Origin of the sequence: Microbacterium sp. RD1 (assembly GCF_052220165.1) — a bacterium.
GTDB lineage: Bacteria > Actinomycetota > Actinomycetes > Actinomycetales > Microbacteriaceae > Microbacterium.
Map to the genome: position 1 here is coordinate 226486 of NZ_JBQPOL010000004.1, position 114893 is coordinate 341378.

The following is a 114893-nucleotide window of genomic DNA, read 5'->3' on the forward strand; positions in this document are numbered from 1 at the left end:
TCGCCGTGCGGATGCAGCTTTCCCATCACCTCGCCGACGACGCGGGCGCTCTTCACATGGCCGCGGTCGGGGCGCAGGCCCATCTCGGCCATCTGGTACAGGATGCGCCGCTGCACGGGCTTCAGCCCGTCGCGGGCATCGGGGAGGGCCCGCGAATAGATCACCGAGTAGGCGTACTCGAGGAACGACCCCTGCATCTCGGTGGAGAGATCGACGTCTTCGATGCGCTCCTCGACGGGGGCGGCGGGTCGGGAAGTGGGCATGTCCGTTCAGCCTCGGGTCGGCGGTTCGGTCCGGGGTGGGATCCACCAGACGAGGGCCGTTCGCCATATGCGAGACTGGCCCGGATGTCCCCCAGCCTACCGGCGTACCCCCCACGAGCCCGGAGCCTCACCGGCGTGCTGACCGACGCGCTCGCGGCGATCACCGGAGAATCCGACGCCCTGCCGCCCGCGACGAGCGCGGTGATCTTCGTCCTCGACGGCCTGGGCGCTCACAACCTCGCCGCACGTCGCGGTCATGCGCGATTCCTGTCCTCCCTGTCGACGCGCTCATCCGTCGCCCGCACCGTCTTCCCGTCGACGACCGCGGCCGCCCTCACGAGCCTGTTGACCGGCACCGAACCGGGCGAGCACGGAATCGTCGGCTACCGCGTCCGGGTCCCCGGCACGGACACCGCGCCCAACCAGCTGAAGGGGTGGGAGACCGACGGGCTCGACCCCCGCACGTGGCAGCGGCAGGAGCCGGTGCTCGCGCGCGAATCAGCCGCCGGGCGACCCACCTTCGTCGTCTCCCGCCCCGAGTATCGAGGCACGGGGTTCACGGAGGCGACCCTCCGCGGCGCCGAGAACGTCGGCATCGAGGATCTCACCGAGCGGGTCGAGGCGGCGGCGGCCCTTGCCGCGGAGCATCCCGGGGCGCTCGTCTACCTCTACGCCCCCGACCTGGACAGCGTCGGCCACCGCCACGGCTGGGAATCGGAGGCATGGTCGTCGGCGCTGGAGCGGGCGGACGCCGCGGCGGAGCGTTTCGCCGACGTGCTGTCGCCGGGGACGGGCGCGCTCGTCACCGCCGACCACGGCATGGTCGACGTGGCGCCGCACCGGCGGTTGCTGTTCGGGGACGACTCGCCGCTGTGGGATGGCGTGCGTGTCGTCGGAGGGGAGCCGCGGATGCTGCACCTGTACGCCGAGCCCGGGCGAGAAGCCGAGGTCTGGACCTCGTGGGACGCGGCGGAGTCGTCGCGCGCCTGGGTGATGCGTCGGGACGACGCGATCGACGCCGGTCTGTTCGGCCCCGTCGCCCCCGATGTGCGCGAACGCATCGGCGACGTTCTCGTCGCGGCCCGCGCCGCGGTGGCCTACTACGACGATCGCCTCGTCGACAAGGCGTCGCAGCGAATGGTGGGCCAGCACGGCTCGCTCACCGTCGAGGAGCGGATCGTGCCGCTCCTGCGCCTCGGCGCCTTCGCCTGATCGGCGCTTCGTCTCTCGCCCGGTCAGCCTCGCCCGCGCGCGGTCAATCGTCCCCGCGGGCTCCGAAGACGATCTCGTCCCACGACGGCATCGAGGTGCGACCCTTGCGGCGACCGGAGTCGGATGACCCGCCCGCGTCGTCCGACGGACTCGGGGCGGTGTCGTCGTAACCGGGCTCGAGCGCGTCGAACAGCGCGACAGGAGAGCTCGCGCGCTGGGTCTCGGTCTCCGTTCCGGGGAGCGGCTCCCGCTGCCCCCGCCGACGGCGAAGCGCCTCGAGGAGATCGGCGGTCTCGCTCGACGTGGCGGATGCGTCGGGCGCGCGCTTGATCGCCGCGTCGTGCGCAGCGGGGGAGGCGGGCACCGGGAGTCCCGCATCCGGTTCCAGGCGCCGCGGTCCGAAAGCACCGCTGTCGAAGCGGGTCTCATCCTTGGCCAGGGGGACGTCGAGGGCGCGCAGTCGCGGGATCAGCCCTTCCGGAAGGGAGCCCTGGCGCGACAGCTGGATGGCGTCGGCGTTCTGGGGCGACAGGGTGCTGCGCCGCGGATCGAACCCCCATCGCGCGTCGTGATCGACCGCGTTGGCGGTGAACTCGAGCTTGATCATCCACCCCGTCGACTCTTTCCAGCTCGTCCACCGCTCGCCGGACGCGTGGGCCTCGGCGAGCTTGGCGCGGACGGCCGCGCCGAACGTGACGTGCGAGTCGTGCTCGAGCTCTCCGCCCAGCAGCACGGGCACGGCCAGCGCCTGCCCGACGATGTGCTCGCGCTCGGCCAGCACCGGCCGCTCGAACTTGACGACATCCTCCAGCCGGGCACCCATGAGGGTCGCGACCTCCTGTGCGGACAGTCCCGCGCGGATGTGCGCCTGGATCTCCCGAGGGCTCGGCCGCGGACCGCGGTCCTCGGGAGAGCGATCACGGCGTGCCCGGCGCATCTCGCCGCGCAGCACCTCGTCGACGGCGAGCGTGAATCTCTCACCCGACTCCGTCGCCAGGACGAGGAGGTTCTCCTCGGTGCCGATGACTTTGAGCTGTTCCATGCGAAACACCCCTTCGATTGCGGTCAGCGCCCATGCTGACACAGGGCATGCCCGGCTCAGGGAATATCCCGCGCGCGCCGCGCGTTTTCGCCGTTACCCGACCCACCCCGGTGCCTGAGCCCGTCTCGACTCGCCGATCGGCCCCCGCCCATTTGCGAAACGGCGAGCCGTCATGCAAACTATGGCCGCCCGATCGGGCGACGGCACCCTTTGTTTATCCGGAAGAAGAGACACTCACGCATGGCCACCGATTACGACGCACCCCGTAAGACCGAGGACGACAGCGAGTCGATCGAGGCCCTCAAGGAGCGCGTGCCGGACAAGACGTCCGGGTCCATCGATGTCGAAGATGCCGACAACCCCTCGGGCTTCGAACTTCCCGGTGCGGACCTGTCCGACCTCGAGCTCGATGTCGTGGTGCTGCCGCCCCAGGAAGACGAGTTCACCTGTTCCAACTGCTTCCTCGTGAAGCACCGCTCGCAGCTCGACCACGAGACCGGCTCCGGCCCTATCTGCCGGGAGTGCGCAGCCTGACCTGAGCACGGCGGATCGCCGCCGCCAACCGATCCGGGGTCCGCGTGGAGATCACCCACGCGGGCGTCGGATCATTCGGGTCGGTCACGGAAACGGTGATGACCCCGTCGATCCCCCCACGAAGCAGCACCCACGCCCGTCTGTCCATGTTCGCCCCACGCGCAAGACGGGCCTCTTCGCCCGTCGTCGCGATCGGATCGCCGAGCAGTTCCGCGTCGATGTGCGCGCGCCCGGCTCGCAGTTCTCCGTCTCGCACCTCCACCACGGGGGAGAGGGCGATCAAGGCCGTCACCACACCGATCCCCACCACCGCGCCGGCCACCAACGCCGCTGTGCGGTCGATCGGCGCGAGAACGAGCGCGGCCATCGGTCCGCAGACCGCGGCCGCGACCAGGGCCCACAGCGATGGGCTGAGGCGCTCCCGATAAGTGGTTGCGTCGCGGATGCTCCACCTTCCCATCTGCATTACCCTCGTGGGGTGACCGATACCGTCGACGTCCCCATTATCGCGGCCGCGGCCCCGGTCTACGCCCACCCGGGAGACGCGGGCGCGGATCTGACCGCCGCCGAAGCCGTGCGGCTGGAGCCGGGAGAGAGGGCGTTGGTCGGCACGGGCGTACGGATCGCGCTCCCCGAGGGGCACGTCGCGTTCGTCGTCCCGCGCAGCGGTCTGGCCGCCAAGCACGGCATCACCATCGTGAACGCGCCGGGCACGGTCGACGCCGGCTACCGCGGAGAGATCAAGGTCGCGCTCCTGAACACAGACGCCCGCGAGGCGTTCGACATCGCCGTCGGTGACCGCATCGCCCAGCTGATCGTGATGCCGGTCCCGCGGGCGCGGTTCGTCCCCGTGGAGACGCTCCCCGACAGCACGCGGGGCGAGGGCGGTTTCGGCTCGACCGGATACGCCACCGAGAAAGGGAGCCGGGCATGACAGACCTCACCCCTGAGACGCCGACCGGCAAGGAGGCGCCCCTCGACCGTGAGTCGGCGGGCCCCTTCGATGAGTCCGAGGCCAATCCGGTGCGCCCGTACATCGATCTCGGAGGCATCAAGGTGCTTCCGCGCGAGGGGCTCAACCTCCGACTCGAGGTCGAGGAGCAGACCAAGCGCATCGTCGCCGTCGGCCTGGACTACGCCGACTCCACGCTGCAGGTGCAGCCCTTCGCCGCCCCGCGCACGACCGGGCTGTGGGCCGAGACGCGCGAGCAGATCCGCCAGCAGGTACGTCAGCAGGGCGGGCGGGTCGAGGAACGTCAGGGCCCCCTCGGTCCCGAGCTCCTCGCGGAGGTCCCCGTGGTGGCGGGCGCGGACGGTTCGGACAAGCGCCTCGCCCGGTTCGTCGGCATCGACGGCCCCCGGTGGTTCCTTCGCGGCGTGATCGGCGGCGCCGCAGCCAGCGACACCGAGGCCGCCGCGAAGGTGGAGGATCTCTTCCGCTCGCTCGTCGTGGTGCGCGGCACGGCGCCGATGCCGCCACGCGACCTCATCCCGCTCAAGATGCCGGCCACGCCCGGCACCGCATGAGCGACACGAGCACCGGTGGCACCGGCCCGAACGACACCGGACCTCGCGACACCGCACCTCGCGACACCGCACCTCGCGACACCGAGGCGCGCACACCCGAGACTCCGCCGCCCGCGTCCGAGGCGCTCGGCGCCGCGCTCGGTGCCGCCGCACGCCGCGCCGGACTCGACCCCGCCCGTGGCGGCTCCACCGGGGCGGCCGTGTGGGCGGCGATGGGCGGATGGCGCGGCATCCTCGAGTCCGTTCTCCCCGGCCTCGCCTTCGTCCTCCTCTTCACCGTCACCTACGACGCCGCGACGGGGCAGGGGAACCTCTGGGTGAGCCTCGGTGTCTCCGTCGGCATCGCGATCGTCTTCACCGCGGTGCGTCTCATCCAGCGCTCCCCGGCAGGGGCGGCCCTGGGCGGCCTGGTCGCCACCGGCGCCGCGGCCGCCCTCGCGCTGTGGACGGGGCAGGGCCGCGACAACTTCGTCCTCGGGTTCTTCACCAACGGCATCTACGGCAGCGCCTTCCTCGTGTCAGCGCTCATCGGCTGGCCGCTCATCGGGCTGGCGGTGGGCTTCCTCATGAACGAGGGCACCCGCTGGCGCCGGAACGCGCGCAAGCGCAGGGTGTTCTTCTGGCTCTCCATCGCGTGGGCGGCGCTGTTCGCGCTCCGCCTCGCCGTGCAGTTGCCCCTGTATGTCGCCGACGCCACCGCGGCGCTCGGGATAACGAAGATCGCGATGGGGCTGCCGCTGTTCGCGCCCCTGGTCGCGGTCACGTGGCTCGCCGTCCGAGCTGTCTACCCGGCGCGGCAAACCTGATACATTTATCTTGACATCGAGATAAATTTCCCGATTCCCCCGGTTAGGTTCACCTTCCTAGCCGCCGCTGGATGCGACAGGGAAGATGGGTTCGCGGTACGCCGCATTCGCCGACGAAGGAGACGATCGTGTCCACGGTTGACAGCTTCGGTGCCAAGAGCACCCTGACGGTCGGCAGCACCGACTACGAGATCTTCCGCATCGAGACGGTACCCGGATACGAGAAGCTCCCGTTCAGCCTGAAGGTGCTCCTGGAGAACCTCCTGCGCACGGAGGATGCCGCCAACATCACGGCCGACCACATCCGCGCGCTGGGCTCGTGGGACCCGCAGGCCGAGCCCGACACCGAGATCCAGTACACGCCGGCCCGCGTGGTGATGCAGGACTTCACCGGAGTGCCGTGCATCGTGGACCTCGCCACCATGCGCGAGGCCGTCGCCGACCTCGGCGGCGACCCGACCAAGATCAACCCGCTCGCCCCCGCCGAGCTCGTCATCGACCACTCGGTGATCGCCGACCTCTTCGGCACCCCCAACGCGTTCGAGCGCAACGTCGAGATCGAGTACGAGCGCAACGGCGAGCGTTACCAGTTCCTCCGCTGGGGCCAGACCGCGTTCGACGACTTCAAGGTGGTCCCGCCCGGGACCGGCATCGTGCACCAGGTCAACATCGAGCACCTCGCGAAGGTCACCTACACGCGCGAGGTCGACGGCGTCCTCCGCGCGTACCCCGACACGTGTGTCGGCACCGACTCGCACACCACGATGGTCAACGGCCTGGGCGTCCTCGGATGGGGTGTGGGCGGCATCGAGGCCGAGGCGGCCATGCTGGGCCAGCCCGTGTCGATGCTCATCCCGCGGGTCGTCGGCTTCAAGCTCACCGGCGCCATCCCGACTGGCGTGACCGCCACCGACGTCGTCCTCACGATCACCGACATGCTGCGCAAGCACGGTGTCGTCGGCAAGTTCGTGGAGTTCTACGGCGAGGGCGTCGCCTCCGTCCCGCTGGCCAACCGCGCCACCATCGGAAACATGAGCCCCGAGTTCGGCTCGACGGCAGCGATGTTCCCGATCGACGACGTGACCCTGGACTACCTGCGCCTCACCGGTCGCAGCGACGAGCAGGTCGCCCTCGTCGAGGCGTACTCCAAGGCACAGCACCTGTGGCACGACCCCGCCACGGAGCCGTCCTTCAGCGAGTACATCGAGCTCGACCTCTCGACGGTGGTTCCGTCGATCGCCGGCCCCAAGCGCCCGCAGGACCGCATCGAGCTGACCAACGCCAAGACGCAGTTCGCCAGCGACCTGCTGGACTACGCGGGGCACGACACCACGGTGCTCACCCAGGTCGACGAGGCGGTGGAGGGGACGTTCCCGGCCTCCGACCCGATCGGCTACACCGCGGAGGACGACGGGCACGCGCACAACGGCGCAGCCGGACACGTCAGCCACCAGCACGAGCACGAGGTCGACAGTCTCCGCGTGGCGCCTGCGGGCGTCTCCAAGCCCGTTCAGGTCAGCACCGCCGACGGTTCATACACGCTCGACCACGGCGCTGTCACGATCGCCGCGATCACCTCCTGCACGAACACGTCGAACCCGTCGGTCATGCTCGCGGCGGGCCTGCTCGCCCGCAACGCGGCGCAGAAGGGACTCAAAGCCAAGCCGTGGGTCAAGACCACGATGGCACCCGGTTCCAAGGTGGTCACCGACTACTACGACAAGGCCGGCCTGACCGACGACCTCGAGGCCCTCGGCTTCTACACGGTCGGATACGGCTGCACCACGTGCATCGGCAACTCCGGGCCGCTCATCGAAGAGGTCTCCGCGGCCGTCAACGAGAACGACCTCGCCGTCACCGCGGTGCTCTCGGGCAACCGCAACTTCGAGGGACGCATCAACCCCGATGTGAAGATGAACTACCTCGCGTCGCCGCCGCTGGTCATCGCCTACGCGCTGGCCGGGTCGATGAACTTCGACTTCGAGACCGACCCGCTCGGCAAGGACTCCGCCGGCAACGACGTGTTCCTGCGCGACGTCTGGCCGAGCGCGGAAGAGGTGCAGTCCACGATCGACTCGTCGATCTCGACCGACATGTTCGACACGCAGTACGCGGGCGTCTTCGAGGGTGACGAGCGGTGGCGTTCGCTGCCGACTCCCACCGGCGCCACATTCGAGTGGGACGACGCGTCGACCTACGTGCGCAAGCCCCCATACTTCGAGGGCATGACGCTGCAGCCGGATGCGGTCAGCGACATCACGGGCGCCCGCGTGCTCGCCAAGCTCGGCGACTCGGTCACGACCGACCACATCTCGCCGGCCGGTTCCATCAAGGCGGACAGCCCCGCGGGCGCGTACCTGATCGACCACGGCGTGAACCGCAAGGACTTCAACTCCTACGGCTCGCGCCGCGGCAACCACGAGATCATGATCCGCGGCACCTTCGCGAACATCCGCCTCCGCAACCAACTCCTCGACGGGGTGGAGGGCGGCTACACGCGCGACTTCACGCAGGACGGTGCGCCCCAGTCGTTCATCTACGACGCCTCCGAGAACTACCAGGCCGCCGGCATCCCGCTCGTGATCCTGGCAGGCAAGGAGTACGGCTCCGGCTCGTCGCGCGACTGGGCGGCCAAGGGCACGCGCCTGCTGGGTGTGCGCGCGGTCATCGCCGAGAGCTACGAGCGCATCCACCGCTCGAACCTCATCGGCATGGGCGTCATCCCGCTGCAGTTCCCGGCGGGGGAGTCGGCCGCCTCGCTCGGCCTCGACGGCACCGAGGTCCTCGCGATCTCCGGCATCGAGCAGCTCAACGACGGCACGACGCCGAAGACCGTGCACGTGACGGCCACCCCGAGCGACGCCTCGGGCACCGGCAAGACCCCGGTCGAGTTCGACGCTGTCGTCCGCATCGACACCCCCGGTGAGGCGGACTACTACCGCAACGGCGGCATCCTCCAGTACGTGCTGCGCTCGCTCGTCTGAACGATCCGGAGGCGGTCCGCGGGCTCCGGCTCACGGGCCGCCTCCGCCGTTTCGGCGGCGCGGCGACGGAGCGTACACGAGCCCGCGCACGCGCGCCCGTACAGGCTCCGCCGAGGAGGGCGCGACTACACTCGAGACACGGCGTGCAAACGTCCCGACCGGCGCGAAAGGGGTCCCATGGAGCTGCTGCCAACCATCCGCGGCCCGCGCGACATCGACGCGCTGGACCTCGCACAGCTGCAGCAGCTCGCCGCCGAGATCCGCTCCTTCCTGGTCGAAAACGTCGCGCGCACCGGCGGTCATCTCGGCCCGAACCTCGGCGTCGTCGAGCTGACGATCGCCCTGCATCGGGTCTTCGACTCGCCGTCGGATCCGATCATCTTCGACACCGGGCACCAGTCTTACGTCCACAAGCTGCTCACCGGTCGTCAGGACTTCTCCGCGCTCCGGTCACGAGGCGGTCTCGCGGGGTATCCGCAGCGTGCGGAGAGCGCGCACGACGTCGTGGAGTCCTCGCACGCATCCAGCTCGCTCAGCTGGGCCGACGGCGTCTCCCGCGCGTTCTCGCGGACCGGCCGGCGCGACCGCCACGTGGTCGCCGTCGTCGGTGACGGCGCGCTCACCGGCGGCATGACGTGGGAAGCGCTCAACAACATCACCGACGACAATGACCGCAACCTCGTGATCGTCGTGAACGACAACGGCCGTTCGTACGCACCGACCATCGGCGGCATGGCGCGCTTCCTCAACCGCGTACGCACGAACGACGCGTACCGCACGCTTCATCGCAGCTCCGACTCGCTGTTCCGCCGCCTCGGTCCCGCGGCGCGCGCCCTCTATCGCGGCGTGCGCGGCGGCACGCACGGCTTCCTGTCGCGGTTCGCGAACAACGAGGCCCTGTACTCGAACCTCGACATCAAGTACCTCGGCCCGGTGGACGGCCACGACCTCGAGGGCCTCATCGAGACCCTGCAGCTGGCCAAGTCCTACGGCGCGCCGGTGCTGGTGCACACCATCACCGACAAGGGCCGCGGATACGCCCCCGCCCTCAGCGACGAGGCCGATCAATTCCACGCCGTCGGCCGCATCGACCCCGTCACAGGGGAGCCGCTGTCCAGCAGTGGCGGCGATGACTGGACCGACGTGTTCGCACAGGAGCTCGTCGACATCGGCGCCGAGCGCGACGACGTGATCGCCATGACGGCCGCGATGCTGCGCCCCACCGGGCTGCAGCGGTTCGCCGAGCGCTACCCCGACCGCGTCTACGACGTCGGCATCGCCGAACAGCACGCCGTCGCATCCGCCGCCGGCCTCGCCTTCGGCGGCCTTCATCCGGTCGTCGCGATCTACGCGACGTTCATGAACCGCGCGTTTGATCAGGTGCTGATGGACGTCGCGCTCCACGGCGCAGGCGTCACGTTCGCGCTCGATCGCGCCGGCGTCACCGGCCCCGACGGCCCGAGCCACCACGGCATCTGGGACCTGGCGATGCTGCAGCTCGTCCCGCACATCCGGATCGCCGCGCCACGCGACGCGGCCCGTCTGCGTGAGGAACTCCGCGAGGCCGTCGCCGTCGACGACGCCCCCACCGTCATCCGCTATCCCAAGGGCCGCGCCGCCGCCGATATCCCCGCGGTCGAGCGCCTGCCCGACGGCGTCGACGTGCTGGAGCGCGCCGACGCCGAAGACGTCCTCCTCATCGGCATCGGTCCGATGGCCCACATCGCGCTCGACGTCGCCCAGCGGCTGCGCGCGCAGGGGATCGGGGCCACCGTCATCGACCCGCGCTGGGTCGTCCCCGTGCAGCCCTCGGTGGTCGAGCTGGCCGCTCGGCACCGCCTCGTCATCACGATCGAAGACGGCATCCGCGTCGGCGGCATCGGCACGCGCGTGCGGCAGGTGCTGCGCGAGGCCGGCATCGACACCGCCGTGGACGAGCTCGGCGTCCCCGACGAGTTCATCTCGCACGCCACGCGCGAACAGATCCTCGAGGACGCCGGCCTCACGCCGGCGAAGATCGCCCACGACGTCGTGGCCCAGGTGCTGGGAACCCGCATCCCGGTGGCCCGCCCGCAGACCTCGGAGATCCCGACGGTGCGGGAGTGGGCTCGCTCGCGCCCCAGCGACGCCTGATCGGGCCCGACCCACGCCCGGAGTCCGGACAACATTCCGGACGGATGCGGTCCCCAGGTCACCCCGCCGCCCCGGCGGCGGCAGATGCCGGTGTCGATCCGGAATGTTGTCCGGGTCGACGCCGGTGCGGCGGAGGACGAGGCGGATGCGACCGGCGCCGCACCCGCCCCGCTCCTACGCGCCGATGCCGCGGATGGGCGGATGATGGAACGTGTCGCCGAACGTCCGCTCCGACGCGCCCTCGCGGTCGAGGTAGGGCGAAGCGCCGCCGTCGATGAAGGGCCACCCGGCGCCGAGGATGAGGCACAGGTCGATGTCCTCGACCTCGGGCACCACGCCCTCGTCCAGCATGATCTTGATCTCCTGGGCGAGGCCGTCCTGCACGCGCTGCAGGATCGTCGCCTCGGAGGAGGGGGAGGAGCCGGTCTTCAGCACCTTCTGCGCGGCCTTCGACCAGCCCGTGACCCGTCCGCTCTTGTCCTTCTCGACGACCTCGGAAAGTTCGGCGAGCTCGTGGAAGTTCTCCGACGCGAAGAAGCGGTCGGGGAAGGCCGTGGCCATCGTGTCCTGGACATGCGCGGCGACCTTCCAGCCGACGAGGTCGATGAGCTGGAACGGCGTCATCGGCAGACCGAGCGGCCCGAAGGCCTTTTCGACGGTCAGCAGCGGAGTGCCCTCGTAGACGGCGCGCGCCGCCTCGCCCATGACCTTCGCGAGCAGCCGGTTGACGACGAAGCCCGGCGCGTCGGCCGTGAGGACGGCGTTCTTGCCGAGCGCCTTCGCGACGACGAACGCCGTCGACAGCGCGGCATCCGATGTCGCGGGCGTCTTCACGATCTCGATGAGCGGCATCACCGCGACCGGGTTGAAGAAGTGGAAGCCCACCAGCCGCTCGGGGTGCGCCAGCTGCGCGCCGATCTCTTCGACCGACAGCGATGAGGTGTTGGTGGCGAGGATCGCATCATCGGCGAGAAGCGGCTCGATCTGCGAGAACACCTGCTGCTTGACACCGACCTCTTCGAAGACCGCCTCGATGACGAAATCGCAGTCGGCGTACTCGCTCTTGTCGGTCGTTCCGCGCACGAGCGCCCGGAGCCGGTTCGCCGTGTCCCCGTCGATCCGCCCCTTCTGCTGGAGCTTGCCGATCTCCTCGGAGATGTGGGCCACCCCCTTGTCGACGCGCGCCTGGTCGAGATCGGTGATGAGCACCGGGACCTGGAGCTTCCGCACGAACAGCAGTGCGAACTGGCTGGCCATGAGTCCGGCGCCGATGATGCCGACCTTCGTGACCTTCTTCGCCAGCGCCTTGTCCGGTGCTCCCACCGGGCGCTTGGCACGCTTCTGCACGAGATCGAACGCATACATGGATGCGGCGAACTGGTCGCCGACCACGAGGTCGGCGAGGGCTTCGTCCTCGCGGGCGAACCCTTCGGCCTTCGTGCCGCTCTTGGCCTTGTCGAGCAGGTCCAGCGCCACGTAGGGCGACCGGGGCACGGTGCCGATGCGGCTCTCGAGCATGTTGCGCGCCATCTTGATGGCGATCGGCCACTTCGTGAGGCGCTCGATCTTGCCCGGCTCGTTCTTGCGCTGCACCTTGACCGTGCCGCTGAGCACGAGGTCGGCCCAGCGCAGCGAGTCTTCGAGGTAGTTCGCCGCCGGGAAGATCGCGTCCACGATGCCGAGGTCGAACGCCTGCTGGGGTTTGAGCATCCGGTTCTGCTTGAGCGGATTGGAGATGACCACCTCGAGCGCGTTCTCGATGCCGATCAGGTTCGGCAGCAGATAGGCGCCTCCCCAGCCCGGGATGATCCCGAGGAAGACCTCGGGAAGGGCGATCGCGGCGGCGGAGGCGTCGACCGTGCGGTATGAGGAGTTCAGCGCGATCTCGAGGCCGCCGCCGAGGGCGAGGCCGTTGACGAAGGCGAACGTCGGCACACCGAGCTCGGAGAGCTTTCCGAACACCTTGTGACCGAGCTGGGCGACCAGGCGCGCGTCATCCTTCGACGAGAGCTTGCCGATGTCGGACAGGTCGGCGCCGGCGGCCAGGATGTACTGCTTGCCGGTGATGCCGACCGCCTGGATCTCGCCGGCAGCCGCCCGCGTCGCCAGGGTGTCGAGCGTCTCGCCCAGCTGGACCAGCGTGGCCGGACCGAGCGTGTTCGGCCGGGTGTGATCGCGACCGTTATCGAGTGTGATCAGCGCCAGCACCTTGCCGGAGGCGAGACGGATGTCGCGCACGCGCGAGTGCGTGATCACCTCGCCCTCGGTCGCGGCGAGGACGGGGGAGAAGTCGAGTTCAGAGTAGTTCGTCATTCCGCGATTACTTCCGCTTCTTTCCGTCGAAGTACGGGTTCTCCCAGATCACCGAGCCGCCCTGCCCGAGGCCGACGCACATGGCGGTGAGGCCGTAGCGGACGTCGGGTCGCTCGCGGAACTGCGCCGCCAGCTGGATCATGAGGCGCACACCGGATGCGGCCAGCGGGTGGCCGACCGCGATGGCGCCGCCCCACGGGTTGACGCGCGGGTCGTCGTCCGCGATGCCGAAGTGATCCAGCAGCGAGATCACCTGGATCGCGAACGCCTCGTTGAGCTCGAACAGGCCGATGTCGTCGATCGACAGGCCTGCCTTGCGCAGCGCCTTCTCGGTCGCCGGGATCGGTCCGATGCCCATGATCTCCGGCTCGACGCCGGCGAAGGCGAACGAGACCATGCGCATCTTCGGCTTCAGACCCAGCTCTTTCACGGCATCGCGGCCGGCGAGCAGCGACACCGTCGCGCCGTCGGTCAGCGGCGACGACGTCCCCGCGGTCACCCGCCCGTGCGGACGGAACGGCGTCTTGAGGGTCGCAAGGCCCTCCATCGTGGTCTCGGGGCGACGGCCCTCGTCCTCGGTGGCAAGCCCCCACGAGCCTTCGCCGTCCTTGACGGCGACCGGCACGAGGTCGGGCTGGATCCTGCCGGCGTCGTAGGCGGCCTGCAGCTTGTGCTGGCTCAGCATGCCGTAACGGTCGGCGCGCTCCTTGGTCAGGTGGGGGAACCGGTCGTGGATGCGCTCGGCGGTGACGCCCATGTTCAGGGCGCCCGGGTCGACGAGCTTCTCGGCGACGAAGCGCGGGTTCGGGTCGGCGTTCGCGCCGATGGGGTGCCGGCCCATGTGCTCCACGCCACCGGCCAGCGCGAGGTCGTACTGACCGAAGCCGATCGAAGCGCCCATCGTGGTGACGCTCGTCATCGCGCCGGCGCACATCCGGTCGATCGCGAGACCGGGAACGGTCATGGGCAGACCGGCGAGGATCGCCGCCGTGCGGCCGAGAGTGAGCCCCTGGTCGCCCGTCTGCGAGGTGGCGGCGATCGCCACGTCGTCGATACGGTCTTTCGGAACCGATTCGTTCCGCTCCATCAGGCCGATGATCGCCTTGACGACGAGGTCATCCGCGCGGGTGTTCCAGTAGATCCCCTTTTCGCCGGCGCGACCGAACGGGGTACGCACACCATCGACGAAATAGACGTCCGAAATCTCGGGCACTCTGCCTCCAAACATAGGGATGACGTCAGCCTAGGAGCCGCCTTCGGCAGCCCCGAATCGGTTGTCGGATCTATGAATCCTCGGATGCGGTCGACTCGGCGGCGTGAACGGAATCTACAAAGGCATTCACGATCAGCTGTGCGGTTTGCGCAATCTGCCATTCACGAGCGCCGAGCTCTCGGAGCATCCGCCCGACCTCGTCGACGGTGAGCTCGGCCGGCGGCGCCCACGCGACGCGGCGGAGCGTCTCGGGGGTCAGCAGGTTCTCGGTCGGCATCCCCAGTTCGGTGGCGCGTCCCTCGACGGCCGGTCGCGCGGCGCGCAACCGCGCATCGGCCTCCGGGTTGCGGTCGACCCACGCCCGAGGCGGCGGCAGCGAATCCGACGGCACGCGATCGGGCGGCAGGTCCGGCGTGCTCCGGCCCTCGACGATGGCGTCCCACCAGCGGTCGAGTTGGTTACGGCTGGCCCGGCCGGTGAAGTCCTTGAGACTCGCCAGCTCCTGCTTCGTCTTCGGGTCGGCGATCACCGCGGCGACCAGGGCACGGTCGGGTACCAGACGTCCCGGCGCGATGTCCTGCTCGCGGGCGTAGTCCTCCCGCGCCTGCCAGAGCGCCTTCGCGACGGCGAGCGAGCGGCGGCCCCGCACGGTGTGCAGGCCGCTCAGCCTCCGCCACGGATCCTCGCGCGGCAGCTTGGCCGGGCGCTCCAGCACCGCGGCGAATTCCTCCTGCGCGAACTCGGTCTTCCCCTGCTCGACCAGCTCCGCCGCCAGGGCGTCGCGGACGTCGATGAGGTGCGTCACGTCGAGCGCGGCATACTCGAGCCACGACTGCGGAAGCGGGCGGGTCGACCAGTCCGCGGCGGAGTGGGCTTTGGCCAGCGTGATGCCCAGCGTCGTCTCGACGACGGCGCCCAGGCCGACCCGCTCGTGCCCGAGCAGTCGCGCCGCCAGTTCGGTGTCGAACATGGTCCGCGGCTCCAGTCCGCGTTCGCGCAACGACGGCAGGTCCTGGCTGGCGGCGTGGAACACCCACTCGGTCGAGACCAGCGCGTCCTGCAGCGGTGAGAAGTCTGCGATCTCGGACGGGTCGAAGAGGTAGACGCCGGCGTTGCGGCGGAAGACCTGGATCAGGTAGGCCCGCTGCGAGTAGCGGAAGCCCGACGCGCGTTCGACATCGATTGCCGCGGGCCCCGAGCCGGCGGCCAGTGCGCGGACGGCGTCCGCGAACGCCGCATCGTCGGCGATCACGGTGTAATCAGTCACGCATCGTCCTTCGCGATCCCAGCACGGCGATGTCCTCCGACCCCGGGGGGAGCCCCGCGAGCATGCATACCAATTCTGCCCAGGCTTCCACATGCGGGCCGAACGGCGCCTGTGGAGACCAGGACGCGCGCAGTTCGATCTGCGCGCCGTCGCCCTGATCTGCGAGGGCGCCGAAGCCCTTCGACAGCGTCTTCGTGGCCGTTCCGGATGCGGCGTGGTACGCCGCCTCGCGCGACGCCAGTGCGTCGAGCAGCCACGACCAGGCGACGTCCGCGAGAAGTGGATCGGTTCCGATCTCGGTCTCCAACGGCGCCTGGGCGAAGCAGACGATCCGCCAGGCGCCACCCCACGGCTCCGGTTCGTCGGGGTCGTGGAGCAGGATGAACCGGCCCGTTCCGAAGGGGGAGTCCGTCCCCGACCCGTCGGGCCGCACATCCCCGGCCAGCGCCAGGGAGAAGGGAGCCAACCCGGGAGGCGCGGGGATCTCGCGCACGGCGAAGTCCGAACGGAAGGCGACCGAGCGCAGTTCCTCGCCCGCCCTCTCGAACGGCGTCGCCGTGGCGGGGGGAAGCTCGGTCACGGCCACAGACTAGAGTGAGGGCTCGATGAACGGCTCCAGGCACGCCGGAACCACCGGCGCTTCTCCTCGGCGCGCGGGGGCCCTCCGCGCAGCGATCGCGCTGCTGGCCATCTCGCTCGGCGCCGTCGTCACGGCGATCGGCGCGATCTCGCTACGGGTCGCCCGTCGCGTGGTCACACCCGCGCCGCGCGTGCCCGACACGCGCATCGTCGACCTCGACACGGCCGCTCAGACCATCACCCTGGAGCGCACGCCCGACACCGCGCTCCCCGGCCGGTACGGGCTGTTCACCGCGGGGACGCTGCCCTACGTGAAGCTCGGCTCTGTGCTGTCGGAGGACGAACGCACCGTGAAGCGCAAGCTCCTCACCCACGTGACTTCCGGCGCGCGCCTGTCGTCGGATGCCGCCTTCAGCGGATGGTATTACGACCGTCCCGAGGAGCTCCAGCTACCGTTTCGCAACGAGCTCATCGGCGCCTCCGTCGGTCCCTGCCCGGCCTGGGTGTTCCCCTCCGGTGAGGAATCCGACCTGTGGGTGGTGCAGGTGCACGGGCGCGGCACGACGCGCGCCGAGGCCCTTCGCGCGGTGCCGCTGTTCCACTCCCTCGGCTACACGTCTCTGCTGGTGTCCTACCGCAACGATGGCGAAGCCCCGCGCAGTCGCGAAGGAACGTACGCCCTCGGCGCGACGGAGTGGCGTGACGTCGATGCCGCCATCGGCTACGCCCGGCGTGCGGGCGCGCGCCGGGTCGTCGTCATGGGGTGGTCGATGGGCGGCGCGATCGCCCTGCAGCTGGAACTGAACTCTCCGCATCGCGACCTCATCGTCGGGCTGGTGCTGGAGTCGCCGGTCGTGGACTGGCGGGTCGTGCTGGACTATCAGGCGCGCCAGATGCGCCTTCCCGCTCCCGTCACGGGCCTGGCACTGGGTGCTCTTCGATCCGAGTGGGCAGTGCCCATGACGCGCACCGGACGACCGATCCCCTTCGACCGCCTCGACGGCGTGGCCCGCGCGAACGAGCTGACGCATCCGATCCTGCTTCTGCACAGCGACGACGACGGCTTCGTCCCGTCCGACGCCTCGCACGAGCTGGCCGCAGCGCGACCCGACCTGGTCGAGATGCACACGTTCGACGTCGCACGGCACACCAAGCTCTGGAACTACGACCAGGACCGCTGGTCCGCCGCGATCGCGCAGTGGCTCCGCCAGCGAGGACTCACCCGCGAGGTCGCAACCGCAGATAGCTGAAACCGTCCTCGTCGACCAGCATCCCCGCCACCGCCGTGGCCGCAGCGCGCCGGATCGGCAGGAAGGCCCGCGGAGCCGGTTCCAGGACGGGTGCCACGGTCACGCAGTACTCGTCGATGACCCCCGCATCCGCGAATCGCGCGGCGAGGGTGGGGCCGCCCTCGCAGACGATGCGCTCGAGGCCCCGCGAGCGCAGCGCGGCGACGATCGCCTGCGGACGGAGCTCGTCGCCTCCCGTGACGCCGACGATCTCGGCGGAGGAGAGACCGGAGCGCTCCCGCACCGCGTCGACGCGGTCGGCGGGGCAGACGAGGAGGACGGCGCCGGGCGCCTCGGGAAAGCGGTGGCCCGTCAGATCGCCGCTGGTCGTCACGACCGCGAGGCGCGCGGCGCGGGGGAGAAGGTATCCCTCGGCGCGCACTGTCGCGGCACCGACCACGACGACGTCCGACCCCCGCCGGATGAGGCCGAGCACGGCTCGGTCGGTGCGGCTCGTGAGGGTGTTGCTCGTGCCGTCTCCGCCGACCGCGGCGCCGGTGACGCTCGTGATCATGTTGAGGCGCACGAAGGCGCCCCGGCCGACGTCGTAGCGCGACGCGAGAGCGGCCTCGCCCTCGGCCGTGCCGACATCGAACGCGTCGCCCGAGGCGGGAACGATCTCGGTGACGCGCATGTCAGCCGGCGCGCTTGGCGCGCACCTGGCGCTTGGCGCGCAGCAGCATCCCGGTCATCCCCGCGATCCGCAGCGGGCTCACCGCCCGCGTCAGGCCGATGCTCTGGGGAAAGTCGTCGGGGATCGCCAGAACCTCGTCGGCGGTCAGCCCGCTGATCCCCTGAACGAGGATGCTGGCGAACCCGCGCGTCGTGGGCGCTTCCGCCGGCGCGGTCGCGTGCATGGCCACGCGATCGTCGGCGTCGACCTCGACGGCGATGAAGACGGGAGACTGACATTCCGCGACCCGCTCGTACCTCTCCGGATGCTCGTCGTAGTCCGGCGGAACGTCGGGCAGGTCTTGCGAGAACTCCAGCAGCAGCTGCAGCCGCTCGGGTTCGGCCAACTCGAGGAACTCCTCGCGGATCTCCGCCAGGGCGGCAGGCAGAGCGGTGTCGGTCATCACCGCCATTGTCCCACGGGAAATGTGCGGCCGGCTGTGCCGGTTGTCAGAGCGAGCCCGGCTCGCTCCCGGTGACGATGGGCACGCGCACGGCGCTGCCCCATTCCGTCCACGATCCGTCGTAGTTGCGCACGTTCTCAAAGCCGAGGAGATGCTTCAGAACGAACCACGTGTGGCTCGATCGCTCCCCGATACGGCAGTACGCCACGATCGCGTCGTCGTCTGTGAGCCCCGCGCCCTCGCGGTAGATGGCCTCGAGCTCACTGCGGGACTTGAATCCGCCGTCCTCTGCCACCGCCTTGGCCCACGGGACGTTCTGGGCCGTCGGGATGTGTCCAGCGCGCAGCGCGCCCTCCTCCGGGTACGCCGGCGCGGTGGTGCGCTCACCGGAATACTCCTCGGGCGAGCGCACGTCGACGAGAGGGTTCCCGAGGTGGGCCAGCACGTCGTCCTTGTAGGCGCGGAGCGCGGTGTCGTCGCGCTCGACCACCGGGTATTCGGTCGCCGCGCGCTGAGTGGGCTCCGTCGTGATCGGACGGCCCTCGGCGATCCACTTGTCGCGACCGCCGTCGAGGAGTCGGACGTCCTCGTGTCCGAAGAGGGAGAAGACCCACAGCGCGTAAGCGGCCCACCAGTTGTTCTTGTCGCCGTAGATGACGACGGTGTCATCGCGAGAGATGCCCTTGCGGCCGAGCAGCTCGGCGAAGCCGGCGCCGTCGACGTAGTCGCGGACGACGGGGTCGTTCAGCTCGGTGTGCCAGTCGACCTTCACGGCGCCCGGGATGTGGCCGGTCTCGTACAGGAGGACGTCCTCGTCCGATTCGACGATCACGAGTCCCGGGTCGCCCAACCGCGCCTCGAGCCAGTCGCCGGTCACGAGACGGCCGGGCTGGGCGTAGTCGGCGAACTTCTCGGAGGTGGTGTCGTACTCGACGGTCATCGCTGGTCTCCTCGGGACGTGTTCACGAGTCGGACGCAGCTGCCGGATCGGCCCCGGTCCGCAAATCGCAATAGGCTGGTTGTGCCCCTTCGAACCTAGTAGCGCCTCCAGGGGTGCGCATCGGCATCGTAAGAAGGCGACACAGGACCGCGTATGAGTTCGACAGGCACCTCGACCGGGACCGGCCTGGTCCACCTCGCCGAGCGCTCGCCCGACGTCACCGGCGCCGAGATGGTGGCCGCCCTCATCCCGCCACCGCAGTTCGACGGGGCGACGTTCGAGTCCTACCGGGCGGATGCGACGTATCCGTCGCAGCAGGATGCCAAAGAGCGACTGCTGGCGTTCTCCGGAAAGGGCGCACCGGCCGAGCGCGGCGGCCTGTTCCGCCGAGCGAAGAAGGTTCCCGAGACCAAGCCGGGCGTCTACCTCGACGGCGGGTTCGGCGTCGGGAAGACCCACCTGCTCGCCTCGATCTATCACGCGCTGCCGGCCCGCCGGAAGTACTTCGGATCGTTCATCGAGTACACCGCGCTGGTGGGGGCTCTCGGCTATCAGAACACCGTCGAGCTCTTCCGCGGGTCGGACCTGCTCTGCATCGACGAGTTCGAGCTGGACGATCCCGGCGACACGATGGTGATGACGCGCCTGCTCGGTGAGCTCGTCTCCTCGGGGACGCGCCTGGCCGCGACGTCGAACACGCCGCCCAACGCGCTGGGTGAGGGACGCTTCGCCGCGCAGGACTTCCTCCGCGAGATCCACGCCATGTCGGCGAGCTTCGAGACGCTGCGCATCGACGGGACCGACTATCGGCAGCGCGCCATCGACGGCGACGCCCGCGTCCTGTCGCCCGAGGAGTACACCGCGGAGCTCGAGCGCGCCGCATCCGCCGGCGTCGCGTCCGACGACACCTTCGCCACCCTCATCGCTCACCTGGCGCGCGTGCATCCGTCCCGCTACCTGCGGGTGCTGGACGGCGTCGACCTCATCGGGCTGCGGGATGTCACCGTCCTCGAAGACCAGTCGGCGGCGCTGAGGTTCGTCGCCTTCGTCGATCGCGCCTACGACGCACAGATCCCCATCAGGGCCACCGGTGTTCCCCTGAACGATGTCTTCGGGACTGAGATGCTGTCGGGCGGTTACCGCAAGAAGTATCTCCGGGCGATCTCCCGCCTCGTCGCCCTGACGCATTCCTGACATCGATTCCTCTCCGCGCATTCGCGTGATCCTCGCGGCATCCCGAAACACGATGTTTACGTCGGGCCTGGGCTCGTAACGAACGCGAAACACCTTACGCACGCCGCCGGAAACCGCCCGTCGCGAGACTGGGGGCGCCCGAGACGTCCGCTACCCGAAAGCGGCGGACAGGAGGGTCCTCTGAGTAACACGACACATGGATGAGGAATCTCATGGACAGCGGAAATCTCGCCTGGGCCGTCGCCGCGACGGCGCTAGTGCTCTTCATGACGCCCGGCGTGGCGTTCTTCTACGGCGGTCTGGTCAAGGCGAAGAGCGTCGTCAGCATGATGATGATGAGCTTCGGCGCGCTCGGCCTGATCAGCGTGCTGTGGATCCTGTACGGCTTCAACATGAGCGCGGTCGAGAGCCCGTGGGCGTTCTCGGGCAACCCGTTCGCCGACATCGGCCTCGGCTCGCTCGATGACAACGGCCTCGTCGGCGCCGCGTACGGCGCCACGTTCGCCATCATCACCGTCGCCCTGATCTCGGGCGCCATCGCCGACCGGGCGAAGTTCGGCTCGTGGATGGTCTTCGCCGGCCTGTGGGCCACCGTGGTGTACTTCCCGGTCGCCGCGTGGGTCTGGGGCGGCGGCTGGATCATGAGCCTCGGCGAGACCTTCGGGTTCAGCACGAGCGTCATCGACTACGCCGGCGGCACCGCGGTGCACATCAACGCCGGTGCGGCCGCCCTCGCCCTCGCCCTGGTGCTCGGCAAGCGCGTGAACTTCCAGAAGGGCGCGCACAAGCCGCACAACGTCCCGCTGGTCATGCTCGGTGCGGCGATCCTGTGGTTCGGATGGTTCGGCTTCAACGCCGGCGCAGAGGGCACCTTCGGCCTCCTCGGCACCGAGGACTCCTCGGTCGGCCTCATCATCATCAACACCATCGGCGCCACCGCCGCCGCCGTCATCGGCTGGCTGATCGTGGAGAAGTTCAAAGACGGCAAGGCCACGTCCGTGGGTGCGGCATCCGGTGCCGTCACCGGCCTCGTGGCCATCACGCCGGCCTGTGCCAACCTGACGCCGGGATGGGCCCTCCTGCTCGGTGTCGTGGCCGGTGTGCTCTGCGCGCTCGCTGTGGAGCTGAAGTGGAAGTGGGGCTTCGACGACTCCCTCGACGTCGTCGGCATCCACCTCGTCGGCGGCCTCATCGGAACGATCTTCCTCGGCTTCTTCGCCACCGAGACCGGCCTCCTCCTCGGCGGCGGTTCGGAGCAGCTCATCCTGCAGGTGATCGCCGCGCTGGGCGTGCTGATCTTCTCCTTCGTGATCGCGTACATCATCGGCTTCGCGATCGAGAAGACCGTCGGCTTCCGCGTCAAGAACGAAGACGAGATCGCCGGTGTGGACTCCACGGTCCACGGCGAAGAGGGCTACGCCATCGTCGAGTGACCACGGTCACCGCCTCGGAGGGGCGTCGCGGAGCGATCCGCGGCGCCCCTTCCGCGTGGGACTCGCTCGCTAGGGTGAGGCTGTGCCTCGCCGCTTCCTCACCGTCCTCTCCCGGATGCTGCGCCCCGCGCGCCGTGCCGAGGGCATCGAGCCCGGTCGCGACGGGGCGACGGCCACGACGCCGCTGACGCCCCCCGGGCGCCGCGGTCTCGTGCTGGCCTATGCGCCCGATGTGGACGGCGCGCCCGACGCGGGGGAGATCGTGTGGACGTGGGTCCCGTACGAGGAGCGCGACGGGCGCGGCAAGGACCGCCCCGTGCTGGTCATCGGCCGCCAGAGCGCCGACCGCGTCTACGCGGTCCGGCTCACCAGCACTCCGCAGGACTCGCCCGACTTCGTCGCACTCGGCGCGGGGGAGTGGGACGCCCGGGGGCGAGACTCATGGGTCGACATCGGACATCTCTACAGCGTCCACGAGCGTGGCCTGCGCCGCGAGGCATCCGCTCTCGACGCCGACCGCTTCGGCCTTGTCGCTCGCGCCCTGAACAAGCGCTACGGATGGCGCGGCGCGGTCTGACCGTTCGTCGCGGCGACCAGTCGGCGCGTACGCAGCCAGAGGTGGAGGAGGAGACGGGTCGAGCCGTCCTCCAGATTCAGACCGGTCCTCTCCTGGAGCCGGTTGATCCGGTAGTAGACCGTCGTCCGGTGCAGTTGCAGAGCCTCCGCTGTCGCGATCACATTGCCGGCGTGATCGAGGAACGTTTCGACGAGCTCGATCGTGGCGGCGGGCTGGGATGCCATGAGCTGCTGAAGCGCCTCCGGCACGAGCCACTCGTCGACGCGCGGATCGAGCATGGCGGTGAGCAGTTCGTCCACGGGGTGCTCCGACCAGGTCACGACGTGCTCTCCGCGGGCGCGGCCGATCTGCGCGGCGATCCGCGCCTGGTCGCATGATCGCGCAGCGGATTCGAGGGGTGACTGCGCGGCGCCGACGCCGACGACGGCGGCGGCGGCCAGACCGGCATCCCACCGGCGGATCTCGCGATGCAGGGCCCTCGCGAACGGTTGCGCGACTCCGGGGTGCGCGAGCCCCGGAGAACCGAGTATCACGGCGGATTCGGAGCCACCCGCGGCCAGGGCGTATGCCCGGCCCTCCGCCGCCGTCGCCACCGCACGACGTACGACGTCTTCCGACGGCTCCCCGAAGCCGGATCTGATGCCGGGATCGGTGGCGACGACGATTCCGACGAAATCGGTGCACCCGGCGAACATCCCCAGATCACGCATGTCCTGGGCGGCCCGCCGCTGAGCGGATGCGTCGGCGGAGAGCAGAGCGCGAACGAGTGATTCCGCCTCGATGTCGGCGTCCGCCAGCGACTGCGCGCGTCGCATGAGCACCTCTCGGACATGCCCGGCGCACTGGCGGGCGATCTGCAGCTCCTCCTCATCGAGAGGGACGGGCGTCATGATCCACATGAACCCCAGGAGTTCGAAGCGCGAGCGCAACGGGAAGCAGAGCCGATCCCACTGGACGCCGAGCTCCGGACGAGCCGGCAGCACCGTCGTCTCACGCCAGCTCTGAGCGCCCTGCGCCATCACATAGTCCCGCAGCGGCCCGGTGATCTTCCGTCCCACCAGAGACGACAGGCGAGCCTGGTCGACATCCTCGAAGTGCGCGCTCGAGGCGAGGAGTCGCAGGCCCGGGTCATCCACGGCGACCGACCGCCGGAGACGGTGCGCTGTGCGCTCGATCACCTCGTGGATGGATTCGGTCATCGGCTTTCGCTCACCCTCGATGCTTTGCGACATCTGTCGAATCCAGGTTCTTGAGATTCGACACCATGCTATCGATCTCCTCCGGATGGCGGGTCAGGCTGGCAATGAGGACAGCCGACATCACCGGAGGGACCCGTCGTGGCCAAGGGCTATTCACATATCGTCATCGGCGCGGGAGCGATCGGCTCCGCCGCGGCCTTCTGGCTGTCGGAGCACGGTGCCGAGCGCGTGCTCGTGGTCGAGCAGTTCGACCTCGGCCACGCTCTCGGCTCTTCAGGGGACCATTCGCGGATCATCCGTCACGCATATCACCGTGCCGACTACACCGCTCTGACCCCTGCGATGTTCGAGACGTGGGCCGAGATCGAGCGGCGCTCCGGGCTGACCCTCTACACCAGGACCGGCGGCCTGGACCTGGCACCTTCGGACGGTCCGGGGGCCGCGGAGATCGACGCCTACAGGACCGCGATGGACTCCACGGGCATCGACTACGAGGATCTCACGGCCGAAGAGGTGAGAGCACGGTTCCCGCAGTGGCGCATCCCCGACGACACGATCGGCCTCTTCCAGGCGGCCGGCGGCATCCTCGACATCCGCAAGTCGGTGTCGGCGCATTCCTCGCTGGCGATCTCCGGCGGCGTGGAGTTCCTGACGCGCACGAGAGCGACCGGGATCCGGATTCGTGAGAAGGGGGTGAGCGTCACGACCAGCAGCGGCATCTTCGACGCGGATCACCTCGTCGTCGCGGCCGCCTCGTGGCTCGGCGCGCTCATGCCGGACCTCGGCCTCAGCTTCCCACTGACGCTCTCGCAGGAGCAGGTCGGCTATTTCACGACGCCGAACCTCGCGGACTACACGCCCGACAGGTTCCCGATCTGGATCCATCATGGCGACGAGGTGCACTACGGGTTCCCCGTGTACGGGGAGGCCGCCGTCAAGATCGCGCGGGATATGCGAGGACGCTTCGTCACGAGCGAGGAGCGTGCATTCGAAGGCGACGACGACGAGGCTCGCATCCTTCATCGCTTCCTTGCGACGCATCTGCCCGGGGCAGCGGGCGCGCCGCTGGTCAACAGGACGTGCCTCTACGACATGCCGGCCGACCGTGAGTTCGTTCTCGATACGATCCCGGGGCATCCGCACGTCGCCGTCTTCAACGGCGCGGGGCATGCCGGGAAATTCGCCAGCCTGATGGGGAGGATCCTGGCCGACCTGACCACCTCCGGGCACACCGAACACCCCATCGACGCGTTCCGCCTCACGCGTCCGGCGATCGTCGACCCCGACTTCCCGAGCGCCTTCCGTCTCTCGCCTACGGCGGAGAACCGCCTTCCGTGACCGGAACGTCGGCGGATCTACCGCGCTCGAGAATCGTCCTGGAATGCCGGCAACGAGGCGAGGAAGCGGTCGGCGGCCGCGTCCACGTGGGCGGGGCTGAGCATCCGCTGCAGGAGGAACCCCCTCAGACACGACGTCGCGAGGATGCTCAGCTGCCTGGCCTCCTGCGCCGTGGCGCCGTCGCGCAGGGCGGCCGACTCCAGAAGGGACGCGAGATCACCGATGTCAGCGAAGAACTCCTCGAAGTCGTCGGGCTCGTACGCCACGAGCCCGACCATCTGGAAGAACGCACGGACGCGATCCTCGTGCGCCGGAGCGGAGTAGAAGTTCCACACCGCACGGCACAGCGCCACGAAGCCGAGATCATCCGCGGTCGCGGCGATCACGAGGTTGTCACGACGGCGCGCTTCGATGAGGACTGCGCGCAGGAGCCCGGGACGTGACCCGAAGTGATATGTCAGCAACGTGTGGTGCACGCCGATCCGCTCCGCCACCTGACGCATCGACATGCCCGGGCTCGGGCCGGTCTCGCCGAACTCCTCGAAGAGCGCCTGCAGAAGGCGTTCCCTGCCTTCTCCCACCGGTGACCTCACGTGATCTCCCTTGAACAACTCACCACTGTTGAGTAGCTTAGTGCGGACGAATTCACCACTGTTGAGGACGAGGTCGTCCTCGAGGGAAGGCTTCATGGTTGAGAAGTGGTTTGCCGGAGCGGTGGTCGCCGACGGTTCAGGTGAGGATCCATGGCGCGGTGACGTCTGCGTGTCGGATGGCGTCATCACGGCGATCGGGCGAGCGCCCTCGGATGCGGAAGTCATCGACCTCCACGGCATGGTCCTGACTCCGGGCCTGATCGACGCGCATGTCCATCTCGGCCTGTCGAGCCCCATCAGAGCGCAGTTCGGATTCCAGCTCTCCATCGCCGAGATCGCCGCCGACATCTTCGCCAATGCGGGCCGCGCGCTCGACGCGGGGTTCACCACGGTGCGCGACACCGGCGGCCTCGACGGCGGCGTCGTCGAGGTGATCGCGAAGGGCAAGGTGCGAGGCCCGCGTGTCATCTCGTGCGGACCGGTGCAGTGTCAGACGGGTGGGCACGGATACTACGGGGCCGCATGGGAACCGACCGAGATGTGGGAGACGCACCACACTCCGGGGCTCGCCTCCCTCTCGCTGATGTCGGGCAACGCGGACGAACTGCGACGCAACGTGCGCGAGTCGTTCCGCCGGGGCGCGACCTTCGTGAAGCTCTGCGTCACCGGCGGCGTCGTCGGCGGCCACGACCGCCTCGACGACACGCAGTTCACGGTGGACGAGATCGCGGTGGCCGTCGAAGAAGCGGCGGCGCGCGGCACGTACGTGACGGTGCATGCCCACAACAACGCGGGCATCCGCAATGCGGTGCGAGCCGGTGTCCGCTGCGTCGAACACGGGACGGACATCGATGAACCCACCGCCCGGCTCATGCGCGAGCACGACGTCGCGCTCGTACCGACGTTCGCCGTGGTGGACCAGCTCATGGACGTCGAGAGCATGGACCTGGATCCGGCGACGCGGGACCGCATCGCCGGCGTGCGTACGCGTATGGCTGCGGCGCTGGGAGTCTCACGGCGGGCAGGACTCAGGATCGGCCTGGGGTCGGATCTCATCGGACCGGATCAGCGACGCCGTGGCGAGGAACTGCGTCTGCGCGCCGAGCTGGAATCGCCGATGCAGGCGCTGGTGTCGGCCACGAGCGTCAACGCCGACATCCTCGGTATCGGCGAGACGGTCGGCACGATCAGGGCCGGCATGCACGCCGACATGGTCGCGTGGCAGCGCGACCCGCTCCAGGACGCCCGCGTGTTCGCGGATCCAGACATGGCGGCCCTCGTCGTGAGGGCGGGCCGGATAGAAAAGGGAGAGACTTCATGAGCGAGATGTTGCACGGGTGCTTGGCCGACACGGACTACTTCGATGTCACTGCGCGGTCGGGGCGGAAATTCGGCGTCTGGGTGACCACACCGCCGGGATATGCCAGTTCGGGCGATCCCCTCCCTCTGGTCTACGTGGTGGATGGCAACTTCGCCGTCGGTCTCACGGCGCCGCTCATCGTGACCCAGGCAGATCCGTACCTGACCGTCGCTCCGTACATCCAGGTCAGCGTCGGGTATGCGGGCCCGGAAGCCGCTCAGTGGGCGCAGATTCGCAATCGCGATCTCGTGCCGCCGGGGGAGCCCGTCAGCGAGGAGATGGTCGCGACGGTCTCCGCCCTCCGGGCGTCCGGTGCGATGACCGAGGAACACGCCGACGCCTATCTGGCGCAGCTGGCCGACACCCACGCCGACATCTTTCTCGACTTCCTGACGGAGGAGCTCCATCCGCTCCTGCAGTCCCGATACCGCGTCAGCGAGTCGGGCCACGGCCTCTTCGGATACTCCTACGGAGGTCTCTTCGCCCTTTACGCGTGGCTGCGCCAGTCCGCCCCGTTCGTCACGGTCGGGGCCGGCACTCCCGGCGTCGCCCACGAGGACAGCCAGATCTTCGCGCTGATCGACGCCCTGCCCGAGCGTTACGCGGGCCCGACAGCTCCACACCTGCACGTGACGCTGAACGAAGTGGAACTTCTCGGGGATATCCCGATCTATCGTGGAATCGCCCGCAACGTCCTCGCCGCCCTGGAAAAGCTGCACGCCAAGGGCGTGTCACAGAACGTCTCCCACGCACTGCTGCACGAGACTCACGTCACCGGATTGCAGGCATCCTTTCTCAGCTATCTGAAGACGTGCCGCACCCGGGACGTCGGCTGACAGGCGCGGCCCGCCCCCGATCGCAGAGAGGTTCGACAGTGCAGACGAGTGTCGACGAGAGCGTGCTCATCGGAAGATTGCGCGAGGTGGTCCCGGGCGAGCGTCTGGTCACCGACCCCGATCTTCTCGGAGGATTCAGCCGGGACGAGGCCGAGTGGGCGCCCGCGGGGCGGCCGCTGGCCGTCCTGCGGGCGCAGTCGACGGAGGAGATCGCCGCAGCGGTGCGGGTGTGCGCGCAGAACCGCATCCCCGTCGTTCCGCGCGGAGCCGGCACGGGCTTGTCCGGAGGCGCCAACGCGGTCGACGGATGCCTCGTCATCGACGTGTCCCGGATGAACGCGGTCCTGGAGATCGACACGGACAATCTCGTCGCCGTGGTCCAGCCGGGGGTCGTCAACGACGACCTCAAGCGGGCGGTCGCCGAGCACGGCCTGTGGTACCCGCCCGACCCGGCGAGCGCGCCGTGGTCGACGATCGGCGGCAACGTCTCCACCAACGCGGGGGGGCTGTGCTGCCTGAAGTACGGCGTCACGCGCGACTACGTGCTCGGCATGGAGGTCGTGATGGGCGGACCCGCCGGCGAGTACGGCCGGATCGTGCGCATCGGTCGCCGCACGACCAAGGGCGTCGCCGGCTACGACCTCACCGGGCTCTTCGTCGGCTCGGAGGGCACGTTCGGCATCGTGACGGAGATCACCCTCAAGCTGCGGCCGGCGATATCCGAGCCTCCCCGCACCGTCGTGGGGGCGTTCGCCAGCCTCGTCGCAGCCGGCGAGGCGATCGCCCTGGTGACGCGCCGCGGGCTGCAGCCGGCGGCGCTGGAGCTTCTCGACCGCGAGTGCATCCGCGCCGTCGAGGAGTGGAAGCACCTCGGAATCGAGACGGAGGCGGCGGCCCTGCTGCTGGCGCGCGTCGACCTCCCCGGTGAGGCGGGGGATGCGGAGGCGTCCGCCACGGCTGCGGCGTTCACCGACGCCGGCGCGCTGTGGGCGCAGCAGTCGACAGACGAGGTCGAGGCCGAGGCGCTCTTCGAGGCGCGGCGACTGGCGTACCCCGCGCTGGAGCGCCTCATGCCCGTGCTGACCGAGGACGTCTGCGTGCCCCGCTCCGCCGTCCCGCGGATGCTCGCCGTCATCGAGGAGATCGCGGCCCGGCACGGCGTGAGGATCGCCACCATCGCCCACGCCGGCGACGGGAATCTGCATCCGCTCCTTCTCACGCCCCCCGGAGACGACGACGCCCGGATCGCGGCGCAGGCCGCCTTCGAAGACCTCCTCGACGCCGCGATCGGCCTCGGTGGCACGGTCACCGGCGAACACGGCGTCGGATTGCTCAAGCGCTCGGGCATGAACAAGGAGCTCGACCCGGGCGCGCTGGCCATGCAGCGCGCCATCAAGGCGACCCTCGACCCCCTGGGGCTGTTCAACCCCGGCAAGGTCATCGGCTAGTCCGGCGTCGCGGATTCGGAGGCCGGCAGCGGATTCGGATCGACCGGCGCCAGGCGTCCGAATCCAGAGGCGATCTCCGAATCCGCGGCCAGCGGTCGCCGCGGGAGGAATTGTGGGCGATACCAGACTCGAACTGATGACCTCTTCCGTGTGAAGGAAGCGCGCTACCAACTGCGCCAATCGCCCGTGCGGCCCGGGAAGGACCTCGGTCGATATTACCGGATCCGCGGGGCTGCGCAGAACGCGCGACCTCGGCGACACGCTCAGAGCGCCGCGGTTTGAAGCAGGGGTCGGGATGGGATAAAGTCATTCGAGTGCCCGGGGAAGCCCGGAAACGCGGATGTAGCGCAGTTGGTAGCGCACAACCTTGCCAAGGTTGGGGTCGCGAGTTCGAGTCTCGTCATCCGCTCGAGTGGATCGCCACCCGGGGAAACTCGAAAGCCGATCACGACACGTGGGTCGAACCACACACGGTGGCGTGGCCGAGCGGCTAGGCACCGGCCTGCAAAGCCGTTTACACGGGTTCGAATCCCGTCGCCACCTCCACTCACACAACAGAACAGCCTTCACAGGCGCGATTGGCGCAGCGGTAGCGCGCTTCCCTGACACGGAAGAGGTCACTGGTTCGATCCCAGTATCGCGCACCACCTGAAACCCCCGGCACCCCCGGGGGTTTTTCGCGTCCGAGGCGCCGGATCTCGACGCGCAGCGGCGTCGAGGGCGAACGATAGCAGGTATCCGTGTCCCCTCTTTGGGGGACAGAATTCCCGTACCCTGATAACCGTCAAGGCGTCGGCTCGGGGGAGCCGGCGATGGGGCGATGATGCTCAACCGAGTTGCTGGGGAGAACTCGGTCGACTCTTCGCGCTGCCCGCTTTTGACCACCTTCCTCCGGTCGGCACGTTCCCTTCGGGGCGCGCCGGCCGGAGGAAGCGTCGCGGCGCAGGCCGCATGGATGAGCCCCCGGTCAGCGTCTCGAAAGACGTGAATCGGGGGCTCACCTGCTGTAGCGAGAGCCCTGACCGGGCACGCTTGGTTCTCCCCAGGATCAAGTGGCGGGGTGCGGGGCTTACCAGCTCCCCATCCAGTCCTGCAGCCCACCCAGCGTAGCGCTCAGGCCAACCCACCGGAAGAGCCTGGATGTCCGCGGCTCTGCCTACTCTGCCGACATGGCGGAGCGCATCGAACTGTGGTGGGCGCGTCGACAGTTCTCCAAAGGCCTCGCGCTCCCGTACCCGGTGGGGACGTACCGGGAAGCATGGGCACCGTACCCGGCGCTGATCCGTCAGTACCATCCCGATCTGAACGCCGGGATCACCCTGACGCAGATCCCGCCTGCCGCCGATGTGCTCCTCCTGTGGCAGTGCGACAGCGGGCACACATTTGCCGCGACGCCCGCCGAGCAGCGCTCGCGCCCGGCCCGCGAGCGGCGGCGCTCGGCGTGGTGCCCCGACTGCGCCGCCCTCGCCAGCCCCCCACGCATCCGGCCGGCCGGAGTCGAGCGGATGCCCCGCCCCCGGCCGGCCCGCGCTCTGTGCGCCAAGACCCCCGACCTCCCGCCCGGAGAGGCGTTCGCGAGCGAATGCGCTCCGCGTCCGACATCGGCCGTCGAGGGGCGGCTCCGCGCCGACGTGTTCGGCGCGCTGTCGGTCACTCCGGGCCGCACGGCCGTGCGCGTGACACGGCCGTTCTTCGATCACGTCGAGGTGTGGCCCGATGTCGTGCTCCCCGAACTGCGCGTCGCCCTCGAGTACGACAGCACCGGGCGCCACGGCCTCGAGCACGTGGGAATGCGCGAAGACGCCGATCGCCGCAAGGATCGGACGCTGCGCGCGGCGGGGTGGGAGGTCGTCCGCATCCGCACCGGCAAGCTCCAGGCCCTCGGTCCGCACGATCTGCAGCTGACGGCGTGGAGCCCGACGCACCTGACGGCGCTTCTCGACACGCTGCGCCGCATCCGCGGTCCGCTGCTGGTCGAGGCGTACCTGCGCTGAGACGGCGAGACTATCCCTTCACCGCGCCCGAGGTCAGGCCCTGCACGATGTACTTGCTCGCGAAGGCGAACATCACCATCGTCGGGATGATCGTCAGCACCGCCGCCGCCGTCATGGACCCCCAGTCGATGTTGTAGCTGGTGATGAAACCGTTGAGAGCCGTGGGCACCGTCTTGTTGGCGTCGGAGGTGAGGAGGGTCACCGAGAGGAACAGCTCGTTCCAGCAGCTGACGAAATTGAAGATGAACGCCGCGACGATCCCCGGCGTCATGACGGGCACGAGCACGCGGAACAGAGCGCCGAGCCGGCTGCATCCGTCGATCATCGCCGCCTCTTCGAGCGCGTCGGGGACGTTCTCGAAGAAGCCACGCAGCAGGATCGTGGAGAACGGGATGCACATCGCGATGTAGACCAGCACCAGCCCGGTGCGGTCGTTCACCAGATTGAGGTCCACCATGAGCTGGTAGAGCGGGCCGAGCGCGATGAAGCCAGGGATCATCTGCGTCACCAGGAAAGCCATCAGCACCGTCGTCTTCGAGCGGAAGTGGAAGCGCGCGAGCACGTACCCCGACAGCAGCGAGATGAACGTGACGAACGTCGCCGCCACGACCGACACGATGATGCTGTTGAGGAGGTAGGTGCCGAAGTTCGACACGCGGAACAGGTTCTCGAAATTCTCGAACGAGAACGCCTGCGGCCAGTACTCGACGGGGAACGCGTAGATGTCGTTGCGCGGCTTCACCGCCGTGACGACGATCCAGTACAGCGGGAAGAGCGTGATGACCAGCCACAGTCCGAGCGCGGCGAAGCGGACGATCCGGCTGGTGCGGGACTGCGTCGTGATCATCGGTTCGCCTCCTTTGCGGATCGCTCCGGCCGCTCCCTCGTGGCGAGCAGGTAGAAGACCGCGAAAACGGCCAGCACGAGCATGACGATCAGGCCGATCGCGCTCGCGCGACCGTACTCGCCCTGCTGCGTCACGGAGATCATGTAGCTCGTGACGATGTGGGTGCGACCGCCGGGTCCGCCCGCCGTCATTCCGAAGATGAGGTCGGGGAAGTTGAAGATCCAGATCGTGCGCAGCAGTACGGCCAGAGCGAGCGTCGTGCGGATGGAGGGGACCGTGACGCTCCAGAACGTCCGCACCTTGCCCGCTCCGTCGAGCGCCGCCGCCTCGTACAGCTCGTCGGGGACCGACTGCAGCGCCGCGAGGATCATGATCGCGAAGAACGTCACGCCGTACCAGACGTTCGCCATGATGACGGCGGGCATCGCGAGGGCGGGCGTGGCCAGCCAGGGCAGGGGCGCGTCGACAAGGCCCGTACGCATGAGCAGGTCGTTGATCACGCCGAACTCGCTGTTGAACATCCAGCGGAAGAGGATGCCGATGAGAAAGCCCGAGATCGCCCACGGGAAGAAGACCAGCGCCTGGTAGACGCCGCGAAAGCGGAACTTCCGGCGCATCCACAGGGCCAGGGCGAACCCGATCACGAACTGCGGCACGATCGAGCCCACCACCCACAGGATCGTGTTGCCGACCGTGTTGTAGAAGAGCGGGTCCGACAGCACGGCGCGGAAGTTGTCGAGCCCGATCCACGGCTGCTCGGTGATGTTGTAGATCGTCCAGGTCCGGAACGCGCCGAGACTCCCCGACAGCATCGGGTAGTACACGAAGATCGCGACGAAGACGAAGGCGGGTGCGAGGAACAGGGCGATCGTCAGGGCACGCCGTCGCGTGAACGCCCGGCGGCGCCCTGCCGCCCGCCCCGGCGAGGCGCCCGCGGGAGCGGAGGCCGCATCCGACCGCCGCTCCCGCACCGCATCGACCACCGGCGTCACCCTTCGGATGCGTACTTCTCAGACCAGTACGCGTCCCAGCCGGCGAGGAGATCGGTCGTGGCGAGCTCGCCGAGGAGCATCGACTGGAGCTCGCGGTCGGCCTTCTCCTCCCATTCCGTCCACCAGGCGACACCGCGCGGCTGGATCACCGTCATGTAGGTCTCGGGCTGCTCGTTCATCGCGACGTAGGTCGCCCAGGGGCCCTCGCTGAAGAACGGGTCGTCCTGCGCGGTGGTGAGGATCGGGATGAGGGAGTTGCCCTTGGCGAAGGTCAGCGGTGCTTCACCCGACGAGAGGTACTCCACGAGGGCGACGGCCTCCTCCTTGTGCTCGCTGCTCTCGGCGACGCCCCAGCCGGCGGATGCCAGCGGCTGGGCGGCCTTCCCCGACGGGCCGACGAGGAGCGGCGTCGTGCTCCACTGGTCTTCGGTGAGGGTGGAGTCGTCGCGGATGGTGGCGATGACCTCGGGGTCCTGCAGGAGGAACGCCGTCGAGCCGGATGCGAATCCCTGCACCATCTCGGGGTACCCCCACGCGATCGACGACGGCGGTGAGCCGGTCTGGAACAGGTCGAGGTAGTCGTCCATGGCCTGCTGAGCCTCGGGCGTGGAGAACACCGTCGAGCCGTCCTGCAGCAGGAAGGCGTTCTCGGGATCGATCTGATCGGCGGCGTACGCCGTGATGATCGCCGCCGCGTTCGACGCGCCGTTGGCGCCGCCACGGAAGGCATAGCCGTACGTGTTGGACGAGGGATCGTTGATGGCGGCGGCCATCTCGATCATGTCCTCCCAGCTGTGGGGCGGCTCGTCGAATCCGGCGTCGGCGATCAGGTCGGTGCGATAGAACAGGCTCAGCCCGTAGAAGCCGTAGGGGATGAGGTAGGTCGGTCCATCCTCGTTCGCGAACGACAGGGCGTTCGGCGTCAGCTCGTCCCATCCCTCCCAATCGGCCAGGTCGGCGTTCATGTCGTACAGCCAGTCGTTGGCGCTGAACGGGCCGACGGTGGAGTCCTGCACCTCGAGCACGTCGACGCCGCTTCCGGCCTGCAGCATCTGCTGCAGGGTCGTGAGCGCCTGCTCGTTGGGTGGGGAGACGAGCTCGACGGTGACGCCGGGATTCTCCTCCTCGAATCCGGCGATCAGCTCGCCGAGGATCTCCTGGCGAACCGGACTCGTGAGCGTCTCGACCATCCGTAGGGTGACGGTGTCATCGGATGCTCCGCCCGAGCACCCTGACAGCGTCAGGGCAGCCGTTCCGGCGACCGCGATCGCCGCGACCATCTTTCTGTTCATCTGTTCCTCCGATCGGTGTGCTTCCTTGCGGGGGTGCGGCCGTCGTCGGTGACGGTCGCAGGAGTGTCAGGGCGAGGGCGCGTCGGCGAGGGTCTGGGCGACGGCCTCCGCGAGCGGGACGTCGCGGCGCACCCGGGCGGCGTGCAGCGCTGCCACAGCCGGGACGCCGCGCTCGACGAACGACGCGTAGTCGTCGGGGGCGTTGTAGACGTGGGCCGACAGACGGAGAAACCCGCGGTCGCGCCACGAGGTGATCGCCGTCTGGAAGCCGAGGCGCGCGAGGGCGGCGGAGACGACGTGCGCGTCGTCGGGGCCGGCGACGAGACCCGCGGGAAGTTCGACCAGCCGCATCATGGCGGCGGGAGCACCGACATCGGGGAAGGAGTGCTCGCCGGTCTCGGCCTCCAGGGCCGCGGCCACGGAGCGCTGGGCGTCGCCGACGAGCGCGGACGAGTACTCGCGCACCTCTCGCCACCCGAACTCCTCGTCGATGAGGGCCAGGGCCGACGGTGCGGCCAGATACGAGGTCACATCGATCGTGCCCTGCGTGTCGAAGCGGGCAGGAAACGGATGCGGCGCCCCCCACGAGTCGATGAGCGGGTGCAGCGACGCAGCGACAGGCCCCGAGGCGATGACAGCCGCCGTCCCTCGCGGCGCGCAGCCCCATTTGTGAAGATTGCCGACCCAGTAGTCGACGTCGTCGAACGCCGGACGCTCGATCATCGCGGGGGAGTGCGCAGCGTCGACGAGGACGGGGACGCCGGCCGCTCTCATCCGATGGGCGATGTCGGCGACCGGGAAGACGCGCGCCGTCGCGGAGGAGATCTCATCGATGATCACGAGCCCCGTGCGCGCGGACACCGCGTGCACGAGCGCGTCGACGACCTCGTCGTCGGATGCCTCCAGCGCCACAGGTGCCACCGTCACCGTGCCCTCGAGGCGCCGGGCCACGCGCTCGGCGGCCATCCGCACGGCGCCGTAGGCATGGTCGGTCACGACGATGTCGGCGCCTCTGGTCAGGTCGAGCGACGAGAGGACGACCGAGACTCCGGCACTGGCGTTCGGCACCAGGGCCGTGCGGTCGGGGTCGCTGCCGAGAAAGCCGGCGATCGCCTGCCGCGCCTGGGCCACCCGGCCCGGGAGCTCCCCGAACCATCGTCCGGGGAGAGTGTTCATGAGCCGGATGAGAGCGACCTGCTGCTCGGTGACGACCGTCGGGACGGCACCGTACGAGCCGTGGTTGAGGTGCACCGTGTCGGATGACAGATCCCACAACGCGCGAGCCGGATGGCCGCTCATGGCGCGCGGCGGCTGCAACGTCGTTCCGGAATCCGGCCTCATCGCGTTCACGGCATCCCTCAAGTCATAAGATCTCTCGGTGTATGACGGCTACGATAGAACGGGCTTTCCTGCGCTGTAAACATTGACTTTGTCGCGATCGTCTGCGTATGACAAGAAGTCAGAGATCTGATGACCGCGCAAGCGCGGCGTCGGGCGGACGGGGGAGAGGTCGCTCATGACGGTGATGATGTCGGCACTGGCCGGACTGCGGCAGATGATCGCGTCAGGCGCGCTCGCCCCCGGCCAGCAGTTCCCGCCCGAGGCGGAGCTGTGCCGCGAGCTGGATGTCTCCCGCAGCTCGCTGCGCGAGGCCGTCCGTGTGCTCGCGACGGTCGGGGTGATCGAGGTGCGTCATGGGTCGGGCACCTACGTGTCGCAGCTGAATCCGGCCGACATCATCCGGGGATTCTCGCTGACGGTCGATCTCCTCCCGCTCGAGGGGCTCCTTCAGCTGTTCGAGATCCGACGTGTGCTGGAGGGGAACGCCGCCGCGCAGGCGGCCGCTCGCGCCCCGGAGGAGCTCGTCGCGCGGCTGTCCGATCTCTGTGACCGGATGGAGGCGAGCTCCGACGGCGACGTCGTGGCCGAGCTCGATGACCAGTTCCACGAGGCGATCTGCGCGGCGGCCGGAAATGCCACCGTCACCTCCCTGATCAGCGTGCTCCGCTCCCGGGGCCGCCACTACCGGATCTTCGATTCGGGGCCCGCCGCGCCGGCGAAACGCGCGAGCGACGAGGGGCACCGAGCCATCGTCGATGCCCTCGCACGCCGCGACCCCGCAGCCGCCACCGCCGCGGCATCCGTGCACGTGGCCCGCACCGAGTACTGGCTCACGCGTCTGCAACCGACACCGGAAGCCTGACGCGGATGGCAGAGTGGAGCACGCGCCCTGCGCGTTCCCTCCCCTCGAACGGAAGACCACCGATGCGAAAGCCGATGATCCCCGCCCTCGCCGTCCTCGCCGCGACGGGACTGTTCGCTCTGTCCGGATGCTCCGCTCCTGCGGAATCCGGCTCGGGCGCTCGTCCCACCGCCTCCGCGAGCCCGGAGGCCCGTACCCCGAGCGCCACTGCGTCAGACGCGGGACAGAGCCTCGCCGACGCGTGCCGGATCGCGAACGAGGCCGCGCTGTCGGTGCAGGATCAGGCCTCCGAGGCGCTGGCCAATCCGTCGGATCCCGCCCTGGTCGCTGAGGCGCTGGACGCCGTCGAAGTACGCCTCGGAGAGGCTCTGACGGAGATCTCCAACCCGGAGGTGAAGGCCGCGACCGCCGATGTGCAGGCCCACTTCGCGACCCTCGGCGACCTGTTCGCCTCGTTGCAGGCCGGTGCCGCCACGCAGGAGCAGGTCGCTCAGCTCCAGGGCTCCGTGCAGGAGATGCAGGCGTCGGTGCAGAACGTGCGCGAGCTCTGCACCTGACCCGCCTCGGGGTCAGGTGGCCAGGGGGATGAGGGCGGCGGCGACCGTCACCGGCGCGACGAGCGCTCCCACCAGGATGAACCGCGACCACGGGACGCGCACTCCCATCGACCCCAGTCGCGCGTGCCACAGGAGGGTGGCCAACGACGCCCACGGCGTCAGGAGCGGTCCCGCGTTGACCCCGATGAGCAGGGCGGCGAGTGATCCGCCCTGCGCTGCGGCGCCCTCCAGCGCCAGGAACGCCGGCAGGTTGTTCATCAGGTTCGCCGCCGTCGCGCCGACGGCGGCGACCTGCCAGAGCGACTGATCGCCGGTGGCCGCAGCGGTGAGAACGCCGAGCCCGAGCGCCTCCGCGGCCCCGACCACGACGAAGAGACCGCCCGCGAACAGCAGCAGAGACCACGGCACGAGGGTCGGTCGCACCGTCCGCGGCGCGCGCCACGCGAACACGGCGACCAGCACGGCCGCCGCGGCGACCGCGGGGATCCACGGGGGTACGCCCAGCACGAGCGGCGGCAGAAGGAGGCCGACGACCACGGCGGTGACGCGCAGGAGGATGCGATCGGACACCGTCGGGTCCGGGGCCGACGGATGGTGCGCCGGCAGCCGCCCGAGGAAGAGCGCGGTGACGATGGCGCTGGAGACGACGACGGCGACGACCGCTGACGGCCCGAGGAGCGCTGCGAATCGCCAGGCGTCGGTGGTCCCCGAGCGTTCCGCCGCGAGGAGGTTGGTGAGATTCGACACGGGGAGCACGAGCGACGCGGTGTTGGCGAGGACCACCGTGAGGAAGGCGAAGGGGAGGGGGTCGAGGCCGTGGCGGCGCGCGAGAGTCACCACGACGGGCGTGAGCAGGACGGCAGTCGTGTCCAGCGACAGGAAAGCGGTGGTGACGACGGCGAGCACGATCACGAGCAGCCACAGGGTCACCGTCCGTCCGCGCGCCGCGCGCGCCAGTCGCGCGGCGATCACGTCGAAGAGCCCTGCGGTCGCGGCGAGCTCGGCCACAACGGTGGCAGCCACCACGAACAGGAGGATCGGCCAGACGCGCGCAGCGATCGTCATGAGCTCGGGCAACGGGAGGATTCCCGCGGCGACGGCGCCTGCCCCGAGCACGCACAGCACGGCGCCCGCGATCCCCAGCTTCACCGGTCCATTCTGCGGCCCGGTAGCCTGGAACGGAGATCCCAGGAGAGTTCCCTTGACAGACGCCGCCCTTCCGTCGGACGTGCCCTACCCGGCCGACGGTTTTGCTCTTTTTCCCGACCGCTCCGTTGTGGCGCTGCGCATCAACGGGGAGTTGAAAGACCTCGCGACAGTCGTGTCGGCTACGGATGACGTGGAGCCGGTGACCGTCGACAGCCCCGACGGCCTGTCGATCCTGCGCCACTCGACCGCGCACGTGCTCGCCCAGGCCGTTCAGCGCATCAACCCGCAGGCGAACCTGGGAATTGGTCCGCCGATCACCGACGGCTTCTACTACGACTTCGGCGTCTCCGAGCCCTTCACACCCGAGGACGTGAAGGCGATCAAGAAGGAGATGGAGCGCATCGTGCGCGACGGCCAGCGCTTCGTCCGCCGCGTCGTCACCGACGACGAGGCACGCGCTGAGCTCGCCGACGAACCGTTCAAGCTCGAGCTCATCGGTCTCAAAGGCGGCGGCGCCGAAGGTGCCGAGGTCGAAGTCGGTGCCGGTGAGCTGACGATCTACGACAACGTCGACCGCAACGGTGAGACGGTCTGGAAAGATCTGTGCCGCGGTCCTCATGTACCGAGCACCCGGATGGTCGGCAACGGCTGGGACCTCACCCGCATCGCGGGCGCCTACTGGCGGGGGAGTGAGAAGAACCCGCAACTGCAGCGCATCTACGGCACGGCCTGGCCGACGAAGGACGAGCTGCGGGCCTATCAGCAGCGCCTCGAGGAGGCCGCCAAACGCGATCATCGCAAGCTCGGCAAGGAGCTCGACCTCTTCTCGTTCCCCGACGAGATCGGATCGGGCCTGTCGGTGTGGCATCCGAAAGGCGGCATCGTCCGCGGCGAGATGGAGCAGCACGCCCGCCGCCGCCACGTGGCCGGCGGCTACACCTACGTGTACACCCCGCACATCTCCAAGCAGGATCTCTTCCTGCAGTCGAATCACCTCGTGACCTACAAGGAGGGCATGTTCCCTCCCATTCGGCTGGATGAGGAGCGGGATCCGGCGGGAGAGATCACCAAGCAGGGCGTGGACTACTACCTCAAGCCCATGAACTGCCCGATGCACATCCTCATCTACAAGGAGCGCGCGCGCAGCTACCGGGATCTGCCCATGCGGCTGGCCGAGAACGGCACCGTGTACCGCAACGAGCTGTCGGGGGCGCTGCACGGCCTCACCCGCGTGCGGGGCTTCACTCAGGACGACTCGCACCTCTTCGTCACTCCCGACCAGCTCGAGGACGAGACCACGCGCGTGCTGGAGTTCGTCCTGTCGATGCTTCGCGATTTCGGTCTCGAGGACTTCGAGCTCGAGCTGTCCATGCGCGACGACGAGAAGTCGAAGTGGATCGGTTCGGACGACTTCTGGGAGTACTCCACCAATGCCCTGCGCAACGTCGCTCACTCCAGTGGCCTCAAGGTCACAGAGGTGCCCGGGGAGGCGGCCTTCTACGGACCGAAGATCGATCTGAAGACGAAGGACGCGATCGGTCGCACGTGGCAGCTGTCCACCGTGCAGGTCGACGTCAACCTCCCGGAGCGCTTCGATCTCGAGTTCACCGGCTCCGACGGCGAGAAGCATCGCCCGATCATGATCCATCGCGCCCTCTTCGGTTCCATCGAACGGTTCTTCGCCATCCTCCTCGAGCACTACGCCGGCGCCTTCCCGGTGTGGCTCTCGCCGGTGCAGGTGGTGGGCATCCCGGTTGCCGACGAGTACGCCGACTACCTCGGCGGCGTGATCGATCGGCTCCGCACCGAGGGCGTCCGCGCGGAGGTGGACCACAGCGACGACCGCATGCAGAAGAAGATCCGCACCCACACGACGCAGAAGGTCCCGTTCCTCCTCATCGCGGGGGAGCAGGACCGCGCCGGCGGAACCGTCTCGTTCCGCTTCCGCGACGGCAGCCAGGAGAACGCCGTCCCGATCGACGAGGCGGTCCGCCGCATCCGCACCGCCATAGACGGACATGACCTCGTGAACACCGCGGAGGACTTCGGTGCCTGACACCCCGGAGGCCGGCGACGCGGAGCTTCTCGCCGCCGCCGAGCTTCCGGGCGTCCCCGACCAGTTCCAGCGATTGTGGACGCCGCACCGGATGGCCTACATCCAGGCCGGCCCGGAGCCGCTGCGGGAGGTGTGCCCGTTCTGCGAGGCGCCCGGCAAGAGCGACGAAGACGCCCTCATCGTCGTGCGCGGCGTCACGTCGTATGCGCTGCTGAATCTCTTCCCGTACAACTCCGGGCACCTGCTGGTGTGCCCGTACCGTCACATCGGGATGTACGACGAGGCGACCCCCGAGGAGGTCGCCGAAATCGGCGCGCTCACCCAGACGGCGATGCAGGTGCTGCGCGAGGTGTCCCGGTGCGACGGCTTCAACATCGGCATGAACCAGGGCCAGGTCGCGGGCGCCGGCGTGGCGGCGCATCTGCATCAGCACATCGTGCCGCGCTGGGCCACGGATGCGAACTTCTTCCCGATCATCGCGAGGACCAAGGCACTGCCGCAGCTTCTCGGCGAGGTGCGGCAGGCGATCGCCGACGCGTGGCCCGCGGCCCCCGCCCACCTCTAGCGCGCAGGACGAGGCCGCCTGCAGGAGGTTTCCGGCTCACCCGCACGGGCGGGGCGGTCAGCGCACCTGCCGGGCGGGGAACTGCATCCGCGGCGACGCGTAAGCCTCCTGCGACTCGACGAGCTGCAGTTCGCGCTCCCCGGAGTCGAGTGTGTTCTGCAGCAGGTCGAACACGCTCGACGCCGTCCGCACGAGCGCGTCGGCGGCGTCGCCCGTGCGTGTGTAGTGGGCGGTGAACAGCGCCGCTGTGACATCACCCGATCCGTTGGCCTTCATCGGCAGCAGCGGCGTCTGCACGATCCATGCGCCACGGTCGTCCGCCACGAGCATCTCGATCGTCCCCTCCTCGCGGTCGGGCCGCTCCACACTCGTGACGAGGACGGTGCGCGGACCCATCGCCCGCGCGGCGTCCACCGAAGCCAGCGTCGACTCGAGCGTGTCGGGCTCGGTGCCGGTGAGGTAACCGAGCTCGAACTGGTTGGGCGTGATGATGTCGGCGACGGGCACGACGCGCTCGCGCAGCAGTTCCGGGATGGCCGGGGCGACGAAGCATCCGGACTTCGCGTTCCCCATGACGGGGTCGCACGCGTAGAGCGCGTTCGGATTCGCCGCCTTCACCCGACGCACGGCATCGACGATGACCTCGCCGATCCCTTCACTTCCCTGGTATCCGGACACGACGGCGTCGATCTGCGGGAACACCCCGCGCTCTTCGACGCCCGTGAGGACGTCGGCCACATCCGCGGGGTCGATGAGAGGCCCGCGCCACGCGCCGTATCCGGTGTGGTTGGAGAAGTTCACCGTGTAGACCGGCAGGACCTCGACGCCGATGCGCTGCAGCGGAAAGACGGCGGCGGAGTTACCGACGTGCCCGTAGGCGACGGCGGACTGGATGGAGAGAACCTTCACGGGATCACCCTTCGCTGTTCGATGCGGCGCGCACGGCGGCCGCGAGATCGGCGGCGAACCTCGCCGCGTCGGAGTCGTCGAGATCGTGCACGGTCACGCGCAGGTGCGTGCTGGCGCGATCGGAGGCGACGGAGAAGTCATCGCCCGTGCGCGCCAGCCACCCGCGGCGCATGAGCTGCTCGGAGACGGCGCGGGCGGGAAGCCCGGTGTCGACCCAGAGGTTGAGCCCGTCGCGCGCCCGTGCCGGCACGCTCGCCGCCGTGAGCTCCGCCGCGACCGCCGCGTTGCGCACGGCGTAGTGCACTGCCGCCCGCTCGACCGCCGTCACGGAGGCGGGATCGGTCACCTGAGCGAGAGTCAGCCGCTGGAGGAGATGACTCACCCACGTCGTCCCCGGGCTCAGCCGCATCGCCAGGCGGTCGGCGGTCTCGGGGTCCGTCGCGGCGACCGCGAGGCACATATCCGGCCCGAGCGACTTCGACACCGAGCGCACCAGCGCCCAGCGCCGGTGGCCGGGGCCGATCAGCGACTCGTACGGCTCGCGGGAGAGCATCGCGAAGTGGTCGTCCTCGATCACGAGGACGTACGGATGCTCCGCCAGGACCGTCCGCAGCTCCCGTGCACGCGCGGTGGACAATCCGACGCCGGTGGGGTTCTGTGCGCGCGGTGTGCAAAGGACGGCGCGGACCCCCGCGGCGAGGGCGCTGCGGAGCCCGGCGACGGTCATGCCTTCTTCGTCGACGGGGACGGGGACCGGTCGGTACCCGCCCACGCGCACGGTGTGGATGGCGGAGAGGAAGCACGGGTCCTCCAGCGCGACCGCGTCATCGCGGGTGAGCGCCTGGGCGAGGAGGCGCTCCAGCGCATCCACCGCACCGTTCGTGACCGTGATGCGGATGTCGTCGCGCGGGAGATCCGCCGCGATCCATCCGCGCGCCCACTGCTCCAGATCGGCGTCGAGCACCGGCTCGCCGTAGAGCACCGGGCGGCCGATGAGACGGCTCAGGGCCGCCGTCGGATCGGGGATGAGCGCCGGATCCGGGTTGCCGGTGCCGACATCCCGCAGCACCGTGTCGGCGGCGAACCCCTCCTGCGCCACGCTCGCGCGCTCCACGATGCGGGTCCCGCCGCGACCGCGGGTCACCGCGACGCCGGCCGAGACCAGCTGCCGATACGCCGAGACGGCGGTATTGCGGTTCACTCCCAGCTGTGCGGCGAGGACCCTGACCGGCGGGAGCGCGTCGCCGGCGCGCAACTCACCGCGATCGCGCAGCGCGCGCACGCTGTCGGCGATCTCCGCCGCTGAGCGGCCCGCGATCTGGTCGAGTGGGGTCATCCGTTCCGATCTTACGTGGCAGACATGGTAACTTCTGGCCTAGGTCAAACGCCTGCCACCCGAGATCGCGGGCGAGGAAGAGAGCACGTCGTGAGCACCCCTACGAGCACGACCGGCACGTCGCGCGTCAAGCGCGGGCTGGCGGAGATGTTGAAGGGCGGCGTCATCATGGACGTCGTCACCCCCGAGCAGGCGCGTATCGCCGAGGACGCCGGCGCGGTCGCGGTCATGGCGCTCGAGCGCGTGCCCGCCGACATCCGCGCGCAGGGAGGGGTGTCGCGGATGAGCGACCCCGACATGATCGACGGCATCATCGCCGCGGTGTCCATCCCGGTCATGGCCAAGGCCCGCATCGGCCACTTCGTCGAAGCGCAGGTGCTGCAGGAGCTCGGCGTCGACTACATCGACGAGTCCGAGGTGCTCTCGCCGGCCGACTACGTGAACCACATCGACAAGTGGGGCTTCACGGTGCCGTTCGTCTGCGGCGCGACCAACCTCGGCGAGGCGCTTCGCCGCATCACCGAGGGCGCCGCCATGATCCGCTCCAAGGGGGAGGCGGGCACGGGTGACGTGTCCGAGGCCACGAAGCACATCCGCACCATCACGGGCGAGATCAACCGCCTCCGCTCCCTCACGAAGGACGAGCTGTACGTCGCGGCCAAGGAGCTGCAGGCGCCGTACGACCTCGTTGCGGAGGTGGCGGAGACCGGCACGCTCCCCGTCGTGCTGTTCACCGCCGGCGGTGTGGCGACGCCCGCGGATGCAGCCATGATGATGCAGCTCGGTGCCGACGGCGTGTTCGTGGGCTCGGGCATCTTCAAGAGCGGCAACCCGGCCGAGCGCGCAGCCGCGATCGTGAAGGCGACGACCTTCTTCGACGACGCGAAGATCATCGCCGATGTCTCGCGAGGCCTCGGCGAGGCGATGGTCGGGATCAACGTCTCCGACCTCCCCGCGCCGCACCGGCTGGCCGAGCGCGGCTGGTAACGATGTCGAGCCGGCTCCGCGTCGGCGTGCTCGCGTTGCAGGGCGACGTGCGCGAGCACGCGCGGGTTCTGAGCGACCTCGGCGCTCACGTGTCGGCCGTGCGACGCCCCGCGGAGCTCGCCGAGGTCGACGGGCTGGTGCTTCCGGGCGGCGAGTCGAGCGTCATCGACAAGCTCTCGCGCAGCTTCGGGATGCAGCATCCGCTGCGCGCGGCGATCGCCGATGGGCTCCCGGTGTACGGCACGTGCGCGGGGCTGATCCTGCTCGCGGATCGCATCACCGGCGGCATCGTGGGACAGGAGACCTTCGGCGGACTCGACGTCGTGGTCGCGCGCAACGCGTTCGGCGGGCAGGTGGAATCCTTCGAGACGGAGCTGGACGTGGACGGATTCGACCGGCCGGTCGCGGCCACGTTCATCCGGGCGCCCTTCGTCGAGGAGGTGGGACCCCGCGCCCGCGCGATCGCCGCGCTCCCGGACGGCCGGGTCGTGGCCGTCGAGCAGGGCGCTCTGCTCGGGACGGCCTTCCATCCGGAGGTGTCGGGCGAGACCCGCTTCCACGAGCGCTTCCTCTCGCACGTGCGCGCACGGGCCTGACGCCGCACCCGCGCATCGCCGGCCCTCGGCGCCCCCTCGCCCCGGTTCGGGGCGCGCAGTGTGCTTCGGGGCGACCGACGAGCGCCCCGAAGCCCATCCGGCGCCCCGAACCGCCGCGCCCATCCGTCGCGCCGGACACGCCCGCGTAGCCTGTCGGACATGACCGAGTGGGTGTGCCTCCTCCGCGGCGTCAACGTCGGCGGCATCACGGTGCGAAGCGCCGACCTGCGCGAGACGCTGTCGGCGCTCGGACTGGAAGGGGTCCGAACGGTGCTGGCCAGCGGCAACGCGACCTTCGCCTCGGAGGACGCGGCGCCTGCGCGCAGCGCCCTCAAGGGCCGCATCGAGAAGGCGCTCCGCGACCGTTTCGGGTACGACGCGTGGGTGCTGCTGTTCTCGCGGCAGGAGCTGGCGGATGCGGCCGACGGCTTCCCGTTCGATGCGGGCGACGACTCGCGGCAGCCGTGGCTGCTTTTCTGCGCGGATGCCGCGACACGGGACGAGCTCGTCGCGGCCGCCGCGCCGCTGGACGACGCCGTGGATCCCGTCGCCCCCGGACCGGGCGTCGTCTACTGGAACCCGCCGAAGGGGTCGAGCACCGACACCCCGTTCGCCAAGATCATCGCCCGCCGCGCCTACAGGGAGCGGACGACCAATCGCAACCTCCGGACGGTGCTCAAGATCCTGTCGTGACGAGCCGTTCGAAGGCGGCGAGCGTCCGCGCGATGTCGTCGTCGGTCGTCACCCACGATGACATGGAGCAGCGCAGCACCGCGCGCCCGGCCCACTCGGCGGGCGTGACGGCCGCCGTCCCGTCCGCGAGGATCGCCGCGCCCAGCGCCCGGGTCGCGGCGTCGTCACCGAGGCGGAACATCACCTGCGTGAACGGCACCTCGTTCACCACCGTGATGCCCGGGATCGAACGCAGGTCCCGCTCGAGCGCGGCGGCGTTTCGCGCGAGGCGCTCGACGAGGTCGGCGACTCCCGCGCGTCCGAGCGATCGCAGCGCCGCCCACACCGGCACGCCCCGCGCGCGACGTGACAGCTCTGGTGTCAGATCCCACGGGTCGAGGCTGGCGTACATCAGGTAGTCGCCCCCGGTGCGGAACACCGCGATGGAGTCCGCCGGATCGCGGACGATCGCCATGCCGCAGTCGTACGGGACGTTGAGCGTCTTGTGGGCATCGGTCGTCCACGAATCCGCCTCCTCCGCGCCCGCGACCAGAGCCGACAGGCCCGGGGCGGCCGCGGCCCACAGCCCGAAGGCTCCGTCCACGTGCACCCACGCGTCGCCGGCCCGGGCACGCGGGATCAACTCGGCGAACGGGTCGAAGGCGCCCGTGTGGACCTCACCCGCCTGCAGGCACACGATCACGGGGTCGCCGTCGCACTCCTCGAGCGCGGCGGACAGGCCCGCCGGTAGCATCCGCCCTTCACTGTCGGAGGCGGCGACCACCAGATCGTTCGTCCCGAAGCCGAGGATGCGGGCGGCGCGGTCGATCGAGCCGTGCCGGTGCTCCCCGACGACCAGGCGCACGCGCGGGGCCGCGGTGAGACCGTCTCGTGCCATGTCCCAGCCGCGGCGACGGAGCACCGCGGCCCGCGCCGACGCCAGGCATACGAGGTTCGACACCTGCGCGCCCGTGACGAACCCGACCGATGCGCCCGCGGGGAGTCCGAGGAGGTCGAGGATCCACTCGCCGGCGACCTGCTCGAGCGCGACAGTCGCCGTGGTCATCGTGCTGGAGCCGGAGTTCTGATCCCACGCGGAGACGAGCCAATCCGCAGCAAGCGCCGCGGGGAGCGTGCCGCCGATAACGAATCCGAAGAAGCGGCCGCCGGGGATCGCGACGAGACCGGGATCGGCGCCCGCGGCGAGCTCCCTGATCAGTTCGGCCGCGTTTCCCCCCTCCTCCGGCAGCGCGCCGCCGAAGCGGGCGCGCATCTCTTCGAGCCCGGCGCGCGGCCACACCGGCCGATCCGGCAGGCCGGCCAGAAAGGCGGATGCCGCATCATGCGCGGCGCGCAACGCCTCATCGCGTTCGTCCACGACGCCAGTGTGGCCTCCTCCGAGGGGCGCGACAAGACCCGTCCGCGTGCCGGCCGGGGCCCCGCGTAGAATTGCATGCATGTCCGGCCACTCCAAGTGGGCGACGACCAAGCACAAGAAAGCCGTCATCGACTCTCGTCGTGCCAAGTCGTTCGCCAAACTCATCAAGAACATCGAAGTCGCCGCGAAGATCGGCGGCCCCGACCTCTCCGGAAACCCGACGCTGTACGACGCCGTGCAGAAGGCGAAGAAGACGTCGGTGCCCAACGACAACATCGACCGCGCCATCAAGCGCGGCGCGGGCATCGGCGGCGAGGCCGTCGAGTACACGTCGATCATGTACGAGGGGTACGGCCCGGGCGGCGTCGCCCTCATGATCGAGTGTCTGACCGACAACAAGAACCGCGCCGCCGCCGAGGTGCGCACGGCCCTCAGCCGCAACGGCGGCAACCTCGCCGATCCCGGCAGTGTGGCCTACAACTTCGCCCGCAAGGGCGTCATCGTCGTGTCGGGGGAGAGCACCTCGGAGGAAGACGTCATGCTGGCCGTGCTCGAAGCCGGTGCCGAAGACGTCGAGCCGCACGCGCAGGGGTTCGAGGTCGTCACCGAGGCATCCGATCTCGTGACGGTCCGTTCGGCGCTGCAGGAGGCGGGGATCGACTACGAATCCGCCGACGTGGAGTTCGTCCCGTCGCTGAAGGTCGAAGTCGACGCCGACACCGCGCGCAAGGTCTTCCGACTGATCGATGCCCTCGAAGACAGCGACGACGTGCAGAACGTCTTCACGAACTTCGACCTCACGCCCGAGGTGCAGGCCGAGCTCGAGGACGACGAGTAGCCGCACCCCTCCGCTGAACCCACCTCTCCGCGCGAACCCACCCGCTTTTCCCGGAGAACGGTGTGGGTTCAGCGCGCGAGGGTGGGTTCACGGCATCGGTGACGCCGGCGGGCGCGCCTGGCGGCACACGTCGCGGGCGCGACGTAGCGTGGGGGAGTGAGCTCCCGTCCGCCCCTCCGCGTGCTCGGAATCGACCCGGGACTGACGCGCTGCGGCGTGGGAGTGGTCGACGTCGCCGCCGATCGGTCGGCGCGGCTCGTGCACGTCGGAGTCATCCGCTCGGCCACCGACCTGCCCATCGAGCGACGCCTCGCGACGATCGCCGCGGGGCTGCGCGAGGTCCTCGACGCCCACGCGCCGCACGTCGTCGCGGTCGAGCGGGTCTTCGCGCAGGACAACCGGCACACGGTCATGGGGACCGCGCAGGCCAGCGGCATCGCGCTGCTCGTGGCGGCCGAGCACGGCCTCCCCGCGGCCACGCACACGCCGAGTGAGGTCAAGGCGGCGGTGACGGGCTACGGCTCGGCCGACAAGCGTCAGGTGCAGACGATGGTCGCGCGGGTGCTGCGCCTGGACGAGCTTCCCCAGCCGGCGGATGCCGCTGACGCGCTCGCGCTCGCGCTGTGCCATGCGTGGCGCTCCGGCCCCGGCTCGAGCATCCCCGGCGCCGAAGCGCTGACGCCGGCCCAGCGCGCATGGCGCGAGGCCGAGCAGCGCTCGACGCGTGTCGCTCGAACAAAGATGCGAACCGGCGCGTAGTCTCGGAGCATGATCTCCTCGGTGGCCGGCACGTGATCTCCTCGGGAGCAGGCACGTGATCTCCTCGGTAGCAGGCACCGTCGCGCACGTCGAAGACGAGTCGGTCGTCGTGGTCGTGGGCGGGGTGGGACTCAGCGTCGCCGTCGTGCCGCAGCTCGCGCGCTCCCTCACCGTCGGCGAGGAGGTGCACCTGCACACCACGCTCATCGTGAGAGAGGACGCGCTCTCGCTGTACGGGTTCGCGTCCCGCGACGAGCTCGTCGTCTTCGGTCAGCTGCTCGGTGTCACCGGCGTCGGCCCGAAGTCGGCGTTGGGCGTGCTTTCTTCGCTGACCGTGTCGCAGATCGCCGAGGCCGTCGACGCCGACGACGACGGCCCGTTCCGGCGCGTGTCGGGGATCGGGCCGAAGACGGCGAAGCTCATCGTCGTCCAATTGGCGGGCAAGCTCGCCGCGCCGCGCGCGGTCGCGACGACGAGCGCTCCTGCGCGCGGCGCCGTCCCCGCGCAGGTGACCCAGGCGCTGGTCGGGCTCGGCTGGTCGGAGCGGCTCGCCGCCGAGGCTGTCGCCTCGGTCGCCGACACCGCATCCGATGCCGACCGCGCGTCGGTGCAGGCTCTGCTGCGTCTGACGCTCGCCGTGTTGGGCCCGGCGCGCAAGGAGCCGGCGAATGGATGACCTCCGCGACATCGGCGAACCCGTCGACGAGACGGAGCTCGCGATCGAGGGAGCCCTCCGGCCGTCGTCCCTGGCCGAGTTCGTGGGACAGCAGAAGGTGCGCGGCCAGTTGCAGCTCCTGCTCGACGCCGCCCGCATCCAGCAGCGCCCCGCCGACCACATCCTGCTGTCAGGACCCCCGGGACTGGGCAAGACCACCCTCGCGATGATCGTCGCGCAGGAGAGCGAACGACCGCTGCGGCTGTCGAGCGGACCCGCGATCCAGCACGCCGGCGACCTCGCCGCTCTCCTGTCGAGCCTCACGTCCGGTGAGGTGCTGTTCATCGACGAGGTGCACCGGATGGCGCGCTCGGCCGAGGAGATGCTGTACCTCGCGATGGAGGACTTCCGCATCGACATCATGGTCGGCAAGGGCGCGGGCGCGACCAGCATCCCGCTCGATCTCGCGCCGTTCACCCTGGTGGGGGCGACGACGAGATCGGGTTTGCTCCCGAACCCCCTCCGCGATCGTTTCGGCTTCACCGCTCACCTGGAGTACTACGAGCCCGAAGAGCTCGAACGCGTCGTCGAGCGATCATCCGCGATGCTGGGGGTCCCGCTGCCGCCGGCCGCGCGCGCCGAGATCGCCCGCCGTTCGCGGGGCACGCCGCGCATCGCGAACCGACTGCTGCGGCGCGTGCGCGATTACCTCGTCGTCCACGGCAGCGCCGCCGCCGACATCACGGCGGTCGACGCCGCGCTCGAGCTCTACGACGTCGATCCGATCGGACTCGACCGTCTCGACCGTGCGGTGCTCGACGCCCTCGTCCGACGCTTCCGCGGAGGGCCGGTGGGCCTGTCCACGCTCGCCGTCGCCGTCGGCGAAGAGGCGGAGACGATCGAATCGGTCGTCGAGCCCTACCTCGTGCGCATCGGTTTCATGGGGCGCACGCCTCGCGGCCGCGTCGCGACCCCCGAGGCGGCCGCCCATCTCGGCGTTCCTCCGCGCGACGGCGCGCTCAGACTCGATGACCTATAATCGCTGAAGGCTTTCGCCGCCCTCCCACACGATGGCAGTGCCGCAGCGGCGCGCCTGACCCGAAAGGTGCCCGACATGCAACTCGCGGATTTCTTCGCCAATTACGGGCTCATCATCCTGCTCGTCCTGCTCCTGGTCTTCATGTTCTGGAGCTCGCGCCGACGGATGCAGAAGCAGAAGGCCGAGCAGGAGGCGAAGTCGCGCCAGACCGTCCCCGGCGCGGAGGTGCTGATGCAGGGGGGCCTGTACGGCACGATCGTCGAGTACAACCCGGATGACCTCGACAAGCCCGCGGTCGTCGCGATCGCGCCGGGCGTCGAGATCAAGGTCCACAGCCAGGCCATCCTCCGTGTGGTCGACCCGACCGAGGGCTTCGTCAGCGAGGACGAGTTCATCGAGGCCGAGGAGAGCGAGGCCGAGTACATCGCCGGCGTGGCCGACGGTGACATCAGCTCGATCAGCGACGACCAGAAGCGCGCCCACGGGTCGGTGACCGACACCGACGGCGACGCGAAGGACAAGCCGCAGGCCTGATTCTCGATCCTCGCCGTTCGAAGATCTCCGACGTACAGAAGGCGTAGTCCGTGGCGACTTCCACTCCCGTTCGTTCCGCGTGGCGTGCGCTGACCGGACTGCTGGCCGTGACGGCCGTGCTGTTCGGCATCAACGCGCTCGGCGTATACGTGTTCCAGCAGAGCTCGTGGACCCCTGAGCTCGCGCTCGATCTGCAGGGCGGCACGCAGATCATCCTGGAGGCGCAGACCACCGACGGCGGGGACCCGACGGCCGAGCAGCTCGACCAGGCCGTGACGATCATCCGTCAGCGCGTGGACGCCACGGGTGTGGGCGAGGCCGACGTCGCCAGCGAGGGCGGCCGCAGGGTCGTCGTGCAGATCCCCGGCGAAGCCGACGCCGAGACGCGTGAGCGCATCGAGGCGACCGCCCAGCTGCAGCTGCGCGCGGTGCTGTTCGCGGGCCAGCCGGCCAACACGTTCGTCGGCGAAGACGGGCAGACGACGCCGTTCCCGACGGCCGACCCGGCGCTTCCCGCCACGCCGACGGTCGCGCCCACGAACGGCAGCGACCCGGCGTGGATCACGCCGGCGCTGCAGGCGCAGTTCCAGGCCTACGACTGCGCGGATCCGGACAACGACCCCGCCAATGCGCCGGCCGATCAACCTCTCATCACCTGCGACGCGTCGCAGACCGTGAAGTACATCCTCGGACCCGTCGAGCTGGACGGCACGTCGATCGACGACGCGACGAACGGCGTGGAGCAGAACAGCGGCCGTTGGGCCGTGAACCTGAACTTCAACGACGAGGGCACCGAGGTCTTCGGTCAGATCAGCCAGCGGCTCTACGGCGCCACGCCGCCGCTCGACCAGTTCGCGTTCGTCCTGGACGGATCGGTGCTGTCGGCGCCCTCCATGAACGGCCTCATCCTCGACGGCAACCCCTCGATCACCGGATCCTTCACGCAGGAGTCCTCGAAGGCCCTCGCCGACCAGCTGCGCTACGGCGCGCTCCCGCTGAGCTTCTCCGTGGTCAGCTCAGACACCGTGTCGGCGACCCTCGGGTCCCAGCAGCTCCAGATCGGCCTGATCGCCGGCCTGATCGGCCTCGCGCTCGTCGCGGTCTACGCCCTCCTCCAGTACCGCATGCTCGGCTTCGTCATCATCGCGTCGCTGGCGGTCATGGCCGTCCTCACCTACGTGACGCTGTGCATCCTGGCCTGGCGGATGGGGTTCCGGTTGTCGCTCGCCGGCGTCGCGGGCCTCATCGTCACGATCGGGTTCACCGCCGACTCGTTCATCGTGTACTTCGAGCGCATCCGGGACGAGCTGCGCGATGGCAAGTCCATCACGAGCGCCGTGGAGGACGGCTGGTCCCGCGCCAAGCGCACGATCTACATCTCGAAGTCGATCAACATCCTCGCCGCCGTCGTGCTGTACATCCTCGCCGACGCCACCGTGAAGGGCTTCGCCTTCACGCTCGGTCTCACCACGGCGATCGACATCCTCATCTTCATCCTCTTCACCCACCCGGTGATGCAGCTGCTCGCGCGCACGCGCTTCTTCGGATCGGGGCATCCGCTCTCGGGGATGGATCCGGAGGCTCTCGGCGCCGTCTACCGTGGCCGGGCGCAGTTCCGGGCTCCCGTGGCCACGGCCGGCGCGAGCGGGCGCACGGCGCGCTCGCGCGGTGAGGCGCAGCGACGCCAGACGATCGCCGAGCGCAAGCAGGCCGAGCTGGCCGCGGCTCGCAGAGACGGCGCCGATAGACGCGCCGCCGGCAAGGGAGACGAGAACTGATGGCGCGCATGCAGCAGTTCGGAAACGACCTCTACACCGGGAAGACCTCTTTCCCGTTCGTCGGGCGCCGACGACTGTGGTTCCTCATCGCCGCGATCCTCGTGATCGGCGCGGCCCTCGTGCCGCTGTTCCGCCCCATCCAGCTGTCGATCGAGTTCACCGGCGGATCCCAGTTCACGGTGTCGGGGCTCAGCAGTCCCGACCAATCCCTCGCGTCCGACGCCGTCCAGACCGTCGTGCCGGATGCGACCGCGCGCGTGACGACGGTCGGCGACTCCGCAGTGCGCGTGCAGACCGATCAGATGACCAACGACGAGACGCAGGATGTGTCGGCGGCGCTGGCCGACGCGTACGGCGTCTCGCCGTCCGAGGTCACGGCGTCGTTCATCGGCGCGACGTGGGGTGCGGACGTGACGCGTCAGTCGCTGTGGGGACTGGCCATCTTCCTCGCCCTGACCTTCCTCATCCTGGCGCTGTACTTCCGCACCTGGAAGATGTCGGTCGCAGCGATCATCGGTCTGGTCGACGTGCTCATCATCACGGTCGGCGTCTACGCGCTGGCCGGGTTCGAGATCTCGCCCGCCGCCGTGATCGGGTTCCTCACGATCCTGTCGTATTCGCTGTACGACACCACCGTCGTCTTCGACAAGGTGCGGGAGAACACGCGCGAGGACGGCGAGATCTCCGGCCGCACCTTCGGGGAGTCGGTGAACCTCGCGGCTAACCAGACCCTCATCCGCTCGATCAACACGACGGTGGTCGCGGTCCTCCCCGTCGGCGCCATCCTGTTCATCGGCGCGATCTGGCTCGGCGCCCGTACGCTCAGCGACATCTCACTGTCGATCTTCGTCGGAACCATCGTCGCGGCGTACTCCACGCTCTTCGTCGCCGTGCCGCTGTACGCGCTCCTGCGCGAGGGCGAGCCGGTGGTGAAGGAGCGTGACCGTCGCGTCGTCGAGGCCCGCACCCGCGCGGGCGTCCCGGCCTGATACGCGGACGTAGACTTGTCGCAGGCGAGCGAACGGGGGAGGTGACCGCGTGACGGAGACCGTTCCCCCCGCCGCTCAGACCTCGTCGCTGCGCCGGCTCGTCCCGCGGATCTTCTCCCGCGCCGCCAAACGCGACGGCATCGACCAGCTCCTGCGCACCGTCCGCACCCACCATCCGCGCGGCGACCTCGCCGTCATCGAACGCGCCTTCGGCGTCGCCGAGGCACGACACGCGGGGCAGAAGCGGCAGAGCGGCGAGCCCTACATCACGCATCCGGTCGCCGTCGCCCAGATCCTCGGCGACCTCGGGCTCGGACCCAAGGCGATCGCCGCAGCGCTCCTGCACGACACGGTCGAGGACACCGGCTATCCGCTCGACGAGCTGGCCGCCGATTTCGGCGACGAGGTCGCGATGCTCGTGGACGGCGTCACGAAGCTCGACAAGGTCAAGTACGGCGACAGCGCCCAGGCCGAGACCGTCCGCAAGATGATCGTGGCGATGTCGCGCGACATCCGGGTGCTGGTGATCAAGCTCGCCGACCGGTTGCACAATGCCCGCACGTGGGGCTTCGTGCCCCCCGAGAAGGCGGCGAAGAAGGCCACCGAGACCCTCGAGATCTATGCACCGCTGGCGCACCGCCTCGGTATCCAGGCGATCAAATCCGAGCTCGAAGACCTCTCCTTCGCGGTGCTGCATCCGAAGCTGTACGCCGAGATCGAGAGCCTCGTGAAGCAGCGCACCCCGCAGCGCGAGCAGTACGTGCAGAACGTCATCGCCGCCGTCGACGCGGACCTGCGGGACCTCCGCATCCGCGGGCGCGTGGTGGGACGCCCGAAGCAGCTGTACTCGGTGTATCAGAAGATGGTCGTCCGCGGCCGCGAGTTCGATGACATCTACGACCTCATCGGCATCCGCGTCCTGGTGGGAACGGTTCGCGACTGCTACGCCGTGCTCGGCTCGATCCACGCGCGCTGGACGCCGCTGCCCGGCCGGTTCAAGGACTACATCGCGACGCCGAAGTTCAACCTCTACCAGTCGCTGCACACGACGGTCATCGGCCCCGGCGGACGCACGGTGGAGATACAGATCCGCACCAACGAGATGCACCAGCAGGCCGAGTACGGCGTCGCGGCGCACTGGAAGTACAAGGAGCGGGTGAACGGCGGCAAGACCGACGGCAAATCGGTCGACGCCGATATGGCCTGGCTCGCCCACATCTCCGACTGGCAGGCCGAGACGGCCGACCCGGGGGAGTTCCTCGATTCCCTGCGCTTCGAGATCGGGGCGAAGGAGGTCTACGTCTTCACCCCGAAGGGACGCGTCATCGGTCTTCCCGCCGGCGCGACTCCGGTCGACTTCGCCTACGCCGTGCACACCGAGATCGGCCACCGCACGATGGGCGCCAAGGTCAACGGGCGCCTGGTGCCGCTGGAGTCAGAGCTCAAGAGCGGCGACGTCGTCGAGGTCTTCACGTCCAAGAACCCCGACGCCGGTCCCAGCCAGGACTGGCTCACCTTCGTGCGAAGCACCCGCGCGCGCAACAAGATCCGCGGCTGGTTCACGAAGGAGCGCCGTGAGGAGGCGATCGAGCAGGGGAAGGACTCCATCGCCCGCGCGATGCGACGGCAGAACCTGCCGCTGCAGCGCCTGATGAACCAGGACTCCTTCACCGAGGTCGCCCATCAGCTGCGATACGAGGACGTCTCCGCGCTGTACGCCGCTGTGGGCGAGGGGCACGTCTCGACCCAATCGGTGATCGAGAAGGTCTCGGCGCTGGTCAGTGCCAACGACACCTCGACCGGGCCTATCGACCTGCCTCAGGTGGGACGTCCGCGTGCACCGCGCACCGGGGACTCCGGGGTGCTCGTGCGCGGGGCGCCCGACATCCTCGTCAAGCTCGCCAAGTGCTGCACTCCGGTTCCGGGCGACGAGATCATCGGCTTCGTCACGCGGGGGAGCGGCGTCTCGGTGCACCGCACCGACTGCACGAACGTGACGGCGCTGCGCGAAGAGCCCGAGCGCATGATCGACGTCGAGTGGGCACCGACCTCCAAGAGCGTGTTCCTGGTGCAGATCCAGGTCGAGGCCCTGGATCGGTCCGGCCTTCTCAGCGATGTCACGCGCGTGCTCAGCGAGCATCACGTGAACATCCTGTCGGCGACCGTATCCACCTCCAACGACAGACTCGCTCTCAGCCGCTTCGTGTTCGAGATGGGCGACACCGTGCACCTGGATCGCGTGCTCAACGCGGTGCGCCGCATCGACGCCGTCTACGACGTGTACCGCGTCACGTCTTCCTGACCGACGCCGACTGCAGGGCGCACAACATCTCGTCGGCCGCGCGACGCGAGGGGAGTCGCTCCTGCGCCACCAGCCACGCCCGGCCGCGCTCGAGAGCGTCGGGGTCGCGCTCACCCCATGCCCGCAGGACCGCCGGATGCTCCGGGCCCGGCATGCGCGCGAGGTCGGCGACGGTGCGGGCGACCGTCGTGACGGGGACGCCTCCGAGGAGCAGCAGGTCGCGGGCCGGCACGCGGGTGTCGCGATACACGAGCCGCCGGTCGATGATGTGATGAAGCCGTCGCGGCACCGCGCGCTGCACGGTGTGGCGTGGCGGCGGCTCGTCGATCGCGCCGTGCACCCAGGCCGCGGTGACATGCGTGGCGGCGAGGAGCCCGCCGAGCATCGCGGCGAGACTCGACGCGCGAAGCCCCGGCGACTCGACGAGGTCGGCCGGCACGTACCCCTCCCCGAGTGCGATCAGGTCGCCGTCCAGGCATGCCGCGGAGAGCTCGGCGCCGGAGAGCGGAGCGTCGGCGAAGTACACGAACGGTGAGGGCATGCCCGCAGTCTGGCGGCACGCGGAGGGCGGCGTCCGAGGCATCCGCTCATCTGTGGAGAAACGGCAGCCGACGGCGACCGGGGACGGTCAGCCCCCGACGGCGCGGAGCCAGGCTCGGCGCGCTTCGAGGGCCTCGCGGGCCTCGGCCGCGGCCTTCGCGTCACCGCGCGCCTCGGCCTCGCTCACTTCGCTCTCGAGCTTGTCGATCGCGTCGGTGAGCTGACGCGTCATGTCGTTCGCGCGAGCCTTGGTCTCGGGGTTGTTGCGCTTCCAGTCCGTCTCCTCGCGGGTGCGGACGCTCTGCTCGATCTTGCGCAGGTCGTCGTCGAGGCCGCGCTCGACATCCCGCGGGTGGACGCGGCCGATGTCGTCCCAGCGGCGCTGGATCTGCGTCAGGAGCGAGCGTGCGCGCGCGATGTCCCGCTCGTCGACGATCGGCGCGGCTTCGGCCAGCAGGGCGCGCTTGGCCTCGATCTTCTCCCTCGACGCTTCCACGTCGGCGGCCTCGCGCTCGGCGCGGGCACCGTAGAGCGCGTCCCCGGCGGCCTTGAACCGCGCCCACAGGGCGTCGTCGACCTTCTTGCCGGCGCGGCCGGCGGCCTTCCACTGGTCCAGCAGGTCGCGGTAGGCGCCGATCGCATCCTCGCCGCGCGGGGCTAGGGCCTCGGCGCGCTCCACGAGCCGCGTCTTGGCGTCGCGGGCGGCCTTGTGCGTCTGGTCGAGGCCCGCATAGAACTCCCGGCGGTGACGGTCGACGATCGCGCGCGCGTCGCGGAAGCGGCGCCACAGTTGCTGCGAAGCCGCACGCGGAAGGCGGGGTCCGGAGGACTGGTGGGTCTGCCACCGTTCGAACAGCGTCGTCATCTCGACCGACGCCTGCTTCCACTGCACCGTCTCGGGGTCGCGTGCGGCGAGTGCCTCGGCGGCCTCGACGATCGCGGTGCGCTCCCGCACGGCCTCCTCGACGGCCTCCTTCGCGGCAGCGTTCTCCGCCTCGGTCGCCTCTGCGAGGGTCCCGGTCAGCGCGTCGACGCGCTCGCGGAGGTTGGCGAGATCGCCCACCGCCGCCGGATCGGTCAGCCGCTCCCGTACGGTCTTCGCGGCGGAACGCAGGTCGGACGCGGATGCTCCGCCACGTCGGGCGCGCACCTCGAGGAGGGTCACCTCCCCCGCGAGGTCGGAGAACTTGCGCTCGAAGTACGCCAGCGCCTCTTCCGGCGAGCCGTCGGGATACTGGCCCACCACGCGCCACGTGTCGCCCTCGCGGACGGAGACGGTGCCGTCGTCATCGACACGACCCCAGGCGGCATCGGTGTCGCGGGTCGTGTCGGAAGTCTCGGCGTCGGCAGTCACGGATTGCACCTCATCGCGGCTCGGGCCGCCTACGGTTAGGGACTCATCGAGCCTAGTACGTGACGTGCCCGGGCTGCAGGTCAGGGAGCGACGGTCGGCGTCGGTTCGGCGGGCGTCGGCTCGCTCGACGGGGTGGGAACGACCGGGTCGGTGACGGCCGGGGAGGAGCTGGGCGTCGGCTCGGGGGCACCGGGGCCCGTCGCGAAGTACGCCACCTGACCGCCGATCGCGGCGAGCAGGACCAGGCCTCCGCCGATGCCGGCGATCAGGTTGTCCCGCCGGCGACGCCGCGCCTGTGACTCGTGGAGCTGCTGACGAGCCTGGTAGACCCGCGCGCGTTCACGCGCCTCTCTCGCATCCCGCGACTTTCCGCCCGTGGCCACTGCCCCTCCTCCGCCCGTGGAAGCGGGCGCGTGAAATCCTACGCACCCGGCCCGAACCCGGGCAAAACCGCGCCCCGCTGTCGGCGGCCGCGGCTAGCCTTGTCGCGTGACCCCCTCCGCCGCACTCTTCCAGGGGCAGACCCCGCTGGCCGTGCGGATGCGCCCCACCTCACTCGATGAGGTCGCCGGGCAGGGTCACCTCCTGCGGCGCGGATCGCCACTGGTCGCGTTGGCCTCCGACGACACGTCGCAGGCGGGCTCGTCCGTGTCGGTCATCCTGTGGGGGCCGCCCGGCACCGGCAAGACGACGCTCGCGCAGGCGATCGCCCGCTCGTCGGGGCGTCGGTTCGTCGAGCTGTCGGCGATCACGGCCGGAGTGAAGGACGTGCGGGAGGTCATGCAGGAGGCGCTGAACTCCCGTGACCTGTATGGGCAGTCCACGATCCTCTTCCTCGACGAGATCCACCGGTTCACGAAGGCTCAGCAGGATGCGCTGCTGCCGGGGGTCGAGAACGGCTGGGTCGTGCTGATCGCCGCGACGACGGAGAATCCCTCGTTCTCCGTCATCTCCCCGCTGCTGTCCCGCTCGCTCCTCCTGACCCTCAAGCCCCTCGGCGACGACGACCTCGGCCTGCTCGTCGACCGCGCCGTCAGCGACCCCCGGGGGCTGGCCGGCGCGGTCGTCCTCGAGCCGGAGGCGCGAGCGGCGCTCGTGCGGCTGGCCTCGGGAGACGCGCGGCGCGCCCTCACGGCGCTGGAGGCGGCAGCATCCGTCGCCGCCGACGACGCGGAGGAAGACGGCGCGCCGACGATCACCGCGGAGCACATCGCGCAGGCGGTGGACCGAGCGCTGCTGCGCTACGACCGGCAGGGCGACGAGCACTACGACGTCATCAGCGCGTTCATCAAGTCGATCCGCGGGTCCGACGTCGACGCCGCCATGCACTACCTCGCCCGCATGATCGAGGCGGGCGAGGATCCGCGGTTCATCGCGCGACGCCTGGTGATCTCCGCCTCCGAAGACATCGGGCTCGCCGACCCGCAGGCGCTGCAGATCGCCGTCGCCGCCGCGGATGCGGTGGCCTTCATCGGCATGCCGGAGGGCCGCATCCCGCTCGCCGAGGCGACGGCGTACCTCGCGACGACGGCGAAGTCGAACGCCTCGTACAACGCCATCAACGCCGCGATCGCCGACGTGCGCGCGGGCGGGTTCGGCCGGGTTCCCGTGCACCTGCGCGACGCGCACTATCCGGGGGCGAAGCGGCTCGGGCACGGGAAGGGCTACAAGTACGCCCACGACAGCGAGATCGGCATCGTCACCCAGCAGTACCTTCCCGACGAGCTGGTCGGCAAGCGCTACTACGAGCCGACCAGCCACGGCGCGGAGCGCGACGTGGCGGCGCGGCTGGAGAAGATCCGCCGCATCCTTCACGGCGACTGATGTGCCGAGAACAGGCGATCTGCCCACAACAGGACGATCGGCGGCCGACGATCCTGTTGCGGGCGAATCTCCTGTTCTGAGGGAGCGCGGACTCGTCATCGCCCGTCTGATAAGCTTGAGCGGCTTGAAACCGTGTTTTCGGGCATCTCCCTCTTCTGACACAGACCTTCTGGCGTGCCCCGGCGTGCAGTCCAGATCGGGCGAAGAGCGGGGGATACGTCCGCGGGCCGTGAAAGCCACGGCCGCGTCTTCGGAAGGAACACTTCGTGGCAACGAAGTCTCAGGACCGTCGTAAGGTCCGTCTCTCGCGCGCGCTCGGCGTCGCGCTCACCCCCAAGGCAGCCAAGTACCTCGAGAAGCGTCCGTACGCTCCGGGTGAGCACGGCCGCACCAAGCGCAAGCAGGACAGCGACTACGCCGTCCGCCTCCGCGAGAAGCAGCGTCTGCGCGAGCAGTACGGCATCCGCGAGAAGCAGCTGCGCATCGCGTTCAACGAGGCCCGCCGCGTCGACGGCCTGACCGGTGAGAACCTGGTCGAGCTGCTCGAGATGCGTCTGGACGCCCTCGTCCTGCGTTCGGGCCTCGCCCGCACCACCGCCCAGGCGCGCCAGCTCGTGGTGCACCGCCACATCCTCGTCGACGGCCAGCTCGTCGACCGCCCGTCGTTCCGCGTGAAGCCGGGTCAGCTCATCCACGTCAAGCCCAAGAGCGAGGCTCTCGAGCCCTTCCAGGTCGCCGCGCTCGGCGGTCACGCCGAGGTGCTGCCCCCGGTTCCGGGGTACCTCGAGGTCGAGCTCGACAAGCTGCAGGCGCGGCTCGTCCGTCGCCCGAAGCGTGCCGAGGTGCCCGTCACGTGTGACGTGCAGCTCGTCGTCGAGTACTACGCGGCGCGGTAAGCGCCGCGTAGTACCGCGCGAAGCGCCAAGGGTGCTGTGACGCGGCGCGGTAAGCGCGCTTCGCTCGCTCAGACGACACGAAGGGCGTCGGGGATTTCCCCGGCGCCCTTCGGCGTCCCCACGGGCGGTTCGCCTACGATGAAGGGATGCCGCGCCCGCGGCCCCGAGCGGAGGAACGACGATCGTGAAGAGCCTGTTCTGGTTCGTGGTGGGCCTCGCCGGCGGCGCCGTCATCGCCCACTTCGTGAACAAGGACCCGCGCGGCCATGAGGTGCTCGCCCTGGTCGACGCCCGCATCACCGAGTTCACCGATCGCATCGGCGCCGCGTACCGCCAGCAGGAGGCGCGTTTCGCCGACGACGACGCCCCCGCTCCCGCTCCCGCCGCATCCGACCAGACCACCGACTGACTCACCCGCTTCCTCCCTCCCCGGCTCGCCGAGGCGGGAGAACGACGCCTCGCGAAAGACCGCCGCATGAAGACCGCTGAGATCGCCCAGCGCTACCTCGATTTCTTCGAGAAGAACGACCACACCATCGTCCCGTCGGCCTCGCTCGTGACGGACGACCCGTCGCTGCTGTTCACCGTCGCCGGCATGGTGCCGTTCATCCCGTACCTCACCGGCGTGGTGCCGGCGCCGTACCCGCGCGCCGCCGACGTGCAGAAGTGCATCCGCACCAACGACATCGAAGAGGTCGGCCACACGGCACGGCACGGCACGTTCTTCCAGATGCTCGGCAACTGGTCTTTCGGCGACTACTTCAAGGAAGGCGCCATCACCTACGCGTGGGACCTGCTGACATCGTCCGAGTCCGACGGCGGTCTCGGCTTCGCCGAGCGCGACCTGTGGGTGACCGTGTACGAAGACGATGACGAGGCCGCTGCGCTGTGGCAGAAGATCGCCGGCCTTCCCGTCGAGCGCATCCAGCGGCTGGGTCGCGAGGACAACTACTGGTCCACCGGGCAGCCCGGCCCCGCGGGCCCCTGTTCCGAGATCTACTTCGACCGCGGTCCCGCCTACGGGCGCGACGGTGGTCCTGCCGCCGACGACAACCGGTTCACCGAGATCTGGAACCTCGTCTTCATGCAGTACGCGATCAACAACGTGCGCTCGAAGATCGACTTCGACATCATCGGCGAGCTGCCGGCGAAGAACATCGACACCGGCATGGGGCTCGAGCGGGTCGCGTTCATCAAGCAGGGCGTCGACAACATGTACGAGACCGACCAGGTGCGTCCGGTGCTCGACCGGGCCGTCGACCTCTCCGGCCGCAAGTACGGCGCGGTCCACGAGGACGACGTGCGCTTCCGCGTGATCGCCGACCACGTCCGCTCGTCGCTGATGCTCCTCTCCGACGGCGTCACACCGGCCAACGACGGACGCGGATACATCCTCCGCCGCCTGATGCGCCGCAGCATCCGCGCGATGCGCCTGCTGGGCGTGGACGGTCCGACCTTCCCCGAGCTGTTCTCCGCGTCCCGCGACGCCATGAAGGACGCCTACCCGGTCGTGGAGACCGACTGGCAGCGGATCTCGCAGTACGCCTTCGCCGAGGAGGAGACGTTCCTGCGCACCCTCGCGGCGGGATCGACGATCCTCGACCTCGCGGTGGAAGACACCAAGAAGTCGGGAGCGTCGGAGCTGTCGGGCTCCGAGGCGTTCCTGCTGCACGACACCTACGGCTTCCCGATCGACCTCACGCTCGAGATCGCGGAAGAGGCCGGCCTGTCCGTGGACAGGGCGGCATTCGACACGCTCATGACCGAGCAGCGTGACCGCGCGAAGGCGGATGCGAAGTCGCGCAAGCGTGCGATCGCCGACCACAGCGTGTATCGCGAGTTCCGCGCGCTCGGCGAGACGATCTTCACCGGATACACCGACCTCGAGACGCCGTCGCGCGTGCTCGGCCTCCTCGTGGACGGGGTGCCCGTCGACCGCGCCCGCGCGGGTCAGATCGCCGAGGTCATCCTCGCCGAGACCTCGCTGTACGCCGAGTCGGGCGGTCAGGTCGCCGACAAGGGCGTCATCGTGGGTCCAGGGTACGAGCTCGAGGTGCTGGATGTGCAAAAGCCCGTACCGGGCCTCGTGAGCCACACCGTCGAGGTGACCACGGGTGAGGTGGCCGTCGGCGAGCCGGCCACGTCGGTGGTGGATGCGGCGAACCGCCGCGCCGCGCGTCAGGCGCACTCCGCGACGCACCTCGTACACGCGGCACTCCGCGACACTCTGGGAAAGTCGGCCACGCAGTCGGGTTCGCTCAACCGCGCGGGCTATCTGCGCTTCGACTTCTCGTGGGGTCAGGCCCTGTCGCCCGAGACCCGCAGCGAGATCGAGGAGATCGCCAATAACGCCGTCCGCGACAACCTCGAGGTCACCACGCGCGTCCTCGCGCTCGACGAAGCCCGCGATCTCGGCGCCATGGCGCTGTTCGGCGAGAAGTACGGGGACACCGTGCGCATGGTCGACATCGGCGGACCCTGGTCGCGCGAGCTGTGCGCGGGCACCCACGTCGTCTCCAGCGCGGAGATCGGGCTCATCAATCTCGTGGGGGAGACCTCCGTCGGCGCCTCGAACCGCCGCGTCGAGGCGCTGGTGGGCCTGGACGCATTCCGCGATCTCGCCGCCGAGCGCGCGATCGTCTCGCAACTGACGTCGTCGCTGAAGACACCGCGCGACCAGCTGACCGCCCGCATCGCCGAGCTGACGGCGAACCTCAAAGCCGCCGAGAAGCGCATCGCCCAGTACGAGGCGCGTGCGCTGACCGACCGCGCCCCGGAGCTCGCCGGCACCGCGGCATCCGTCGGCCGCCTTCGTGTGGTCGCGCAGTCCGTCGGGAGCGCCTCCTCGGCGGATGACGTGCGCTCCCTCGCGCTGCAGGTGCGCGACCGACTGGGTGACGGGCCGGCGGTCGTCGCGCTCGGCGCGGTCCTGGGCGAGCGGGCGACGGTCGTCATCGCGACGAACGAGGGCGCACGCTCGGCCGGGGCGAAGGCCGGTGTGCTCGCCAGGGCCGCCGCTGCCGCGCTCGGCGGGGGCGGCGGCGGCCGCGACGACGTCGCGCAGGGTGGGGGCACGGATGTCGCCGCCCTTCCGGCAGCGCTCGACGCGGTGTCCGCGGCCCTGGCGTCGGCGGGGGAGTGAGCCTCATCCGTCGCGGCATCCGACTCGGCATCGACGTGGGAAAGGCGCGCGTCGGGGTGGCGCGCAGCGACCCCGACGGCCTTCTCGCCGTGCCGGTGGAGACGGTTCCGCGCTCGGACGCGTCCGTCGCCCGCATCCGGGAGCTCGCGGCGGAATACGAGGCGATCGAGATCGTCGTCGGCCTGCCGACCAACCTCAGCGGCGCCGACACCCCCTCCACCCAGGACGCGCGCGATTTCGCGGCAGCCCTCGCCGACGCATGCGCGGCGCCGGTGCGGCTCGTCGACGAACGGCTGAGCACCGTCACGGCCCACGGGGCGCTGCGCGCGGCTGGGCGGAGCACCCGCCAGTCTCGTAGCATTGTTGATCAAGTCGCCGCCGTCGTCGTCCTTCAGCAGGCCCTCGATGTCGAGAAGCGTTCCGGCAACCCGGCTGGAACCGCGGTACTTCCGGGACAGGAGCCCGCCTGACATGTCCGACAAGCCGTCTCCGTTCGACGATCCGTTCGCGGATCTGTACGGAAAACTGCCGGATCCCCGCCGGTCCGCCGGCGACTCCTCGCCCACGGGACCGACGCCCGCGCCGAGCTCCCGCCGGGAAGCGCGCGCCGCGCGCCAGGAACCGCCCACCCCGGATGCCGCAGGCCCGGATGCACCCGCCGCCGAGACCGCGCGCCAGGAACCGCCCGCCCCGGACGTCGCGCGTCAGGAACCGCCCGCCCCCGAGACCGCGCGCCCGGAGTCACCGGCGCTCCCGCCGCCCGTCGCCGCCCCACGACAGGCGGAGAGCGGTGCCCCGCCGCGGACACGGGGCGCCGCACCGACCGGCGTCACGCCGGAGCGAGCGGGCGGCGGGGAACGGCGCACGGCGGAGCGGTCAGGCGCCGGAGGCACCCTGGAGGACCTCTTCACCGGCGAGCGCACGGCCGAGGAGGTCGGCGCACCGCCGCCGAAGCCCACGCGTCGTCGCCGGAGCGGCGGATGGATCGCGCTCGGCATCGTGCTCGTCCTGATCGGCGGCGTCGTGGGCGGGGGCCTGTGGGCGTGGAACACCTACGGCGAGCGCATCCAGGGCTTCTTCGCCGGGACCAGTGTGGACGACTTCGAGACCGGTGCCGCCCACGGCGAGGCGCAGGTCACCATCGCCGCCGGCGACACCGGGGGTCCCGTCTCGCAGAAGCTGTATGACGCGGGCGTCACGAAGACCCCCACGTCGCTCTACGACTACATGGTGGAGAACTCCGTCGCGTTCACCTTCCAGCCCGGCGTGTACCGACTGCAGCTCGAGATGAGCTCGCCCGCGGTGCTCGAGGCCCTGCGCAACCCCGCGAACAAGCTCGAGAACACCACACAGCTGCGCGAGGGTCTGACCGTCGAGCAGTCGGTCGAGCGCATCTCCGAGCAGATGGGGATGCCGCTGGAAGACCTCCAGGCCGCCGTGGCCGATCCTGCCGCCTACGGCGTCACCGCCTCGACCCTCGAGGGATGGCTGTTCCCCGCGACCTACACGTTCGATCCGGGCGTCACCGCCTCCGACGTGATCTCGACGATGGTCACCCGGACCGTGCAGTCCCTCGACACCGCCGGGGTCCCCGAGGCCGACCGGGAGCGGATCCTCACCATCGCGTCGATCATCCAGCGTGAGGCGAGGTCGGAGGAGGACTTCTACAAGGTGTCGCGCGTCATCGCGAATCGTCTGGAGCCCGGCAACCAGGAGACCTTCGGGCTGCTGCAGATGGACTCCACCGCGCAGTACGGCTACAACGAGATCCACGACGGCACCGCCAGCTCGTCCGCCGAGGCCCTCGCCGACGACAATCCCTGGAACACGTACGTGCACCCGGGTCTGCCGGTCGGACCGATCTCCAACCCCGGAGATCTCGCCATCGATGCCGCGATGCATCCGGCAGACGGCCCGTGGCTCTACTTCGTCACCGTCAATCTCGACACCGGCGAGACCGTCTTCACCTCGACGGCCGCGGAGCACCAACAAGCCGTTGACCAGTGGGTCGACTGGTGCAAAGACCACCCCGACTCCGGATGCTGACCGGCACCCGTCTCGCGGTGTGGGGCGACCCGATCGCCCACAGCCTGTCGCCGCGCCTGCACGCCGCCGCGTACGGCGCCCTCGGGCTCGACTGGACCTACGGCCGGCAGCGGGTCGACGAACCAGGATTCGCCGCCGCGCTGGCGGGGCTCGACGACTCGTGGCGGGGGCTGTCGCTGACGATGCCGCTGAAATCCGTCGCCGCGCAGACCGCGCGGACGCTCGATCGTCCCGCCATCCTCACCGGGGCCGTCAACACCCTGCTTCTCGGCAGCGACACGCTCACGGGGTTCAACACCGACGTCGGCGGGCTCGTCCGCGCGATCCGGGAGCAGGGTATCGACCAGGTCGGGGTCGGCCGAGTCCTCGGCGCCGGCGCCACGGCGACATCGGCGCTCGTGGCGCTGGCGGAGCTGGGCGCGCACCGCGTCGAGGTCGTGGCGCGCCGGCCCGAGCGGGCGGGGGCGCTCACCGACCTCGGCGAGACGCTCGGGGTGCTGGTGGTTCCCGCCCGCTTCGACGACCCCGCGCCCGTCGCGGTCGATGTCACGATCGCGACCCTGCCGGGAGGGACCGACATCGGAGCGTACGGCGAGGGTTTCGCCGCTGCCGGCGGCCTTCTGATCGATGTCGTGTACGGGGACTGGCCGACGCCGTTGGCGACGCAGTGGGAGATCGCGGGGGCCCTCGCCCTCTCGGGCCGCGGGATGCTTCTGCACCAGGCACTCCTGCAGGTGCGGATCTTCGCCGCCGGCCGCGCCGACGCCGAGCTTCCCGACGAGCCGGTCGTCCTCGCCGCCATGCGCGCGTCCCTCGACGCCTGACCGCGCGCCGCCGGCGGGCGTGGGAGACTAGGGCAATGCTCCGCGTGCTCACGGCCGGCGAATCGCACGGCCCCGAACTCGTCGCCATCATGGAGGGTCTTCCCTCCGGTGTGCCGATCTCTCCGGCGGCGATCCGCGCCGACCTGGCCCGCCGCAAGCTGGGCTACGGGCGCGGGTCCCGCATGAAGTTCGAAGAGGATGAGCTCACGCTGTCGTCGGGGGTGCGCCACGGCCTCAGCATCGGAAGCCCCATCGCGCTGCGCATCGGGAACACCGAATGGCCGAAGTGGGTCGAGGTCATGAGCCCCGAGCCCGTGGAACTGACCGAGAAGTCGCGCGGCCGCGGTGCCGCCCTGACCCGGCCGCGCCCAGGCCACGCCGATCTCGTGGGCATGCAGAAGTACGACTTCGACGAGGCTCGCCCCATCCTCGAGCGCGCGAGCGCCCGGGAGACCGCCGCGCGCGTGGCGCTCGGCGCCGTCGCCCGCGCGTTCCTGGGCGAGCTCGGCATCCGCCTCGTCAGCCACACGCTCTCGATAGGAACCGTGCGCGTGCCCGACGGTTCGCCCCTTCCGGCGCCCGACGACGTCGACACCCTCGACGCCGACCCTCTTCGCTGCTTCGATCCGGCCACGAGCGAGCGGATGGTGGCCGAGGTCGACGCCGCCCGCAAGGACGGCGACACCCTCGGCGGCGTCGTCGAGGTGCTCGCCTACGGGCTCCCGCCGGGGCTCGGCTCCCACGTGCAGTGGGATCGACGCCTGGACGGAAAGCTCGCGCAGGCGCTCATGAGCATCCAGGCGATCAAGGGCGTCGAGGTGGGAGACGGATTCGTCACCACCACCCGGCGCGGATCGGAGGCGCATGACGAGCTCTTCGCCACCGATGGCGGCATCGCCCGCGCGACCGACCGAGCCGGCGGCACCGAGGGGGGCATGTCCACCGGTACCGTGCTCCGCCTGCGCGCGGGCATGAAGCCGATCGCCACCGTGCCGCACGCCCTCCGCACGATCGACGTGGCGACCGGCGAGACGGCCTCCGCGCACCATCAGCGTTCCGACGTGTGCGCGGTGCCGGCCGCGGGTGTCGTGGCCGAGGCCATGACCGCGATCGTGCTGGCAGAGGCGGTCTTGGAGAAGTTCGGCGGGGACAGCGTCGGCGAGACCCGGCGCAACCTGCTGTCGTACCTCGACGCGATCGCCGGGACACTGCGAACGGCATCGGAGAGCGACCCGAGTCTCGCCGCATCCGATGGCCTCTCCTGACACGATCGCCCTCGTCGGCCCGATGGGGGCGGGGAAGACCAGCATCGGGCGCCGTGCGGCCAAGCGGCTCCGGGTGCCCTTCACCGACACCGACGCGCTCATCGCCCGCACCCACGGTCCGATCCCGACTCTGTTCGCCACTGTCGGTGAGGAAGGCTTCCGCCGGCTCGAGCGCGACGCGGTCCACGAGGCGTTGAGCACGGGCGGAGTCGTCTCGCTCGGCGGCGGAGCGGTGCTCGACGCCGACACCCGCGCCGAGCTCGCCGGATGCCGCGTGGCGCTGCTCACCGTGTCGCCCAGCGTCATCGCGGGCCGCATCCGAGACGGCTCCCGCCCGCTCCTGGCCTCGGGCGACACCGTCGCGCGCTGGCAGGAGATCTATGCCGCCCGCCGTCCCCTGTACGAAGAGGTCGCCGACGTGACGTTCGACACCTCGTCCGGGCCCCTTCACACCATCGTCGAAGCCGTCGCCGCGTGGGCACGGTCCACCTCCCCTCCCGGATCGAGGAGCGCATGACCACGACCACCATCGCCGTCGCCGGCGACGCCCCGTACGACGTGACGGTGGGGTCGGGCATCCTCGCCGACCTCGGCGACGCGCTTCCCGCCGCGGCCCGCAAGGTGCTGATCATCCATCCGCCGACGCTCGCCGAGCGTGCGGAGAGCCTCCGTCAGCGTCTCCTCGTCGATCGCGACGTGCTGCTGGCCGAGATCCCGGATGCCGAGCAGGGCAAGCGCGTCGAGGTCGCGGCGTTCTGCTGGCAGATCCTCGGGCAGGCCGACTTCACGCGCACGGACGCGGTGATCGGCTTCGGCGGCGGCGCGGTGACCGATCTGGCCGGATTCGTCGCGGCCACCTGGCTGCGCGGCGTCGCGCTCGTGCAGGTGCCGACGACCGTCCTGGGCATGGTGGACGCGGCCGTGGGCGGGAAGACCGGCATCAACACCGCCGAGGGGAAGAACCTCGTGGGCGCGTTCTGGCCGCCCCGCGCGGTGGTGTGCGACCTCGACCTTCTCGCGTCGCTGTCGCCGAACGAGCGCGTCGCCGGCTACGCCGAGGTCGTCAAGGCCGGGTTCATCTGGCACCCCGAGATCCTCGATCTCATCGAGGCCGACCCCATCGCCGCGGTCGACCCCCGCAGCGACGCCTTCCGGCGGACCATGGAACTCGCGATCGACATGAAGGCCCGAGTCGTGGGGGAGGACCTCCGCGAGGCAGGGCTTCGCGAAGTGCTCAACTACGGCCACACGCTCGGGCACGCGATCGAGCACGCCGAGCGCTACCGGTGGCGCCACGGGGCGGCGATCTCGATCGGGATGGTGTTCGCGGCGGAGCTTTCGCGGCTGGCCGGTCGCCTGTCCGACGCTGCCGTGCAGCGGCACCGCGACATCCTCGGAACGCTCGGTCTTCCGGTGACCTACCGCGCCGGCGCGTGGCCGCAGCTCCTGGCCACGATGCAGCGCGACAAGAAGAGCCGCGGCGGGATGCTGCGCTTCATCGTCCTCGATGACATCGCTCGTCCCACCGTCCTGCAGGCGCCGGACGAGTCGCTGCTGTTCGCGGCCTACCAGGAGGTCGCGGGGTAATCGCGGCTCGCTACAGCCTGCCTGCAGGTCATCGCCCCGTGGAATAGGCTCGCGCATATGGCGAAGAAAGCCCCCACGAGGGACATCGACGAGTCAGCCGTCCACGTCTCGGACAAGAAGTCCGTCGCCGTCGGGGTGCCCGCCGTGCTCCACGCCCTGCAGATCTCCGTCGAGCAGATGGGGGTCGCTCGAAGCGCTCGCACCCTCCTGCGCGTCAACCAGAAGGACGGCTTCGACTGCCCCGGGTGCGCGTGGCCCGAGGAGGACAAGCGACACATCGCCGAGTTCTGCGAGAACGGCGCGAAGGCCGTCGCCGAGGAGGCGACGGTGCGGCGCGTGGACCCGGCGTTCTTCGCGGCGCACTCCGTGGCCGAGCTCGCCGAGCACGACGACTGGTGGCTCGGGCAGCAGGGCCGCCTCACGCATCCGATGATCCTCGACGACGGGGCGACGCACTACCGACCGGCTTCGTGGGACGAAGCCCTCGGCGTCGTCGCCGACGCCCTCCGGAGCCTCGACGACCCGAACGAGGCCATCTTCTACACCTCCGGTCGAACCTCGAACGAGGCCGCCTTCCTCTACCAGCTCCTCGTCCGCGGCCTCGGGACCAACAACCTCCCCGACTGCTCCAACATGTGCCACGAGTCCAGCGGCACCGCCCTCGTGGAGACGATCGGCATCGGCAAGGGCACGGTCTCGCTCGACGACATCCACTCCGCCGACCTGCTCATCGTGGCCGGTCAGAACCCGGGAACCAATCACCCGCGGATGCTGTCGGCACTGGAGAAGGCCAAGAACAACGGCGCGCGCATCATCGCCGTGAACCCTCTTCCCGAAGCCGGCCTGCTGCGCTTCCAGAACCCGCAGACGCCGGCCGGTGTGCTGCTGGGCGGCACCCCGATCGCCGACGACTTCGTGCAGATCCGCCTCGGCGGCGACCAGGCGCTGTTCCAGGCGCTCGGGAAGCACCTGCTCGAAGTGGACGAGGCATCCGGGAGCGTGCTCGACACCCCGTTCATCGAGCGGTATACGACCGGCTTCGAGGCGTACCGCGAGGCCATGCGCGGCGTCGAGTGGACGGAGCTCGAGCAGGCCAGCGGCATCCCGGTCGCCGAACTCCACCGCCTCGGTGAGCTGGTGCGCACGTCGTCGTCGACGATCGTCTGCTGGGCGATGGGGCTCACCCAGCATCGACACTCCGTCCCGACGCTCCGAGACGTCGTCAACCTCCTGCTCCTCCAGGGGAATCTCGGCCGCCCCGGGGCGGGACTCTGTCCCGTGCGCGGTCACTCCAACGTGCAGGGCGACCGCACGATGGGGATCTACGAGAAGCCGCACGAGGGATTCCTCGAGGCCCTCGACGCCGAGTTCGACTTCCTCGCGCCCCGCGCCCACGGCTACGACACCGTCGAGGCCATCCGTGCGATGCGCGACGGCCGGGCCCGGGTCTTCATGGCGATGGGCGGCAATTTCGTCAGCGCGGCGCCCGACACCGAGGTCACAGAGGCCGCGCTTCGCACCGTCGACCTCACGGTGCAGGTGTCCACCAAGCTCAATCGCTCGCACGCGGTTCCCGGGCGCTGCGCCGTCATCCTCCCGACCCTGGGGCGCACCGACCGCGACCGCCGGGGCGGCGGTGAGCAGCGGGTGACGGTCGAGGATTCGATGAGCGCTGTGCACGCGTCGCGCGGCCGTCTCGCACCGCCGTCGGACGACCTCCTGTCCGAGCCGGCGATCATCGCCCGGCTGTGCGCGCTGATCTTCGCCGACGTGGCCGATTCGCCCAACGTCCCGGTCGCCGACTGGGCGGCGCTGGAGGAGGACTACCGGCTGATCCGGTCGCACATCTCCCGCGTCGTGCCGGGTTTCGACGGCTTCGAGGAGCGGATCGCGAAGGGACGGACCTTCGTCCTTCCCAACGGCCCGCGCGACGATCGCACGTTCGCCACTCCCGACGGCCTCGCCCACTTCACAGCGAACGCGCTGCAGTACCCGCACATCCCCGAGGGGCGGTTGCTGCTGCAGACGCTCCGGTCGCACGATCAGTACAACACGACGATCTACGGCAAGGACGACCGCTACCGCGGCGTGCACGGCGGGCGTCGCGTCGTCTTCGTGAACGCCGACGACCTCGCCGCACACGGTCTGGCCGAGGGCGATCTCGTCGACCTGGTGTCGGAATGGACCGGCCCCGACGGGCGGGTCGAAGAGCGCCGGGCGCCCCGCTACCGCACCATCGCGTACGACACGCCGCGCGGGAACGCCGCGGCGTACTACCCCGAGACCAACGTCCTCGTCCCGCTCGACTCGGTCGCCGAAGGAAGCGGCACGCCCACCTCGAAGTCGGTCGTGGTGCGACTGGAGCCGGTGCGCGCCTGACGTCCTCCGACGCTCAGCGTTCGTGCCATCCGTCCGCCAACGCGGTGATCTCGCCGATCACCTCGCGCACGCGGTCGGGTGAGCCGCCGGAGCGGCCCGCGACGAGCCCCGCCACGAACGCGCTGAACGGGGCGGCCGGGCGGGCGACGCCGGTGGCGACGTCACGCGCGAGATCCAGGATCAGCGCGACCGGCAGGTCGTCGGGGGAGAGGCCGAAGCGCTCTCGGAGAGCAGCCGCCCACGCGTCGAGCGCCTCGGGCGGCAGTGTGCGATCGGACATGTCGCTCCTTCCGGGGGCGCCGATTCCGGCGCGAGCCTCGCGCAGATGATCCCACGTGTCGATGTCGCCGGTCACGTCCGGCGCGGGGATGCGCGCGAGCGACATCCCGTCCAGGAGAGCGCGCACCGACCCTCCGGCCACGGCGTCGCCGAGCGCCGTCGCACGGCGGCCGACGGCTCGCGTTCGGTAGAGACCGGCAAGCCACTGCGGGGCCCCGGATGCATCCACCAGGACGCCGCCGTCTCCGGGGGCGGCCCGATCCAGCGTCCCGAACAGCGTCGATGCGACCGCGCCGGGCTCTCGCAGGTCGACCGCGAGGATCAGCGTCCACGGCGCGCGGATGCCGGCGATCCCCGCGGCGATGCCCGCCGCGGGGCCGCCGTGCGCCGGCTCCTCGCGCACCCAACGGATGTCGGAGACCTCGGGCCGCGCGGCTCCCGCCACGACGACCTCGGTCACTCCCGCCGCGCGCGCCGCGTGCACCGCGCGTTCCAGGAGCGTCGTGCCCGCGAGCGTGAGAGCGGCCTTGTCGACGCCACCCATCCGGCTCCCGCGTCCTCCCGCGAGGATGAGGGCCGCCGCATCCGCCCCTCCCGCGCCACCCACGCCGCCAGGCTACGCGAGGGGTCGCGACACGCGGTGCACGACCACGGAGGCGCCGCGTGTCGCGACCCCTCGCGCAACGGCGGCTAGCATCGGGGCGAGGCAAGGAGGGCGACATGGGTCGTATCACCGCGCGGAAGCCCGTGCTCACGCTGTCGGTCGAGGGCGGGGAGCGCCGCCGCCCCGACACCCTCGCCGTCGAGGAACCGCTCGAGATCCGCGTCGGCGGCTCGCCCCTCGCCGTGACGATGCGCACGCCGGGCTCCGATGTCGAGCTCGCAGCCGGTTTCCTCGTGTCCGAGGGCGTCGTGCGCGCCGCGGGGGAGTTCGCCGGCGCGATCCACTGCGGCGGCCCCGGCACCGGCGGGGAGGACAACACGTACAACGTGCTCGATGTCACCCTCGCTGCCGGCGTGCGACCGCCCGATCCCGATCTCGCCCGCTCGTTCTACACGACGAGCTCGTGCGGCGTGTGCGGCAAGGCGTCGATCGAGGCGGTGGAGACGGTGTCGGCGTTCGATCCGTCGCTCGACCCCATGACGATCGCCCTGGACGCGCTGGCCGCCCTCCCCGCTCGCCTGCGGGAGGGGCAGGCCGTCTTCGACAAGACGGGGGGACTCCACGCGGCCGCCCTGTTCGACGCCGCGACCGGCGAGCTCCTGGTCCTCCGCGAAGACGTCGGTCGTCACAACGCCGTGGACAAGGTCGTCGGCTGGGCGGTGCTGAACGACCGCCTGCCGCTGACCGGCGTCGTGCTGCAGGTATCGGGCCGCGCGAGCTTCGAGCTCGTGCAGAAGGCGGCGATGGCGGGGATCCCCATGCTCGCGGCGGTGTCGGCGCCCTCGTCGCTGGCCGTCGATCTCGCGGATGCGCGCGGCGTGAGCCTCATCGGCTTCTCGCGCGGCGCGACGCTCAACGTCTACACGCGCGCCGACCGCGTCGTCGCGCACCTCCCCGCGGCGGTCGGCGCATGAGCCCGCCGCGCCGTCTGCTCCTCGTCAACGGGCCGAATCTGAACCTCCTCGGCACTCGCGAACCCGAGATCTACGGCACGGCCACCCTCGCCGACGTCGAGCGCCTCACGGCCGAGGCCGCCGCCGGCCGCGGGTTCGAGGTGCGCGCCGTGCAGAGCAACCACGAGGGTGCCCTCATCGACGCGATCCACGATGCCCGCGAGGACTGCAGCGGCATCGTCATCAACGCCGGCGGATACACCCACACCTCCGTCGCCCTCCGCGATGCGCTCTCTGCCGTCTCCCTCCCGATTGCCGAAGTGCACATCTCCGACCTCTCAGCGCGCGAGCCCTTCCGTCAGCACTCCTACATCGCCGACATCGCCGCGGTGCACGTGGTGGGCGAAGGGGTCGCCGGATACGCGAGGGCCGTGGGCCTTCTTCTCGACGTCATCACCGGCCGCGCCGACGGCTGATCCGCCGCGGGGTGCGACAGCGCATCCCGTAGAATGACTCGTCGGCCGCATCCGGCCCCCTCCCACACGATCGGATCCCTCCTTCCCATGGCTTCCACCGCAGACATCAAGAACGGCGTCGTCCTCAGCATCGACGGACAGCTGTGGAACGTCATCGAGTTCCAGCACGTCAAGCCCGGCAAGGGCGGCGCGTTCGTGCGGACGAAGCTGAAGAACGTCGTGTCGGGCAAGACGGTGGATCGCACGTACAACGCCGGCGCGAAGATCGACATCCAGAACGTCGACCGACGAGACTTCACCTACCTGTACAACGACGGCGACAACTTCGTCTTCATGGACGTCGACGACTACGACCAGCTCAACGTCCCGGCCGCCACCGTCGGCGACGCCGCCAACTTCCTGCTCGAGAACCAGCAGGTGCAGATCGCGCTGCATGACGGCAACCCCCTCTACGTCGAGCTCCCGGCATCCGTGGTCCTGGAGATCACCTACACCGAGCCCGGACTGCAGGGCGATCGTTCGTCGGCGGGCACGAAGCCGGCCACGGTGCAGACCGGCTACGAGATCCAGGTGCCGCTGTTCCTCGAGACCGGCACGAAGGTCAAGGTCGACACCCGCACCGGCGACTACCTCGGCCGCGTCAACTGATCTCGGCGCGTTCGTTCCATGAGTGCCCGTACGAAGGCGCGTAAGCGCGCCCTCGATATCCTCTTCTCCGCCGACGTGCGGGGAGAAGACCTCTCAGCCGCGCTGGCCGCCGAGGCGCAGCGCGCCGCCAGCGAACCGGCCCGGGCCGCATCCTGGCTGTACGCGCGCGAGATCGTCGACGGCGTGATCGACCATCGCGAAATGCTCGACGAACAGATCACGACCTTCTCGAAGGACTGGACTCTGGCCCGGATGCCGGCGGTCGACCGCGCGCTGCTGCGCATCGGCGCGTGGGAGATCCTTTACAACGACGACGTCCCCACGGCGGTCGCGATCGACGAGGCGGTGGAACTGGCGAAGGAGTTCTCCACCGACGACTCCGGCGCCTTCGTCCACGGCGTGCTGGGTCGGATCGCGCGCGCGTCCTGACCTCGGCTCGCGGGGGTGAACACGTGAGCGAGCAGGTCCCTCCGTCGTGGCGAGACCTCGTGCGCCCGGCCGACGCCGCAGAGGTCGCGCCGCTCGCCCTCGCCCTCGAGCTGCGGCAGCGGGCGCCCTACGACCCCGCGCACTGGGGGGCGCGGGCCGTCGAACCCGTCGATCCCCGGATGCTCGCGCGCCGGCAGGACGACCTGTCGCTGGTGGCGCGACCGCTGACGCGGGGTGCCCGCGGCACGTGGATCAAAGGAGATGCCGACTGGGACGACGTGCGCAGGAGCCCGGCGCGCTTCGGCGCCGAGCGCTCACGCTGGTTCGCCGAGTTGGAGGGGCTGCTGCGGGACCGCTCCACGGGCGCCATCTTCCCGACCGGGATCGAGTGGCTGCGCCTGGGTGCGGCGCCGCGGTTGCTGTGGACGCACCTGGCCGACGCCGCCCCCTTGGGCATCCCACTGGTGACGGCACGCGATGACCAGACCGTGCGCCTCGCCGCTGCCGCCGAGGCGGGTGTCGCCGTCGTGCCCGCCCCCGACGGCGCGTTGCGCCTGCGCGCTCGCGTCGTCATCGACGGGGAGGACGTCGACCCCTCGGCGGTGAGGGCCCTCGGGCGCACGGGCGTCTTCGCGTTCACGCTCGGCTCCGCCCCGATCCGGCTCACGCTGGCCCCCGCCGACCTCGACGAGCACGTGGCCGCTCTCCTCGCCAGCCCTGACGGCGTGCTCGTCGCGGCGGCGGAGCGCGGCGATTTCGAGCGGGACGGGCTTCCCGTCCTTCGCCGCCGCACCACGGTCCACGCGGCCGCGGGGCTCGCCCTGCCGACATCCGCACCGCCGACGCTGCGCGTGGGCGTCGTCCATCGTCCCGGGCATACGCTCTCCCTCTCGCTCGTGTGGGTCTACGCCGGGCTCGCGCCGATCGCGTTCGATGCTCCGCCGCACCCCGACCGCGACGTCGACGCCGAGGCGCCCTTGCGCGCCGGTGTGCAGCGCACCTGGTCGGCGGCGACCGAACTGCCCTTCGCGGCGACGGGGACATGGCACGGAGCCGACGCGGCAGAGATCGCCACCGTCGTCGTCCCCGCCCTCGCCGCGGTCGACGGGCTCCGCGTCGAGAGCACGGGCGAGGCCCCGGCCTACCATCGTCTGGCGGGCGCTCCGGAGATCACCGTGCGCACCGTCGAGACAGCCGATCCCGACTGGTTCGACCTCGGCGTGATCGTGCGCATCGACGGCCGATCCATCCCGCTGGCCCCGATGCTGTCGGCGCTGACGCGCGGCCGACGGCGCATGATGCTCGCCGACGGCGCCTACTTCTCGCTGGCCCACCCCGCGCTGAGCAACCTGCGCGACCTGCTCGCCGAGGCCGCCGAGCTGGGAGAGTGGGAGACGGGTGTGCGCATCCGCCGCGCGCAGACGGCGTTGTGGGCGGATTTCGAGGACCTCGCGGATGTCGCCGAGCCCGCTGTCGCGTGGCGGGCCCTCGCCGAGGGACTGCGCAACGTCGAGGCGACCCCGGCCGTCGAGCCTCCCGCCGGCCTCCGGGCACAGCTCCGCCCGTATCAGCGGGCCGGGTTCTCCTGGCTGGCGTTCCTCTGGGCCCACCGGCTCGGCGGGATCCTCGCCGACGACATGGGGCTCGGCAAGACACTGCAGATCCTCGCCCTTCTCGTGCACGCACGCACCGCGGGAGAGCACCGGCCCTTCCTCGTCCTGGCCCCCACCTCGGTCGTCCCCGGGTGGGCGGCAGAGGCGGCGCGGTTCGCTCCGGACCTTGTCGTCCGCACCGTCGACGCGACGAGCCGCAAGCGGGGGCAGGCGCTGACGGAGGCGGTGGCCGGAGCCGACGTCGTCGTGTCCTCCTACGCTCTCCTCCGTCTCGACGAGGCCGAGTTCGCCGGCATCGGCTGGGCCGGCGTCGTGCTGGACGAGGCGCAGTTCGTCAAGAACCCCGCCACGAAGCTCCATCGCGCAGTGCAGGCGCTTCCCCGCGACGTCACCTACGCCGTGACCGGAACGCCGCTGGAGAACAGCCTGACCGACCTCTGGGCCCTGCTGTCGCTGACGGCGCCCGGGCTGCTCCCGTCCGCGCGCCGGTTCCGCGAGGAATACGTCCAACCGATCGAGAAGGGGCGGATCCCCGACGAGGCGGAGGCGGAGAGCTACCGCGCGGCGCGGCTGTCGCGCCTTCGCCGCCGCATCCGCCCTCTGCTGCTGCGTCGGACGAAGGAGCTGGTGACGCCCGACCTGCCGTCCAAGCAGGAGCAGGACCTGCGCATCGAGCTGTCGCCCGCGCACCGGGACCGGTACGACACGGTGCTGCAGCGCGAACGGCAGAAGGTGCTCGGGCTCCTCGACGACCTCGACCGGAACCGGTTCATCGTCTTCCGCTCGCTCACTCTGCTTCGTCTTCTCGCTCTCGCACCGGGGCTCATCGACCCGGATGACGCGCGTCTGGGCTCGAGCAAGCTCGACGCCCTCGTGGACCACCTGCGCGAGCTGACCGCGGAGGGGCACCGAGCCCTCGTCTTCAGCCAGTTCACGTCCTTCCTCTCCCTCGCCGCGGCCCGCCTCGAGGCCGCCGGCATCGGCAGCGCGTACCTGGACGGGTCGACGCGCCGGCGCGGCGATGTCGTGAAGGAGTTCCGCGAGGGCGACGCGCCGGTGTTCCTTATCAGTCTCAAGGCAGGCGGGTTCGGTCTCACGCTCGTCGAGGCCGACTACGTCTTCCTGCTGGACCCCTGGTGGAACCCCGCGGCCGAGGCGCAGGCGGTCGATCGTACGCACCGTATCGGTCAGCATCGCAGCGTCTTCGTGTACCGCCTGGTGGCGGCGGGCACCATCGAGGAGAAGGTGCTCGCGCTGCAGCAGCGCAAGGCGCGCCTGTTCGATGCGGTCATGGACGACGACGCGCTGTTCGCGGGCGACGTGACAGCCGACGACATCCGGGGGCTGCTCGAGGACTGACGCCCTGCGGGTCGTCCACCGGATGCTCAGACGCAGCCCACGTAAGCTGGAGCGGTTCCACACGACAGGGGAGTGACATGCGGATCACGGGTCTCGGCCATGCCGGGATGTTCATCGAAACCGCCGGCGGCAGCATCCTGTGCGACCCGGTGATCGGTCCGACGTTCTTCGGCTCGTGGTTCCCGTTCCCCGACAACCGGGCACTGGAGTGGGAGCGGTTCGGCAAGGCGGACTTCCTGTACGTCTCGCACCGGCACCGCGACCACTTCGACCCCGCCCTCATGCAGAAGTACGTGCCGAAGGACATCCGCGTGCTCCTGCCGGACTACCCGACCGACGATCTGGAGCGGGACCTCCGCGCGCTCGGGTACGAGAACATCATCTACACCCAGGCCGGCGTCCCGCTGGAATTCGGCGACCTGAAGCTCATGGTGACGCCGTTGCGCGCCCCGAGCGACGGACCCATCGGCGACTCGTCGCTGAGCGTGGACGACGGCACCGCCAGCATCCTGAACCAGAACGACTCGCATCCGCTCGACCTCGACAAGCTGCTGAACTTCAGCAAGCCCGAGGCGTACTTCACGCAGGTGTCGGGCGCGATCTGGTGGCCGATGGTCTACGACCTTCCCTCCGAGGCCAAGCAGAATTTCGCCAAGCTCAAGCGCGACGCGCAGAACAAGCGTGCGATGTACTACATCGAGAAGGTCGACGCCGAGCATGTCTTCCCGATGGCGGGGCCGCCGATGTTCCTGCGTCAGGAGCTCTTCCGCTACAACGGATGGGGCGAGCACGATGACGCGATCTTCACCGATCAGCGGCAGTTCCTCGACCACATGGCCGAGATCCGGCCCCAGCAGAAGGGTCACCTCTTCCTGCCGGGGACGCAGGTCGACGTCAACGACGGCGAGCTCACCGTCACCCAGACCCTCTTCACCGATGCCGAGATCGAGCGGATCTTCGGCGACAAGTGGAACTACCTCGCCGAGCAGCGCGACTCCCGGCAGGACGAGATCCGCGCCGAAGAGGCCTCGCGTGCGGCCGTGCTGCCGCCGGCGGAGATGCTGGCGGCGATCAAGGAGTGGTGGGAGCCGCTCCTGCGGCGCGCGCGCACCATCCGCAACGGCGTGGGCGGCAACGTCCGCTTCCGCATCGGCCATCTCGACATGGTCGTGGACTTCCCCAAGGCCAAGGTGCGCGAGTACGCGGGCGAGGACTGCATCTACTGGTACACGATCCCCGCCGACCTCGTCTCCACCAACATCCGCGACGGTGAGGTCGACTGGTCGAACTCCATCTTCCTGTCGATGCAGTTCGAGGTCGGTCGAAGCGGCAAGTTCAACGAATTCCTCACGACCTTCCTCAAGTGTCTGTCGCGGGACCGCATCGAGTACGTCGAGAACTGGTACGCCGAGCAGTCGGACGTCTCCGAAGACGTGCAGCTGGACGCCTGGATCGTGCAGCGACGCTGCCCGCACCTGCGCGCCGATCTGTCCAAGACCGGCAAGATCGAGGACGGCGTGCTCACGTGCAGTCTCCACGACTGGAAATGGGACCTCACGTCGGGGAAGTGCCTGACAACGCAGGGGCACCCCATCCGCTCGTCGCAGGCCCCCGCGCCCGCCGCTGCTTCCCCCGCCGCCTGACGCGCGCCCTGGCCCCGATCCGCGGCCCCGGCGCCGAACCCACGCATGCATGCGTGAACCCACGCTCCGGCGCGGCACGGGCGCGTGGGTTCGGGCGCGGAAGCGTGGATTCGCGGTGAGAACACCACGCCCGTGCGAACATCAGGGCGGTTCAGCGTCTCGCGAGCAGGCGCGCCCACAGCGGGCCGAGAACGAGAAGACCCGCCCACGTCCACTTGGCCGGTTCGGCGCCGGCGAGAAGTGCGACCGGCACTGAGGCGAGGAAGACAGCGGGGGTCGCGAGCGCCCCCAGTACGCTGCGCCGGTTCTCGCGGGCGGTCGTCGGGCTGCGCTCGAGGCCCCGCGCGCGACCGATCTGCGCCACGGCGGTCTGCGCGAGCGCGGCCAGCGCGATGTTGAGGGCGTACAACGCCGTCGGAAGCGGAAGGTCGTTGGACTGCGGATCGCTGATCCCCTGCGTCGTGAACGGGATGAGCAGGATCATTCCCACCGCGACGAGGTTCGCAGCGACCGTCGGGCCATCGATGCCGCGCAGCATCCGCATCATCTGCACGTTCACTCGCCAGAACACGGCGATCACCGTGAAGCTGAGCGCTAGGCCCAGCAGCTGCGTGCCGAGCCCCGACGACGCGAGCGCCGGGATGCTCGTCCACTCCTCGGCCGACGGCGGGTCGACGTTCGCGATGAGCAGCGTGATCGCGAACCCGTAGACGGCGTCGAAGAACGAGATCCCGCGCCCGTACTCGTCGGAACCGACGGGCGCCGTCACGGCCGGGCCTCGCCCCGACGCCGCCGCGCCCTCGGGTTCCCGTGCATTCGGCACGTCACCAGGGTGCCAGGCGGGTCGCCGCCGCTCGCGCCGGACGCGCCGTAACGCTCCTGCGACCGGTGGAGGCGATAGGGTGGGGGAGCAACCCAGCAACCTTTAACACCGTCCCGTGAGGCGGAGAAGGGAGCGGCGGATGACCACGCGCACCGTGCTGCACGATGCCGACATCGCCCGCGCACTGACTCGGATCTCCCACGAGATCCTGGAGTCCAACCGAGGACCGGACGATCTCGTGCTCCTCGGAATCCCGACCCGCGGCGTCACGCTCGCCGAACGTATCGGCTCGCTCGTGAGCGATTTCTCCGGCGCACCGGTGCCGGTCGGGGCGATCGACGTCACGATGTACCGCGACGACCTGCACCGAAACCCCACGCGCGCCCCGCAGCCCACCGCCATCCCGCCGGGCGGCATCGACGGCAAGACCGTCGTCCTCGTCGACGACGTGCTCTTCTCCGGGCGCACGATCCGCGCCGCCCTGGACGCGCTGCAAGACATCGGGCGACCGGCCGCCGTGCGACTGGCGGCCCTCGTGGACCGAGGGCACCGGGAGCTGCCGATCCGGCCCGACTTCGTCGGCAAGAACCTCCCCAGCGCCCGCGACGAGCGCGTCTTCGTGCGCCTGGCCGAGACCGACGGCGCAGAGGCCGTCACGATCGAGGGGCGCTGACGGATGCAGCACCTGCTCGACACCCAGTCGCTCGGCCGCGACGACGCCCTGCGCATCCTCGACGTCGCGGAGGACATGTCCGACACGCAACAGCGCGAGGTGCGCAAGCTCCCGACGCTGCGCGGCCGAACCGTCGTGAACCTCTTCTTCGAAGACTCCACCCGCACCCGGATCTCCTTCGAAGCCGCCGCGAAGCGCCTCTCGGCCGACGTCATCAACTTCTCGGCGAAAGGCTCCAGCGTCTCCAAGGGCGAGTCGCTCCAGGACACCGCCCAGACCTTGCAGGCCATGGGAGCAGACGCCGTCGTCATCCGGCACGGTGCGTCCGGAGCGCCGCGCACGCTCGCGACCAGCGGGTGGATCAGCGCGGGGGTCGTGAACGCCGGAGACGGCACCCACGAGCATCCCACCCAGGCGCTCCTGGACGCCTTCACGATCCGCAAGCGGTTCTTCGGGGGCGACAGTCGCGGACGCGACCTGGCGGGCCTGCGGGTCACCATCGTCGGCGACGTCCTGCACTCGCGCGTCGCGCGCTCTAACGTGTGGCTTTTGCACACCCTCGGCGCCCGCGTGACGCTCGTCGCGCCGCCGACGCTCGTGCCGCAGGACATGACCGCGTGGCCAGTCGAGGTGCGCTACGACCTCGATGACGCCCTGGCCGAGGCGCCGGACGCGCTCATGATGCTCCGCATCCAACTGGAACGGATGAATGCGGCATATTTCCCCACTGAACGGGAGTATTCCCGTCGATGGGGGCTGGATGCGCGGCGCCTGGACTCTCTCGCGCCCGGTAGCATCGTTCTGCACCCCGGCCCGATGAACCGGGGGCTGGAGATCTCCGCCGAAGCTGCCGATTCCGATCGCTCGACGGTGCTCGAGCAGGTCGCGAACGGCGTATCGGTGCGGATGGCCGTGCTCTACCTGCTGCTGGCGGGGGAGCGGACGGCGAGCGAGAAAGAGGACGAGAGATGACGGCGACCTTCGTCCTCCGCGGCGCACGCCTCGAAGGCGGCGACCCGGCAGACATCGTGATCGAGGACGGGCGCATCTCCGACGTCGGCACCGGGCTGACCCGCGCCGGCGCCACGACCGTCGACGCGGACGGGCTGATCGCCCTGCCCGGCCTCGTCGACCTGCACACGCACCTGCGCGAGCCCGGCTACGAGGCATCCGAGACCGTCCTCACCGGCTCGCGAGCAGCCGCAGCCGGCGGCTATACGACGGTCTTCGCGATGCCGAACACGTCACCCGTGGCCGACACCGCCGGCGTGGTCGAGCAGGAGCTCGCCCTCGGCGAGGCCGCCGGGTACGTCCACGTGCAGCCGATCGGTGCCGTCACGGTCGGGCAGAGGGGCGAGCGCCTCGCCGAGCTCGGGGCCATGGCCGACTCCCGCGCGGGCGTGCGCGTCTTCAGCGACGACGGCTTCTGCGTGGGGGATCCCCTCATCATGCGGCGGGCGCTGGAGTACGTGAAGGCGTTCGACGGCGTCGTCGCCCAGCACGCACAGGACCCGCGTCTGACCGAGGGCGCCCAGATGAACGAGGGCGCCGTCTCGGCAGAGCTCGGGCTCGCGGGATGGCCCGCGGTCGCCGAGGAGTCGATCATCGCGCGCGACGTGCTGCTGGCCCAGCACGTCGGATCGCGCCTGCACGTCTGCCATCTCTCGACCGCCGGCTCGGTCGACATCATCCGCTGGGCGAAAAGACGCGGCGTCGACGTCACCGCGGAGGTCACCCCGCACCACCTGCTCCTCACCGACGAGCTCGTCCGCGGGTACGACGCCCGGTACAAGGTCAACCCGCCGCTGCGCCGGGACGAGGACGTGAGGGCGGTCCGCGAGGGCCTCGCCGACGGCACGATCGACATCGTCGCCACCGACCACGCCCCCCACCCGGCGGAGGCGAAGGCCAGCGAGTGGTCGGCCGCCGCCAACGGCATGGTGGGGCTGGAGAGCGCCGTCCGCGTCGTGCAGCAGGCCATGGTCGACACGGGGCTCCTCACGTGGGCCGATGTCGCGCGCGTGATGTCGCGCACGCCGGCCCGCATCGGACGGCTGGCGGCCGCCGGCACCGGGCTCACCGCCGGTGAGCCCGCGTCGCTCACCCTCTACGACCCGCGCCCCGTGCGCACCTTCGGCACCGGTGACCTCCGCGGCCGCAGCCGCAACTCGCCCTATCTCGGGCGGGAGCTCCCGGGCGAGGTGCGCTGGACCTTCTTCCGAGGGGTCCCCACGGTCGCCGACGGCGTGCTCGCTGCGACCCCGGGGGTGCACGCATGAGCCGCGAGGGCGCGCTCCTGCTCATGATCGGCGTCGCCGTCGTGCTGCTCGGCGTCCTCACGTGGGCGTGGATGCGGCGGGTGCGCCGTGATGCAGGTCTTCCCGCTCCGGTCGGCGAGCTGCCCTCCGGGGCGCGCGAGCTCGCCCGGTTCCCGGGGCTCTACGTCGCCACCACCCGGCACGATCAGCCCCTCGAGCGCCTCGCGATCCGCGGCCTCGGTTTCCGCTCGCGCGCGGAGATCATCGTCACCGACGCCGGAGTCGCGCTCGATCTCCCCGGACAGCCGCGGATGCTGCTGCCCGCCGGCCGCCTCGTCGACGCGGCGCTGGCGACCGTCGCGATCGACCGCGTGGTCGAGCGAGACGGCCTCGTCCGCGTGTCGTGGCGCATCGACGACGACACCGTCGTCGACACCTTTCTCCGTCCGCAGGATGCGTCTGCGCGCTCTCTCGCCGATGCCATCCGCCCGCTCCTTCCGACAGGATCCGACGCATGACCCCCCTTTCCACCGAACCCGCCGTGCTCGTCCTCGAGGACGGCACGCGCTTCCCCGGCCGCGCGTACGGCGCGCAGGGCACCACGCTCGGCGAGGTCGTCTTCGCCACCGGGATGACCGGCTATCAGGAGACGCTCACCGATCCGTCGTACGCCGGTCAGATCGTGCTGCAGACCGCGCCCCACATCGGCAACACCGGCATGAACACCGAAGACCCCGAGTCCCGCCGCATCTGGGTGTCCGGCTACATCGTGCGCGACCCCTCCCGCGTCGTGTCGAACTGGCGGGCGGAGCAGTCGCTCGATGACGCACTGGTCGCCGACGGCGTGGTGGGGATCAGCGGGATCGACACGCGCGCAGTGACCCGCCGCATCCGGTCGTCCGGCAGCATGCGCGGCGGCATCTTCTCCGGCGACGCCGCGCGCGTCGCCGGCGACGAGCAGCTGCGGATCGTCCGCGAAGCCCCCGAGATGGCCGGGCGAAACCTCTCGGCCGAGGTCTCCGTCTCCGTGGCCGAGGTCACCGCGGCGCGGGGCGAGCGGATCGGCAACCTCGCCGTGCTCGACCTCGGAGTGAAGCAGGCCACGATCGACAATCTCGCCGACCGCGGATTCGAGGTGCACGTGCTGCCGCAGGACGTGACGATCGACGACATCCGCGCCATCGACCCGGTCGCGGTGTTCTACTCCAACGGCCCCGGCGACCCTGCCGCCTCCGGCGACCACGTGGAGCTGCTGCGGGCCGTGCTCGATGACCGGCTGCCGTTCTTCGGCATCTGCTTCGGCAACCAGCTGCTCGGCCGCGCGCTCGGCTTCGGCACGTACAAACTGCCGTTCGGTCACCGCGGCATCAACCAGCCGGTGCTCGACCGGACGACCGGGCGGGTGGAGATCACGGCGCACAATCACGGATTCGCCGTCGACGCGCCGCTGGAGGGCGCCACGGACAGCCCGAACGGCTACGGGCGGGTGGAGGTGAGCCACGTCGGGCTCAACGATCAGGTGGTCGAGGGCCTTCGCGCGCTCGACATCCCCGCCTTCTCCGTGCAGTACCACCCGGAGGCCGCGGCCGGCCCCCACGATGCCAACTACCTGTTCGACCGATTTGCTGAGCTGGTCCGCAAGGACCGGTCCGCCCGGTCGCTGAGCGAGGAGCACGGCGACGAGACGAAGCGCCGCGACATCGTCGCGTCGACCCCGAAGGACGAGAACTGATGCCCAAGCGCGACGACATCCGCTCCGTCCTCGTCATCGGCTCCGGCCCGATCGTCATCGGTCAGGCGGCCGAGTTCGACTACTCGGGGACGCAGGCGTGCCGGGTCCTGCGCGAAGAGGGGGTGCGCGTCATCCTCGTGAACCCGAACCCGGCCACGATCATGACCGACCCCGACTTCGCCGACGCCACCTACATCGAGCCGATCACCCCCGAGGTCATCGAGACGATCCTTCTCAAGGAGCGTCCGGATGCCATCCTCCCCACCCTCGGCGGGCAGACCGCCTTGAACGCCGCGATGGCGCTGCACGATCGGGGCATCCTCGAGCGCCACGGCGTCGAGCTCATCGGCGCCAAGGTCGACGCGATCCGCAAGGGCGAGGACCGGCAGATCTTCAAGGAGCTCGTGATCGAGGCCGGCGCCGACGTCGCGGCATCCGTCATCTGCCACTCCATGGATGACCTGCTCGCCGGCGCCGAGAAGCTCGGTTACCCGCTCGTCGTCCGGCCCTCCTTCACGATGGGGGGTCTCGGCTCCGGGTTCGCGTACGACGAGGCCGACCTCCGCCGCATCGGCGGCGCGGGACTGCACGACTCGCCGACGAACGAGGTGCTGCTGGAGGAGTCGATCCTCGGGTGGAAGGAGTACGAGCTCGAGCTCATGCGCGACACCGCCGACAACACGGTCGTCGTGTGCTCGATCGAGAACGTCGATCCCGTGGGTGTGCACACCGGCGACTCGATCACGGTCGCCCCCGCGCTCACCCTCACCGACCGCGAGTACCAGAAGCTCCGCGACATCGGCATCGACATCATCCGCGCCGTGGGCGTGGACACCGGCGGATGCAACATCCAGTTCGCCGTCGATCCGGTCAGCGGCCGCATCATCGTCATCGAGATGAACCCGCGCGTCTCTCGCTCCTCGGCGCTGGCCTCGAAGGCCACCGGCTTCCCGATCGCGAAGATCGCCGCGAAGCTCGCGATCGGCTACCGCCTCGATGAGATCCCCAACGACATCACGAAGGTGACGCCCGCCAGCTTCGAGCCCACGCTCGACTACGTCGTGGTGAAGGTGCCGCGCTTCAACTTCGAGAAGTTCCCCGCCGCCGACGTCACCCTCACCACGACCATGAAGTCGGTGGGCGAGGCGATGGCGATCGGACGCAACTACACCACCGCGCTGCAGAAGGCCCTGCGGTCGCTGGAGAAGCGCGGATCGTCCTTCCACTGGGGCGAGGAGAGCCGCTCGGTGGACGAGCTGCTGGAGATCGCGAGAATCCCGACCGACGGGCGCATCGTCGTGCTGCAGCAGGCGCTTCGCAAGGGGGCGACGGTCGAGCAGGCATTCGAGGCGACGGCGATCGACCCGTGGTTCCTCGACCAGATGGTGCTGATCAACGAGGTCGCCGAGGTCGTCCGCGCGGCGACCGACCTCGACGACGCCACCCTCCGCCTCGCGAAGGAGCACGGCTTCAGCGACGCCCAGATCGCCGAGATCCGCGGGATCGGCGAGACCGAGGCCCGGTCACTCCGGCACGATCTCGGCATCCGCCCGGTGTACAAGACCGTGGACACGTGCGCGGGGGAGTTCCCGGCGCTGACGCCCTATCACTACTCCAGCTACGACTTCGAGACCGAGGTCGAGCCGTCAGATCGCACCAAGGTGGTGATCATCGGCTCGGGCCCGAACCGCATCGGGCAGGGGGTCGAGTTCGACTACTCGTGCGTGCACGCGTCGTTCGCGCTGTCGGACGCCGGGTACGAGACGATCATGATCAACTGCAACCCCGAGACGGTGTCCACCGACTACGACACCTCCGATCGGCTGTACTTCGAGCCGCTCACCCTCGAGGACGTGCTGGAGATCCTGCACGCCGAGTCGGCGTCGGGGGAGATCCTCGGGGTCATCTGCCAGCTCGGCGGCCAGACGCCGCTGGGCCTGGCCAAGGGAATCGAGGCGGCGGGATACCGCATCCTCGGCACGAGCCCGGAGGCCATCGACCTCGCCGAGGAGCGGGAGCTGTTCTCCCGACTCCTCGACCGCGCGGGCCTCGTCGCTCCGCGCAGCGGCACGGCGACCGACGTCGACGGCGCCGTGGCGATCGCGGAGGAGATCGGCTATCCCGTGCTCGTGCGCCCGAGCTTCGTGCTGGGCGGGCGCGGCATGGAGATCGTCTACGACACGGCGAGCCTGCGGGACTACTTCGTGCGCATCGCCGACCAGGCGATCATCGGCCCGGGGCTCCCGCTCCTGGTCGACCGCTTCCTCGACGACGCGATCGAGCTCGACGTCGATGCGCTCTACGACGGCAGCGAGCTCTACGTCGGCGGGGTCATGGAGCACCTCGAGGAGGCCGGCATCCACTCCGGCGACTCCAGCTGCACGCTGCCGCCCATCTCCCTCGGGCGCAGCGACATCGATCGTGTCCGCACGGCGACCCTCGCGATCGCCGAGGGGGTCGGGGTACTCGGCCTCCTCAACGTGCAGTTCGCGATCTCGGCGGGGGTCCTCTACGTCATCGAGGCCAACCCGCGCGCGAGCCGTACGGTGCCCTTCGTCTCCAAGGCGCTCGGCATCCCGCTCGCGAAGGCTGCCAGCCGCATCATGGCGGGGTCCTCGATCGCCGACCTGAAGGCGGAGGGTCTCCTCCCGGATCAGGACGGCTCGCGAGTGCCGCTGAACGCGCCGGTCGCCGTCAAGGAGGCCGTGCTGCCGTTCAAGCGCTTCCGCACCGCCGACGGTCAGACCGTCGACTCCGTGCTCGGCCCCGAGATGCGCTCCACCGGTGAGGTCATGGGCATCGACCGCGATTTCCCGACGGCGTTCGCCAAGAGCCAGGAGGCCGCCTACGGCGGCATGCCGCTGGAGGGGACCGTCTTCATCTCGGTGGCGGATGCCGACAAGCGCGCGGTGATCCTCCCCGCCCACCGGCTGCATGAGCTCGGCTTCACGCTCGTGGCCACCGAGGGGACCGCGGAGATCCTCGCCCGCAACGGCATCGACGTGCGGGTGGTGAACAAGTTCTCGGCCACCCAGGCGTCGGGCGAGACGAACATCGTCGATCTGATCAACGCCGGCGAGATCGACATGATCGTGAACACCCCCAGCGGCGGGCTGGCGCGGGCGGACGGGTACGAGATCCGCGCCGCGGCCGTGGCCGCCGACAAGGCGCTGTTCACCACCATGGCCGTCCTCGGCGCGGCCGTGAGCGCCCTGGCCGTCCTCCCCGAGGGGTTCCGCGTGCGGAGCCTGCAGGAGTACGCCGCCGACCGGGCGGAGCGCGGGTGAGCACATTCGGGCAGCGGCTGAGTGAGGCCCTTTCCGCATCCGGGCCGCTGTGCGTCGGCATAGACCCGCACGAGGCGCTGCTGCGTGCGTGGGGGCTGCCCGTCGACGCGGCGGGCGTGCGGGAGTTCGGCCTTCGCGTGGTGGAGGCCTCGGCCGGCCGCGTCGGCGTCGTGAAGCCGCAGGTGGCGTTCTTCGAGCGGTTCGGCTCGGCCGGGTACGCCGCGCTCGAAGACGTGCTCGCGGCGGCGCGCGAGGCGGGGCTCCTCGTCGTCGCCGACGCGAAACGCGGCGACATCGGCACGACCATGGACGGGTACGCCGCCGCCTGGCTCTCGCCCGGCTCTCCGCTGGAGGCGGATGCGGTGACCCTCAGTCCGTACCTGGGCCCGGATTCGCTGCAGCAGACCCTCGCGACGGCGCTCCGCGCCGACAAGGGCGCCTTCGTCCTGGCCGCGACGAGCAATCCCGAGGCTCTTCCCGTGCAGACGGCGCTGGTCGTGGACGACGCCGCCGACGAGGGCCAGCGCGTCGCCGAGCGGGTCGCCCGCGACGCGGCGTGGCACAACATGGGGCTCCCCGGCGCCCTCGGATCCGTCGGGGTCGTCATCGGGGCCACGATCGATCGCACCGCGTTCGGTCTCGGCGACATCGTGCTCGCCGGCTCGCCGATCCTCGCACCCGGCTTCGGCGCGCAGGGCGCCGACCCCGCCGACCTCCCGCGGCTGTTCGGCTACGTCGCCTCGCAGGTCGTCGCGAGCGAGAGCCGCAGCATCCTCTCCGCCGGTCCCTCGGGCCTTGCCGCGCGCATCGACGAGCGGGCCGAGCTCTACCGGAAGGCACGGGCATGACCGACTCCCGAAGGCCCCCCGACGTCGATCGCATCGCCGCCTCCCGCCGGGCGGTCGCCGCACGGCGGGAGCGTGCCGCGCTCAAGCGCGACGTCACCACGCGCGTGATCACACCCCAGGAGCTGCTGCGCCGTGCCCTCGCGGACCCCGATTCGGCGGCCGGAGCCATGCGCGTGCCGGAGTTCCTCACCGCGATCCCCGCCGTGGGGGAGGGCAAGCGCGACCGCATCCTCGCGGAGTTGGCGATCTCGCCCGTCAAACGGCTCGGCGGCCTGGGCGCGCGTCAACGCCGCGACCTGCGCGAGTTCCTCGACCGGCGCTGGCCGGAGCCGCAGCCGCGACCCGGTCGCAGCCGCCTGGTGGTGCTCGCCGGCCCGACCGCCGTCGGCAAGGGCACCGTCGCGGCGCAGATCCAGGCCACCCACCCCGAGATCCATCTGTCCGTCTCCGCGACCACGCGGCCGCCGCGTCCAGGGGAGGTCGAGGGCGAGCACTACTTCTTCGTCGACGACGCCGAGTTCGACCGGATGATCGCGGCGGGGGAGCTTCTCGAGCACGCGACGGTGCACAACCGCTTCCGCTACGGCACCCCCCGGGGGCCGATCGAGAAGGTCTTGACCGACGGCGGGACGGCCCTCCTGGAGATCGATCTGCAGGGCGCACGCCAGGTGCGCGCCGCCGACCCGAGCGCCGTCCTCGTCTTCCTCCTGCCGCCCAGCTGGGACGAGCTCGTCCACCGCCTCGTCGGGCGCGGCACGGAGGACGCCGAGGAGCGCGCCCGGCGCCTGCGCACGGCGCGGACCGAGCTCGCCGCCCAGGGTGAGTTCGACTACCGCGTCGTCAACGACGACGTGGCGTCGGCTGCCGAGCAGGTCGTCGCCGTCGCCTCCCGCTGACCCCGCGCGCATCCACCGTCGCGCGTCACCGCGGACGGACGGGGGAGGCGGTAGACTGGGCGGATGCTTCGGCGCTGCGTGCGCCGCATCCGCCGACACCGAACCAGGAGGTTTCGCCATGGCCGGAACGAACCAGGGCATCATCGAGCCCCCCATCGACAGCCTTCTCGAGAAGGTCGACTCGAAGTACCAGCTGGTGATCTACGCCGCCAAGCGCGCGCGTCAGATCAACGACTACTACTCAGACCTGCACGAGGGGAACCTCTTCGACAACGTGGGCCCGCTCGTCGACTCGACAGTCGAGGACAAGCCGCTCACCATCGCGATGCACGAAATCCACGAAGACAAGCTGCGCCTTCGCCACGTCGAGTGAACCGCTTCCTCGTGTGACATCGCCCCGGGCGGCTTGTCGGCCGTCCGGGGCATACTTGTGCCCGTCCCACCCGATCGCCTCCCGGGAGCACTCTTGACCGAACTGCGGCTGTTCACCTCCGAGTCCGTCACGGAGGGCCACCCCGACAAGATCTGCGACCAGATCTCCGACAGCATCCTCGATGCCATCCTCACCGAGGATCCGCACGGGCGAGTCGCCGTCGAGACGCTCGTGACGACGGGCCTCGTGCACGTCGCCGGCGAGGTCTCCACCAGTGCGTACGTCGAGATCCCCGCGATCGTGCGCGCTGTCGTGAACCGCATCGGCTACACCTCGAGCGACACCGGCTTCGACGGCGACTCGTGCGGCGTGAGCGTCTCAATCGGCGCACAGTCCTCCGACATCGCCGCCGGCGTCGACAAGGCCTTCGAGCGGCGAGAAGACGGCTCGGAGGATCCGCGCGACCTCCAGGGCGCCGGTGACCAGGGCATCATGTTCGGCTATGCCACGAACGAGACCCCCGAGCTCATGCCGATGGCCATCTGGACGGCCCATCGCATCGCCGAGCGGCTGACCGAGGTACGTCGCGACGGCAGCCTCCCGTTCCTCCGTCCCGACGGCAAGACGCAGGTGACCCTCGGATACGACGGCACGACGCCGAAGACCGTCGAGTCGGTCGTGCTCTCCACGCAGCACCAGCCCGACATCTCGCAGAAGGCCCTTCGCGCCGCCATCCGCGCCGAGGTCATCGACCCGGTGCTCGAGCGCACTGGCCTGGAGCTTCCCGACGTGAAGTTCTACATCAACCCCGCCGGCCCGTTCGTCATCGGCGGTCCCAAGGGCGACGCCGGCCTCACCGGCCGCAAGATCATCATCGACACCTACGGCGGCGCCGCCCGCCACGGCGGCGGCGCGTTTAGCGGCAAGGACCCCTCGAAGGTCGACCGCTCCGCCGCCTACGCGATGCGGTGGGTCGCCAAGAACGCCGTCGCGGCCGGACTCGCGGACCGTCTCGAGGTGCAGATCGCCTATGCGATCGGCAAGGCCAAGCCCGTCGGCCTCTACGTCGAGACGTTCGGCACCGGGCACGTGTCCGACGAGGCCATCACGCGCGCGATCCGCGATGTCTTCGACCTGCGCCCGCGCGCGATCATCGAGCAGCTCGATCTTCTCCGCCCGATCTACGCCCAGACGGCCGCCTACGGTCACTTCGGCCGGGAGCTCCCCGACTTCACCTGGGAGCGCACCGACCGCGTCGACGAGCTGCGCGCCGCCGCCGGCCTCTGACCCGGCGCCGGGTGCGCACGTGACACGCCCGAGCGGAGCACGCCGGTGACCGCGCGCCGGATCGCCCGCGTGCTGCTGGACTCGCCGCTGCCGCAACTGGACCGCCTGTTCGACTATGTCGTTCCCGTCGGCGTCGATGTCGTCGCCGGTGCGCGCGTGCGGGTGCCGCTGCGTTCGGCCGGGCGCATGATCGAGGGCTACGCCGTCGAGATCGCCGAGGAGTCCGACTTCGAGAGGCCGCTGTCCGAGATCGACGCCGTCGTCTCGCTCGTCGCCGTGCTTCCCGAGCGGTTGTACACGCTCGCCCGCCGGGTCGCCGATCGCGCGGCGGGGTCTGCATCCGACGTGCTGCGCCTGGCGATCCCGAAACGGATGGTGCGCGCCGAGAAGGCATGGCTGGCGGCCGAGGCGCCTGTCGCGCCCGCGCTCGCCGCCGAGGCCCGTGCGGCGGCGGATGTCGCGCTGCAGGGCTACCCGGGCCTGGCCGACGCGATCGCGGCGGGGGAGCGGATCGCGCTCGACGCGCCGCCGCATCCCGCACCGGGCCTCGCCGTGGGCGCGTGGGCCGAGCTCTTCGCCGCGGCAGCCGCGCGTACCCTCGCCACCGGACGCAGCGTCATCCTCGTCACCCCGGACTACCGCGACCAGGCTCAGCTGGAGCGCGCCCTCACGGAGAGAGTGCCACCCGAGGCCGTCGTGCGCGACGACGCGGACCAATCCGGTCCGGCCCGGTACGCGCAGTACCTCCGCATGCTCGACGACGCCCCGTGCATCGTCGTGGGCCGCCGGTCCGCGGTATACGCCCCGGTACGCGCCGGTCTGGTGGCGGTATGGGACGACGGCGACCCGCTCCTCGCCGAGCCTCTGAGCCCCGGCGTGCACGCGCGCGACGCCGCGCTCGTGCGCCAGGAGCTGGAGGGCTCTGCCCTGCTGCTGGCGGGCCACACGCGCACCACCGACGTGCAACGACTCGTGGAGATCGGCTGGGTCAAGGACGTGCCGGCCTCCCGCCGCGTGTCGCCGCGCGTGGTCCTCAGCGCGACGCGAGAGGGCGAGCGCGGCTCGCGCGTGCCCTCCGCGGCGTTCCAGGCGGCACGGAAGGCCGTCACCTCCGGCCCCGTGCTCGTGCAGGTCTCCCGACCGGGATACGCGCCGTCCCTGGTGTGCGCCGAGTGCCGCCGCCCCGCCCGATGCGCATTCTGCGCCGGGCCGCTGCGCGCCAGCCGGCCCGGGGTCACGCCGACGTGCGGGTGGTGCGGTCGCGCCGCCCACGGCTGGACGTGCCCGCACTGCCAGGCGCAGACACTGCGGATGGCCTCATCGGGCAGCGAGCGTACCGCCGACGAGCTCGGACGAGCGTTCCCCGGCGTCCGCGTTCTCATCGCCGACGGCGCGCACCCCCTCACCGAGGTCGACGACCGCCCGGCGCTGGTCGTCGCGACCCGCGGCGCCGAGCCCATCGCACACGGGGGCTACCGGGCCGTCGTGCTGCTGGACGGCGAGCGGATGCTGCTGTCCGAGGCGCTGCGGATCGGCGAGGACTGCCTCCGCTGGTGGTCCAACGCCGCCGCGCTGGCCCGTCCCGGCGCCCCCGTTCACCTGGTCGGCGTCGCCGGCCCCGTCGCCCGCGCGCTCGCGACCTGGACGCAGCCGGCCTACGCGCGCGGCGAACTGGCCGTCCGATCCCCGCTTCACATGCCGCCGTCCGTGCGGCTCGCGACAGTCTCGGGCGCGCCGAAGGCCGTGGACGAGGCCCTGGCGAGCCTCCGCAGCGACGTGCCCGACCTGCCCGCAGACGCCGTCCTCGGCCCGGTCCCGGCGGGGACGGACGCCGACGATCCCGCGGTCCGCGCGCTCGTCCGGTTCGAATACGGGCTGGGGCGTCCGGTCGCGGACAGTCTCCGCGCCGCCGTCGTCGCCGACGCGGTGCGCGTGCGTGCGTCGTCCCGGCGAAAGGGCCCGCGACCCCGCAATACACTCAGAGTCCGGCTCGACATCCCCGAGCCGGACCTGTGAGGAGAACCATGCGCCTCGTCTTCGCCGGCACTCCCGAGCCGGCCGTTCCCTCGCTCCGCGCCCTGGCGGCGACCGGTCACGAGGTCGTCGCGGTGCTCACCCGCACCGACGCGCCCCTCGGGCGAAAGCGCATCCTCACGCCCTCGCCGGTCGCACGTGCCGCGGACGAGATCGGCCTGCCCGTCGTGAAGGCCGACCGGCTGGACGACGCCGTGACGCGCACCGTCCAGGGCCTGGATGCCGACCTCGGCGTCATCGTCGCGTACGGCGGCCTGGTGCGGGAGCCCCTCCTGTCCGCGCCGCGCCACGGCTGGATCAACCTGCACTTCTCGCTCCTGCCACGGTGGCGCGGAGCCGCGCCCGTCCAGCGTGCCCTCATCGCCGGTGAAAAGACCCTCGGCGCGGCGGTCTTCCAGCTCGTCCCCGAGCTCGACGCGGGGCCCGTTTTCGCGCAGCGGCCGCACCAGGTCACCGAAGAGACCGCGGGCGAGGCCCTCGACGCGCTCGCCCTCGTCGGCGCCGACCTCCTCGTCGCCGTCGTCGACGACATCGCGGCGGGAACAGCCCGCGCGGTCCCGCAGACCGGTGAGGCGACGCTCGCCCCCAAGCTCACCCTCGACGACGGGGCCATCGAGTGGTCGGCGGATGCGGCGGCCGTGCTCGCCCGCATCCGCGGTGTGACACCGGAGCCCGGCGCCCACACGACCGTCGACGGCGGACGCCTGAAGATCCTCGCGGCCTGCGCCGCGACCGGCGCGACAGCGCTGGCACCCGGAGCTCTGGCGCTTGCGGAGCGGCGCGTGCTGGCCGGCACCCGCACCGACCCTGTCGAGCTCGTCACCGTGCAGCCCGCCGGAAAAGGCCCGATGGCGGCGGCCGATTGGTGGCGCGGGCTGCGCGCCGATGATCCGCGGGTGGGCTCGTGAGTGTGCAGGCCGCGCGCCGGGTCGCCTACCGGGTGCTCCGCGCCGTCGACGAGGCCGACGCCTACGCGAACCTGCTCCTTCCGCACGAGATCACGCGGGCATCGCTGTCGGCACAGGACGCGGCGCTCGCGACCGAGCTGACCTACGGCACGCTCCGCAGACGCAGCACGTACGATGCGGTGATCGGTCTCGCCGCCGACCGCCCCGCCGCCGACGTCGACCCACCCGTGCGCGACGCGCTGCGGCTGGGCGTGCACCAGATCCTCTCCACGCGCGTGGCCTCCCACGCCGCCGTCAACGAGTCCGTCGAAATCGTGCGGGGTGAGGCGGGCCGCGGCGCCGCCGGCTTCGCCAACGCCGTCCTGCGGCGGGTCGCCCGCGACACGCCCGGTCAGTGGATCGCGCGCGTCGGTGAGTCGGCGCGCTCCGACGACGAACGGCTCGGCCTGCTGTCCGCGCACCCGGTATGGGTCCTCCGCGCCTTCCGGCGCGCCCTCGCTGCCGAGGGGCGCGCGGATGAGCTCGACGCCCTGCTCGGGGCCGACAACGCCTCTCCCCGTGTCACCCTCGCCGCGCTCCCCGGCCTGGCAGAGATCCTCGCCGATGCCACACGCGCGCCGTATTCGCCCTACGCCTTCCCGCTTCCCGGCGGCGATCCGGATGCGGTGATCCGCGGAAGCGGCGGCCGCATCCGCGTGCAGGACGAGGGCTCGCAGCTGGCCGCTCTCGCCCTCAGCCGCGCGACCCCGATCGGGCCAGAGGAGAGGTGGCTCGACCTGTGCGCCGGGCCGGGAGGCAAGACCGCGCTCCTGGCCGCCGAAGCGCTCCGCGCCGCAGCGCGCCTCGAGGCGAACGAGATCTCGCCCGCGCGTGCCGAGCTCGTCCGGCGCGCCGTCGCTCCCGTCCCGCTGGAGGTCCCCGTGACCGAGGAGGACGGTCGTGCGCGCGCCCGTCGCGAACCGGAATCTTTCGACCGCATCCTCGTCGACGCGCCCTGCACCGGCATCGGCGCGCTCCGTCGACGGCCCGAGGCGCGATGGCGCAAGACCCCCGCCGACGTCCCCGACCTCACGGCGTTGCAGCGCGAGCTGGTCCTGGCCGCCGTGGACGCGCTGAAGCCGGGCGGGATCGTCGCGTACGTGACGTGCTCCCCGCACCTGGCCGAAACTGCCGGTGTGCTCGCCGACGTGCGGCGCGAGCTCGGCGACGCCGTGTCAGAACTCGACGCCCGCGCGGTCGTCACGGCAGTGTCCCGGTCGCCCATCGACCTGCCGGAGCAGACAGACGGGTCGGGACGGGCTCAGCTGTGGCCGCATCGCCACGGCACCGACGCGATGTCGATCGCCCTTCTGCGCAAGACGCGCTCGACATAATGGTCCGGTGATCTCCCTGCATCCGTCCTCCGACGCCGTCCGGATCAACCCCAGCATCCTGGCCGCCGATTTCGTGAACATGCAGGCCGAGCTCGCCCGCATCGACGCCGCCGACTTCGTGCACGTCGACGTCATGGACAACCATTTCGTGCCGAACCTGACGTTCGGGCCGCAGATGGTCGAACGCATCCAGGCGACGAGCCCGGTGCCGCTGGACGTGCACCTCATGATCGACGCCCCGGAGCGCTGGGCGCCCGGGTACGCGGAACTGGGCGCCGCCTCCGTCACCTTCCACCTCGAGGCCGCCGCCGAGCCGGTCGCCCTGGCGCGGCACCTCCGCAGGATCGGCGCCCGGGCGGGCGTCGCGGTCAAGCCCGACACCCCGGTGGAGAACCTCTTCGACGTGCTCGACGAGTTCGACCAGATCCTCGTCATGACCGTCGAACCGGGCTTCGGAGGCCAGTCGTTCCGTGCCGAGACCATGCCGAAGCTGCGCTCCCTCGCCGACGAGGCACGTCGGCGGGGATCCTCGGTGTGGCTGCAGGTCGACGGCGGCATCTCCGAATCGACGATCGCCCAGGCCGCGGAGGCGGGCGCCGACACGTTCGTCGCGGGTTCGGCGGTCTTCGGCGCCGGAGATCCGGATGCGGCGATCGCGAACCTGCGCGCCCTCGCCGGTCGGCATTCCGCTCACCGCTGACGACGCGGCACACTGAGGTCATGCAGAACCCGACCGACTCGCCCGACGCGGATGCGGGCGGGGCCGACGCGGCCGCGACGCCGACCGCCGCCCTCCGCGCCGTGGGAACACGGCACGTCCGCCGGTTCGTCAGCGCCTACAGCGGCGAGCACGGTGTCTACGGCATCGTGCTGGTGACCGCGCTGATCGCCGCCGAGATCGATGCTGAGACCGACTTCGACGTCATCCTGTTCGTCCTGGGGACGGTGGGGGTCTTCTGGCTCGCGCACATATACGCGGCCGTCGTCGCCAGCCGTGGCCGACACCCCGCGCCCCCGCTGCGGGTCGGCATCCGCGACGGCATCCGCCATTCGTCCGGAATGGCCCTGGCGATGCTGATCCCCGTCGTCCTCCTCGCCCTCGGGACGCTGCAGTGGGTGGAGGAGTGGACCGCGTACTTCCTCGCCCTGGGCAGCGGCGTCGTCATCCTGGGGGTCATCGGATACGCCAACGCACGCCGGAACGGCAGCTCGTGGCCCTGGCGTCTCCTGGGCGTGCTGTCCACGACGCTTCTCGGACTCCTGGTGATCGCCCTCAGCATCGCCGTGCACTGACCCGGGAGGACGCCCGCGTTCGATACCCTGGCAGGGTGAAGACGTTCGACGCCCTGTTCGCCGAGCTGAGCGCGAAGGCCACCGAACGCCCCGCCGGGTCCGGCACGGTCGCGCAGCTCGACGCCGGCGTGCACGCCATCGGCAAGAAGATCGTCGAAGAGGCCGCCGAGGTGTGGATGGCCGCCGAGTACGAGTCCGACGCGGCGACGGCGGAGGAGATCTCCCAGCTGCTGTACCACCTGCAGGTGCTGATGCTGGCCAAGGGCCTCACCCTCGAGGACGTCTACCGACATCTCTGAGCACGTCACCCGACCGCTCACCCTCGATCCCAGGAACCCGCCATGCTGCGAATCGCCGTGCCGAACAAGGGCTCGCTGGCCGACACCGCCTCGGAGATGCTCTCCGAGGCGGGCTACACCGGCCGCCGCGACCCGAAGGACCTCTTCGTCTCCGACCCGCTCAACGAGGTCGAGTTCTTCTATCTCCGCCCTCGGGACATCGCGACCTACGTCGGCTCGGGCGCGCTCGACGTCGGCATCACGGGCCGTGACCTGCTGCTGGACGCCCGGATGCCGGGTGCCCGCGAGATCGAGGCACTCGGCTTCGGCGATTCGACCTTCCGCTTCGCCGGTCGCCCCGGCCGCTTCACCGAACTGGAGGACCTCCAGGGAGTGCGCGTGGCCACCGCCTACCCGGGGCTGGTCGACCGGTTCCTCGACGAGCGCGGCATCGCGGTGGACCTCGTGCCGCTGGACGGCGCCGTCGAGTCGGCCGTGCAGTTGGGGGTGGCGGATGCCGTCGCCGATGTCGTGTCCACCGGCACGACGCTGCGACAGGCCGGGCTGGAGATCTTCGGGCCGGCGCTCCTGCAGTCCGAGGCGGTCCTCATCGCGGGACCTCGCGACGTCGAGGGCACCGAGACGCTCCTGCGGCGCCTGCGCGGCGTCCTGGTCGCCCGTCGCTACGTCATGATCGACTACGACCTGCCCGCCCGGCTCGTCGACGACGCGGTGGCGCTGGCCCCCGGTATCGAATCGCCCACCATCTCGCCGCTGCGCGACCCCGACTGGGTAGCCGTGCGGGTCATGAGCCCGCGACGCGGGGTCAACCAGGTGATGGACGCCCTCTACGCCATCGGGGCGCGCGCGATCCTCGTCACCGAGATCCACGCGGCACGGCTGTGAACGCGGGGAGCTGCTGATGTCCCTCGCATGCCGCGTCATCCCGTGCCTGGATGTCGCCGCCGGCCGCGTCGTGAAGGGCGTCAACTTCGAGAACCTGCGTGACATGGGCGATCCGGTGGAACTTGCCCGGTTGTACTTCGATCAGGGCGCGGACGAGATCACCTTCCTCGATGTGACGGCCACCGTCGATGAGCGAGCGACGACCTACGACGTGGTGCGTCGCACCGCGGAGCAGGTCTTCATCCCGCTCACCGTCGGCGGCGGCGTGCGAAGCGTCGACGACGTGGCTCGGCTCCTCGGCGTGGGCGCCGACAAGATCGGCGTCAATTCGGCGGCGATCGCGCGCCCCGCGCTCTTGGACGAGATCGCCGATCGGTTCGGAGCGCAGGTGCTCGTGCTCTCGCTCGATGTCAAACGCTCCCCGTCGACGGCGTCCGGCTTCGTGGTCACGACGCACGGCGGCCGCACCGAGACCGCCCTCGACGCCCTCGACTGGGCGCGGGAGGCGATCGAGCGAGGTGCGGGGGAGCTGCTGGTCAACTCGATCGACGCCGACGGGACGAAGGAGGGGTTCGATCTCGAGCTCGTCGGCCGCATGCGCGAGATCTCGCGGGTGCCCGTGATCGCCTCGGGCGGTGCGGGCGCCGTGGAGCATTTCGCCCCCGCCATCCGTGCCGGCGCCGACGCGGTGCTGGCGGCATCGGTGTTCCACACCGGCGCGCTGACGGTCGGAGAGGTGAAGGCGGCGATGGCCGCGGACGGGATCGAGGTGCGCTCGGGAAGTGCACGCAACGAGGAGAGCCGGACGAGATGACGGAGAGCGTCGAGGAGCGGATCGCGCGGGTGGCGTTCACGCCGGAGGGCCTGGCACCCGCGATCATCCAGCAGCACGACACCGGTGAGGTGCTGATGCTCGGCTGGATGGACGCCGAGGCGCTGCGCCGCACCCTCACGACCGGCCGGGTGACGTTCTGGTCCCGATCGCGCCAGGAGTACTGGCGCAAGGGGGACACGTCCGGAAACATCCAGCTCGTGCGCGGTGCGCGTCTGGACTGCGACGGCGACGCACTGCTCATCTCGGTCGACCAGGTGGGACCGGCCTGCCACACGGGCACCCGCACGTGCTTCGACGCCGACGACCTCGAACCGGTGGCGGACGTTCCCCGATGATCCGCCGGGCCCGTCTCGCCGTCGTCGTCGCCTTCCTCCTCGCCGGCGCCGTGGGGGTCATCTCATCGACCCAGACCTGGCTGACTGTCGCACTCTCCGACGGCTCGGCCGAGCAGCTCGAGGTATCAGGGTCCGCCGCTCTTCCCGTCCTGGCTCCGCTGAGCCTGGCGCTCCTGGCGCTCGGCGGGGCGATGTCGATCGTCGGCACGGCGGTGCGGTACGTCCTCGGGGCCCTCGGAGTGGTCCTCGGCGGCATCCTCGCCTGGCTGACGACCGCCGTCGCCGTCGCGCCGCCGGTGAGCGCCGTCGCATCGACGGTGACAGGGACGACGGGGATCGCGGGGCTCGAGGGTGTGGCCGCCCTGGTGCGATCGATCGCGTCGACCCCGTGGCCGTGGATCACCGCTGTCGTGCAGGTCCTCCCGCTGGCGGCGGGCGTCCTCACGCTCGTCACTGCTCGCCGCTGGGGCTCCGGAGCGGGCCGCCGGTATGCGACATCGGCTGCCAGCGCTGCGGGAGGTTCCCGCCCGCACGACGCGATCGACTCGTGGGACGATCTGTCGCGCGGCGACGATCCGACGCGCTGACGCGCGGAATCGAGAGCCCTCGGAGGGCACCGATAGACTGGACCCGCGCGCGGCCACGCCGCGCCCGCACCCGAAGGAGACCCATGAGCAACCACATCGGCGACCCCGGTCACGGACACTCGCCGGCCGCCTGGACGGCCGTGATCATCATGCTCGTCGCGATCACGATCGGCACCACGGCATTCTTCCTCGACCTGGCGTGGCTGGTCTGGGCGTCGGCGGTTCTGGTGCTCGTCGGCGCGATCGTGGGGTGGGCGATGTCCAAGGCCGGGTACGGCGTGGGCGGGGCGAAGTACACCCCCCGCGAACATTGAGCGCCCCGGCCCAGCGGTTGCCCGGGAGCCGGAACATGCTCGCCGACCTCACCGCCGGCGCCGTCGAGGACGCCGAGCAGCGCGCCCAGGATCGCCCGCTCGCGCAGGTGGAGCGCGACGCCCTGGCGGCCCGCCCCGCTCTCGACGCGGTCGCCGCTCTCGCACCCGCGGACCAGGTGAAGATCATCGCCGAGGTCAAGCGGGCGAGCCCGTCGCGCGGTGACCTCGCAGCGATCCCCGATCCCGCTCACCAGGCGACGCTCTACCAGGAGGGCGGAGCATCCGTCATCTCGGTGCTCACCGAGGGCCGCCGGTTCAAGGGCACCCTTGCGGACCTCGAGGCGGTGAAGTCCGCGGTCTCGCTGCCCGTGCTCCGCAAAGACTTCATCGCCACGCCGTACCAGGTGTTCGAGGCGCGCGCCGCGGGCGCCGATCTGGTTCTCCTGATCGTGGCGGGGCTGGATGCGCGCGTGCTCGCGGATCTGCACGCGCTCGTCCTCGACCTCGGGATGACGCCGCTGGTGGAGGCTCACTCCGCCGAGGAGGTGGACCGCGCCGCACAGCTCGGCGCCCGCCTCATCGGCGTCAACGCCCGGGACCTCGCGACCTTCGAGCTCGACCGGGATTTGTTCGGCCGGCTCGCGGATCGCATCCCCGCCGACGCCGTCAAGATCGCGGAGTCCGCGGTCCTGACCCCCGCCGACGTCGCGCACTATCGCGCGGCCGGAGCGGATGCCGTCCTCGTGGGGGAGGCGCTGGTCACCGGCGACCCCGTCGCGAGCCTCCGGTCCTTCCGGGGGGTGGCGGCATGAGTCTCCGTGACGAGAAGGGCCCGTTCTTCGGGAACTTCGGCGGGCGGTACATGCCCGAGTCCCTCATCGCCGCCATCGATGAGTTGACGGCGGTGTACGAGGCCGCCATGGCCGACCCCTCGTTCGTCGCGGAGTTCCGCCGCCTGTTGCACAGCTATGCCGGGCGGCCGTCCCCGATCACCGAGGTGGCACGCTTCGCCGCATCCGCCGGTGGAGGCCGGGTCTTCCTCAAGCGGGAGGATCTCAACCACACCGGCTCGCACAAGATCAACAACGTCCTCGGCCAGGCCCTCCTCACCCAGCGCCTGGGCAAGACCCGCGTGATCGCGGAGACGGGCGCGGGGCAGCACGGCGTGGCCACGGCCACGGCGGCGGCGCTGTTCGGCTTCGAGTGCACGATCTACATGGGCGAGGTCGACACCGAACGCCAGGCGCTGAACGTGGCGCGGATGCGGCTCCTCGGCGCCGAGGTCATCCCGGTACGCACCGGATCCCGCACCCTCAAGGACGCGATCAACGAGGCTTACCGTGACTGGGTCGCGAGCGTCGAGACGACGAACTACATCTTCGGCACCGCCGCGGGGCCGCATCCGTTCCCCGCCATGGTCCGCGACTTCCAGAAGATCATCGGCGAGGAGGCGCGCGAGCAGCTGCTCGCGGAGACCGGTCGTCTCCCCGATGCCGTCGTGGCGTGCGTGGGTGGCGGGTCCAACGCGATCGGCATGTTCGATGCGTTCCTCGACGACTCCTCGGTCGCTCTCTACGGCGTCGAGGCCGCCGGTGACGGCGTCGACACCGAACGGCACGCCGCGTCGATCGAGCGTGGCCGCGCCGGGGTCCTTCACGGCGCGCGCACCTTCGTGCTGCAGGACGAGGATGGGCAGACCGTCGAGTCGCACTCGATCTCCGCGGGCCTGGACTATCCGGGCGTCGGTCCCGAGCACGCGTGGCTCGCATCCATCGGCCGGGCGCAGTACATCCCCGCCACCGACGACGAGGCGATGCAGGCCCTCCGCCTCCTCAGCGAGACCGAGGGCATCATCCCCGCCATCGAGTCGGCGCACGCCCTCGCTGGCGCGCTGCGCGTGGGCCGTGAGCTCGGTCCCGATGCGGTGATCGCGATCTGCCTCTCCGGCCGCGGCGACAAGGACATGGACACCGCCGCGAAGTACTTCGACCTGTACGACGAGGCCGCGCCCGACCCGGTGAGCGTGCCGCCGGCGACGGACGAGGCGCAGGGGGAGGGCACTCAGCTATGACCTCCCGCGTCTCCGCCGCGATCGACGCCGCCCGCGCCACCGGACGAGGCGCCCTCGTCGGGTACCTCCCCGCCGGGTTCCCCGACATCGACACCGGAATCGCCGCGGCGGTCGCGCTGGCGCGCAACGGCGCCGACATCCTCGAGATCGGCCCGCCCTACAGCGATCCGGTGATGGACGGCCCGGTCATCCAGGAGGCGACGCAGACGGCCCTCGCGGCCGGCTTCCGCCTGCGCGACCTCTTTCCCGCCATCCGCGAGATCACGCGCCAGGTCGATGTCCCCGTCCTGGTCATGACGTACTGGAATCCCGTCGTGCAGTACGGCGTCGACCGCTATGCCGACGCGCTGCTGGCCGCCGGCGGCGCGGGGCTCATCACGCCGGACATCACGCCCGAGGCTGCGGGCGAGTGGATCGCGGCGAGCGAGCGCACGGGGCTGGACCGGGTGTTCCTGGCCGCTCCGACATCGACGGACGAACGTCTCGAGATGATCGTCCGCGCCTCGACCGGATTCGTCTACACGGTGTCGACCATGGGCATCACCGGCGAACGCGCCGAGCTCGATGCCGCCGCGCGCGGTCTCGTCGGCCGGCTGCGGGAGCACGGCGCCGAGCGCGCCTGCGTCGGCATCGGGATCTCCACCGCCGAGCAGGTCGCGGGGGTCGTCGAATACGCCGACGGGGCGATCGTGGGAACGGCCCTCGTCCGGGCCCTGCGCGACGGCGGCGTCGAGCAGCTCGCCGCGACAGCCCGCGCCCTCGCCGCCGGCACCGCTCGCTGACCGCCGGCACCGCTCGCTGACGCCCGGCGCTCACCGCCCCCGTTCGGGGCGCTCGATGTGCTTCGGGGCGACCGTTGCGCGCCCCGAAGCACATCGGCCGCCCCGAATCGCCTTCCGGTAGCGCGATGGTCCGCCCCGGAGCGCGAGGGCCCGACGTGAGCAGCCTGCGCGCAGGCCTAGACTCGACGCATGACGTTCGCCTCTCCGAGCGCCCTCTCGGGCGTGCTCGCCAGCATCCCGAGCCCCGAGATCAGCTACTTCGACCTCTGGCAGGGCGGACCCCGTATCCACTTCTACGCGCTGTGCATCATCGCGGGGATCATCGCCGCGGTGCTGCTGACCAACCACCGGCTGACCCGCCGCGGCGCGGAGCCCTGGATCGTCATCGACATCGCGCTCCTGGCCGTGCCGCTCGCCATCGTCGGCGCACGCATCTACCACGTCGCCACGCACCCCGGCTTCTACTTCGGCGCCGGCTCCAACCCGTGGAACCCCTTCGAACCCGGATCGGTCTGGGCGATCTGGGAGGGCGGGATCGCGATCTACGGCGCACTGCTCGGCGGGGCCGTCGGCGCCTGGCTCGGGTGCCGGTGGACGGGCATCCGGTTCTGGACCCTCGCCGACGCGATCGCGCCCGGGCTGCTCCTCGCCCAGGCGCTCGGCCGCTTCGGCAACTGGTTCAACCAGGAGCTGTTCGGCTGGCCGACCGACGTGCCGTGGGGCCTGGAGATCGACAGCGACAACCCCGCCTTCCCGGCAGGGCTCGAGCCCGGCACGCTCTTCCACCCCACCTTCCTCTACGAGGTGATCTGGAACCTGATCGGCGTCGCGGTGCTCCTGTGGGTCGGCGCCCGCTTCCGTCTGCAGTGGGGTCGCCTCTTCGCCGTGTACCTCATCTGGTACAGCGCGGGGCGGATCGTGTGGGAGTCCATCCGCATCGATCCGAGCGAGATCTACTTCGGCATCCGCACGAACGTGTGGGCGGCCATCGCGGGCGTGCTGCTCGGGCTGGTCATCTTCTTCCTGCAGAGACGGCGTCATCCGGGGTACGAACCGTCCCCCTACGTCCCCGGCCGTGAGGCGAAGGGCAAAGGGGCTGTACAATCGACCGACCCTAACGACTTCGTCGACGTGAGCGAGCCGCCCTCGACGAGCACCCCCGTCGGCGGCGCCAAAAGCTCCACCGCCACGAGATAGACACTTCCGGGCCGACGACGTCCCATCCTGAGCATCAATGTGAGGACGGTTCGTATGGCCTCGAGCCCTCGTTCCCGCGCCGTCGGCGGCGCCCTCCCGCCCCGTCAGGGCATGTACAACCCGGCGTTCGAGAAGGACGCGTGCGGCCTGGCGATGGTGGCGACCCTGCGCGGGGAGCCCGGTCACGACATCATCGACCTCGCTCTCACGGCACTGCGCAACCTCGAGCACCGCGGTGCGATCGGGTCGGACGCGGGCACCGGTGACGGCGCCGGCATCCTGACCCAGATGCCCGACGCGTTCCTGCGCGCCGTCGTCGACTTCGATCTGCCGCCCGTCGGGCAGTACGCCGCGGGCATGGCCTTCCTTCCTCGCGACGCGCACGAGCGCGCCGAGCATAAGGCGGGGATCGAGCGCATCGCCCGGAGCGAGAACCTCGAGGTCCTGGGATGGCGAGAGGTCCCCGTCGACGACGAGAACCTCGGCAAGCTCGCCTACGAGGCTCGCCCCGCCTTCGAGCAGCTGTTCGTGTCGCGCCCCGCCGTGGGGGACGCCGCCGCGCTCTCCGGAATCGCTCTGGACCGCCGCGTCTTCCGGCTCCGCAAGCGCGCCCGCACCGAGCTCGACGCGTATTTCGTCTCGCTGTCCAGCCGCACGCTCGGCTACAAGGGCATGGTCACGACGCTGCAGCTCGAGCCGTTCTACCCCGACCTGCAGGACGAGCGCTTCGCCTCCGAGCTCGCGGTCGTGCACTCGCGCTACTCGACCAACACCTTCCCGTCATGGCCCCTCGCCCAGCCGCTGCGGATGCTGGCGCACAACGGCGAGATCAACACCGTCAACGGCAACCGCAACTGGATGCGCGCACGCCAGTCGCAACTGGAGTCGGAGCTGATCGGCGACATCCGCCCGCTCCTTCCCATCTGCACCGAAGGTGCCAGCGACTCGGCGTCGTTCGACGAGGTGCTGGAGCTGCTGACCCTGACGGGGCGCAGCCTTCCCCACGCCATCATGATGATGGTGCCCGAGGCGTACGAGAAGCAGACCGACATCGCCCCCGACCTCCGCGCGTTCTACGACTACCACGCCATGCAGATGGAGCCGTGGGACGGACCGGCGGCGCTCATCTTCACCGACGGCACCCTCGTCGGGGCCACCCTCGACCGCAACGGGCTGCGCCCGGGGCGGTGGACCGAGACCACCGACGGCCTCGTCGTCATCGGCAGCGAGACGGGGGTGCTGGACTTCGCCCCCGAGCGCATCAAGCGGCGCGGTCGCCTGCGCCCCGGTCGCATGTTCCTCGTGGACACCGCCGAGCAACGCATCATCGAGGACGACGAGATCAAGCGCGACCTCGCCGCCCTCGCACCGTGGCAGGAGTGGCTCGACGCGGGCCGGGTCCGCCTGGCAGACCTTCCGGAGCGGGAGCACATCGTGCACCCGATCGCCTCCATCACGCGGCGGCAGCGCACCTTCGGGTACACCGAGGAAGAGGTGCGCATCCTCCTCACGCCGATGGGACAGAACGGCGCGGAGCCGCTCGGGGCCATGGGCAGCGACACGCCCGTCGCCGTGCTCAGCGAGCGCCCGCGCCTGCTGTTCGACTACTTCACACAGCAGTTCGCACAGGTGACGAACCCGCCGCTGGACTCGATCCGCGAAGAAGTCGTGACCTCGCTCTCGCTCGGTCTCGGCCCGGAGCGGAACCTGCTGGACTGGGGCGCCGAACACACCCGCACCGTCACGCTGGACTTCCCCGTCATCGACAACGACGAGCTCGCGAAGATCCAGCACATCGACACCGCACTGCGCGGCCGTTCCTCGGTGACCGTGCGCGGCCTGTACCGCGTCGAGGCGGGTCCGAAGGGCATGCAGAAGCGGCTCGCACAGATGTGCCGCGAGGTGGACCAGGCCATCGAAGACGGTGCCGAGTTCATCGTCCTCAGCGACCGCGACTCCAACAAGGATCTCGCGCCCATCCCGTCGCTGCTGATGCTGGCCGCGGTGCACCACCACCTCATCCGCAACGAGACCCGCATGAAGGTGGGTCTCGTCGTCGAGGCCGGCGACGTCCGAGAGGTCCACCACGTGGCGACCCTCATCGGCTACGGCGCCTCGGCCGTCAACCCGTATCTCGCGATGGAGACCGTCGAGTACCTCGTCCGTGCCGGGTTCGTCACCGGCATCACGCCCGAGAAGGCGGTGCGCAACCTCATCTACGCCCTCGGCAAGGGCGTGTTGAAGATCATGTCGAAGATGGGCATCTCGACGGTGTCCTCGTACGCCGGGGCCCAGGTCTTCGAGGCCGTCGGACTCTCTCGCGAGTTCGTCGACGCGTACTTCACCGGCACCGAGACCAAGCTCGGGGGAGTCGGGCTCGAGGTCATCGCCGCCGAGAACGCCGCGCGGCACGCCTACGCGTACCCCGAGGATGCTGCGGCCCGCGCTCACGAACGACTGTGGACGGGCGGCGAGTACCAGTGGCGCCGTGACGGCTCGCCGCACCTGTTCAACCCCGACACGGTGTTCCGTCTGCAGCATGCGACGCGCGAGCGGCGCTACGACATCTTCCGCGAGTACAGCACGCTCGTCGACGACCAGGCCTCCGAGCTGAAGACCCTCCGGGGGCTCTTCACGCTGCGCACCGGCGTTCGTCCGGCCGTGCCGATCGACGAGGTGGAGCCCGTCTCCTCGATCGTCAAGCGCTTCTCCACCGGCGCGATGAGCTACGGCTCCATCTCCCAGGAGGCTCACGAGACGCTCGCCATCGCGATGAACCGCCTCGGCGGGAAGTCCAACACGGGGGAGGGCGGCGAAGACGTCGAGCGCCTGCTCGACCCCGAACGCCGCAGCGCCATCAAGCAGGTGGCATCCGGACGCTTCGGGGTGACGAGTCTCTACCTGACCGAGGCCGAGGACATCCAGATCAAGCTCGCGCAGGGCGCCAAGCCCGGCGAGGGCGGCCAGCTCCCGCCGACGAAGGTCTATCCGTGGGTCGCCCGCACACGCCACGCGACGGCGGGCGTGGGCCTCATCTCACCCCCTCCGCATCACGACATCTACTCGATCGAAGACCTCAAGCAGCTGATCTTCGACCTCAAGCGCGCCAACCCGCAGGCCCGCATCCACACCAAGCTCGTCAGCCAGTCGGGCATCGGAGCGGTCGCGGCCGGCGTGGCCAAGGCGCTCTCGGACGTGATCCTCGTCTCCGGTCACGACGGCGGGACGGGCGCGAGCCCGCTCAACTCCCTCAAGCACGCCGGCACGCCCTGGGAGCTCGGTCTCGCCGAGACGCAGCAGACGCTCATGCTGAACGGAATGCGCGATCGCGTCGTGGTGCAGGTCGACGGTCAGCTCAAGACCGGACGCGACGTCATCATCGGCGCGCTGCTCGGTGCCGAGGAGTTCGGTTTCGCCACGGCGCCGCTGGTCGTCTCCGGCTGCGTCATGATGCGCGTCTGCCACCTCGACACGTGCCCGGTAGGCGTGGCGACGCAGAACCCGGCGCTGCGGGCGCGCTTCACCGGCAAGCCCGAGTTCGTCGTGAACTTCATGGAGTTCATCGCCGAGGAGGTGCGCGAGTACCTCGCAGCGCTCGGGTTCCGCTCCATCGAAGAAGCCGTCGGCCACAGCGAGCTGCTGGACGTCAACGGCGCCGTCGAGCACTGGAAGGCGAGCGGACTGGACCTCACCCCGGTGCTGGAAGGACCCCGCTTCGCCGACGACGAGCCGCGCCGCTCCGGCCGTGCGCAGAATCACGAGCTGGACCAGCACTTCGACGTGCAGTTGATCGAACGTGCCCAGGATGTCATCGCCTCGGGCGGATCGATCCGCATCGACCTCCCGGTGCGCAACACGGCGCGCGCGGTGGGGACCATGCTCGGGCACCGGGTGACCCGCGCGCACGGCGCGAACGGACTCACCAGCGGCTCCATCGACGTGCACCTCACCGGATCCGCCGGGCAGTCCTTCGGCGCGTTCATGCCCGCCGGGATCACGCTGCGACTGGAAGGCGACTGCAACGACTACGTGGGCAAGGGTCTCTCGGGCGGCAAGATCGTCATCCGCCCGCCGCGCGAGTCGACCTTCGCCGCATCCGAGAACGTCATCGCCGGCAACGTCATCGGCTACGGCGCGACCCAGGGGTCGCTGTTTCTCAGCGGCATGGTGGGCGAGCGCTTCTTCGTCCGCAACTCCGGCGCCACCGCCGTCGTCGAGGGCGTGGGCGACCACGCGCTCGAGTACATGACCGGCGGGCTCGCTGTCATCCTCGGCGCCACGGGACGCAACCTCGGCGCCGGCATGTCGGGGGGCACGGCGTACGTGTACCGCCTGGACGAGCAGCTCGTGAACCGTGAGGCGCTCGCCTCCGGCGAGCTCGTGCTGGGCCCGCTCGGCTCCGGCGACGCCGAGATGCTCCGCGACCTGCTGCAGGAGCATGTGAGCGAGACGGACTCCGCGCTCGCCCGCCGGCTCCTCGAGGACTTCGACACCGAGCGGGAGAACTTCGTCCGGGTCGTCCCGCGCGACTATGCCGCAGTCCTGGAGACGCGACAGGCCGCACTGGCGGAAGGACTCGATCCCGACGGCGACGTCGTCTGGACCCGCATTCTGGAGGTGACAGGTGGCTGACCCGAAGGGCTTCCTCAAGACCACCGAGCGGGAGCTGCCGCCCCGCCGGCCCGTGCCCGTGCGCATCATGGACTGGAAAGAGGTCTATGAGCCGGCGGATGGGGCGACCGTGCGCCGTCAGGCCGGTCGCTGCATGGACTGCGGCATCCCGTTCTGCCACAAGGGCTGCCCGCTCGGCAACCTCATCCCGGAGTGGAACGACCTCATGTGGCGCGGCGAGGGCCGCGCGGCCATCGAGCGCCTGCACGCGACGAACAACTTCCCCGAGTTCACCGGTCGGCTGTGCCCCGCACCCTGCGAGAGCGCGTGCGTGCTGGGGATCAACCAGCCCGCCGTGACCATCAAGCAGGTCGAGGTCTCGATCATCGACGAGGCCTTCTCGTCGGGGTGGGTCGAGCCCGAGCCGCCCGAGCGCCTGACGGGCAAGACGGTCGCCGTGGTCGGATCCGGACCGGCCGGCCTCGCCGCCGCACAGCAGCTCACCCGGGCCGGCCACACCGTCGCCGTCTACGAGCGCGACGACCGGATCGGGGGGCTGCTGCGATACGGCATCCCCGACTTCAAGATGGAGAAGAAGCACCTCGAGGCGCGGCTGCGCCAGATGCGGGACGAGGGCACGCGCTTCCGTGCGGGCGTCGAGATCGGCACCGACCTCTCGTGGGCAGACCTCCGCAGCCGTTACGACGCGGTCGTCATCGCCACCGGCGCGACAGTGCCCCGCGAGCTCGCGATCCCCGGGCGCGACCTCGCCGGCGTGCATTTCGCGATGGAGTACCTCATCGAGTCCAACAAGGCGGTCGCGGGCGATCAGGTGCCGAACCAGATCAGCGCCGAGGGCAAGCACGTCGTCGTGATCGGCGGCGGCGACACCGGCGCCGACTGCATCGGCACCGCGCACCGGCAGGGTGCGCTGAGCGTCACCAACCTCGCGATCGGCAAGCAGCCTCCGGCGGAGCGTCCTAACGAGCAGCCGTGGCCCATGACGCCGACGCTGTTCGAGATCGCCTCGGCGCATGAGGAGGGCGGCGAGCGGACGTACCTCGCGTCGACCGTCGAGTTCCTCGGCAACGGCGCCGGTGAGGTGCGCGCCCTCCGCGTGGCGGAGACGGAGTACATCGACGGACGCCGCGTCCCCAAGAGCGGCACAGAGCGGGAGATCCCCGCCGACCTCGTCCTGATCGCCATGGGCTTCACCGGACCGGATCGTTCCGCGCTGGAGAGTCAGCTCGGCACGCAGTTCACCGCGCGCGGCAACGTCGAGCGCGACGGCGCCTACACCACGACGGCACCCGGCGTGTTCGTCGCGGGCGACGCCGGGCGCGGGCAGTCGCTCATCGTGTGGGCGATCGCCGAGGGCCGCGCCGCGGCTGCATCCGTCGACCAGTACCTCATGGGCAGCACCGCGCTGCCCTCACCCGTGCAGCCGTCCGATGTCGCCATCGGTCTTCAGCCCGCGTAGGCTGACCCAGGCTCACCCGGCCACCTTCCCCTTCCCTCTTCCACCCGGAGAACACACATAGTGAGACGCGCCAAGATCGTTGCCACCCTCGGTCCTGCGACCTCGTCGTACGAGATGGTCCGCGCCATCATCGAGGCCGGTGTGGACGTCGCCCGGCTGAACCTCAGCCACGGCGACTACACCGTGCACGACGCGAACTTCGCCAACGTGCGCAAGGCCGCCGACGACGCCGGGCGCCCCGTCGCCGTGCTCGTCGACCTGCAGGGCCCGAAGATCCGGCTCGGACGCTTCGCCGACGGGCCGCACGAGCTCGAAGCCGGGGACACCTTCACGATCACGATCGACGACGTGCCCGGCACGAAGGAGCTCGTCTCGACCACGTTCAAGGGACTGCCCAACGACGTCAAGCCGGGCGATTTCCTCCTCATCGACGACGGCAAGGTGCGCGTGCGCGTCGTGGCCGCCGATGCCACCACCGTCACCACCGAGGTCGTCGTCGGCGGCATGGTGTCCAACAACAAGGGCATCAACCTTCCCGGCGTCGCCGTGAACGTCCCCGCGCTCAGCGACAAGGACGAGGCCGATCTCCGCTGGGCGCTGCGCATCGGCGCCGACATCATCGCGCTGTCGTTCGTGCGAAGCGCCAAGGACGTCCAGCGGGCGCACGTGATCATGGCCGAGGAGGGACGCCACATCCCGATCATCGCCAAGATCGAGAAGCCGCAGGCGGTGGACAATCTCGAGGAGATCGTCGACGCGTTCGACGGCATCATGGTGGCCCGTGGCGATCTGGGCGTGGAGCTTCCCCTGGAGGCGGTGCCGATCGTTCAGAAGCGCGCGGTCGAGCTCGCCCGGCGCATGGCGAAGCCGGTCATCGTGGCCACCCAGATGCTGGAGTCGATGATCTCCAGCCCCGTGCCCACGCGCGCCGAGACCAGCGACGTCGCCAACGCCGTGCTCGACGGCGCCGACGCCGTGATGCTCTCGGGCGAGACGAGCGTGGGGGAGTACCCGGTGGTGGTCGTCGAGACCATGGCGCGCATCGTCGCGTCCACCGAGGAGCACGGACTCGAGCGGATCCTGCCCCTGACGAACAAGCCCCGCACGCAGGGCGGCGCCATCACCCTGGCCGCCGTCGAGGTCGCCGACTTCGTCGAGGCGAAGTACCTGTGCGTCTTCACCGAGTCGGGCGATTCGGCACGGCGTCTCTCGCGCCTGCGCTCCATGATCCCGATGCTCGCCTTCACGCCCGAGCCCGGCATCCGCCGGCGACTCGCCCTCACCTGGGGCGTGTGGGCCAACCTGGTCGAGCACGTCGTCCACACCGACCGCATGTACATCCAGGTCGACGACTACCTGCTCAGCAACGACCTGGCCAAGGTCGGGGACAAGGTGGTCGTCATCTCCGGGTCGCCTCCCGGCATCGCCGGCTCGACGAACGACCTGCGCGTCCACCGGGTCGGCGACGCCGTCCACGGCGCCGCGCCCATCTACCAGAGCGACCACTGACGCATCCGCGGATGCGCCGGCTCTCCGGTGCATCCGCGCGGGTGCGCTAGGGTCGATCCGACGTGCAGGCCGGTGTGGCGGAATGGCAGACGCGGGGCACTCAAAATGCTCTGTCCGCAAGGGCGTGTGGGTTCGAGTCCCACCACCGGCACGATCGCGCAACGGCTCCCTGCGGGGCCGGTGCGCGTGCAGTCTCCCCGAGTTCTAGGATGGAAACCGTGACCGACGCAGAAGCCCCCGCCGCCGCCTCCGCACCCCGCCGCGTGGTCGTGGCCGAGGACGAGTCGCTCATCCGTCTGGACATCGTGGAGATCCTCCGCGACAACGGCTACGACGTCGTCGGCGAGGCCGGTGACGGCGAGACCGCCGTCCAGCTCGCGACGGAGCTGCGCCCCGACCTCGTCATCATGGATGTGAAGATGCCGCAGCTCGACGGGATCAGCGCGGCGGAACGGTTGAGCAAGAACCACATCGCCCCCGTGGTCCTGCTCACCGCCTTCAGCCAGAAGGAGCTCGTCGAGCGAGCGAGCGAGGCCGGCGCTCTGGCATACGTCGTGAAGCCCTTCACCCCGAACGATCTGCTGCCGGCGATCGAGATCGCGCTGGCTCGCTACGACCAGATCATCACGCTCGAGGCCGAGGTCGCCGACATGGTCGAACGCTTCGAGACGCGCAAGCTCGTCGACCGCGCCAAGGGCCTGCTGAACGAGAAGATGGGGCTCACCGAGCCCGAGGCGTTCCGCTGGATCCAGAAGGCCTCGATGGACCGCCGCCTGACCATGCAGGACGTGGCGAAGGCGATCATCGAGCAGCTGGCGCCAAAGAAGTCCTGAGCCCCCTTCCCGCGAGACTCCATCTCCGCGCCGAGACCGCGCCCGACGTCAGCAGTCTCGTGGCGCGGATGCGGTCTCGCGGCGCCGCGGGCGTCAGGACGGCGGCAGATCCTTGATGTAGTTCGTGATCCGGACGGTCGAGCACCGCTGCCCCTGGTCGTCGGTGACGACGATCTCGTGCACTGTCATCGTGCGCCCCAGGTGGAGCGGCGTGCACACGCCCGTGACGATCCCGCTCGTGGCAGAACGGGTGTGCGTGGCGTTGATGTCGACGCCGACCGCGAGGCGGCCCGGACCCGCATACAGGTTCGCGGCCATCGATCCGAGCGACTCGCCCAGGACGACGTAGGCGCCGCCGTGCAGCAGCCCCACGGGCTGCGTGTTGCCTTCGACCGGCATGGTCGCCACGGTGCGCTCGACGGTGAACTCCACCCACTCGATCCCCATCTTCTCGGCCAGAGCGCCCATTCCGCGCTCGATGGCCCAGTCGATCCCCGACGAGGGATCCGAGGTGGTCGAGGTCATGGGCGCCTTCGCTCGAGGAGGGAAAGGATGTCGGGTGCCGTCGTTAGGCTGAGCAGGTGACGGACTCCGAAAAGCCTACCCTTCTCGTCGTCGACGGCCATTCGCTCGCCTACCGGGCGTTCTACGCACTCCCCGTCGAGAACTTCTCCACGAAGGACGGGCAGCACACGAACGGCATCTACGGATTCCTGTCGATGTTCGTGAACCTGCTGAAGGCCGAGAAGCCCACCCACGTCGCCGTCGCCTTCGACATGTCGCGGCAGTCGTTCCGCACCGAGGCCTACGCCGAGTACAAGGCGAACCGGTCCGAGACGCCGAGCGAGTTCAAGGGTCAGATCCCGCTCCTGCAGGAGTGCCTCGCGGCCATGAGCGTTCCCGTCCTGCAGAAGGAGGGGTTCGAGGCCGACGACATCCTCGCCACGCTGGCCACGCAGGGTGCCGAGAAGGGCTATCGCGTCCTGGTGTGCTCCGGCGACCGCGATACCATCCAGCTCGTCACCGACGACGTGACCCTGCTCTATCCGAACGTGCAGGGGGTGTCTCAGCTCAAGCGCTACGACCCGCCCGCCGTGGTGGAGAAGTACGGTCTCCCTGCCGCGCAGTACCCCGAGATCGCGGCGCTGGTGGGGGAGACCAGCGACAATCTCCCCGGTGTGCCGAAGGTGGGAGAGAAGACGGCCGTGAAGTGGCTCACGCAGTTCGGGTCGCTCGAGGCGCTGCTGGACAACGCCGACAGCATCAAGGGCGTCGTCGGCAACAACCTCCGCGAGCACCTCGATGATGTGCGCCGCAACCGGACGCTGAACCGGTTGCTTCGCGACGTGGAGCTTCCGGTGACGCCGGAGGACCTCGAGATGCGTCCCATCGACGCGCAGGCTGTCCGCGACATCTTCGCGCGCCTGGAATTCCGGACGCTGCTTCCCCGCGTGTTCGAGGTGGCCGGAGCGGATGCGACCGGATCCGATGCCAGCATCCCCGTCGCCCAGGCGCCCGCTGCCGAAGAGCTCGACGCGGCGCGTCTGGCCGCGTGGGCCGCAGCCGCCGACTCCGACGTGGGCGTGACGATCGAGCTGTCGGCCGGACGACCGGTCCGCGTGGGCCTGGCGACGGCATCGGGCGCGGCGGAGGCGGCCTGGTCGCCCGAGGTGCGCGACGAGCTCGCCGGATGGTTCGCGTCGTCGCGCCCGAAGGTGCTCGCCGACGGGAAGCCGCAGGTGAAGGCCCTGCTCCGTGAGGGGATCTCGCTGGGCGGCCTGGTCTTCGACGTGGTCCTCGCCGGGTGGCTCCTTCGCCCGAGCTTTCCCGACAAGACCCTCGGCGACCTCGTCGCCCGCTATCTCGGGGAGAAGCTCCCCGAAGCCGACCCCGCACAGCTCGTGCCCGAGAACGAAGGCGCGACGC

104 protein-coding genes and 5 tRNA genes (2 of these 109 only partly in view) are annotated in these 114893 nt (G+C 70.3%); 82 read left to right on the top strand and 27 right to left on the bottom strand.

What is annotated here, in order from left to right; all coding sequences use genetic code 11:
- Positions 1-263: the beginning of a DNA gyrase/topoisomerase IV subunit A gene (locus ACTU3I_RS17770; RefSeq protein WP_442927051.1), read on the bottom strand. It extends 2191 nt beyond the left edge of the window; the window shows 263 of its 2454 coding nt (coding positions 1-263); it begins with the start codon at positions 261-263; its stop codon lies beyond the left edge, outside the window.
- A gap of 84 nt (positions 264-347) precedes the next feature.
- Here ACTU3I_RS17770 and ACTU3I_RS17775 point away from each other — a divergent pair, with 84 nt between their 5' ends.
- Entirely contained in the window at positions 348-1475 is a 1128-nt protein-coding gene (locus ACTU3I_RS17775; RefSeq protein WP_442927052.1) for an alkaline phosphatase family protein, read from the top strand.
- 43 nt (positions 1476-1518) lie between these two features.
- Here ACTU3I_RS17775 and sepH read toward each other — a convergent pair whose 3' ends face one another.
- Positions 1519-2517 carry a septation protein SepH gene (sepH, locus tag ACTU3I_RS17780; protein ID WP_442927053.1) on the bottom strand — a complete coding sequence of 333 codons (999 nt, stop codon included), beginning with the start codon at positions 2515-2517 and terminating at the stop codon, positions 1519-1521.
- Between the two features lie 240 nt (positions 2518-2757).
- Here sepH and ACTU3I_RS17785 point away from each other — a divergent pair, with 240 nt between their 5' ends.
- The gene (locus ACTU3I_RS17785; RefSeq protein ID WP_442927054.1) at positions 2758-3051 is read left to right on the top strand and encodes a DUF4193 domain-containing protein; all 294 of its coding nucleotides are present in this window, start codon (positions 2758-2760) and stop codon (positions 3049-3051) included.
- On the opposite strand, the gene ACTU3I_RS17790 is transcribed toward ACTU3I_RS17785, so the two are convergent.
- Positions 3026-3511 (bottom strand): DUF3093 domain-containing protein, encoded by a 486-nt coding sequence (locus tag ACTU3I_RS17790; protein ID WP_442927055.1) that lies wholly within the window; start codon positions 3509-3511, stop codon positions 3026-3028. The genes ACTU3I_RS17785 and ACTU3I_RS17790 overlap by 26 nt on opposite strands.
- 18 nt (positions 3512-3529) lie before the next feature.
- Here ACTU3I_RS17790 and dut point away from each other — a divergent pair, with 18 nt between their 5' ends.
- From dut to dxs, 5 genes are all read left to right on the top strand, one after another.
- Positions 3530-3985, top strand: coding sequence for a dUTP diphosphatase (gene dut, locus ACTU3I_RS17795; RefSeq protein WP_442927056.1), 456 nt, complete (start codon positions 3530-3532; stop codon positions 3983-3985).
- The gene (locus ACTU3I_RS17800) at positions 3982-4578 is read left to right on the top strand and encodes a DUF3710 domain-containing protein (protein WP_442927057.1); all 597 of its coding nucleotides are present in this window, start codon (positions 3982-3984) and stop codon (positions 4576-4578) included. The genes dut and ACTU3I_RS17800 overlap by 4 nt, the downstream gene beginning before the upstream one ends.
- Positions 4575-5384 (top strand): DUF3159 domain-containing protein, encoded by an 810-nt coding sequence (locus ACTU3I_RS17805; RefSeq protein WP_442927058.1) that lies wholly within the window; start codon positions 4575-4577, stop codon positions 5382-5384. Before ACTU3I_RS17800 ends, ACTU3I_RS17805 begins: the two co-directional genes overlap by 4 nt.
- 71 nt (positions 5385-5455) lie before the next feature.
- Positions 5456-8368 carry an aconitate hydratase gene (locus tag ACTU3I_RS17810; RefSeq protein WP_442927059.1) on the top strand — a complete coding sequence of 971 codons (2913 nt, stop codon included), beginning with the start codon at positions 5456-5458 and terminating at the stop codon, positions 8366-8368.
- A 177-nt stretch (positions 8369-8545) separates the two neighbouring features.
- Complete coding sequence (gene dxs / locus ACTU3I_RS17815) at positions 8546-10501, top strand: 1-deoxy-D-xylulose-5-phosphate synthase (RefSeq protein WP_442927060.1); 1956 nt, start codon at positions 8546-8548, stop codon at positions 10499-10501.
- 174 nt (positions 10502-10675) lie between these two features.
- On the opposite strand, the gene ACTU3I_RS17820 is transcribed toward dxs, so the two are convergent.
- The 4 genes from ACTU3I_RS17820 to ACTU3I_RS17835 form a co-directional block, all read right to left on the bottom strand.
- Positions 10676-12814: a 3-hydroxyacyl-CoA dehydrogenase NAD-binding domain-containing protein gene (locus ACTU3I_RS17820; RefSeq protein WP_442927061.1), complete on the bottom strand. Its 2139-nt coding sequence runs from the start codon at positions 12812-12814 to the stop codon at positions 10676-10678.
- Between the two features lie 7 nt (positions 12815-12821).
- Complete coding sequence (locus ACTU3I_RS17825) at positions 12822-14027, bottom strand: thiolase family protein (protein WP_442927062.1); 1206 nt, start codon at positions 14025-14027, stop codon at positions 12822-12824.
- Positions 14028-14097: 70 nt separating this feature from the next.
- On the bottom strand, positions 14098-15294 hold the full coding sequence (locus tag ACTU3I_RS17830; RefSeq protein ID WP_442927063.1) for a ribonuclease D: 1197 nt from the start codon (positions 15292-15294) through the stop codon (positions 14098-14100).
- Positions 15287-15874, bottom strand: a complete 588-nt coding sequence (locus ACTU3I_RS17835) for a DUF3000 domain-containing protein (protein WP_442927064.1) — start codon at positions 15872-15874, stop codon at positions 15287-15289. The genes ACTU3I_RS17830 and ACTU3I_RS17835 overlap by 8 nt, the downstream gene beginning before the upstream one ends.
- A 25-nt stretch (positions 15875-15899) precedes the next feature.
- Between ACTU3I_RS17835 and ACTU3I_RS17840 the strand changes: the two genes are divergently transcribed.
- Positions 15900-17123: an alpha/beta hydrolase family protein gene (locus tag ACTU3I_RS17840; RefSeq protein WP_442927065.1), complete on the top strand. Its 1224-nt coding sequence runs from the start codon at positions 15900-15902 to the stop codon at positions 17121-17123.
- Here the strand turns inward: ACTU3I_RS17840 and ACTU3I_RS17845 are convergent.
- The 3 genes from ACTU3I_RS17845 to ACTU3I_RS17855 are packed head-to-tail and all read right to left on the bottom strand — an operon-like array spanning position 17092 to position 19178.
- Entirely contained in the window at positions 17092-17796 is a 705-nt protein-coding gene (locus tag ACTU3I_RS17845) for a dihydrofolate reductase family protein (protein ID WP_442927066.1), read from the bottom strand. The genes ACTU3I_RS17840 and ACTU3I_RS17845 overlap by 32 nt on opposite strands.
- A 1-nt stretch (position 17797) precedes the next feature.
- Positions 17798-18238, bottom strand: a complete 441-nt coding sequence (locus tag ACTU3I_RS17850) for a SufE family protein (protein ID WP_442927067.1) — start codon at positions 18236-18238, stop codon at positions 17798-17800.
- Positions 18239-18284: 46 nt separating this feature from the next.
- A complete protein-coding gene (locus tag ACTU3I_RS17855) occupies positions 18285-19178 on the bottom strand; it encodes a sulfurtransferase (protein ID WP_442927068.1) in 894 nt (297 codons plus the stop codon).
- A gap of 153 nt (positions 19179-19331) precedes the next feature.
- On the opposite strand from ACTU3I_RS17855, the gene zapE reads away from it, so the two are divergent.
- From zapE to ACTU3I_RS17870, 3 genes are all read left to right on the top strand, one after another.
- On the top strand, positions 19332-20372 hold the full coding sequence (gene zapE, locus ACTU3I_RS17860; RefSeq protein ID WP_442927069.1) for a cell division protein ZapE: 1041 nt from the start codon (positions 19332-19334) through the stop codon (positions 20370-20372).
- A 212-nt stretch (positions 20373-20584) separates the two neighbouring features.
- On the top strand, positions 20585-21805 hold the full coding sequence (locus ACTU3I_RS17865; RefSeq protein ID WP_442927070.1) for an ammonium transporter: 1221 nt from the start codon (positions 20585-20587) through the stop codon (positions 21803-21805).
- An 82-nt stretch (positions 21806-21887) separates the two neighbouring features.
- Positions 21888-22382 (top strand): type II toxin-antitoxin system PemK/MazF family toxin, encoded by a 495-nt coding sequence (locus ACTU3I_RS17870; protein ID WP_442927071.1) that lies wholly within the window; start codon positions 21888-21890, stop codon positions 22380-22382.
- Here ACTU3I_RS17870 and ACTU3I_RS17875 read toward each other — a convergent pair.
- Entirely contained in the window at positions 22358-23581 is a 1224-nt protein-coding gene (locus ACTU3I_RS17875) for a PucR family transcriptional regulator (protein ID WP_442927072.1), read from the bottom strand. The two genes, ACTU3I_RS17870 and ACTU3I_RS17875, sit on opposite strands and share 25 nt — an antisense overlap.
- Positions 23582-23719: 138 nt before the next feature.
- Between ACTU3I_RS17875 and solA the strand changes: the two genes are divergently transcribed.
- The gene (gene solA, locus ACTU3I_RS17880) at positions 23720-24919 is read left to right on the top strand and encodes an N-methyl-L-tryptophan oxidase (protein ID WP_442927073.1); all 1200 of its coding nucleotides are present in this window, start codon (positions 23720-23722) and stop codon (positions 24917-24919) included.
- Positions 24920-24936: 17 nt separating this feature from the next.
- On the opposite strand, the gene ACTU3I_RS17885 is transcribed toward solA, so the two are convergent.
- The gene (locus ACTU3I_RS17885; RefSeq protein WP_442927074.1) at positions 24937-25512 is read right to left on the bottom strand and encodes a TetR/AcrR family transcriptional regulator; all 576 of its coding nucleotides are present in this window, start codon (positions 25510-25512) and stop codon (positions 24937-24939) included.
- Between the two features lie 94 nt (positions 25513-25606).
- On the opposite strand from ACTU3I_RS17885, the gene ACTU3I_RS17890 reads away from it, so the two are divergent.
- Genes ACTU3I_RS17890 through ACTU3I_RS17900 form a run of 3 tightly spaced genes read left to right on the top strand, consistent with a single transcriptional unit; the run spans position 25607 to position 29156 of the window.
- Positions 25607-26833 carry an amidohydrolase family protein gene (locus ACTU3I_RS17890; protein WP_442927075.1) on the top strand — a complete coding sequence of 409 codons (1227 nt, stop codon included), beginning with the start codon at positions 25607-25609 and terminating at the stop codon, positions 26831-26833.
- Positions 26830-27708, top strand: a complete 879-nt coding sequence (locus ACTU3I_RS17895; RefSeq protein ID WP_442927076.1) for an alpha/beta hydrolase — start codon at positions 26830-26832, stop codon at positions 27706-27708. Before ACTU3I_RS17890 ends, ACTU3I_RS17895 begins: the two co-directional genes overlap by 4 nt.
- A 38-nt stretch (positions 27709-27746) precedes the next feature.
- Positions 27747-29156 carry an FAD-binding oxidoreductase gene (locus ACTU3I_RS17900; protein ID WP_442927077.1) on the top strand — a complete coding sequence of 470 codons (1410 nt, stop codon included), beginning with the start codon at positions 27747-27749 and terminating at the stop codon, positions 29154-29156.
- Positions 29157-29269: 113 nt separating this feature from the next.
- Here ACTU3I_RS17900 and ACTU3I_RS17905 read toward each other — a convergent pair.
- A tRNA-Val gene (locus ACTU3I_RS17905) sits at positions 29270-29342 on the bottom strand.
- A 150-nt stretch (positions 29343-29492) separates the two neighbouring features.
- Between ACTU3I_RS17905 and ACTU3I_RS17910 the strand changes: the two genes are divergently transcribed.
- The 4 genes from ACTU3I_RS17910 (at position 29493) to ACTU3I_RS17925 (ending at position 31150) form a co-directional block, all read left to right on the top strand.
- Positions 29493-29565: transfer RNA gene (locus ACTU3I_RS17910), tRNA-Gly, on the top strand.
- 63 nt (positions 29566-29628) lie between these two features.
- Positions 29629-29702 (top strand) — tRNA-Cys (locus ACTU3I_RS17915).
- Positions 29703-29728: 26 nt separating this feature from the next.
- Positions 29729-29803: transfer RNA gene (locus tag ACTU3I_RS17920), tRNA-Val, on the top strand.
- A 522-nt stretch (positions 29804-30325) separates the two neighbouring features.
- Positions 30326-31150, top strand: coding sequence for a zinc-ribbon domain-containing protein (locus tag ACTU3I_RS17925; RefSeq protein WP_442927078.1), 825 nt, complete (start codon positions 30326-30328; stop codon positions 31148-31150).
- Between the two features lie 10 nt (positions 31151-31160).
- On the opposite strand, the gene ACTU3I_RS17930 is transcribed toward ACTU3I_RS17925, so the two are convergent.
- The 4 genes from ACTU3I_RS17930 to ACTU3I_RS17945 all read right to left on the bottom strand — a co-directional run bounded on the left by ACTU3I_RS17930 (position 31161) and on the right by ACTU3I_RS17945 (position 35622).
- Entirely contained in the window at positions 31161-31997 is an 837-nt protein-coding gene (locus ACTU3I_RS17930) for a carbohydrate ABC transporter permease (RefSeq protein ID WP_442927079.1), read from the bottom strand.
- Entirely contained in the window at positions 31994-32980 is a 987-nt protein-coding gene (locus ACTU3I_RS17935; protein WP_442927080.1) for a carbohydrate ABC transporter permease, read from the bottom strand. The genes ACTU3I_RS17930 and ACTU3I_RS17935 overlap by 4 nt, the downstream gene beginning before the upstream one ends.
- Before the next feature lie 5 nt (positions 32981-32985).
- The gene (locus ACTU3I_RS17940) at positions 32986-34281 is read right to left on the bottom strand and encodes an ABC transporter substrate-binding protein (RefSeq protein WP_442927081.1); all 1296 of its coding nucleotides are present in this window, start codon (positions 34279-34281) and stop codon (positions 32986-32988) included.
- Between the two features lie 66 nt (positions 34282-34347).
- The gene (locus tag ACTU3I_RS17945) at positions 34348-35622 is read right to left on the bottom strand and encodes an aminotransferase class V-fold PLP-dependent enzyme (RefSeq protein ID WP_442927082.1); all 1275 of its coding nucleotides are present in this window, start codon (positions 35620-35622) and stop codon (positions 34348-34350) included.
- A gap of 175 nt (positions 35623-35797) precedes the next feature.
- Here ACTU3I_RS17945 and ACTU3I_RS17950 point away from each other — a divergent pair, with 175 nt between their 5' ends.
- Together ACTU3I_RS17950 and ACTU3I_RS17955 are read left to right on the top strand one after the other, a co-directional pair.
- The gene (locus ACTU3I_RS17950) at positions 35798-36484 is read left to right on the top strand and encodes a FadR/GntR family transcriptional regulator (RefSeq protein ID WP_442927083.1); all 687 of its coding nucleotides are present in this window, start codon (positions 35798-35800) and stop codon (positions 36482-36484) included.
- Positions 36485-36546: 62 nt separating this feature from the next.
- Entirely contained in the window at positions 36547-37041 is a 495-nt protein-coding gene (locus ACTU3I_RS17955) for a hypothetical protein (protein ID WP_442927084.1), read from the top strand.
- A gap of 12 nt (positions 37042-37053) precedes the next feature.
- Here ACTU3I_RS17955 and ACTU3I_RS17960 read toward each other — a convergent pair whose 3' ends face one another.
- A complete protein-coding gene (locus tag ACTU3I_RS17960; RefSeq protein ID WP_442927085.1) occupies positions 37054-38190 on the bottom strand; it encodes an SLC13 family permease in 1137 nt (378 codons plus the stop codon).
- Between the two features lie 52 nt (positions 38191-38242).
- On the opposite strand from ACTU3I_RS17960, the gene thrS reads away from it, so the two are divergent.
- Both thrS and ACTU3I_RS17970 read left to right on the top strand, forming a co-directional pair.
- The gene (gene thrS, locus ACTU3I_RS17965) at positions 38243-40246 is read left to right on the top strand and encodes a threonine--tRNA ligase (protein WP_442927086.1); all 2004 of its coding nucleotides are present in this window, start codon (positions 38243-38245) and stop codon (positions 40244-40246) included.
- Entirely contained in the window at positions 40239-40811 is a 573-nt protein-coding gene (locus ACTU3I_RS17970; RefSeq protein ID WP_442927087.1) for an HIT family protein, read from the top strand. The genes thrS and ACTU3I_RS17970 overlap by 8 nt, the downstream gene beginning before the upstream one ends.
- Before the next feature lie 57 nt (positions 40812-40868).
- On the opposite strand, the gene pdxY is transcribed toward ACTU3I_RS17970, so the two are convergent.
- Both pdxY and ACTU3I_RS17980 read right to left on the bottom strand, forming a co-directional pair.
- Positions 40869-41720 carry a pyridoxal kinase PdxY gene (gene pdxY / locus ACTU3I_RS17975; protein WP_442927088.1) on the bottom strand — a complete coding sequence of 284 codons (852 nt, stop codon included), beginning with the start codon at positions 41718-41720 and terminating at the stop codon, positions 40869-40871.
- A gap of 4 nt (positions 41721-41724) precedes the next feature.
- On the bottom strand, positions 41725-43056 hold the full coding sequence (locus tag ACTU3I_RS17980) for an aminotransferase class I/II-fold pyridoxal phosphate-dependent enzyme (protein WP_442927089.1): 1332 nt from the start codon (positions 43054-43056) through the stop codon (positions 41725-41727).
- A gap of 90 nt (positions 43057-43146) precedes the next feature.
- Between ACTU3I_RS17980 and pdxS the strand changes: the two genes are divergently transcribed.
- The 3 genes from pdxS to ACTU3I_RS17995 all read left to right on the top strand — a co-directional run bounded on the left by pdxS (position 43147) and on the right by ACTU3I_RS17995 (position 45332).
- Entirely contained in the window at positions 43147-44043 is an 897-nt protein-coding gene (gene pdxS, locus ACTU3I_RS17985; RefSeq protein ID WP_442927090.1) for a pyridoxal 5'-phosphate synthase lyase subunit PdxS, read from the top strand.
- 2 nt (positions 44044-44045) lie between these two features.
- Entirely contained in the window at positions 44046-44639 is a 594-nt protein-coding gene (pdxT, locus tag ACTU3I_RS17990) for a pyridoxal 5'-phosphate synthase glutaminase subunit PdxT (protein WP_442927091.1), read from the top strand.
- A gap of 159 nt (positions 44640-44798) precedes the next feature.
- On the top strand, positions 44799-45332 hold the full coding sequence (locus ACTU3I_RS17995) for a DUF1697 domain-containing protein (protein WP_442927092.1): 534 nt from the start codon (positions 44799-44801) through the stop codon (positions 45330-45332).
- Here the strand turns inward: ACTU3I_RS17995 and ACTU3I_RS18000 are convergent.
- Positions 45316-46689: a pyridoxal phosphate-dependent decarboxylase family protein gene (locus ACTU3I_RS18000; RefSeq protein WP_442927093.1), complete on the bottom strand. Its 1374-nt coding sequence runs from the start codon at positions 46687-46689 to the stop codon at positions 45316-45318. The genes ACTU3I_RS17995 and ACTU3I_RS18000 overlap by 17 nt on opposite strands.
- A 79-nt stretch (positions 46690-46768) precedes the next feature.
- Here ACTU3I_RS18000 and ACTU3I_RS18005 point away from each other — a divergent pair, with 79 nt between their 5' ends.
- The 8 genes from ACTU3I_RS18005 (at position 46769) to ACTU3I_RS18040 (ending at position 55583) form a co-directional block, all read left to right on the top strand.
- Positions 46769-47527, top strand: coding sequence for a YebC/PmpR family DNA-binding transcriptional regulator (locus ACTU3I_RS18005; RefSeq protein ID WP_442927094.1), 759 nt, complete (start codon positions 46769-46771; stop codon positions 47525-47527).
- A gap of 156 nt (positions 47528-47683) precedes the next feature.
- Positions 47684-48286 (top strand): crossover junction endodeoxyribonuclease RuvC, encoded by a 603-nt coding sequence (gene ruvC / locus ACTU3I_RS18010; RefSeq protein WP_442927095.1) that lies wholly within the window; start codon positions 47684-47686, stop codon positions 48284-48286.
- 55 nt (positions 48287-48341) lie between these two features.
- Complete coding sequence (ruvA, locus tag ACTU3I_RS18015) at positions 48342-48962, top strand: Holliday junction branch migration protein RuvA (RefSeq protein WP_442927096.1); 621 nt, start codon at positions 48342-48344, stop codon at positions 48960-48962.
- Positions 48955-49980, top strand: a complete 1026-nt coding sequence (ruvB, locus tag ACTU3I_RS18020) for a Holliday junction branch migration DNA helicase RuvB (RefSeq protein ID WP_442927097.1) — start codon at positions 48955-48957, stop codon at positions 49978-49980. The genes ruvA and ruvB overlap by 8 nt, the downstream gene beginning before the upstream one ends.
- Positions 49981-50055: 75 nt before the next feature.
- Positions 50056-50514 (top strand): preprotein translocase subunit YajC, encoded by a 459-nt coding sequence (locus ACTU3I_RS18025; protein WP_442927098.1) that lies wholly within the window; start codon positions 50056-50058, stop codon positions 50512-50514.
- A 50-nt stretch (positions 50515-50564) separates the two neighbouring features.
- Positions 50565-52292, top strand: a complete 1728-nt coding sequence (gene secD, locus ACTU3I_RS18030) for a protein translocase subunit SecD (RefSeq protein ID WP_442927099.1) — start codon at positions 50565-50567, stop codon at positions 52290-52292.
- Positions 52292-53281 (top strand): protein translocase subunit SecF, encoded by a 990-nt coding sequence (secF, locus tag ACTU3I_RS18035; RefSeq protein WP_442927100.1) that lies wholly within the window; start codon positions 52292-52294, stop codon positions 53279-53281. The genes secD and secF overlap by 1 nt, the downstream gene beginning before the upstream one ends.
- Before the next feature lie 49 nt (positions 53282-53330).
- A complete protein-coding gene (locus ACTU3I_RS18040) occupies positions 53331-55583 on the top strand; it encodes a RelA/SpoT family protein (RefSeq protein ID WP_442927101.1) in 2253 nt (750 codons plus the stop codon).
- Here ACTU3I_RS18040 and ACTU3I_RS18045 read toward each other — a convergent pair.
- From ACTU3I_RS18045 to ACTU3I_RS18055, 3 genes are all read right to left on the bottom strand, one after another.
- Entirely contained in the window at positions 55570-56124 is a 555-nt protein-coding gene (locus tag ACTU3I_RS18045; protein ID WP_442927102.1) for a hypothetical protein, read from the bottom strand. The two genes, ACTU3I_RS18040 and ACTU3I_RS18045, sit on opposite strands and share 14 nt — an antisense overlap.
- An 87-nt stretch (positions 56125-56211) precedes the next feature.
- The gene (locus ACTU3I_RS18050; protein ID WP_442927103.1) at positions 56212-57477 is read right to left on the bottom strand and encodes a DUF349 domain-containing protein; all 1266 of its coding nucleotides are present in this window, start codon (positions 57475-57477) and stop codon (positions 56212-56214) included.
- Positions 57478-57557: 80 nt separating this feature from the next.
- Positions 57558-57860, bottom strand: a complete 303-nt coding sequence (locus ACTU3I_RS18055) for a dioxygenase (protein ID WP_442927104.1) — start codon at positions 57858-57860, stop codon at positions 57558-57560.
- 106 nt (positions 57861-57966) lie between these two features.
- Here ACTU3I_RS18055 and ACTU3I_RS18060 point away from each other — a divergent pair, with 106 nt between their 5' ends.
- From ACTU3I_RS18060 to ACTU3I_RS18110, 11 genes are all read left to right on the top strand, one after another.
- Positions 57967-59301: a replication-associated recombination protein A gene (locus tag ACTU3I_RS18060; RefSeq protein ID WP_442927105.1), complete on the top strand. Its 1335-nt coding sequence runs from the start codon at positions 57967-57969 to the stop codon at positions 59299-59301.
- A 266-nt stretch (positions 59302-59567) separates the two neighbouring features.
- On the top strand, positions 59568-60197 hold the full coding sequence (gene rpsD / locus ACTU3I_RS18065; RefSeq protein ID WP_442927106.1) for a 30S ribosomal protein S4: 630 nt from the start codon (positions 59568-59570) through the stop codon (positions 60195-60197).
- Between the two features lie 184 nt (positions 60198-60381).
- On the top strand, positions 60382-60606 hold the full coding sequence (locus tag ACTU3I_RS18070) for a hypothetical protein (protein WP_442927107.1): 225 nt from the start codon (positions 60382-60384) through the stop codon (positions 60604-60606).
- Between the two features lie 66 nt (positions 60607-60672).
- Positions 60673-63339, top strand: coding sequence for an alanine--tRNA ligase (alaS, locus tag ACTU3I_RS18075; protein ID WP_442927108.1), 2667 nt, complete (start codon positions 60673-60675; stop codon positions 63337-63339).
- Positions 63336-63809 (top strand): Holliday junction resolvase RuvX, encoded by a 474-nt coding sequence (gene ruvX / locus ACTU3I_RS18080; protein WP_442927109.1) that lies wholly within the window; start codon positions 63336-63338, stop codon positions 63807-63809. The genes alaS and ruvX overlap by 4 nt, the downstream gene beginning before the upstream one ends.
- A 1-nt stretch (position 63810) precedes the next feature.
- Positions 63811-65385 carry an endolytic transglycosylase MltG gene (mltG, locus tag ACTU3I_RS18085; RefSeq protein ID WP_442927110.1) on the top strand — a complete coding sequence of 525 codons (1575 nt, stop codon included), beginning with the start codon at positions 63811-63813 and terminating at the stop codon, positions 65383-65385.
- Positions 65379-66209, top strand: coding sequence for a shikimate dehydrogenase family protein (locus ACTU3I_RS18090; RefSeq protein WP_442927111.1), 831 nt, complete (start codon positions 65379-65381; stop codon positions 66207-66209). The genes mltG and ACTU3I_RS18090 overlap by 7 nt, the downstream gene beginning before the upstream one ends.
- Before the next feature lie 35 nt (positions 66210-66244).
- On the top strand, positions 66245-67474 hold the full coding sequence (gene aroC, locus ACTU3I_RS18095; protein WP_442927112.1) for a chorismate synthase: 1230 nt from the start codon (positions 66245-66247) through the stop codon (positions 67472-67474).
- Entirely contained in the window at positions 67461-67991 is a 531-nt protein-coding gene (locus tag ACTU3I_RS18100) for a shikimate kinase (RefSeq protein WP_442927113.1), read from the top strand. The genes aroC and ACTU3I_RS18100 overlap by 14 nt, the downstream gene beginning before the upstream one ends.
- On the top strand, positions 67988-69061 hold the full coding sequence (gene aroB, locus ACTU3I_RS18105) for a 3-dehydroquinate synthase (RefSeq protein ID WP_442927114.1): 1074 nt from the start codon (positions 67988-67990) through the stop codon (positions 69059-69061). The genes ACTU3I_RS18100 and aroB overlap by 4 nt, the downstream gene beginning before the upstream one ends.
- 57 nt (positions 69062-69118) lie before the next feature.
- Positions 69119-71440, top strand: coding sequence for an FdhF/YdeP family oxidoreductase (locus tag ACTU3I_RS18110; RefSeq protein ID WP_442927115.1), 2322 nt, complete (start codon positions 69119-69121; stop codon positions 71438-71440).
- Between the two features lie 13 nt (positions 71441-71453).
- Here the strand turns inward: ACTU3I_RS18110 and ACTU3I_RS18115 are convergent, their stop codons facing one another.
- On the bottom strand, positions 71454-72326 hold the full coding sequence (locus ACTU3I_RS18115) for an NTP transferase domain-containing protein (protein WP_442927116.1): 873 nt from the start codon (positions 72324-72326) through the stop codon (positions 71454-71456).
- A 113-nt stretch (positions 72327-72439) separates the two neighbouring features.
- Between ACTU3I_RS18115 and fdhD the strand changes: the two genes are divergently transcribed.
- The 6 genes from fdhD (at position 72440) to ACTU3I_RS18145 (ending at position 79444) form a co-directional block, all read left to right on the top strand.
- Positions 72440-73297, top strand: coding sequence for a formate dehydrogenase accessory sulfurtransferase FdhD (gene fdhD, locus ACTU3I_RS18120; RefSeq protein WP_442927117.1), 858 nt, complete (start codon positions 72440-72442; stop codon positions 73295-73297).
- Positions 73294-73752 (top strand): type II 3-dehydroquinate dehydratase, encoded by a 459-nt coding sequence (gene aroQ / locus ACTU3I_RS18125; protein WP_442927118.1) that lies wholly within the window; start codon positions 73294-73296, stop codon positions 73750-73752. Before fdhD ends, aroQ begins: the two co-directional genes overlap by 4 nt.
- 87 nt (positions 73753-73839) lie before the next feature.
- Positions 73840-74400 (top strand): elongation factor P, encoded by a 561-nt coding sequence (gene efp / locus ACTU3I_RS18130; RefSeq protein WP_442927119.1) that lies wholly within the window; start codon positions 73840-73842, stop codon positions 74398-74400.
- A gap of 18 nt (positions 74401-74418) precedes the next feature.
- Positions 74419-74829, top strand: coding sequence for a transcription antitermination factor NusB (nusB, locus tag ACTU3I_RS18135; protein WP_442927120.1), 411 nt, complete (start codon positions 74419-74421; stop codon positions 74827-74829).
- Between the two features lie 23 nt (positions 74830-74852).
- On the top strand, positions 74853-77801 hold the full coding sequence (locus tag ACTU3I_RS18140; RefSeq protein ID WP_442927121.1) for a DEAD/DEAH box helicase: 2949 nt from the start codon (positions 74853-74855) through the stop codon (positions 77799-77801).
- Between the two features lie 77 nt (positions 77802-77878).
- Positions 77879-79444: a Rieske 2Fe-2S domain-containing protein gene (locus ACTU3I_RS18145; protein ID WP_442927122.1), complete on the top strand. Its 1566-nt coding sequence runs from the start codon at positions 77879-77881 to the stop codon at positions 79442-79444.
- Between the two features lie 151 nt (positions 79445-79595).
- Here the strand turns inward: ACTU3I_RS18145 and ACTU3I_RS18150 are convergent, their stop codons facing one another.
- Positions 79596-80267 (bottom strand): TMEM175 family protein, encoded by a 672-nt coding sequence (locus ACTU3I_RS18150; RefSeq protein WP_442927123.1) that lies wholly within the window; start codon positions 80265-80267, stop codon positions 79596-79598.
- Positions 80268-80406: 139 nt separating this feature from the next.
- Here ACTU3I_RS18150 and pyrR point away from each other — a divergent pair, with 139 nt between their 5' ends.
- The 30 genes from pyrR (at position 80407) to ACTU3I_RS18300 (ending at position 112967) form a co-directional block, all read left to right on the top strand.
- Positions 80407-80940: a bifunctional pyr operon transcriptional regulator/uracil phosphoribosyltransferase PyrR gene (gene pyrR / locus ACTU3I_RS18155; protein WP_442927124.1), complete on the top strand. Its 534-nt coding sequence runs from the start codon at positions 80407-80409 to the stop codon at positions 80938-80940.
- Positions 80941-80943: 3 nt separating this feature from the next.
- A complete protein-coding gene (locus ACTU3I_RS18160) occupies positions 80944-81912 on the top strand; it encodes an aspartate carbamoyltransferase catalytic subunit (RefSeq protein WP_442927125.1) in 969 nt (322 codons plus the stop codon).
- Positions 81909-83219, top strand: coding sequence for a dihydroorotase (locus ACTU3I_RS18165; RefSeq protein WP_442927126.1), 1311 nt, complete (start codon positions 81909-81911; stop codon positions 83217-83219). The genes ACTU3I_RS18160 and ACTU3I_RS18165 overlap by 4 nt, the downstream gene beginning before the upstream one ends.
- On the top strand, positions 83216-83716 hold the full coding sequence (locus ACTU3I_RS18170) for a PH-like domain-containing protein (RefSeq protein ID WP_442927127.1): 501 nt from the start codon (positions 83216-83218) through the stop codon (positions 83714-83716). The genes ACTU3I_RS18165 and ACTU3I_RS18170 overlap by 4 nt, the downstream gene beginning before the upstream one ends.
- Positions 83713-84930, top strand: coding sequence for a glutamine-hydrolyzing carbamoyl-phosphate synthase small subunit (gene carA, locus ACTU3I_RS18175; protein WP_442927128.1), 1218 nt, complete (start codon positions 83713-83715; stop codon positions 84928-84930). Before ACTU3I_RS18170 ends, carA begins: the two co-directional genes overlap by 4 nt.
- Positions 84930-88217 carry a carbamoyl-phosphate synthase large subunit gene (gene carB, locus ACTU3I_RS18180; RefSeq protein WP_442927129.1) on the top strand — a complete coding sequence of 1096 codons (3288 nt, stop codon included), beginning with the start codon at positions 84930-84932 and terminating at the stop codon, positions 88215-88217. The genes carA and carB overlap by 1 nt, the downstream gene beginning before the upstream one ends.
- Positions 88214-89065 (top strand): orotidine-5'-phosphate decarboxylase, encoded by an 852-nt coding sequence (pyrF, locus tag ACTU3I_RS18185; protein ID WP_442927130.1) that lies wholly within the window; start codon positions 88214-88216, stop codon positions 89063-89065. Before carB ends, pyrF begins: the two co-directional genes overlap by 4 nt.
- Complete coding sequence (gmk, locus tag ACTU3I_RS18190) at positions 89062-89961, top strand: guanylate kinase (protein ID WP_442927131.1); 900 nt, start codon at positions 89062-89064, stop codon at positions 89959-89961. The genes pyrF and gmk overlap by 4 nt, the downstream gene beginning before the upstream one ends.
- A 118-nt stretch (positions 89962-90079) precedes the next feature.
- On the top strand, positions 90080-90334 hold the full coding sequence (gene rpoZ, locus ACTU3I_RS18195) for a DNA-directed RNA polymerase subunit omega (RefSeq protein ID WP_442927132.1): 255 nt from the start codon (positions 90080-90082) through the stop codon (positions 90332-90334).
- Between the two features lie 93 nt (positions 90335-90427).
- Positions 90428-91621, top strand: coding sequence for a methionine adenosyltransferase (metK, locus tag ACTU3I_RS18200; protein ID WP_442927133.1), 1194 nt, complete (start codon positions 90428-90430; stop codon positions 91619-91621).
- 45 nt (positions 91622-91666) lie between these two features.
- The gene (locus tag ACTU3I_RS18205) at positions 91667-93637 is read left to right on the top strand and encodes a primosomal protein N' (RefSeq protein ID WP_442927134.1); all 1971 of its coding nucleotides are present in this window, start codon (positions 91667-91669) and stop codon (positions 93635-93637) included.
- A gap of 8 nt (positions 93638-93645) precedes the next feature.
- A complete protein-coding gene (gene fmt / locus ACTU3I_RS18210) occupies positions 93646-94563 on the top strand; it encodes a methionyl-tRNA formyltransferase (RefSeq protein ID WP_442927135.1) in 918 nt (305 codons plus the stop codon).
- Positions 94564-94565: 2 nt separating this feature from the next.
- Positions 94566-95936: an RsmB/NOP family class I SAM-dependent RNA methyltransferase gene (locus ACTU3I_RS18215; RefSeq protein ID WP_442927188.1), complete on the top strand. Its 1371-nt coding sequence runs from the start codon at positions 94566-94568 to the stop codon at positions 95934-95936.
- Positions 95937-95943: 7 nt separating this feature from the next.
- Complete coding sequence (rpe, locus tag ACTU3I_RS18220) at positions 95944-96636, top strand: ribulose-phosphate 3-epimerase (RefSeq protein WP_442927136.1); 693 nt, start codon at positions 95944-95946, stop codon at positions 96634-96636.
- A gap of 20 nt (positions 96637-96656) precedes the next feature.
- Positions 96657-97229 carry a hypothetical protein gene (locus ACTU3I_RS18225; RefSeq protein WP_442927137.1) on the top strand — a complete coding sequence of 191 codons (573 nt, stop codon included), beginning with the start codon at positions 96657-96659 and terminating at the stop codon, positions 97227-97229.
- 35 nt (positions 97230-97264) lie between these two features.
- Positions 97265-97528, top strand: a complete 264-nt coding sequence (locus tag ACTU3I_RS18230; RefSeq protein WP_442927138.1) for a phosphoribosyl-ATP diphosphatase — start codon at positions 97265-97267, stop codon at positions 97526-97528.
- Positions 97529-97570: 42 nt separating this feature from the next.
- Positions 97571-98413 (top strand): ATP phosphoribosyltransferase, encoded by an 843-nt coding sequence (hisG, locus tag ACTU3I_RS18235; protein WP_442927139.1) that lies wholly within the window; start codon positions 97571-97573, stop codon positions 98411-98413.
- Positions 98414-98429: 16 nt separating this feature from the next.
- Positions 98430-99227: an imidazole glycerol phosphate synthase subunit HisF gene (gene hisF / locus ACTU3I_RS18240; protein ID WP_442927140.1), complete on the top strand. Its 798-nt coding sequence runs from the start codon at positions 98430-98432 to the stop codon at positions 99225-99227.
- Positions 99224-99583: a phosphoribosyl-AMP cyclohydrolase gene (gene hisI / locus ACTU3I_RS18245; protein ID WP_442927141.1), complete on the top strand. Its 360-nt coding sequence runs from the start codon at positions 99224-99226 to the stop codon at positions 99581-99583. The genes hisF and hisI overlap by 4 nt, the downstream gene beginning before the upstream one ends.
- Complete coding sequence (locus tag ACTU3I_RS18250) at positions 99580-100170, top strand: Trp biosynthesis-associated membrane protein (RefSeq protein WP_442927142.1); 591 nt, start codon at positions 99580-99582, stop codon at positions 100168-100170. The genes hisI and ACTU3I_RS18250 overlap by 4 nt, the downstream gene beginning before the upstream one ends.
- 83 nt (positions 100171-100253) lie before the next feature.
- The gene (locus tag ACTU3I_RS18255; RefSeq protein ID WP_442927143.1) at positions 100254-100484 is read left to right on the top strand and encodes a DUF6704 family protein; all 231 of its coding nucleotides are present in this window, start codon (positions 100254-100256) and stop codon (positions 100482-100484) included.
- 35 nt (positions 100485-100519) lie between these two features.
- Positions 100520-101296: an indole-3-glycerol phosphate synthase TrpC gene (gene trpC / locus ACTU3I_RS18260; protein WP_442927144.1), complete on the top strand. Its 777-nt coding sequence runs from the start codon at positions 100520-100522 to the stop codon at positions 101294-101296.
- Complete coding sequence (gene trpB / locus ACTU3I_RS18265; RefSeq protein ID WP_442927145.1) at positions 101293-102555, top strand: tryptophan synthase subunit beta; 1263 nt, start codon at positions 101293-101295, stop codon at positions 102553-102555. Before trpC ends, trpB begins: the two co-directional genes overlap by 4 nt.
- Complete coding sequence (gene trpA, locus ACTU3I_RS18270; RefSeq protein ID WP_442927146.1) at positions 102552-103337, top strand: tryptophan synthase subunit alpha; 786 nt, start codon at positions 102552-102554, stop codon at positions 103335-103337. The genes trpB and trpA overlap by 4 nt, the downstream gene beginning before the upstream one ends.
- A 189-nt stretch (positions 103338-103526) precedes the next feature.
- Positions 103527-104534: a prolipoprotein diacylglyceryl transferase gene (gene lgt, locus ACTU3I_RS18275; RefSeq protein ID WP_442927147.1), complete on the top strand. Its 1008-nt coding sequence runs from the start codon at positions 103527-103529 to the stop codon at positions 104532-104534.
- Positions 104535-104588: 54 nt separating this feature from the next.
- On the top strand, positions 104589-109166 hold the full coding sequence (gene gltB / locus ACTU3I_RS18280; RefSeq protein WP_442927148.1) for a glutamate synthase large subunit: 4578 nt from the start codon (positions 104589-104591) through the stop codon (positions 109164-109166).
- Entirely contained in the window at positions 109159-110625 is a 1467-nt protein-coding gene (locus tag ACTU3I_RS18285) for a glutamate synthase subunit beta (protein WP_442927149.1), read from the top strand. The genes gltB and ACTU3I_RS18285 overlap by 8 nt, the downstream gene beginning before the upstream one ends.
- A 60-nt stretch (positions 110626-110685) precedes the next feature.
- The gene (gene pyk, locus ACTU3I_RS18290; RefSeq protein WP_442927150.1) at positions 110686-112134 is read left to right on the top strand and encodes a pyruvate kinase; all 1449 of its coding nucleotides are present in this window, start codon (positions 110686-110688) and stop codon (positions 112132-112134) included.
- Positions 112135-112202: 68 nt separating this feature from the next.
- Positions 112203-112285: transfer RNA gene (locus ACTU3I_RS18295), tRNA-Leu, on the top strand.
- Between the two features lie 58 nt (positions 112286-112343).
- Positions 112344-112967, top strand: a complete 624-nt coding sequence (locus ACTU3I_RS18300; protein ID WP_442927151.1) for an ANTAR domain-containing response regulator — start codon at positions 112344-112346, stop codon at positions 112965-112967.
- A 93-nt stretch (positions 112968-113060) separates the two neighbouring features.
- On the opposite strand, the gene ACTU3I_RS18305 is transcribed toward ACTU3I_RS18300, so the two are convergent.
- Positions 113061-113492, bottom strand: coding sequence for a hotdog fold thioesterase (locus tag ACTU3I_RS18305; protein ID WP_442927152.1), 432 nt, complete (start codon positions 113490-113492; stop codon positions 113061-113063).
- A gap of 56 nt (positions 113493-113548) precedes the next feature.
- Here ACTU3I_RS18305 and polA point away from each other — a divergent pair, with 56 nt between their 5' ends.
- On the top strand, positions 113549-114893 hold the 5' portion of the coding sequence (polA, locus tag ACTU3I_RS18310) for a DNA polymerase I (RefSeq protein ID WP_442927153.1). The gene runs 1292 nt beyond the window's last position; the window shows 1345 of its 2637 coding nt (coding positions 1-1345); it begins with the start codon at positions 113549-113551; its stop codon lies off the right edge, out of view.

What these genes read in the sequence shown, in the direction of transcription:
- ACTU3I_RS17840 (WP_442927065.1), top strand. Translation starts at nt 15,900, where the DNA reads ATGAACGGCTCCAGGCACGCCGGAACCACCGGCGCTTCTCCTCGGCGC.
- zapE (WP_442927069.1), top strand. Translation starts at nt 19,332, where the DNA reads ATGAGTTCGACAGGCACCTCGACCGGGACCGGCCTGGTCCACCTCGCC.
- lgt (WP_442927147.1), top strand. Translation starts at nt 103,527, where the DNA reads ATGACGTTCGCCTCTCCGAGCGCCCTCTCGGGCGTGCTCGCCAGCATC.
- ACTU3I_RS17845 (WP_442927066.1), bottom strand. Translation starts at nt 17,796, where the DNA reads ATGCGCGTCACCGAGATCGTTCCCGCCTCGGGCGACGCGTTCGATGTC.
- fdhD (WP_442927117.1), top strand. Translation starts at nt 72,440, where the DNA reads ATGGGTCGTATCACCGCGCGGAAGCCCGTGCTCACGCTGTCGGTCGAG.
- secF (WP_442927100.1), top strand. Translation starts at nt 52,292, where the DNA reads ATGGCGCGCATGCAGCAGTTCGGAAACGACCTCTACACCGGGAAGACC.
- ACTU3I_RS17805 (WP_442927058.1), top strand. Translation starts at nt 4,575, where the DNA reads ATGAGCGACACGAGCACCGGTGGCACCGGCCCGAACGACACCGGACCT.
- ACTU3I_RS17940 (WP_442927081.1), bottom strand. Translation starts at nt 34,281, where the DNA reads ATGAACAGAAAGATGGTCGCGGCGATCGCGGTCGCCGGAACGGCTGCC.
- ACTU3I_RS18100 (WP_442927113.1), top strand. Translation starts at nt 67,461, where the DNA reads ATGGCCTCTCCTGACACGATCGCCCTCGTCGGCCCGATGGGGGCGGGG.
- ruvB (WP_442927097.1), top strand. Translation starts at nt 48,955, where the DNA reads ATGGATGACCTCCGCGACATCGGCGAACCCGTCGACGAGACGGAGCTC.
- ACTU3I_RS18225 (WP_442927137.1), top strand. Translation starts at nt 96,657, where the DNA reads ATGCAGAACCCGACCGACTCGCCCGACGCGGATGCGGGCGGGGCCGAC.
- ACTU3I_RS18145 (WP_442927122.1), top strand. Translation starts at nt 77,879, where the DNA reads ATGCGGATCACGGGTCTCGGCCATGCCGGGATGTTCATCGAAACCGCC.
- ACTU3I_RS18300 (WP_442927151.1), top strand. Translation starts at nt 112,344, where the DNA reads ATGGAAACCGTGACCGACGCAGAAGCCCCCGCCGCCGCCTCCGCACCC.
- trpA (WP_442927146.1), top strand. Translation starts at nt 102,552, where the DNA reads ATGACCTCCCGCGTCTCCGCCGCGATCGACGCCGCCCGCGCCACCGGA.
- ACTU3I_RS17850 (WP_442927067.1), bottom strand. Translation starts at nt 18,238, where the DNA reads ATGACCGACACCGCTCTGCCTGCCGCCCTGGCGGAGATCCGCGAGGAG.
- aroC (WP_442927112.1), top strand. Translation starts at nt 66,245, where the DNA reads ATGCTCCGCGTGCTCACGGCCGGCGAATCGCACGGCCCCGAACTCGTC.
- trpB (WP_442927145.1), top strand. Translation starts at nt 101,293, where the DNA reads ATGAGTCTCCGTGACGAGAAGGGCCCGTTCTTCGGGAACTTCGGCGGG.
- hisI (WP_442927141.1), top strand. Translation starts at nt 99,224, where the DNA reads ATGACGGAGAGCGTCGAGGAGCGGATCGCGCGGGTGGCGTTCACGCCG.
- ACTU3I_RS18160 (WP_442927125.1), top strand. Translation starts at nt 80,944, where the DNA reads ATGCAGCACCTGCTCGACACCCAGTCGCTCGGCCGCGACGACGCCCTG.
- dxs (WP_442927060.1), top strand. Translation starts at nt 8,546, where the DNA reads ATGGAGCTGCTGCCAACCATCCGCGGCCCGCGCGACATCGACGCGCTG.
- ACTU3I_RS18090 (WP_442927111.1), top strand. Translation starts at nt 65,379, where the DNA reads ATGCTGACCGGCACCCGTCTCGCGGTGTGGGGCGACCCGATCGCCCAC.
- ACTU3I_RS17875 (WP_442927072.1), bottom strand. Translation starts at nt 23,581, where the DNA reads ATGACCGAATCCATCCACGAGGTGATCGAGCGCACAGCGCACCGTCTC.
- efp (WP_442927119.1), top strand. Translation starts at nt 73,840, where the DNA reads ATGGCTTCCACCGCAGACATCAAGAACGGCGTCGTCCTCAGCATCGAC.
- sepH (WP_442927053.1), bottom strand. Translation starts at nt 2,517, where the DNA reads ATGGAACAGCTCAAAGTCATCGGCACCGAGGAGAACCTCCTCGTCCTG.
- ACTU3I_RS17820 (WP_442927061.1), bottom strand. Translation starts at nt 12,814, where the DNA reads ATGACGAACTACTCTGAACTCGACTTCTCCCCCGTCCTCGCCGCGACC.
- ACTU3I_RS18170 (WP_442927127.1), top strand. Translation starts at nt 83,216, where the DNA reads ATGAGCCGCGAGGGCGCGCTCCTGCTCATGATCGGCGTCGCCGTCGTG.
- ACTU3I_RS17800 (WP_442927057.1), top strand. Translation starts at nt 3,982, where the DNA reads ATGACAGACCTCACCCCTGAGACGCCGACCGGCAAGGAGGCGCCCCTC.
- ACTU3I_RS17925 (WP_442927078.1), top strand. Translation starts at nt 30,326, where the DNA reads ATGGCGGAGCGCATCGAACTGTGGTGGGCGCGTCGACAGTTCTCCAAA.
- ACTU3I_RS18305 (WP_442927152.1), bottom strand. Translation starts at nt 113,492, where the DNA reads ATGACCTCGACCACCTCGGATCCCTCGTCGGGGATCGACTGGGCCATC.
- ACTU3I_RS17930 (WP_442927079.1), bottom strand. Translation starts at nt 31,997, where the DNA reads ATGATCACGACGCAGTCCCGCACCAGCCGGATCGTCCGCTTCGCCGCG.
- ACTU3I_RS17865 (WP_442927070.1), top strand. Translation starts at nt 20,585, where the DNA reads ATGGACAGCGGAAATCTCGCCTGGGCCGTCGCCGCGACGGCGCTAGTG.
- aroQ (WP_442927118.1), top strand. Translation starts at nt 73,294, where the DNA reads ATGAGCCCGCCGCGCCGTCTGCTCCTCGTCAACGGGCCGAATCTGAAC.
- ACTU3I_RS17775 (WP_442927052.1), top strand. Translation starts at nt 348, where the DNA reads ATGTCCCCCAGCCTACCGGCGTACCCCCCACGAGCCCGGAGCCTCACC.
- ACTU3I_RS17790 (WP_442927055.1), bottom strand. Translation starts at nt 3,511, where the DNA reads ATGGGAAGGTGGAGCATCCGCGACGCAACCACTTATCGGGAGCGCCTC.
- ACTU3I_RS17980 (WP_442927089.1), bottom strand. Translation starts at nt 43,056, where the DNA reads ATGACCCCACTCGACCAGATCGCGGGCCGCTCAGCGGCGGAGATCGCC.
- carA (WP_442927128.1), top strand. Translation starts at nt 83,713, where the DNA reads ATGACCCCCCTTTCCACCGAACCCGCCGTGCTCGTCCTCGAGGACGGC.
- ACTU3I_RS18045 (WP_442927102.1), bottom strand. Translation starts at nt 56,124, where the DNA reads ATGCCCTCACCGTTCGTGTACTTCGCCGACGCTCCGCTCTCCGGCGCC.
- ACTU3I_RS18255 (WP_442927143.1), top strand. Translation starts at nt 100,254, where the DNA reads ATGAGCAACCACATCGGCGACCCCGGTCACGGACACTCGCCGGCCGCC.
- ACTU3I_RS17895 (WP_442927076.1), top strand. Translation starts at nt 26,830, where the DNA reads ATGAGCGAGATGTTGCACGGGTGCTTGGCCGACACGGACTACTTCGAT.
- ACTU3I_RS17810 (WP_442927059.1), top strand. Translation starts at nt 5,456, where the DNA reads ATGCGACAGGGAAGATGGGTTCGCGGTACGCCGCATTCGCCGACGAAG.
- aroB (WP_442927114.1), top strand. Translation starts at nt 67,988, where the DNA reads ATGACCACGACCACCATCGCCGTCGCCGGCGACGCCCCGTACGACGTG.
- ACTU3I_RS18110 (WP_442927115.1), top strand. Translation starts at nt 69,119, where the DNA reads ATGGCGAAGAAAGCCCCCACGAGGGACATCGACGAGTCAGCCGTCCAC.
- carB (WP_442927129.1), top strand. Translation starts at nt 84,930, where the DNA reads ATGCCCAAGCGCGACGACATCCGCTCCGTCCTCGTCATCGGCTCCGGC.
- ACTU3I_RS17945 (WP_442927082.1), bottom strand. Translation starts at nt 35,622, where the DNA reads ATGAGGCCGGATTCCGGAACGACGTTGCAGCCGCCGCGCGCCATGAGC.
- nusB (WP_442927120.1), top strand. Translation starts at nt 74,419, where the DNA reads ATGAGTGCCCGTACGAAGGCGCGTAAGCGCGCCCTCGATATCCTCTTC.
- ACTU3I_RS17950 (WP_442927083.1), top strand. Translation starts at nt 35,798, where the DNA reads ATGACGGTGATGATGTCGGCACTGGCCGGACTGCGGCAGATGATCGCG.
- ACTU3I_RS18165 (WP_442927126.1), top strand. Translation starts at nt 81,909, where the DNA reads ATGACGGCGACCTTCGTCCTCCGCGGCGCACGCCTCGAAGGCGGCGAC.
- ACTU3I_RS17785 (WP_442927054.1), top strand. Translation starts at nt 2,758, where the DNA reads ATGGCCACCGATTACGACGCACCCCGTAAGACCGAGGACGACAGCGAG.
- alaS (WP_442927108.1), top strand. Translation starts at nt 60,673, where the DNA reads ATGAAGACCGCTGAGATCGCCCAGCGCTACCTCGATTTCTTCGAGAAG.
- ACTU3I_RS18005 (WP_442927094.1), top strand. Translation starts at nt 46,769, where the DNA reads ATGTCCGGCCACTCCAAGTGGGCGACGACCAAGCACAAGAAAGCCGTC.
- ACTU3I_RS18025 (WP_442927098.1), top strand. Translation starts at nt 50,056, where the DNA reads ATGCAACTCGCGGATTTCTTCGCCAATTACGGGCTCATCATCCTGCTC.
- pdxT (WP_442927091.1), top strand. Translation starts at nt 44,046, where the DNA reads ATGTCGAGCCGGCTCCGCGTCGGCGTGCTCGCGTTGCAGGGCGACGTG.
- ACTU3I_RS17955 (WP_442927084.1), top strand. Translation starts at nt 36,547, where the DNA reads ATGCGAAAGCCGATGATCCCCGCCCTCGCCGTCCTCGCCGCGACGGGA.
- gltB (WP_442927148.1), top strand. Translation starts at nt 104,589, where the DNA reads ATGGCCTCGAGCCCTCGTTCCCGCGCCGTCGGCGGCGCCCTCCCGCCC.
- ACTU3I_RS17890 (WP_442927075.1), top strand. Translation starts at nt 25,607, where the DNA reads ATGGTTGAGAAGTGGTTTGCCGGAGCGGTGGTCGCCGACGGTTCAGGT.
- ACTU3I_RS17995 (WP_442927092.1), top strand. Translation starts at nt 44,799, where the DNA reads ATGACCGAGTGGGTGTGCCTCCTCCGCGGCGTCAACGTCGGCGGCATC.
- mltG (WP_442927110.1), top strand. Translation starts at nt 63,811, where the DNA reads ATGTCCGACAAGCCGTCTCCGTTCGACGATCCGTTCGCGGATCTGTAC.
- pyrR (WP_442927124.1), top strand. Translation starts at nt 80,407, where the DNA reads ATGACCACGCGCACCGTGCTGCACGATGCCGACATCGCCCGCGCACTG.
- ACTU3I_RS17855 (WP_442927068.1), bottom strand. Translation starts at nt 19,178, where the DNA reads ATGACCGTCGAGTACGACACCACCTCCGAGAAGTTCGCCGACTACGCC.
- ACTU3I_RS18250 (WP_442927142.1), top strand. Translation starts at nt 99,580, where the DNA reads ATGATCCGCCGGGCCCGTCTCGCCGTCGTCGTCGCCTTCCTCCTCGCC.
- gmk (WP_442927131.1), top strand. Translation starts at nt 89,062, where the DNA reads ATGACCGACTCCCGAAGGCCCCCCGACGTCGATCGCATCGCCGCCTCC.
- hisG (WP_442927139.1), top strand. Translation starts at nt 97,571, where the DNA reads ATGCTGCGAATCGCCGTGCCGAACAAGGGCTCGCTGGCCGACACCGCC.
- fmt (WP_442927135.1), top strand. Translation starts at nt 93,646, where the DNA reads ATGCGCCTCGTCTTCGCCGGCACTCCCGAGCCGGCCGTTCCCTCGCTC.
- trpC (WP_442927144.1), top strand. Translation starts at nt 100,520, where the DNA reads ATGCTCGCCGACCTCACCGCCGGCGCCGTCGAGGACGCCGAGCAGCGC.
- rpoZ (WP_442927132.1), top strand. Translation starts at nt 90,080, where the DNA reads ATGGCCGGAACGAACCAGGGCATCATCGAGCCCCCCATCGACAGCCTT.
- hisF (WP_442927140.1), top strand. Translation starts at nt 98,430, where the DNA reads ATGTCCCTCGCATGCCGCGTCATCCCGTGCCTGGATGTCGCCGCCGGC.